Here is a 115,343-nt window from a genome sequence, read left to right on the forward strand (position 1 = left end):
CACGGCCTCGACCAGGTCACCCTGGAGCAGCTCGGAGTTCCGCCAGGTGAACTCCAGGGGCTGGCGCGACACGACGATCTTCCGCGCGTCGCCGAGCGACTTCGCGAAGTCCGCGTCCTCGCCGCCCGCGGCCTCCCGCTCCGGCCACGCTCCGGCGAAGCTGTCGTACGTCTTGCGCCCCAGGAGCAGGGTGTCGGCCGTCTGCGCCGTCACGGCGGCGCCCATCTCGTCGTTGAAGTACGGGAAATGCCACTGGGCCGGCTCCTCCACGACCCCGTCGAGCGAGATGAACAGGCTTGCAGCGATCGTCCTCATGATGGCCTCCAGGGAAGGGGCGGAGCCGTCCGGCCCAGCCGCTCTGATGTCCTGTAGCCTCGCGGAACCACCTTACGGATCTCTTAAGGTCTCCCTTTGGGGAGCGGAAACGGGTGGGCGACCGGCCCCGTCCACTATCCGGACGCCACGACCTCGCCGGACGTGACCTGAGGAGGGTTCGGAAACAGGGAGGAAAGGCGCTCCCGCACGAAGTCCGCAGCCCTCTTGGTGGATTCCTCGGCTCCGGCTTGATCTTCGAAGACGCTGGTGGAGAGCATCACCCCGTCCCCGGCGTCCACCCAGAAGTACGCCACGAAGCCGGGGATCGGCTGGATGAGCGGCACGAACTCCTCACTCACCAGGCGTCCGGCCTCGGCGGGATCGGTGACCCCCTCGTACCGCCGTACCATTGCGTACATCGCCGACCTCCTCATGGGGGCCAAGATCGCCCCAATGAGGGAGGAACTACCCTCGTCATGGGCCCTGTGAAGCCAAGGGCCGGTAAGGAATGAGCACACTCAGGATCGCTCGATCGGCGCCCGACGGCCTGACACCTGATGAAGCAGAGAAGATGACCACGCAGACCCACCACGTCGACCACGAGCTCATCCAGGCGGCGGCGCACGTCGCCCGCACTCGCTGCCGGGGTGACAACCACACCATGGCAGCCGCGGCCCGCGCCCGGGACGGCCGGATCATCACCGCGGTGAACGCCTACCACTTCACGGGAGGACCCTGCGCCGAGCTGGTCCTCATCGGCGCGGCAGCCGCTCAGGGCGCCTACGAGCTGGACACCATCGTCGCCGTGGGCGACCGCGACCGAGGCGTCGTCCCCCCGTGCGGCCGCTGCCGTCAGGTCCTCCTCGACTACTTCCCCGCCCTCAAGGTCATCGTCGGCAAGGACGACCGCGTCCGGACGGTCCTCATCACCGACTTGCTCCCCGAAACCTACGTCTGGGCCGACCACCAGCTCGACGCCGAGTGAGCCGCCCACTCAGCGGCGGGCAGGGGTGGCGGGTACGAAATGGTCGTGGCCGAGCACGCGTAGCAGGCTCAGATGGTCGATCGCGGAGGTTCCCGGCGCAGGGGTGAAGATGATGAGCCGCTGGTCCTCGGCGGGGCTGAGCAGGGTCTCGCAGTGCAGGTCGATGGGGCCGACGGCGGAATGGGCGAGCCGCATCCGGCTGGAGCGCCGGACCGCCACCTCGTGCAGGTCCCACAGCCTGGCGAACTCCTCGCTCGCGCCCCGGAGCCGGCCGACCAGGCGGGTGGAGGGTTCGTCGCCGCCCCGGCGGGCATAGGAGGCCCGCAGGTCGGCGACGTGGCCCCGGCTGAGCGCGTCGCGCTCGTCCGGGTGGAACGCCCGGCGCATCGAAGGGTCGGTGAACCAGCGCCAGACGAAGTTGCGGTCCTGTTCACGGACCGAGCACAGGCATCCGAGCAGCGCGTCCGCCATGTGGTTGCGCGCGAGCAGGTCGCCGAGGTCGTTGGTGATGTGCGCCGGAGTATCGGTGAGCTGGTCGAGGAGGTGGAGCAGGCCGGGGCTGACGTGGTCGTGGGCCAGCCGGCCGCTCGGCGGACGGTGGCCGGACAGCAGATAGAGGTGATCGCGCTCGTCATCGGTCAGCCGGAGCGCGCGGGCCAGCGCGGCGAGGATCTGTGGTGAGGGCTGGGGGCTGCGTGCCTGTTCCAGGCGCATGTAGTAGTCGGCCGACATACCCGCGAGCTGGGAGACCTCCTCGCGGCGCAGGCCGGGGGTGCGACGGCGGGGCCCGGCCGACAGTCCCACTTCCTGGGGGCGCAGCCGTTCCCGGGAGCGGCGCAGGAAGTCGGCGAGCTGGGCGCGGTCCATGTCCATGGACCCATGATTGCCCAGCTCCAGGCCGGGTGGCGGGCCCGAGGATAGGACCGCTGATCCTAGGGAGAGCCGTCCGATTCCACCTTTCGCCGGCCGTTGGCAACGTGATCTGTGTACGGAATCAACACGAGCCAGGGAGGCCCGGATGGCGGCTGAGACGATGAGAGCGGTGCGGTTCGACGGGTACGGCGGGATCGAGGTCCTGCGGGTCGCGGAAGTGGAGCGGCCGGTCCCCGGTCCGGGGCAGGTGCTGGTGAAGGTGGTGGCGGCCGCGATCAACCCGGGCGAGGCGGCGATCCGCCTGGGCGTGCTCCATGACCGCTGGCCGGCCACCTTCCCCTCCGGGCAGGGCAGCGACCTGGCCGGGGTGGTGCTCGAGGTCGGCGACGGGGTCGAGGGTTTCGCGGCGGGCGATGAGGTGTTCGGGTTCACCGACAACCGCGCCAGCCATGCCGAGTACGTCGTGACGGAGGCGGCCGACCTTCTCCGGCGGCCGCCGGAGGTGCCGTGGGAGCAGGCGGCCTCCCTGCACGTCGCGGGCACGACGGCGTACGGGGAGATCCGGGCGGTCGGCCTGCGCCCCGGCGATACGGTCGTCATCGCCGGAGCCGCCGGCGGGGTCGGGACGATCGCCACCCAGCTCGCCGTCAACGCGGGCGCCACGGTGATCGGGCTGGCGAGCGAGCCGAACCACCAGTGGCTGCGCGAGCACGGGGCCGTCCCGATCGCGTACGGCGAGGGCGTCGCCGAGCGGATCAAGGCCGCGGCCGGCCACGTCGACGCCTTCATCGACAATTTCGGCGGCGGCTACGTGGACCTCGCGCTCGAACTCGGCGTGAGCGTCGAGCGGATCAACACCATCATCGACCTCGCCGCGGTCGAGCGGCACGGGGTGAAGTTCGAAGGCAACGCCGCCGGGGCCACGGTCGAGGTGCTGGCAGAGTTGGCCGAGCTCGTCCGTACGGGGCGGCTGGAGGTCCCGATCGCCGCCACCTATCCGCTGGACCGGGTCCAGGACGCCTTCCGCGAGCTGGAGAAGCGCCACACCCGCGGCAAGATCGTCCTCAAGCCGTGAATCGTTGATCACCCGAAGGGGTTGCCGACCTCTCGCACGCCCTCTCCCTTGCGCCACGGGAGCCGGGACTCCCGGTACCAGGTGATCCTGGACCAGGAGTGGGGCGCGTTCGCGATCGCGTAGAGCTCGAAGTCGGTGTAGCCGACCTTGCGGCCCATGAACTCGCGCCCCCTGCGCAGCCCCATCGACCGCCCGTTCTTCTTCACCCGCCGGACCGAGGCCCGCGCGCTGTTGATGCCGGTCAGGTTGAACGAGATCTTGACCGAGGGGTGGTTCACGATGTGCCGGATGTCGTCCCTGAATTCGCCCACGTACCACTCCTTGGGGAGGTTGAAGTAGGTGCGCGCGTTGACCGTCGCGGCGAACGCCTTCAGCTGCCCGTTCTTGTTCAGCCCGAACGCGATGTGCAGCTTCGGCATGCAGGGGGCGAGGCCGAGGGGGTCGATCTGGAAGGTCGGGTTGGGGACGTAGGCGTAGGGGTTGGGCGCCGGGTCCGGTCCGAGCGGGTCGCGGCTGAGGTAGCGGCCGATGGCGGGGTCGTAGTGGCGATGGTGGTTGTAGTGCAGACCCGATTCGCCGTCGCGGTACTGGCCGGGGAAGCGCAGCGGGCACCCGGCCGGCCCGCCCTCGCCCCACAGCGTGGTGCGGATCCGCGCGACGACCCGCCCGCCGGCGTCGACCAGCTCGGCCGGGGCGCCGACCTGGTCGGTGACGATCACGCGGAGCTCCGGGCCGCCCGCCGGGGAGCGCTCGGCCTGGGCGAGCGGGTGGACGGTGCCGGGCTCGTAGTCCCAGGTGGTGACGTGCCCGCCGGCCACCTCCTCGGCGAGCGTGTCGCCGTCCCAGACGAAGTCGATCTGCTCGGCCACCCCCGTCCCGCCGGCCGCCAGGCGCTGCTTGGCGATCCTGCGGCCGAGCGGGTCGTAGCGGTAGCGCCAGGTCTGCCCCTCGGGGCTGACGACGGCGACGAGCCGGTCGGCGGCGTCCCATGCGTAGCGCCAGTCGAGCGTGTCCCCCGACGGGGTCTCCTGCGTGCGCCGGACGGCCCGGCCCTGCTCGTCGTAGGCGTAGCGGACCGATCCGGCGCGCGTGATCATGCTGCCGGAGTGGCGGCGCCGCTCGCCGGCGCCGCCGCCCGGCGCGGCCCAGGTGATGTTGCCGGCCAGGTCGTAGGCGTACCGCTCGTCCCCCTGCCGGGACTCGACCGCGGTGACGCGGCCGGCCGCGTCCAGCTCGTACCGGCGCGGCCCGTCGTCCCCGTCGGTGACGGCGCTGAGCAGGCCGTCGGGCCGGTAGGCGTACGACCGGTGCGAGCGGCCCCCGACGGTCTGCGCGGCCAGGTGATGGTCGGCGTGCCAGGACTGGGCGAGCACGACCCGGTCGCCGAGCCGCCGCTCGACCTCGCGGCCTGTGGCGTCGTGCCGGAACCGGATCACCGTTCCGGCCGTCCGCAGCTCCGCCGGCCGCCCGCCGGCGTCGTAGCTCCAGTCCGCCCGCGCCCCCGACGGGGTGCTCCGCCGCAGCCGCCGCCCGGCCAGGTCGTAGCCACTGGTCAGGGTACGGCCGTTGCAGGTCTCCGCGACGATCCGGCCGAGCGCGTCGTACTCGAGGCGCAGGTCGGCGTCGGCGTTGGCCGCGTGGACGAGGCGACCGGCCGCGTCGTAGGCGAAGGTGGCCGCGCGGTCGCCGCTCTCCTCGACGACGTTGTCGAGCAGGTCGTAGGAGTACCGTACGACCTGCCTCGCGCCGTTGACGTGCTCGCGCAGCCGCCCCCCGGCGTCGTAGGCGTAGGACTGGACCCGGCCGTCGAAGTCGACCTCGCGCACGAGGTTGCCCGCGGCGTCGTACTCGTACCTCCACACCAGCCCCGTCGGGCCGGTGATGGCGACCAGCCGCAGCTCGCCGTCGTAGGAGTACTCGGTCCGGGCGCCGTCCGGCCCCACCTCGGCGACGGGCAGGTCGAACGGCCCGAACTCCGTGCGCGTCACACCGCCCGCCGCGTCCACCGTCTCGACGACGTTGCCCTCGCCGTCGTAGGCCCACCGCTCCGTCGCGCCGCCCGGCGTGGTGTGCCGGAGCAGCTCCCCTCGCGGGGACCAGGCGAGCCTGGTCACCCCGCCGGCGGGGTCGACGATCGTGGTGACCCTGCCCATGGCGTCCCGCTCGAAGCGGGTGGTCGCGCCCAGCGGGCTGGTGACCGCCGACAGCAGCCCGGCCGCGTCGGTCTCCACCCTGGTGGTCTCGCCCACGGCGTCCGTCGTGGCGGTGAGCCGTCCTCGCTGGTCGTAGGCGTGGCGGGTGACGCCGCCGCACGGGTCGGTGACGGCGACCAGGTTGCCGTGGGGGTCGTACCGGTGCCGCCACACCGCCCCGTCCGCCTCGACGATCTCGACAGGCAGGTTGAGCTCGTCGTACCTGGCGGTCATCCGCCGCCCGTCGGGCCTGATCACCGAGGTCAGGTTGCCGGCCACGTCGTAGCCGTAGCGGGTGGTGCGGCCGAGCGGATCCGTGCGCGACAGCAGCCGGTCGTCGCGGTCCCACTCCGAGACCCTACGGCGGCCCAGCGAGTCCACCTCGGCGACCACCTGCCGCAGCTCGTTGAAGTGGTACGTGGTCGCGTGCCCGCGCGAATCCGTGACCGTCGTGGCGTCGGCCGCGTAGCTCAGCGTGACATCGAGGAACCCGCCGGACCCCGCCCCCCGGATCGCGCGTCCCTGCTCGTCGTAGGTGTAACCGTAGTGGAACCCGTTGCTGTCGGTCCAGGCGGTGAGCCGGCCGGCCGCGTCGTAGTCGAACCGCAGCCGCGCTCCTGAGGGCCCGGTCACCTCCCTGAGCCGTCTGTCCTCGTCGTATCGGTAGCGCGCCAGCACCTCGCCGGCCACCCGCAGCACGCTCGCGCGCCCGTCCTCCAGCTCGACGGCGACCGTGCGGCCACCTGGATGCCGGACCTCCAGCAGGTCGTCCCCGCGGGCGAACTCGACCCGGTTGCCGTTCCTGTCGCTGATCGCGGCGAGCTCCGTCGCCGCGAAGTGCCGTACCAGGCCCCGGTACGGGTCCGTGATCGTGTAGCCGCCGGCCACGGCCTGCAGCGGCCAGCGCGGCCCGGCGGCCGGCAGCACCGGCGTGCCCGCCACGGGCACCGGGTAGGAGAGCACCATCCCGTCCGCCGTGGCGAACCACATGCCGCCGTCTCCTGCCTCCAGCCGCTCGTCCAGCGTCGAGGCCCACGACGCGCCGAACAGCCGCCCCGCCCGGTACGACGAGACGTGCGTGCGCTCGTACGCCAGCGGCAGCGTGCCGGCCACCTCGGCGTCGACCTGGTGCAGCACCACCTCGCCCGTGGCCACGTCGATCGGGTCCCCGGCCGTGACCCGGGAGGCGAGCGGCCGTTCCCGGCCGCGTCCGCCGGACCGCAGGGCCCGCCGCGTCCCGGACGCACCGGCCACGCGCGCCCCCGTGGCCGGGCTCCGCAGGAACCCCTCCAGGGCCCTGAACAACACCCCCAGCGGCCTCGCCGTCACGTTAAGAGCTCGTTCACCGTGACGTTGGCGATCGCGTCGAGCGACCGTTGCCCGGCCTGCTGCACGAACGGGGCCGGCGCCCCGCCGGTCGCGAACGCCTGGGCCAGGGCCGCCGCCGTGAGGCCGTACTGCAGCAGCGTCATGCCCTTGTGGGCGAGCACGATCCCGGCGGACGTCTTCAGCCCGAGCCCGATGACCCGGCTGCCGGTGCCGGCGTCCATGAGGTTCTGGTGCGGCCCCTCCGGGTGGCGGAAGCTCTCGTGCAGCGCGGTGACACCGTCGCCCGAGTTCGTGGCGACGAACCCGCCCACGTGCGCGCCGCCCGCCGCGAGGTGCTCCCCCATGGTGACGGCATGGCTGTCATGGTCGTCGCCCATCTGGAGGAGGACGTCCTCTTTCCCGTCCGAGAACAGCCGCCCGAGGAACAGCTCCATCGGCGCGAGGGACGGGGGCAGCTCCAGGCTCATGCCGGCCCGCCGATGGTGGAGGCGGTGTCGAGCTCGGCAAGAGTGCCGTTGTCGGCCATGGCCCGCATGCCTTCCGGGTAGCCGCGGTAGGCGTCGATGTTGTCGGCGTGGCAGGTGGCGTGCAGGTCCCTGGCCGAGCCGTAGCAGAGCCCGATCGTCTGGCTGACGGCGTTGTTGACGCCCCACGGCGCGCCGTAGGCGGCCATTCGCTCCTGAAAGGCGCGCGCCTCGGCGGCCGCCCGCTCGTACGCCGTACCGACGCCCTCGGCCGACCGGCGCAGACCCGCCCAATCGACCAGGAGTTCCTCAGCCACATGCCCTCCTCAAGTCCCTCATGCGCGCGGTTGAATCCCGGCCATCAGCGCCGCGACACCCTGGGCGTACGCGCGCATGCGCAGCACGCTGAGCTCCCGCAGCTCGTCGATCCTGGCCATGACCTGCTCGGAGCCCGCGCCCGACTCCTCCCGCCGCCGCAGCTGCCCGGCTTCGAGGTCGTCCAGGGCGGCGTTGACCGCGGCCACCACGAGCTCGCCGAGCTGCCCCGATCCGCCGCCCATGGCCCGCGCGGCCACGCTCAGCGACAGCAGCCGCGGCCCGGGGGCGCAGACGACGCTCACCGGCCCTTCCGCACGCCCGCGCACGTCCTCGGCCGGCCCGCCGCCGATCGTCTCCAGCACGTCGATGAGCTGGTCGAACAGCTCGCCGAAGGCCATCGTGGGCACGTCGGCGGGTACCACGGCCTCCTTGCGCAGCTCGGCCGCGCTCGCCTGGATCGACGCCGTCACCCGCTCCATCCGCGCGTCCAGGTCCGCCCGCACGCCGCGCAGCTCCCGCGCCAGCGCCAGCGGGTCGACGTACGGCACGGAGGTGTCCTCCGCCGGGGCTTCGCCGAAGGCCGCGTTGATCGCCTCGGCCACGAGGCCGGCGACCGTCTCGGGAGGCTCGCGCATCAGTTGGGGCGCGATCCTGAGCGAGCCCACTCTCCCCCGCAGGAGAACCACGCGTACGCCGGACTCGCCGACCCGCGGCGCCTCTCCAAGATTCCCACGCAACCCGGCAAACTCCGACCGACGAGCACGAACAGCGCCCACCACGGTATCCACCGGCTCATCCACCGAAAGCAGACGTCGCTGGACGTTTCCCCACTCTTCACGCCACGTTGGTCATCGAGAGCGCCGAGCCCGCGGCAGAGTCACGAGATGGACCGGAGCCGGCCGTGGGACTGGCGCCGGAGCCGGTCGATGGCCTCGGCCGTCCGGTCGTCGGCCGGGAGGAAGACGACGAGTTGCTGGGCCTCCGCGGGCAGTTCGAGCGTCTCGCGAAGCAGTCGGAGCTGGTGCCCGGACGGGTGGTTGAGCCGGAGAACGCCACGTCGCGGCAGCACATGACGCTTCAGGCGGCGGGTGAAGTCGGGCCCGGCGATGGGGGCGAGCTCGGCGGTGAGCCACTCGAGATTCTCCAGGGATGGCGCCTGCCACAGGTCGAAGGCCTGCTCGTCCGCGATGTCGTCCCAGTCGGCGAAGAACGCCCGGGCGCGGGGGTCGGTGAACAGGTAGCGATTGAGGTTCGGCCGGGCGGTGTCGAGCAGTCCGGTCCCGCTGGTGACCAGCTGGTAGCCGCCGGTGTGGGCGAGGACGTCGCCCAGCCGGTTGGTCACGATGGCGACGCCGGGTTCGAGGAGGCGCAGGGTCCGCAGGACAGCCGGTCGCACGTGCCGGGACGGGGGCTCGGGCCGGATGTGGACGGAGCATTCGGCACCGGTGATCTTCGCGAGGTAGCGCAGGTGGTTACGTTCCGAAGGGCTGAGGCGCAGCGCTTCGGCGAGGGCGTTGACGACCGCGGGCGATGGATTGCGGTCGCGGCCCTGCTCGATGCGGGTCAGGTATTCGACGCTGATGCCGGCCCACGTGGCCAGGTCCAGCCGGCGCAGACCCGGTGACCGGCGGCGGCCCCGGTCCGGCAGTCCACGGGATTCCGGCTGGATGCTGTCGCGCTTGGCCCGGATGAAATCCCCCAGTGGCGTCCCCACGTCGATACGCTACCGGGCCGCCCGCTGCTCGCACAGTGCGCAGGGTGGCCCTTCGGGGGCCAGCCTGAGCTCGGCCTGGCTGCCGGGCACGGCGCGGCTGGATCGTGGTGTGCATGGAGAACACGTCGACGCGGCGTTCCGGTCAGGCGTTGCTGGTGTGGGGGCTGCTCGTGGTGGCGGCGAACCTGCGGGCGAGTCTGACCGGCGTCGGGCCGCTGCTGGATCAGGTGCAGGCCGATCTGGGTCTGGCCCCGGCCGTGGCGGGTCTGCTGAACACCCTGCCGCTGCTGACGTTCGTGGCGCTGTCCCCGCTGGTGCCTCGGCTGGCCGCGCGGTGGGGAGCCGAGCAGTTCCTCGGTGGCGCGCTCGTGGTGCTGACGCTGGGGATCGCGCTGCGTTGGGTGCCGGCGGCGGCCGGTCTGTTCGGGGGAACCGTGCTGATCGGGGCGGGCGTCGCCGTGGGCAACGTGCTGCTGCCGAGCCTCATAAAGCGCGATTTCCCCACCAAGGTGGGACTGCTGACCAGCGCCTATGCGACCGTGATGGGCGGTGTCGCCGCGGTGGCGTCCGGGGTGGCGGTGCCGATCAGCGAGGTCGCTCCCGGCGGGTGGTACACCGCGCTGGGTTGCTGGGTCCTGTTGGCGCTGGCGGCCGTCCTGCTGTGGCTTCCTCGGCTGCGGGCTCCGCGGCGTGCCGCACAGGCGATTCGCGGACACCGGTTGCCGTGGGGTTCCGGGCTGGCGTGGGCGGTCACGGCGTTCATGGGGCTGCAGTCGCTGGGCTTCTACGTCGTCGTGACGTGGTTGCCCCAGGTTTTCCAGGACAACGGCATGAGTGCGGCCGGCGCGGGATGGCTGCTGTTCCTCTTCCAGGCCGTCGCGGTGCTGACCAGCCTGGCGGTGCCCGGCGCGATGCGGTGGGCGCGTGACCAGCGCGCGCTGGCGACGATCTGCTCGGCCGTCATGTTCCTCGGCTACCTCGGACTTCTCGTGGCGCCGGGAACGGCGTTGCTGTGGAGTGTCGTCCTCGGGCTGGGCGGCGGCGCCTGCCTCGTGCTCGCGCTGGCCTTCATCAGCCTGCGCGCCCAGGACGCGAGCATGGCGGGCGCGCTGTCGGCGATGGCGCAGTCGATCGGTTACCTGCTGGCCGCCGCGGGGCCGGTGGCGGTCGGGCTGCTGCACACGGTGAGTTCCGGCTGGCAGGCACCGATCATGTTGATGTGCGTGGCCGCGGCCGGCCAGACGATCGTCGCGCTGGTGGCCGGCGCGGGCACGGTACGCGGCTGATCCGCGCGGCGCGTCTCAGGTCACCAGGCCCCTGCGGTAGGCGTAGACCACCGCCTGCACGCGGTCGCGCAGGTCGAGCTTGGTGAGGATGCGCGACACGTACGTCTTGACGGTCTCCTGGCTGATCACGAGCGTCGCGGCGATCTCGCTGTTGGACAGGCCGTCGGCGATGAGGCGCAGCACCTCCAGCTCGCGCGGGGTCAGCGCGACGCCGTTCGGCGTGTCCTCGGCGGGGCGGATGCGCGAGGCGTACCTGCCGACGAGCTGCCGCGTCACCTCGGGCGCCAGCAGCGCGGCGCCGGTCGCGACGGTGCGGATGCCGTGCAGCAGCTGCGCCGGCGGGGCGTCCTTGAGCAGGAACCCGCTCGCCCCCGCCCGCAGCGCCTCGTACACGTACTCGTCCAGGTTGAACGTCGTCACCACGAGCACCTTGACGGGATGCGCCACCCCGGCGCCGGCCAGCAGGCGGGTCGCCCCGATGCCGTCGAGCACCGGCATCCGGACGTCCATCACCACGACGTCCGGGTCCAGCCTGCGGGCGAGGTCGACCGCGGCGCGGCCGTCCCCGCACTCGCCCACCACCTCCAGGTCGGGCTGCGCATCGATGATCGTGGCGAACCCGGTGCGGATCAGCGCCTGGTCGTCGCAGACCAGGACCCGGACCGGCGCGGTCACGACGGGCTCCCGGCGGGGATGCGGGCCCGTACGACGAAGCCGCCGCCCGCCCGCTGCTCGGCGCTGAACTCGCCGCCCAGGGCGTCCACCCGGTCGCGGAGCCCGGCCAGGCCCCGCCCGCTCCCGCCGGGAGAGCGGGTCCGGGAGCCGGGACCGTCGGTGCCGACCTCCACGGTGATCTCCTTCTCGCCGTAGCAGACGCGGACCTCGGTGTGACTGCCGTGGGCGTACTTGAGGGCATTCGTCAGAGCTTCCTGCACGACCCTATAGGCCACGAACTCGGCGCTGCCGGCCGGCTGCGCGGGCTCGCCCTCCTCGGTGAACGTCACCGGCTGCCCGGCCCGGCGCGTCTGCTCCACGAGCGTGTGCAGATCGCCGGCGGACGGCGTCCCGGCGTCGGTGTCGTGGTCGGCTTTGAGCAGGTCGAGCAGGTGCCGCAGATCGCTGATGGCCCGCCGCCCGGTGTCGGTGACGGCGGTCAGGGTCGCGTCGAGGCGGTCGGGGGCGGCGGTCAGGTAGCGTGCCGCCTCGGCCTGTACGACCATCGCCGTCACGTGGTGGGTCACGACGTCGTGGAGTTCGCGGGCGATGCGGGTGCGTTCGGCGGCGCGGGTGGCCTCGGCGACGTGGCGGCGGCGTTCGGCCTCGGCGGCCCGGGTGGAGCGCAGCCAGGCCCCGATGCCCCACGCGAGCACCAGCGCCAGGTAGAACAGCGCGATGTCGGCCGGCGTCTCGTGCGAGCCGAGCCGGTCGAGCGCGAACATCAGCGGCAGGTACGCGGCGGAGAGCAGGATCACGATGACGCGCCGGCCGCGTTCCAGATGGGCGCCCGCGCTGATGAGCGCGATGGGCAGCGCGGTGCCGGCCAGCGCGTGATAGGCGAAGAGCTGGTCGAGGGCGAAGCCGAGCGACACCAGCACGAGGCCGGCGGCCGGCCACCGTCGGCGCACGGTGAGCGGCAGACATTCGAGAGCGATCACCACGACGGCCAGCGCGTCGTAGGGGCGGGCCGGCAGCTCCCCGAGCTGCGTCCCGCGGCCTTGGAACGCCGGCAGGAGTGACAGGACGGTCAGCAGCAGCGCGAACGGTAAATCCCGTGCCGTGACGTCACACCGCCGCCACAGGTCCTGGACCCGGCGGAGCTCGATCATCGGACGAGCCTAGCGGTCTCGCCGTCGCCCCCGTGTCCCCCGTGCGAGCTACCGGCGAATGTCCACCACGCGGTGACGATTCCGGGATCTTCGACTCCATAGCGTTACGGCGTGTCGCGGCGACCTCTGCCGCCTCGAACAGCTCTCTCACTGTCACTGGAGGACATCATGCTCCGCAGGTTCAAATCAGCCCTTGTGGCCGCGCTGTGCACCACCGTGGTCGGTGCGGGGGTCTCCGGCTGCGGCGGCGACTCCCTGGATAACTGGGACCCGCTCGCCCCCACGACGCGGAAAGCCGAGGCCGAACCGATCTCCGGAACCAAGAAGATCACTGTTGCGGGCCGGTCGGTGAACGTGTCCTGTTCGGGCGAGCCGGCGCAGGGCAAGCCGGTCATCATGCTGATGCACGGCGGCGGTGACGGGCTGGACAAGCTGGCCGCCCTCCAGAAGACGCTGAGCGAGAAGAACCGGGTCTGCTCCTACGACCGGCTCGGCGCGGGCGCGAGCGACCAACCGGACGGCCCCCAGAGCTTCTCCAGCACCGGAAAGATCCTTACCGGGGTGCTCGACCGGGTCGCCGGTGACGGCCCGGTCGTCCTGGCGGGGCACTCGCTGGGCGGGCTGATCGCCGCCAGGTACGCCCCCGAGCACCAGGACAGGGTCAAGGGCCTGGTCCTGATGGACGCCACGCCCTCGACCATGGTCGCCGACATCTCCACGATCATCCCCACCTCCGCCAAGGGCCCGGCGGCCGAGGTACGCGCCCAGAACCTCGCGATCTTCCAGGGGCAGAACCCCGAGAAGCTCGTCATCACCGACGGGGAGGTCCGGTCCGCCGGGGACATCCCGGTGGAGGTGATCCAGCATGGGAAGCCGTACCTCGCGGCCATCCCCACGTACGGGGCGCGCCTGGAGAAGGCGTGGTCCGCGGGCCAGCGCAAGTGGCTCGCGGTGTCCGGCGGCAGCAAGCTGAGCACGGCGGCCGGCAGCGGGCACTACATCTACGTCGACCAGCCCGACGTCGCCGTCCAGGCCATCCAGCGCGTCACCGCGCAGGCCGCCCGCCAGACGAACGGCGAGTGACCGGCCCCGCGGCGCCCATACGGCCGGCCGGAGGCTGCGCTGGTCAGTGCCTGGACGGCGCCAGATGGGCGCGCTCTCCTTGCGCGCCGAACAGGGTGAGCAGCTCAGCGGGCCGCTCGTCGGCGCTGCCGATCCAGTGCGGGATGCGGGTGTCGAACTCCACCGCCTCGCCGACGCCGACCAGGAACTCCTGCTCGCCGAGCAAGAACCGGACCTGCCCGTTGAGGACGTAGAACCACTCGTAGCCCACGTGGGTCCGCGGTTTCCTGGTGGCGGTCCGACCGGCGGGCGGATAGATCACCTTGTAGGCCTGGATGCCGCCGGCCCGCCTGGTCAACGGCACCATCACCAGCCCGGACCGCCGCACCGGCCGCAGGTGGATGCGCGGGTCACCGGTGGGCGGCGCAGCGACGAGATCGTCGAGCGGGACGCCGTGCGCCCGGGCCAGCGGCAGCAGCTGCTCCAGCGTGGGGCGAAGCTTGCCGTTCTCGAGACGGGACAGCGTGCTCGCGGTGAGGCCGGTCTCGTTCGCCAGCGCCGCCAGCGTGGCGCCCCGCGCCCGGCGCAGCGCACGCAGGCGCGGCCCGACCCCGGCCAGAACGTCTTCGGAGGTGTCCATGTCCCCGATGATGCGGATCCGCAATTTTTCTTGCAAGCCGGCGACGGGGATGGCCATGCTGCCGGTACACCACCGGCGTGGCGGATCACGCTCGGCACGCCGGCCGACGAAGGGCCGACTCCCATGGATTCCCCACAAACCACCTCTGACGCCGCGCTGTTCTGGGAACGGCACTACCGCACGCGCCGTACCGGGGACGCACGCGTCAACCCGCTGCTCGCCGAGACCGCCGCGCCGCTGCGCCCCGGCGCCGCCCTGGATCTCGGCTGCGGCGCCGGCGGCGACGCCATCTGGCTCGCCCGGCGGAGCTGGCACGTCACCGCCGTGGACATCTCCGCCACCGCCGTCGAACGGGTTCGGGAACGCGCCCGCGAACTCGGCATCGCCGAGCGGGTCGCCGCCGAGCAGCACGATCTGGCCCGGAGCTTCCCGGCCGGTCGGTTCGATCTCGTCTCCGCCCAGTACTTCCACACCCCGTTCCCGTTGCTCCGCGACCAGGTCCTGCGCACCGCCGCACAGGCCCTGCGCCCCGGCGGTCTGCTGCTGGTCGTCGACCACGGCTCCACCGCGCCCTGGTCGTGGAACCAGGACCCCGACCTCCACTTCCCCACCCCCGCCGAGGTCGCCGCCGAACTCGATCTCGACCCCGCGCGCTGGACCGTCCTGCGCGCCGACATGCCCCACCGCCAGGCCACCGGGCCCGCCGGCCAGACGGCCACCGTCATCGACAACGTCCTGCTCATCCAGCGAGCCGCCGGATGACCGCCCGAACCCCGCCACACGACGTCACGCCGGAACGGAGCGACTCGATGCCGGCGAACCGCGCACGGCGCTCCACGGACACCACTCCTCCGCAGACCGGCGCCAGCGAGAAGGCCACCCTGCGGGGCTTCCTCGACTACCTGCGTGACGCGGTCGCGGACAAGGTCGCGGGCGTACCGGAACCGCAGGTCCGAAGCGCCGGAGTACCCTCGGGCACCAACCTGCTCGGGCTGCTCAAGCATCTGACGTTCGTCGAACGGTTCTACTTCCTCGGCGAGGACGCCGGCGACTGGCGCGCCACCATGCGGCCGTCCGCCGAGGACACCATCGGCGGCGTGCTCGCCGACTACCGCAGGACCGTCGAGCGGGCGAACCAGGTCATCGACGCCTGCCCGGATCTGGCCCTGCCCGCCCCGCGACCCCCACGCCCGGGGCCGGCGCCGTCGATGCGATGGGTCCTGGTGCACCTGATCGAAGAAACGGGCCGGCACGCCGGCCACGCCGACATCCTCCGCGAGCAGATCGACGGATCCACCGGCCGCTGAGCGACGCACCTGGCCGCCGATTGAGGCCTTTGCCGGATCTGCCATCATCCGCGACCGGAAAACGCCTCGTGACATGGGCCTTTGAAGCGAGTTCCTTGGCCAAGCAATGGATGAACGGCCACCGATTACGGAATCCTTGTGCAGGCGAGAACGCCGCAGCCCACCACACCGGCTGCTCCCTCGAAGCGATCAACAAGTGCGATGGCGGATCCGTGGAACAGCTGGAATACCGAAGGCTCATCAAGGTGCTGGAGCACGTGGCCGGGGCTCGGGCGGGCGAGCTCTATCCGGTGCTGGTCGAGGCTGTGGCCGTGCATCTCGGGTGGGTCGACGCGTTCGTGGCCGAGAACCCGGCGTATCTGGCGCTGGGAAGCGACGGCGAGGAGCAGTACCTCACCATGTTCCGGCCGGACTTCGTGGAGGAATACGTCGAGCGCTGGCGCTGGAACAATCCGTTCGCCTCGCGCGACGGGGTCGTCTGCCTGACCCGCCGCGGTGTGGCGACCCTCGGGCAACTCCGGCTGCGGGCGACCGGGCCGGAGCGGGACTTCGCCGACACGTTCCTGCGCCGCAACGGGATCGACGACATGCTGAAGATCGTCGTCAGGTCCCCGGCCACGGGGGCGGTCAGCACGCTGGGGGTGCCGTTCGACGGTGATCGGCGCGCCATCGGGCCGGGCGACCTGCTGATGGCGGCCACGCTGGGCCCGTTGCTGAGCCCGTACTTCGACGCGAACCTCGTGCCGGCCCCAGTGCGGGCCCAGGTGCGGGACCTCACCTCGGCAGAGCGCGACGTGACCGAGCCGGCCGCCCCGTGGAAACGCCGTCCGACGAGCTGACCGGGCCCAGCAGCATCTCGCGTGGGCAGCCGTCGCGCATGCTACGGTGTGCCCTTCCCGCCACGGGCTTCGCCGCGCGCCGAGCGGCATCCGCAGGCCCGGCTCCGGGACACAGCCGTGCTCGTACGGCCGATCCGTGCGACGCCCTCAGCTCTGGAGGAACAGCCAGTGGAGACACTCGCGCCCGCCGGGTCCGGACCGCGGACGGCCCGCTTATGCGACGATGACGCGTCCTGCCGCACGGCGACGGCATGACGATGATGCTGGCGGGCCGCTATTCGCTGGTGTCGCAGCTCGGCCAGGGCGGCATGGGCACCGTGTGGCTGGCCGTCGACGAGCTGCTGCACCAGCAGGTCGCCGTCAAGGAGGTGCGGCTGCCCGCCGACCTGGACGAGGCGTCCCGGGCCGAGCTGACCGAGCGGACCCTGCGTGAGGCGCGGGCCGCGGCGCGGCTGCGTTCGCATCCGTCGATCGTCACGGTGCACGACGTCGTCATGGACAGCGGCCGGCCGTGGATCGTGATGGAGCTGGTCCACGGCCGTTCCCTCGACCGGATCGTACGCGAGGACGGGCCCCTGCCGCCCGCCCAGACCGCCTGGGTCGGGCGGCACGTGCTCGACGCGCTGGCCGCCGCGCACTCGATGGGGGTCCTGCACCGCGACGTCAAGCCGGGCAATGTGCTGCTCACCCGGGACGGGCGGGTGCTGCTGACCGACTTCGGCATCGCCACCGTCGCGGGGGACGCCGCGCTGACCCAGACCGGCCTGCTGAACGGCTCCCCCGGCTACATCGCGCCGGAACGGTTGCGTGGCGAGGCCGACGGCCCGGAGGCCGACCTGTGGTCGCTGGGAGCCACCCTCTACATGGCGGTGGAGGGCAGGGCCGCCTACACCGGCCCGAATGCGGCGGCCGTGATGGCGGCCGTACTGCTGCACGAACCCGCGCCCCCGCAGCGGGCCGGCTCGCTCACACCCGTCCTCGCCGCGCTGCTGGACAAGGACCCCCAGCGGCGCTGCGGCCCCGCGCAGGCGGCGGCATGGTTGCAGGCGGTGGCCCAGGGCGACGTTCCCGCGGACACCACCCACCCCGCGGCCCGGGGGCCCGCACCCGCGTGGCGCCGGCTCGCCGTCGTGGGCGGCGCGCTGGTCCTCGCGCTCTCCCTGACGGCGGGTGCGGTGATCTGGGGGATGACCCGTCCCGGAGAGGGTACGAGCGCCGAGCCGACCCGGAGCACCACATCGCCGGCCAAGCCCGTGTCGTCGTCGCCGGCCGGGAAACCGCTCTTCGGCGACGGCCTGCACTCCTGCCTCGTGCTCACCTCCAACCAGGTCCGCGCGCTGCTCGGGAGCACGCTCCAGAGCGACCATCGTGACCGGAAGATCTGCCAGTACTTCGGCGCCAACGGCTCCTATGCGACCGTCGCGCTCTACCGGGTCCCCACCCTCACGGGGGCCAAGGCCAACTTCGTCGGCATCAAGCAGACCTTTCAGGATCTGCGGGACGAGCATCCGGACATCGCGTTCACCCGGACTCCGGGGGTCGGGGAGGAGTCGTTCGCGTCCGTCCACCGGGAGAGCGGCAGGTACACGGCCAACATGGTGTTCCGCATGTCCAACGTCACCGCCACGCTCACCTACAGCGGCCCGCGGCCCGGGACGAAGGCCCTCGTGCAGGCGGCCGCGTCCGTGGCGACGGCGATGGAGAAGGCCCGCCCGGCACGCTGAACCGGCCGCCGCTTATCACCGACCACCACGGCGCGGATCCACCCGGGGCAGCGGTTGAGATTACTCACAGGGCGAAATGTCCGTATTGTCATGACAAGTCGGTAATGCGTCCGGCAGAATGCGGGACCACCAGCGTCTCCCTCCACCGGAGGAAACCCCTCATGCGTCGACCCCTAGGGGCACTCGCCATCGTCGCCGGCCTCGTCTCTTGCGCCCCGTCCACCGGCGGGGCGGCCGGCGCCGCGCCCGAGATGACCGCGCCGACCACCCCACCGACGCAGACCGAGGAGGCGACTCCCGAGCCGACCCCAGAATCGGACAAGTGCCACGTGAGCGTGACCAGTCCGGGCATCTCCGCGCTCAGGATCCAGACCTCGGCCGTCCGCCGCGGCTGCGTGCGCCCGGCACTGCTGCGCATCCAAGTCAAGCGCGCAGTCCCCGGCGACGATCCGGTCGTCAAAAGCGGCGCCACCAGGAAGAACCGCATCACCCTGAAGCTGCCCTGCAAGCCGGGCACGTACTACGCGGTCGCCACCGACTACCGGGGCCGCACCGCCAAGTCCAAGGCCATACATCTGATCTGCGCCACCCCCACCCCGACTCCCACGTCGCGGGATACGGGGACCCCGTCGGCTTCCGGGACGAAGGAGCCCACCACCTCCGTCGGCACGGCACTGGAGAAGGCGGTCGTCCGGCTGACCAACGCCGAGCGGGCCAAGGGCGGCTGCGACCCGCTCAAGCACGACGCGCGGCTGCGCAGGGCAGCGTTCGGGCACTCGGCCGACATGGCGAAGAACGACTATTTCGACCACGACTCCCAGGACGGCCGCGACATGGCCGACCGCATTCGCGCGACCGGCTTCACCGGCTCGACCTTGGCCGAGAACATCGCCATGGGACAGCGGACGGCGGCCGAGGTGGTCAAGGGCTGGATGAACAGCGACGGCCACCGGCGGAACATCATGAACTGCTCGTACACCCTCATCGGGGTGGGCGCGGCCAAGGACGCGCAGGGGCGGCTCTACTGGACACAGGACTTCGCCGCCGGCTGATCCTCAGCCTGCTCGTTCGTGTCCGTACATGCACGGGCGCCGATCTGCCATACGCGACCACACGATCAAGGCGACCAGTCGGAAGGGAACCAGAAACGGGACGTTTTTGATTAATTCCGGCAATGGTGTGAGCTTTTGTTATGGAGCACCGGTAAACGGTTGTCCACAACTCGACGGGAGTGGCATTTGATAAACTTGCAAACGACCGTTAATCGCGCCATCGAGCTGGCAATCGTAGCCGAAATCCAGCCTTGCGGCCGCCACTAGCACGCGGATCGGCGCAGCGCAAGAGGTTGATTGCCATATGTCGACGTGAGTAACTGTCAACGCCCGGCGGAAAAGCGGGCAAAGATTCAGTAGCTGCACGGACGGGTGCCGCGACCAACGATCCCCGCCCGTGGAGCACCATTCGATGCAAGGGGAGCCTACCCGCTATGTCCATGAAACGCACGCTCTTACCGGCCGCACTGATCGCGCCGCTCGCGATGCTGGGCGCACCCCCGGCATTCGCCGACGACCCTCAACCGCTTCCGGACAATCCCAATGTTGTAGTCGGATACGACAACGAGACGGAAATCTTCCCCGCCAAAGCGACGCCTCGCCCGATGGCCCTGGCCTGCCGGCCGGGAGACGCCACCTACCGGGTCTCCACGTACAGCAACAGCCACAAGGCCGTCGGACCGACGCAGTCCAATCACAACGGAACGCCCCGCACCGCTACATCGACCTTCACCGCCACGGTGTCCGGAACCGTCTCGATCTCCTGGAACGTCTCTGGCAGCCTGAAGGTGGACAGGCTCATCGCGGGCGCAGAAGCGGCCGCGGGCGTCAACCTGTCCGCAAGCCTGACGGCGTCGCTGGGGAACCAGATCACCGTCCCGACCCCGCCACGCAAAACGACGGTCGCCACGTACGGCGTGTGGCGCAAGAAGACCAACGGCATTTACCAGGTCTGCGGCCAAAGCCGCCAGCGACGCGTGACCGCGTGGACCCCCTGGCACGTCGGCTGGTACGTCAAGCAAAGGTGATCTCGACATGACAATCCGACAGGTAGTGCCTCTCCTTGCTTCCTGCACCATCATCGGCTTGGCGGCGGCCTGCACGGCTCCGCCTCCAGCGAATCCGGTGCCGGACCGGCGAGGCACCACCTCGTCGGCCGTGCCGACCGAAACCGCAACACCACCGCCACCACCCAACCGCACGCCGCTCCGCATGCCGGGCATGGACGCGGGCACGAAGACCGTCCTCAAAGCAGGGCCGAGAAAAGGGTCCATGGTCGTCGGCGACATCCCACCCGGAAAGGACGAGCTCTGGGTGCTGTTCAACTGCCGGGGAGAGGGCAAGGCGGAGATCATCCTCGAACCGGGTTACAACATGCCCTTCTCCTGCCTCGGCGACGTGATCAGCCCCATCATGAACCGGCTCGACCTCGGCCAGCGGAAGACCCTGACGGTCCGGATCCAGGCCCCGGACTCGGTCGAGTGGGCCTTGCGCGTCACACGCTGAACCTCAGCCTCCCGTTTCATGATTTTCCCCATCGGATCGGCCGGGCACCGATGAATTCGACGAACCGGCCGGGTCTATCCCTGCACACGGCAAGCCACGCGCCCGATCAGTGAGGGACCATGAGCATGAACGCACTACCGCCCGTCGTCGACGCCCAGACCTGGCAGCGAGAGCTCGACGCACTGCGCGCCCGGGAAAAGGCCGCGACCCGGGAACTCGACGCCATCGCCGCCCAGCGCCGCCGCCTGCCCATGGTGCAGATGCCGGACTACACCCTCGAAGGCGAGGACGGGCCGGTTCGGCTGGCGGACGTCTTCGAAGGCAGGCGGCAGCTGATCGTCTACAACCACATGTGGTTCCCGGGCAAGGAGTGGCAGTGCCCGGGATGCACGGGGTTCACCTCGCAGTTCACCCGGCTGGAGTTCCTTGACAACTACGACGCCCGGTTCGTCATCGTCACCCAGGGCCCGATCGGCGAGGCACTCGCCTACAGGCGGCGGGTCGGGAACAAGATGGCCTGGTACTCCACCGCGAACAGCCCGTTCGGCACCGACGTCGGCGCACCCCCCGGTGGAGGCTTCGCCGTCAACGTGTTCCTGCGCGATGGCGACACCGTGTATCGCACCTGGCACACCAACGGCCGGGGCACCGAGCAGCTCTCCCACACCTTCGCGCTGATCGACCTGCTGCCGTACGGGCGGCAAGAGGAGTGGCAGGACTCGCCCGCCGGCTGGCCGCAGTCGCCCACCTACAGCCGGTGGGCCACCTCGAAGGACATCGCCGCGCTCTACGCCCCGGACACTGCCTGAAGACGGAGGCAGTGGTCCTGCCGGTCGACCGGGGCAGGGCATGACCGCACGGCACGAACGCCGGCGGCGAGATCGTCAGCGCCTCGCCGCCCCCTGACCCCGACCGGCACCAAGGTGGGCAGTCGAGAGCGGTCATCGCAGACCTTCCTGCGGCAGCATCGCACTCAGATGCGACACCGGCATCAGCGCGAGGGAGACGCTGCTCGACCGGTGGGCGGACGCGGTCCCGTCCCACCGGTCGCTCTTGACCAATTCTTTTGACCGACGTATGTACATTCCTGTACACGTACTTTGGTCAAACCAGCCCCACTGCCCTCAATGAGCACATCAGCCCGCCTCTGCTCGACGAGCCACCGGGTGATGGCGGTGATCAACCGGACGTCATCACGTTCAACGTGAATAGTGGAGTGAAAATCCTCGATGTCTCACTCACCGGTTCCCCCCAACGCGTTCACCTCCGCCTCCGGACCGATGTCACGCCCGTCCCGCCGGGCCGTCCTGGCGGGCGGCGGTGCCGTGCTCGCCGCGGCGCTCGCCCCGGCCGCACCGGCGAGGGCCGGCGTGGCGGCGGGGGACGCCGGTAGGACATCCGTCGCCTCCGGCACCGACTTCGCCGTCGCGCCCTCCCCCGACGGCCGCCTGCTCGCCCTCGACCTGCTCGGTGTCCTGTGGGTCTGCTCCGCCTCCGGGGGCACCGCCCGGCGGCTCACCAGCGATCTGTACGACATCGCCCAGCCCGACTGGTCCCCGGACGGGTCCACCATCGTGTTCCAGTCGTACCGCGACGGTGTCTTCAACCTGTGGACGATCCGGCCCGACGGGTCCGCGATCACGCAGTTGACCACCGGCCCGTTCGATCATCGGGAGCCCCGCTACAGCCCGGACGGGCGCACCATCGCCTACTCCTCCGACGCCGGGGGCAGCTACGGGATCCACCTGCTCGACGTCGCCACCGGAGCGAGCCGCGTCCTGACCGAGACCTCCGCCGAGGAGTACGAGCCGGCCTGGTCACCCGACGGGAGCAAGATCGCGTTCGTCGTCGCCGACACCAGGATCGACGTCGTCGAGGTCGCCACCGGCACGCGCAGCACCGCGGTCACGGTACCCGCCGGCCAGGTCATTCACCAGCCGTCCTGGTTGCCGAACGGCACCGACCTCGCCTACCACCTCTTCCACTCGGGCGCCAACGATCTGGCCGGCACCGCGGGCACTCTCGTCACCGGCGAGGAGGTCTTCCCGTTCCGTGCCCGGTTCGCCCCGGACGGACGCTATTACTACACCTCCGCGGGCACCATCAAGGTCCGCCGCCTCAACTCCGCGTCCGTCGGCACGATCGGCTTCACCGCCGCGCTGACGACGACGACGCCGAAGTACAAGAAGAAGGTCCGCGTATTCGACGAGCCCGGGTCATTCCCCGTCGTCGGGATCGGCAGCCCGGCCGTGTCCCCGGACGGGTCCGCCATCGCCTTCCGCGCGCTCAACGACATCTATCTGATGCGCGACGGCGGCACGCCCGAACCGCTGTTCCGTGACCGCTGGTGGAAGGCCGACCCGGATTTCTCCCCGGACGGGCGGCGGCTGGCGTTCGTCACCGACCGTACCGGCACCCTCAACATCTGGGTTCGTGACCTGAGCACCGGCGCCGACCGGCAGCTGACCCATCTGACCGACTCCGCCGCTCTGTCGGTCCGGTGGTCACCCGACGGGAGGGAGATCGCGTACCTGGACCAGGACGGCGCCCTGTGGGTCGCGGACGTCTCCACCGGCGACATCCAGAAGGTCTTCGACGCCACCTTCGAACCAGGCCGCCCGACCTGGTCGCCCGACGGCAGGACCCTTGCGCTGGCCGCGGTGGTGCCGTACTCACGGCGCTACCGCGAGGGACTGTCCAAGATCCTGCTCGTCGACCGGGCCACGGGCGCCGGCACGTACATCGACCCCGCGCCGCACCGGTCCTTGCAGACCCGGGGTGACGACGGCCCTGTCTGGTCACCCGACGGCACGATGCTCGCCTTCGCCATGGAATCGCTCCTGTGGGTCCTGCCCGTCGACAGGACCGGCCGGCCTACCGGCAGCGCCCGCCAGGTCACCCGGGAGCTCTCCGACGCCCCTGTCTGGGCAGGCGGCTCGGACACCCTTCTCTACCTGAACGGGGGACGTCTCAAGAGCGTATCCCTCGACGGCAAGCGCGCCCGGTCGATTCCGGTACGGCTGACCTGGCGCAACGACACCGGCCCCGATCAGGTCGTCATTCACGCCGGCCGCATGTGGGACGGCGTCTCGGGCAGCGTCGTCCGCGACGTCGACATCATCGTACGAGGCCAGCGCATCACCGCGATCGAGCCGCACCGGGACGGAAGGCCCGGCGCCCGGATCGACGCCCGCGACAGGTTCGTCATGCCTGGCCTGATCGACATCCACCATCACCGTGAGATGCAGGGCTACGCCTACGGATCGCGACAGGGTCCGCTCTGGCTCGCCCTGGGCGTCACCACGACGCGTTCGCCTGGCTCACCCGCGTACCACATGGTCGAGGAGCGCGAGTCGGTGCAGTCCGGCGCCCGGCTCGCCCCGCGCTACCTGGGCACCGGCGAGGCCATCGACGGGCCGCGCATCTACTACAACTTCATGCGCCCGACGTACTCCCACGACCAGCTGCGGCTCGAACTGGAGCGGGCCTCCGCCCTCGACTACGACATGATGAAGTGCTACGTGCGGCTGCCGGTCGTCTGGCACCGGGAGGTCATCGACTGGGCCCACCGCCGGGGCAAGCCGGTCAGCTCGCATTACCACTATCCGGCGATCGCCATGGGCGGCGACCAGACCGAGCACGTCGGGGCCACCAACCGGTTCGGCTACTCACGTACCGTCACGAACGTCGGCTCCGCCTACTCGGACGTCATCTCCATGTTCAACGCCTCGAAGATGGCCAGAACCCCCACCCTGTTCAACTCCTCGACCCTCTACAGGGAAGACACCTCGCTGGTCACCGACGAACGAGTCCGCCGGCTCTACCCGAAGTGGCGGATGGCGCAGCTCCAGGCGACGGTCACCACGGCGCAGAACGCCGACCCGGCGGCGGTCCAGGTGGTCCGGACGAACCTCGCCAACCAGGTCGCGCAGCTCACGGCGATGATCCGCGGCGGCGGCGTGGTCACCGCCGGCACCGACGCACCGATCGATCACCTCGGGATCAGCCTGCACATGAACCTGCGCGCCATGGTCAAGTACGGCCTGACCCCGCGCGAAACGCTCACCGCCGCGACCAGCACGTCCGGGGCCTACCTGGGCCTCCCGCTGGGCAGGATCGCCAAGGGCATGTACGCCGACCTGGCCATCATCGACGGCGACCCGCTGTCCCGCATCGAGGACGCCGCCAACGTCACCGCCGTCGTCGTCGGCGGGAGACACCACACCGTCGAACAGCTCCTCGCGCCTTACCCGTCCTCCACCACCACCGCCGGCCAGGCGACGCCCGCGGCCTCCGCGCCTTCCGGCAAGGTCAAGGACCGCGTCCCCGTCCACCTGAGCACGGCGAGCCACTGGTGGAACGACCCCGCCCAGCTCGAGGGAGCCCGGACTGCCTGCTGCAACGACCACTGAGCGCGCGGCCGTGTAACCGGCGTACGCCCCTGGTATGCGGGGGCGGGCGGCTGCTGGACCTCCTCGCGGCCGCCCGTGCCGGGTTCGCACGGTATCGTCCTGCGGTGCGCCCTTCCTTACCCTGGCCGTGGTGGCCGATCGCCGTGATCACGTACGTCGCCTGGATGCCCGCGACGATCATCACGGCCGCGTTGTTCCCGCCGGAGCCGTCAGGCGCGCGCATCGACGTCGTCCCCGCCCCGTATGCCCCCATGTCGCCGGTCCACCGCGTCATCGACGACATCAGCGACATCTCCTTCTGGCCGGTCGCGTTCATGTTGTGGGTGCTGGCCTGGCTGGCGCCGCGCCGGCCGTCGGCCCGGGCCCAGTTGCGGATCGGTACGGCCGCGTTCTCGATCCTGCTCGCGGAACTGGCGTTCAGCGAGGCCGACACGATCCTCGACGACCTGCGCACCGGGTCGCCGACGCCGCTGTTCTACGAGTACGACCTGGCCGGGCTCGTCTGGTTCTACGGCCCGCCGCTGCTCGTCATGGTCGCCACCTGGTCGGGCCTGCGTGCGGCCCGGGGCATCGCCTCGCTGCCCGTCCAGCACCGGCCGGCCCGCCGCGGCAGGATCACGTTCACCACGGTCATGGTCCTCCTGCTCGCCACCGGCGAGGCGCCGCCGCCGCCTTCCGTGGCGGCGCTGCCGACCCCGACCCCGATGCCGACCCCGACCCCGATACCGACCCCGATACCGACCCCGATGCCGACACAGCTCGTCCAGACGCCCGAACCCGAGATGGAGAGCATCGGCTGCCGTCCCCGCCGGCGCCCGCCCGTGGTACGGCGGCCGGCCCGCCGGGTCACCGCACGGGTCAACGCCGCCTGGACCCGCCTGGACCGGTGGCTGGCCAGGCACGCGCCACGCACGTACCAGGAACTCAACCCGCCCGCCAAGCCGAGGGACATCGCCGACGCCGAGGCCAGGATGGGCGTGCGCTTCCCCGACGACCTCAAGGCGTCCCTCCTGCGCCACGACGGCGCGAAGTTCGGCAAGGGGTCGTTCTTCTTCGTCTACCGCCTGACCCCGGTGGACGAGATCGTGAACGACTGGAAGATCAGCTGCGAGGTGGCCGAGGACGTGGCGCCGTCCGGCTCGAAGGAGCCCAAGGGGTACGTCGACCCCGAAGGGTTCTGGTGGCACGGCAGCGCCATCCCGTTCGCCATGGACGGCGGCGGCGACAACCTGGTGCTCGACGGCAAGGGCCGGGTCGGCCACTTCTTCCACGAGGAGGGCCTGACCTTCGAGGGCAGCTGGGCGTGGCCTTCCTACCTGGACTTCCTCGAGGACGTGGCGGACGCGCTGGAAAGCGGCGAACCGCTGCGCGACTCGCCCCACTCCGTCACCCCGGAGGGCGACCTGGACTGGACCTACTGACACCCCGCGCCCGGCACGCCACTTGACCAAACTTATTCAAGAATCCATCATAAGTGGCCATGCGACGTCGAGTCCTCCCCTTACTCTGCGTTACCCTCCTCCTCACAGTCTTCGCCCCGTTCGCGCCGCCTGCCATGGCCGACCCGAACGCCGCGCAGCTGTGGGTCGAGAGTCCGCAAAAGACCATCTATCGCACGACGACGATCCCGCAGCGCCCCACCACCTCCATCAACCTCGTAGCCGCCCGCGGCGAATACGAGAGCGCGCAGCTCGCCGTACGCGCGAAAGAACGGCTGCGCGTCGAGCGCGTCCGATTCGGCAACCTGACCGCGGACGGCAGGCGGCCGATCGCGAAGGCCAACCTGAGCTACCACTTCGTCGCCTACAAGGACGACAGCAAGGTGGCGGCCAACCCGTTCTTCCCCGACCGTGAGGGCACCCTGCTCTATCCCGAGTCGGCCATGCCGGACCCGCTCTCCAACGACCAGGCGACCTGGGTCGAGGCCGGACAGACCCAGCCCATCTTCGTGACCGGCTTCGTGCCACGCGGCACGGCGCCCGGCACCTATCGCGGCACGGCGACGGTCGAGACGACCCGTGGCGACTACCCGGTGCCCATCCAGTTCAGCGTGCACGGCGTCGAGGTCCCCACGATCGACAAGTCACCGTTCACCAACTACCACTGGACGATGACGAACGGTTTCACCTGGGACGGCTTCAGCTGGAACGGTGCGGCCGGCCAGCCCTACGACGTCGGCAAGTACTACTACGGCGTCGACACCTACAGCGACGCGTGGTTCGACCTCATGGACGAGTTCGCCCGCAAGCTCGCCGAATACCGCACCAACATGGTCTGGCTCCGCACGGACCTGTTCCTGCAGTCCACCGGCACGGAGCTGTCGGATTTCGTCAAGGGCATACCGGGCGACATCGACTGGACGAACTTCGACCGCTACGTCGAGGCGTTCAAGCGGCACGGCATCACCAACTTCGCCAACCAGCATCTCGTTCACGCGCTGAACAAGATGCCGGACGACGAGAAGCCGAACGACAGCTGGAACGCCAAGCTGCCGGACAGCCTGCCGGTCACCGACGCCTTCCTGACGAACTACCTGACCGCGCTGCACCAGCACCTGAAGAGCAAGGGCTGGACGAAGGGCCTGACGTGGTACCAGCACATTCGTGACGAGCCCATCACCGCCGACCAGCGCAACCTCTGGACCTATGTCGCGCGCAAAATCCAGCAGATCAACGCCGCCATCGGCGCCGATTTCCGCACCATGGACGCCGACCCCGAGGGCATCCTGCTCGACGACAGGACCAAGCCCTATGTCGACACCTGGGTTCCGCTGACGCCGGCGTTCGAGCGCAAGAAGGCCGGCTACAAGGCACAGCAGGCCGCGGGCCAGGACCTGTGGGTCTACACCTGCGAGGTCAACACTCCCCCGTGGCTCAACCGGTTCTGGACGCAGCCGACGATGACCGGCCGCATGCTGTTCTGGGACCTCGAGCGCCAGGGCGTGCAGGGCCACCTGCACTGGGCGTGGAACGCGTGGTACGTGGGCCCCTGGAAGGGCGACTCCTACATCGTCTATCCCGACAGGGCCAACCTGACGGTGAAGAGCAGCCTGCGTCTGGAGGCGCAGCGCGACGGCCTGGAGGACTACGAGCTCCTCAACCTCCTCAGGAAGCGCAACCCGGCCCTGGCCAAGCAGATCGTCGACAGCGCGATCAGCCCGGAGGACCCGCGGCGCTACACGCTCGACCCGGCATATCTCGACGCGCTGCACGGCTACCTCGTGCGGGCGGCCGCGGGCGAGACCGCCGGCGCGATTCCCCAGCCGACCAGCCCGTATGAGGGGCAGGACGTACCGGACACGTTCCTGCTCGACAGCACCGATGACAGCATCGGCTACTCCGCCGGCTGGGCGCCCCGGCAGCGGCAGTCCGCCTACCTCGGCAGCATCCACCTCAGCAAGAGCGCCGGCGACAAGGCGACCTACGAGTTCGAAGGCACCGGCATCGACGCGTTCTTCGAGAAGAACACGACGACCGGAAAGGTGTCCGTCTCGGTCGACGGCGGGCCGGCGACGGTGATCGACCTCTACGAGGCGGTCCAGTACGACCGCTTCACCGCATACCGGAAGACCGGGTTGAGACCGGGCAAGCACCGGATCGAGATCGTCAACCTCGAGAACAGGGAGGTGCGCTTCGACGGGTTCCGCGTGCGTCTCGCACCCGGTCAGCAGCACTTCGACGCGACGCTGAAGGACCTGAAGCTCACCGGCGTCTCGGAATTCACGTTCGAGGGGCATCGCGGTGACTACGCGCTGCTCGTCAACCAGGGGGCGAGCACCGTCGGGCTGACCCCGACGCTGACCGACGCCGGCGGCACGATCACCGTCAACGGCAGCGCCGTCGCCAGCGGCGCGACCGTCGACGTCAACGTGGCGAACGGCAAGAACAAGGTCGAGATCCGCACGCTGGCAAGCGATGGCCGGACCGCGAAGGTCTACGAGCTCACGCTCGTGAAGGGCGCGGTGAACACGGCGGAGGCCAACATCGCCCGCAGCCATTCGGCGGTGTCGGCTTCGGCGGCCCGTGATGGCGACGGCGGCGTGCAGTACGGCCCGCAGAAGATGGTCGACGGCGAGTACGGCACGATGTTCGCCGCCAAGCAGGGCTACACCGACGCGAACCCGTTCCCGCACGAGATCGTGCTGGACTGGAAGGAGCCCAAGGCGTTCAACACGCTGGTGGTCGCGACCCGTGGCGGCATTCCGCAGGGCCTGACCGACGTCGACGTCGAGGTCTCGGCCAACGGCACCGACTGGACGAGCGCCGCGCAGGGCGTCGCGTTCCGGTGGACGCACGACGACGACGACGGAGTCATGGAGTATTCGGTCGCCGACCTTCCCGACCTGCAGGGCGTCAGGAAGCTGCGCCTGAAGATCAACGACGCGAACTACACCCGCTGGAGCATGTACGCCGTCTACGAGCTGGAGCTCTACAACCTGCCGAGCAGCCAGACGAGGTAGTCGAGCTCGCGCCCGCCGCCCCGGTCACGCGGCGGGCGCGGCTCACGTGGCGATCAGGAGAACGGCTTCGGGAGAGGAGCGTCGAAGTCGTAGAGGCGGGCGTCGACGTGATCGAGCGCGCGCCGTACCGCGCCCAGGACCACGGCCTGCTCCCCCAGATCGGAGATCGCCACCACGGGAGGTTCGAGGCAGAACGGGTCCAGGTGCCGGCGCAGCGGCGCGAGCAGCACGTCACCCGAGCGCGAGACGCCGCCGCCGAGCACCACCAGCTCGGGATCCACGGTCAGCACCAAGGCGGCGATGCCCTCCGCCAGGTCGCGGGCGTACTGCTCGACCGCCCATTGCGCGGCCGGGTCATCGGACCTGGCCGCGGCGAAGACCTGAGCGGCGGCGTCCCGTGGCGCCGTGCCGGGCGGCAGGCCCTGGAAGCCGGTCAGGTGGACGGGCGCGCGGTGCCAGCCGACCAGGGGCAGCGCGCCGATCTCCCCCGCACCGCCCCTGGCGCCTTTGAGCAGCTTGCCACCCACCAGGATGCCCGCGCCCGTACGCACGCCGGACAGCACGAACACCAGGTCGTCGACGCTGCGGGCCTGGCCGCGCCAGCGCTCGGCGAGCGCGGCCAGGTTGCAGTCGTTCTCCACCAGCACGGGGCAGTCGAAGCCGGCGCGCAGCTCGCCCGCCAGATCGAGGCCGGTCCACTCGGGCAGGCCGACCGACAGCTTCACCACGCCCTCGGCGGTCACCACCCCGGTGGTGCCCGCGCAGACAGCGGCGATGCGGTCAGCGGTCAGCCCGCCGGCGTCCAGCGCGGCCGCGATCGCCGTCCTGAGGCCCGCCAGCCGCTCGGCGCGGCCGGCGGTGGCGGAGATCTGCTCGTCGTGCGCGGCCACGACCGCGCCGTCCAGGTCGGCGACGCTGACCCTGAGCGTGTAGGAGCCGATGTCGATCCCGAGCACGTGGCCGCCCGTCGCGTGGAAGGCGAACAACCTGGCCGGCCGCCCCATCTGACCGCTCTCCGGCGGCAGCTCCCTGAGCCAGCCCGCCGCCAGCAGCTCCTCGACCAGGCCCTCCACGGTCGGCCTGGAGAGCGCCGCTCCCCTGGCGAGGTCGGTCAGCCCGATCGGCCCCTGCGACCGGACCGTGCGGAGCGTGGTCACGAGGTTGATCCGGCGAAGCCGTGAGGTGTCGCCACCACGAATTGTCACGCTTGCCCCCTTGACAGATCTTGCGTCGCAGAAATAAAAACAACCTTCATTAGTATGTTACAACTCGTAGGGGATGCGGATGGTCACTCTTGCCGTGATTGGGGCGGGCCTGCGCGGCACCGGCTACGCCAGGCTAGCGCGCGAAATCGGGCTCGCCGAGGTCGTGGCCGTCGCCGAGCCCGACCAGGACAGGAGGGCGGACTTCGCGGCCGAGCACGGCATCCCGGTCGAGCGCGTCTTCGCCGACTGGCGTGACCTGCTGGCCGGCGAGCGGCTGGCCGACGCGGTGATCGTGGCCACGCAGGACCGCCTGCACCTCCAGCCCGCCGTACGGGCGGCCGAGCTGGGTTACCACATCCTGCTGGAGAAGCCGATGGCGCCGACGGAGGAGGACGCCACGGCCATCGCCGAGGCCGCCGACCGCAACGGCGTGATCCTGGCGGTCTGCCACGTGCTGCGCTACGCGCCCTACACCACCAGGCTCAAGGAGCTCCTGGACGAGGGCAGGATCGGCCAGATCATGAACATCCAGCACCTGGAGCAGGTCGGCTGGTGGCACCAGGCGCACTCGTTCGTGCGGGGGAACTGGCGCAACGAGGCCGAGTCGGCGCCGATGCTCCTCGCCAAGGCCTGCCACGACCTCGACTGGATCGTGCACATCAAGGGCGAGGTGCCCGAGCGGGTCTCCTCCTTCGGCAAGCTCGTCCACTTCACCAAGGAGAACAAGCCGGCCGGGGCCGCCGACCGGTGCCTGGACTGCTCGGTCGAGCAGTCCTGCCCCTACTCGGCCAAACAGCTGTACATGGAGGGCCTCGCCGATCCGGCTCGGCACGTCTGGCCGCTTGGCGCGATCACCCGCGACTTCACCGAGGAGGGCGTGCTCACGGCCCTGCGCGAGGGCCCGTACGGCAGATGCGTCTACGCCTGCGACAACGACGTGGTCGACAGCCAGGTGGTGATCATGGAGTTCGCCGACGGCACGAGCGCCACCTGCACCATGACCGCGTTCGGCGCGCTCGAGCACAGGAAGACCAGGATCTTCGGCACGCGCGGTTCGATCGAGTGCGACGGCGAGACGCTCCGCGTCCACGACTTCCTCACCAACGAGGTGTCGGTGATCGACGCCCTCGCGGGAGCGGACGCATCGGCCGCCTCCGGGCACGGAGGCGGCGACGGGGCGCTGATGGAGGCGTTCCTCGCCGCCGTCCGCGACAACGACCCGGCCATGGTCCCGACCAACGCACAGGCCAGCCTGGCCACGCACCGGGTGGTCTGGGCCGCCGAACGGGCCAGGCACACCCGCACCGTCGTATCGATAGGAAAGGCCCCCCACCATGCGTAAGATGACGGCTCTCCTCCTGATAGGCGCCCTCGGCCTGGCCGCCTGCGGCAAGAAGAACAGCGGCGAACCCGCCCAGCAGTCCCTGTCCTACCGCTCGTCCTGGGGCGCGGCGGAGCCCCAGGCGAAGATCATCAAGACGATCATGGACGATTTCGCCAAGGAGACGGGCGTCAAGGTCGACCTGAAGTTCGTCGGCCGCACCGGCAACGAGAACCTCAACGCCGAGATGGCCTCCGGCCAGGGCCCCGACCTGTTCGACACCACCACCGGCGACATCGACACCCTGACCGCCCAGCAGATCATCGGCCCGCTGGACGACCTGGAGAACACGCAGATCCCCGGCGAGGGCAAGACGGTCAAGGAAGTGCTCCCCGAGCCCGTACGGAAGGCCTCCTCCGGCAAGAACGGCCTGGCCTTCGTCCCGCACACGATCATCTCCACCGCCGTCTGGTACAACGCGGCCAAGCATCCCGGGCTGAACCCGCAGACCTGGGAGGAGTTCATCGACTTCCTCGACGAGTGCAAGAAGGCCGGCCGCACCCCGATCGGCCAGGACGGCACCATCGCCTTCTACAACGTCTACTGGTTCTACAGTCTGCTGGTGGGCGCCAACGGCGCGGGGAGCCTGGCCGAGCTGGCCAAGGATCCCGCCAACTGGGACAAACCGCAGGTGCTCGACACGGCGAAGAAGGTCGAGCAGCTCGCCAAGGGCGGCTACTTCCAGCGGGACTTCATGGCGACCAAGTTCCCCGCCGCGCAGAACGCCTGGGCGGCGGGCACGTACGACTTGAACCTCAACGGCACCTGGCTGGCCAGCGAGGTCCAGCCCCAGCTGGCTCCCGGCTTCAAGGTCGCCTCGTTCCAGGTCCCCTCCGGCGGCAAGAGGTCCATCGAGGTGGGCACCCTCGGCTGGGGCGTGAACGCCAAGGGCAAGAACGTCGGGACGGCCAAGAAGTTCCTGGCTTTCGCGCTGCAGAAGAAGTACATGGAGCAGTTCTCCACCACGGCGCTGAACATCTCCTCGCGCGGTGACGTGCCCGCGCCCGCGCACATGGCGGACGTGCAGAAGGCGGTGCTGGAGGCCAAGGAGACGCATCTGAGCTACGACTACGCGGGCGCCGACAAGACCTGGTGGGGCGACACGTTCCTGCCCCTGAGCGACAAGCTGCTCTCCGGCAAGATCGACGCGACCACGTTCGTCAGCGAGGGCAAGAAGCAGACGGCCGAGCACCTGGCGACCGGGTGAAAACGTACGAACGGGCCTTCTGGCCCTTCCTGCTGCCCGCGCTCCTGGTCTACACCCTGCTGTTCGTCGCGCCCTCGCTGTTCGGGATCTGGATCAGCCTCACCAGATGGTCGGGACCCGGCTCGGAGATGACCTGGCGCAGGCTGGACAACTACGTGGCGCTGCTGCACAACAAGGTCTTCGCCACGGCCTTCACCAACACCTTCGTGATGGCGATCGTCGGCGGCGCCCTGATCTTCGGCTTCACCTTCCTGTCGATGGTCGTGCTCAGGCAGCTCAAGGGGCGGGCCTTCATCCGGGCGGTCGTCTTCCTCCCGCTGATCATCTCGCTCATCGCGATCGGCGCGGCGGTGGGCTTCCTGCTCAATCCCGAGGGCGCGGTCAACACCGTGCTCGGCTGGGCCGGCCTGGATCCGCAACCGTGGCTCGGTCCCGAGATGGTGTTCCGCTGCATCGTGGGCGGGCTGGTCTGGTCGAGCACCGGCTTCTACGTCGCGCTGATGATGTCGGCCGCCGACGCCATCCCGGCGCACGTCTATGAGGACGCCCAGCTCATCGGGGCCACCAAATGGGAGCAGTTCCGGCACATCACGCTGCCGTTGACCTGGGACGTCTTCGCGGTCTCCGCCGTGCTCTGGGTGGTCGGCAGCCTGAAGATCTTCGACATCGTGCTGGCGTTCACGACGGCGGGCACCACTGCCGCACCGCCGATCCCGGCCCGCACGATCGCGGTGCAGCAGTACATCGTGGTGAAGGGCGCCGGCCTGCCGGAGCTCGGGAGCGCGGCGGCCATGGGCGTGATGACGCTCCTCGTGACGGCCGTACTGATCGTGCTGACCCGGCGCATCACCAGGCGTGATCGAGTGGAGCTGTCATGAGGCGTCTGATCGGGGACATCCTGCTGCCCAGGGCGACGGCCATCGCGCTGTGGGCCTGGGTGGCCTTCAACCTCGCCCTGATCGGCTGGGTGGGCATCCAGTCGCTGAAGGACTCGCGGGACGTGTGGCTGCATCCGTTCGCGCTGCCGGAGACCCCGCGATGGGACAACTTCGGCTCGGCGTGGCAGGCGGCCGAGTTCTCCGCCGCCGCCTTGAACAGCGTGGTGCTGACCGTGTTCGGCTCCGTGTTGATCGTGGGGGTGGCCGCCCCCGCCGCCTACGTGCTGGCGCGCTCGAGCCGGCGCGTCGCCGGCCCCACGATCAACTATTTCGCGATGGGGCTGAGCATCCCGCTGCAGACGATCCTGGTGCCGATCGTGGTGGTCAAGCTGTCGGTCTACTCGTTCATGGAGGACTGGGTGACGGGCTGGTGGGACAACCGCATCACCTTGCTGGTCTTCCAGGTGGCGCTGTCGATCCCCTTCGCGGTGTTCGTGCTCACCGGCTACATGCGGTCGCTGCCGCACGAGATCGAGGAGGCGGCCGAGATCGACGGGGCCGGCCCGCTCCGCGCGTTCGTCCAGGTCATCATGCCCGTGGCCAGGCCGGGCCTGACGACCGTGTTCGTGCTCAACGTCATGGGTTTATGGAACGAGACCCTGCTCGCCCTGCTGATCGCGCCCCTGCCCGAGGAGCGCAACCTGCCCGCCGCCCTCCTCGGCCTGTACAGCAGCATGCAGTACAGCTCCGACTGGGGCGGCATGTTCGCGGGCATCGTCATCCTGGTCTACCCCATGATCGTGCTCTACCTCTGGCTGGGCCGCCGCATCGTCGACGGCATGACCGCCGGGATCAGCAGATGACCCCGCGTGCCTTCTCCGTCGCCGACGGCGGTTTCCGGCTGGACGGCGCCGAGTTCAGGGTGCTGTCGGGCGCGCTGCACTACTTCCGCGTGCATCCTGAGCAGTGGCGGCACCGGCTCGCCATGGTGCGTGCCATGGGCCTCAACACGGTCGAGACCTACGTGCCGTGGAACCTGCACGAGCCGCGACCTGGAGACTTCCGCCGCGTGGACGACCTGGGCGCGTTCCTCGACGCGGCGGCGGCCGAAGGGCTCCTGGCGATCGTGCGGCCCGGGCCGTACATCTGCGCCGAATGGGACAACGGCGGGCTGCCCGCCTGGCTGACCGGCGCCATCCGCACCAGCGACCCCGACTACCTGGCCCACGTCGACCGCTACTTCGACCGGCTGATCCCCCAGGTGGCCGAGCGCCAGACCTGCCGCGGCGGCAACGTGATCATGGTCCAGGTGGAGAACGAGTACGGCTCCTACGGCAGCGACCACGCCTACCTGCGCCACCTGGCGGACGGCCTGATCAGCCGCGGCATCGAGGTGCCCCTGTTCACCTCCGACGGGCCGGACGACCACTGCCTGACCGGTGGCACGATCGACGGCGTGCTGGCCACGGTGAACTTCGGCTCCGAGCCCGAGCAGGCCTTCGCCGCACTGCGCGCCCACCGGCCGGACGACCCGCTCTTCTGCATGGAGTTCTGGTGCGGCTGGTTCGACCACTGGGGGCACGAACACGCCACCCGCGACGCGCAGGACGCCGCGGACACCCTGGAGCGGATCCTGGCCGCGGGCGCGTCGGTGAACGTGTACATGGCACACGGAGGGACCACTTTCGGTACGTGGGCGGGCGCCAACCGTACCGGGGACGACAGCGCCGGCCCGTGGCGGCCCACGGTGACCTCCTACGACTACGACGCCCCCATCGACGAGCGCGGCGCGCCCACCGAGAAGTTCTGGCGACTGAGGGACGTGCTCTCCCGCCACGGCGGCGAGCTCCCCGACGTGCCCGCCGTGCCCGCCACGCTGCCTCCCGCCACGCTGCGCCCCGAGCAGTCGGTACGCCTGTTCGAGGCGCTGGACGCCATCGCGCGGCCGGAGACCACCGCGCCGGTGCCACCGGCGTTCGAGGACCTGGGGCTGGATCACGGTCTGGTCCTGTACCGGACCACCGTTCCTGGACCGCGCGGGCCGTACCCGCTCACCCTGCGCGACGTGCACGACCGCGCGCACGTCTTCGTCGACGGCCGCCTGGCAGGCGTCGTCGAACGGGACGCCGCCCCTCCCGCACTGCTCGCGGCCGGGCACGCCGCCCTGGAGATCCTCGTGGAGTCGATGGGCCGGACCAACTACGGCCCGCTGCTCGGCGAGCGCAAGGGCCTCCTCGGCGGTGTCCTGCAGCACCGCCAGTACGTGCACGGATACGCGGCGCGGCCGATCCCTCTGGAGGACATATCGCGGCTGAGCTTCCAGCCGGGGACGACGGGCGAGCCGCTTACGTTCTTCCGCACCACGCTGGAGGTGAGCGAGCCCGCGGACGCGTTCCTGGCCTTGCCCGGCTGGGGCAAGGGGTACGTCTGGATCAACGGCGTCCTGCTGGGCCGCTACTGGAAGCGAGGACCCCAGCAGACCCTGTACATCCCGGCGCCCCTGCTGGAAACGGGCGCCAACGAGATCGTCCACCTGGAGCTGGACGAGGTGGGCTCCCTGCTGCAGATCCGCGCCCAGCCCTCGCACGACGGCTCGACCCCGCACACCCCGTAGCCACCTGCCGTCTTCGGGTGTCAACTCCCGGCACGCGACAGGACCTGCTCCAGCTGTGCCGGATCGGCCGCGCCACCGGCCGACAGGACGGTGCCGGCGCGGTCGGTCACCACCACGTACGGCGGCCACGGGATGTCGTTGCGGTCGAAGACCTCTGGGTCCACGACCACGGGCAACCCGGCGCCGCCGTATCCGTCCACCGCGCTGACCAGCACGACCTCCAGGCGGGCGGCTGTCGCGGCGAACTCCGGCAGCATCGTCCTGCACAGCCCGCACGCCGGCGAGACCAAGGCGTACATCGTCCGGTCACCGGCCGGCTCGGGAGCGCCGGTGAGGGCGAAGCGCGTGCCGGGACGCGGCCCGTACCCGGCCTTCTCCACCCGTAGCAGCCGCCCGGGCAGGAAGGCCAGCCCGAGCAGGACCGCCGCCACCGGAAGCTGCAGGGGGGCGAACGCGACCGGCCCGATCAGGGCCGCCGTCACCGCGAGGAGCAGCAGCAGGCCGGTACGCAGCAGCGTGCCGGCCCCGACGGGGTCATGACCGCCGAAGCACCCGCAGTCCACGGCCATCCGGCGCCGCATCACGGAGGCCATGGCCGCCAGGAACGTGGTGAACAGCATCCCCGCCACCACGGCGCCCCACCGCCGGCCGCCCGGCGCGAGCAGCAGCCCGGCGGCGACCAGCTCGGCCACGAGCAGGCCCACCGCGGCCGGCCCGGCCAGGCCGGCCGGGAGCACCTGGTAACCGGCCACCGACCGGGCGAAGCCGGGCACGTCCCGCAGCTTGCCCAGCGCCGCGATCAGCAGCACCGCGGTCACGGCGAGGTACGCCGACTCGGCGACGATCACGGCACCCTCTGGTGGTAGGCCGAGGCCTGCAGCTCGTACAGGCCGGCGTAGAGGCCGTCGCGTTCCATCAGTTCGGCGTGCGTGCCCTGCTCGGCGATCGTGCCGCCGTCGAGCACGTAGATGCGGTCGGCGTAGCGGACGCTGGCCAGCCGGTGGGTGATGAGCACGATGGCGCGGCCGTCGGCGTGGCCGCGGATCCGCTCGAACAGGGCGTGCTCGGCACGGGCGTCCAGGGCCGAGGTCGGCTCGTCGAAGATGACCAGCGCGGCGTCGCGGTAGAAGCCGCGGGCCACGGCGATGCGCTGCCACTGGCCGCCCGACAGGTCGTGGCCGCCGCGGAAGCGGCGGTCGAGCAGCGCGTCGTAGCCGTCGGGCAGCCGCGCCACCACCTCGTCGGCGCCCGCCGCGGCGGAGGCGGCGGCGAGCCGGTCCTCCTCCAGGGGCCGTCCCATGACGATGTTCTCGCGGACGGTGAGCGGCCAGCGCGTGTGGTCCTGGGCGATCACGGAGATCCGCCGCCGCAGCGCGTCGCCGTCGAACGCGGCGAGGTCCACGCCGTCCCAGCGGATCGTGCCCTCCTGCGGCTGATACAGCCCGGCCAGCAGCTTGGCCAGGGTCGTCTTGCCCGAGCCGTTCTCGCCGACCAGGGCGATGACCTCGCCCCGGCCGACGGTCACGCTGACGCCCGACAGCGCGGGCCGGTCGGCGTCGGGGTAGGTGAACGTGACGTTCTCGGCCGTCAGCAGGCGCAGCGGCGCCGACTCGGCGGGGGGCGACGGTAGGGCGGGGGGCGCGGGGACGCGTTCCCGGGCCAGCTCGCAGAAGGTCAGGTAGTCACCGAAGTAGAGACCTGCCTCGTAGAGCCGGTTCATGGTCTGGATCAGGGCGGTGAGCGACACCTGCCCGGTCCTGATCGCCAGCACGGCCGCGCCGGCCACCGACAGCGGGATGACGCCGACGGCCAGCAGCACGCCGAGCGCCACGTACACGCCGGCCGTGGCCACGCCGGTCAGCAGGTCGCCGGCCGCCTTGGTCGCGGCCCGCCGCCGCGCCACGTCGAGCTGGACGTCCTGCTCGAGGTCGGCCACCTTGGCGTATTGGCCGAGCAGGAAGTCCCGGAGCGTGAACGCCCGCACCTCGGCGGCGGGCTGCCGCTCGGCCATCAGGTCCGACAGCATGAACTTGCGCCGCCGCGCGGTGGAGAGCCGGTAGAACGCCTGGTAGCCCAGCCGCGCCATGCGCACCGCGGCCCATCCCGCCGGCACCGCGGCGACCAGCAGCAACGGCATGAGGGCCGGGTGCAGCAGGCCGAGCGCCACGGCCGAGGCCAGCACGCCCACCGCGCCGGTGACCACGGCGATCGTCGTCTCCACCACGTTGGCGGTGTCGGGCACGCCGCTGTCGCGGGCCCGCCGCATCGCATTGTGGAAGTCGTGGTCGTCGAACGCGGCCAGCTCCACCCGGGTGGTCAGCTCGAACAGGCGGGTCTCGGCCAGCCGTTCGACCAGCGGTTTGAGCCGGGCCTGCGCCCATCCGGCGCCGGCCAGCAGCGCGCCGCGCAGCCCCGTGGCGGCGGCCACGAGCAGCAGCGACGGAAGCGCGGCCCAGACCCGATCGGGCGTGGGGCCGGCGGCGAACAGCGAGGCCAGCACGTCGGAGGTGGCCACCAGGCCGAAGACGGTGAAGACCCCGGCCGCGAGGTTGCCCGCCAGGGCCACGGCCGTGTCGCGCGGACTGGCCTGCCACGCCATCCGCAGGGCGGCGGCGACCAGAGACGGCAGCCTGCGGGCGATCGTGCCGAGGGTGGCGGTCAGCAGGTGCTCGTCGTGGCTCTCCCAGTACTGGGCCACGAGCCCCGACCGGTCGTCCGGGACGCTCGTCGTGCGCCGGCGTCGCCAGAGCCTCACGCCGGAGATCCCCCCATCATGCCCGCCAATCTAGAAGATCAAACTCGTGGTGTAAAGGCGCATGTAAACACATTTTTGGCCGTTATGGCCACCTCTGGACAGGCTTCCGGATATATGCACATAATGCGTCCGTTTGCTCGCGACGCGGGAACGTATCGACGATTCCTGGTCGCGGGCAGGGCACGGGAAAGGTGCCTACCGGCGCCATCCCGAGGCTCGGATCCCCACGTCGGCCGCCCATAGGTGGCCAAGGAAGGAGCCCTCATGTCGGTCCTCGCCCTGGAGCCCCGCGACGCCGGAGTCCTGGAGTACGAAGACCTCGCCGTCGACTTCGAAGGCGAGCTCAACAAGCTGCTCCACGGCCCCCAGGCCTGCGTCAACACCTGCAAGCGTACGGTGTGCAGCAGCTTCCCGTGCTGCCCGTCCATTGTGTGAAGCGCCTGATCCCACGCGGTGACGCGTGGTGACGCAAAGCGCTGGGGAAAGGCCATCGGCGCTGTTCTGATGGCCTTTCCCTGATATCAGGCCAACGCGCTCCGTTATCGAGGGACGACTGTGGACAGCAATGTGCTCGCTCGCCTTACCCAATTTGCCGAGTTGAATGGTAGGGAAATATACGAGGACGACACGTGGATCAGCGTTCACGACCCTTACCACGACATTCCGTTACAGGGCTGGAAAATCCACATTTCCGCACGTCCCGGCACCCTCGCCGACACCCTTGAGCGCGCGTTGCCGATCCTGGCGGGCACCGGCTGCGCCTTCAAGGTCGCCCGCTCGGCCCACAGGCTCATGGAGCTCAACTCCGGCGACGTCGACCCGGGAGCCGTGGGCAAGGCCATGACGGTCTACCCGGAGCAGGACGCGGTGGTCGAGCTGGGCCACGCCCTCGCCGACGCCCTGTCCGGGCTGTCCGCCCCGCGCATCGTCAGCGATCGGCGGGTCCGCCCCGACGCTCCGGTGTACTACAGGTACGCCCCGTTCGCCCCGCAGTACCGGGTGGACGAGAACGGCGACTTCGAGCTGATCGTGATCGGGCCGGACGGCGAGCAGCTGCCGGGCGCGGCGGGCCCCGAGTTCACCTGCCCGCCCTGGGCCACCGACCCGTTCCGCCCCACGGCCCCTCCTGAGCCCGCCCCGTCTGACGCGCGGCCGTCTCTGGGAACGCTGCCGCCCGCAGAGACGGCCGGGCAGGTCGCCGGCGCCGGCCGGGTCATCGGCGGCCGCTACCACGTGACATCCGGCGTCGTACGCGGCCCGCGCGGCAACGTCTATCGCGCCACCGACGCCACCGGCCGACGGGTCGTGGTCAAGGAGGCCCGCGCGTACGTCGGGGAGAACGTCGAAGGCTGGGACCTGCGGATGTACCTCCGCAACGAGCTCCGCGTCCTCCAGGCGCTCAAGGGCGTGGCAGGCGTACCGGAGCCGATCGACCACTTCCGGCACGGCGAGGACGAGTTCCTCGTCATGACCGACGCGGGCAGCCGCGACCTCAACCGGTTCGTCGCGGAGAACGGCCTGTTCACCAGCGAGCCCGCCGGCGGCGAGCGCGATCTCGGCGCGCTCGCCGTCCGCCTGCTGGAGGTGATCGACGCGGTGCACTCGCACGGCGTCGTCATCCGCGACCTGTCGCCCAAGAACGTCGTGCTCGGCGACGACGGCCGCTGCACCCTCATCGACTTCGGCAACAGCAGGTACGACGGGCTGCAGCTGCCCGGTTGGAGCCGTGGCTACAGCGTCCCCGACCAGCACACCGACCGCGCGTCCGAGCCCGCCGACGACTACTTCTCGCTGGGCGCCACCCTGTTCTTCGCGGCCACCGGCATGAACCCGATCATGATCGGCCCGGACCCGGTCCGCAACGTCGAGCGCACGCTCATGTGCCTGGCGGGGATGTTCCCGGACGTCACGACGGGCGTCCTCGGCCTGCTCCCCGGCCTGCTGAGCCTCGACCCCGCCGACCGTACTGCCGCCGCCGCCGAGCTCAGGTCCGCCCCCGGGCGGCTCGGCGCGACGGCCGCGACCGGCGACGGGCAGCCGCCGCCGCGACGGTGGAGGCCGCCCGCCACGCCGAGGCTCACCGGGGAGCTGCTGTCCAAGGCGCTCGACCACTCCGTACGCGAGTGCGCGGCCTTCGCCGAGCAGCTGATGGCCGCGCCCGAGGACGCCCGCCGCGAGAGCCCGCCGGTGACCAACGTCTACGGCGGCAGTGCCGGAGTCGGCATGGAGCTGCTGCACCACCCGGAGGCCCGAGCCGTGGCCGCCGACCTGGCCCGGTGGACGGCCCGCGTGATGCCGCCCGCCAAGCTCCCGCCCTCGCTGTACTTCGGCCGTACCGGCACCACGCTGTTCCTGACCGCGGCCCGCCTGACCGCCGCGCCGGAAATGCCGGCGCCGGCCCCCGTCACCCTCGACGGCCCGCAGCGGGCCGACCAGGCGCACGGCGTGGCAGGCATCGGCTCGGGCCACCTGGCACTGGCCGCCCTGGACCCCGGCGATGCCCGCCACCTGCGGATCGCCGCCGAATGCGCCCGGCTGCTGATCGCCGGGGAGGTCACGCGGTCGGAGGACGCCGTGGCGCCCGCCCAGCCCGGCTCCGGCGTGTCCGTCGACACGGCGTACGCACACGGCGACGCGGGCTGCGCGGACTTCCTGCTCTCCTACCACGAGGCCACCGGCGACCGGGCGGCGGGCGAGGCGGCCCGGGAGCGGTTGGCGGCGCTGGCCGTACGGGCCGAGGCGCTGATCGGCGAGCTGCACGGCCCGGACGCCCGCGCGATGGGAGCCTCCTGGTGCCAGGGCATGTCCGGCATCGCCGGCGCGCTGGCCCGCGCGGCCCGCGCGTACGGCGAGGACCGTTACCTGGAGCTGGCCGAGCGGGGCGCGCGGGCGTGCCTGGTCGTCGCCCCGCAGGCCTGGGTGGTCTCTCAGTGCTGCGGCCTGGCGGGCATCGGCGAGGCCCTGATCGACCTGGCGATGATCACGGGCGATGACGGCTACTGGCGCCACGCCGAGAAGACCGCCGAGCTGATGCTGGTACGGGCCGGCGGCGAGCCGGCGCAGCCGGTCTTCCCCGGCAACGACCTCGACAAGGCGGCCTACACCTGGAGCACCGGCACGGCGGGCGTCGTGTCGTTCCTGCGCCGCCTCGACCGCCGCTCGGGGACGCGCCTGTGGACGGCCGGCTGGCGGCTGCCCGCAACGGAAGCCCCTCCCACCCAGGATCGCCACTTGCTAATTTGAAGGCGACAGCACGAGGGCCGGGTGATCCGTGACGCGCCGCAGAGTGTGGTCAAGGTCGCGATCGCTCCGGACGGATCCTGGCTCGCCACCGGCGACAATGGGGGGCGGTTTCCGCCGGTTGGGGTACTTCGCCGACTTCGACGGCGGAACGATCCATCTGTGGGACGCCTCCATCCGCTGCGGACGAGGCCCGGCGTCTTGTACGACGACTCCGTGGAGACCATGCCGTCCTTCATCCTCGACCGCGCCCACGAGCGCATGGGCGGCTCCGACGGAGATCACCGGCCTGAGGATCGCCCAGGGCCCGATGGGCGAGTCCACCGCGGTGATCCTCGCCCTCCTCCTGGCCGACAGCGTGCCCGGCACGATCCCGCTTGGTCCTGAGCACGTCCGCAAGAGGCGAGCTGCCCGCCGAGGCGATCGGGCGCCAGCTCGCGCTGGTGCCGCGCCGCACCTGGGCACGAGACCCGCCCCACCATCGCGGCCCTGACCGAGCCCTCCGACGCCGGCGGCCACCACCAGGACAGTGTCCGAACGCACGAGAGGCCGCAGCCGACGCAGAACCCAGGGAGGCAGCGACCTCAGGAGCGCGGCCATCGTCGGTGAACAGCCGACGTACGTCACAATGAGATTGATGTCAGCTCAGCTCCTGGCGCGGACCGCAGCCTCCCTTCACGGCTTGGCCCTCGGCGACGCCTTCGGCTCCCAATTCTTCGTTCCGACCAATCGTCACGCCCTCTCCTCTCGCCTTCTTCCACCCGCCCCGTGGCAGTGGACGGATGACACCGAAATGGCGTGCTCCATCTACCGCGTCCTGGCCGACCACGGCACCATCGACCAAGACGAACTCGCCACGAGTTTCGCTACCCGTCATGACTTCGACCGCGGGTACGGCCCGGCGACGAACCGGATGCTCCGGCTGGTACGTGAAGGAGGCGACTGGCGGGCGCTTTCTGCGGAGCTCTTCGACGGCAAGGGCTCGTGGGGCAATGGTGCCGCGATGCGGGTGGCACCGCTCGGCGCCTGGTTCGCCGACGACCTGACCGACGTCGTCCAACAGGCCACCCTGTCAGCGCAGGTAACTCACACACATCCCGAAGCGGTGGCCGGCGCCGTAGCCGTCGCGGTGGCCACAGCCCTGACCGTCAGCGACTCCGACCTGCCCGCCGGGCACTTCCTCGATCGAATCAGCGAACACGTGCCCGAGAGCATGGTCCACGACGGCATCGCCGAAGCCCGGCAGCTCCTCACCATCAGCGACCCCACATTGGCCGCCCAGATGCTCGGGAACGGGCGACAGGTCAGCGCTCACGACACGGTCCCGTTCACCCTCTGGGTGGCAGCTCGTTGTCGCCATGACTTCGAGGCGGCCATGTGGACCACGGCGGCGGCCGGTGGGGACGTCGACACCACGTGCGCCATCGTCGGCGGCATCATCGCAGCTTCCGAGCGCGATCACCTTCCACCACTGTGGAGAGCAAGATGCGAGCCACTACCCGACTGGGCAGGCGCCCCACCACTCGACCATGAGTCCGCCTGACCCCTTGGGCAGCCATTGGGAAGGATCACCCGATGACCGTCGGACGAGAAGCGGATCGCCCTCGTGAAGTGGGCTGGGCGATCGCGATGGGGCGGCGTTCAGAGGTTCAGTCGAGGGCTTCGTACTCAGCCGACGGCAGGGCCAGCTCAGGGTGGTCCACATGGTAGCGATCGTTGTAGATCCTCACACGCCGAGCCGGCCCGCGCCCGCCGCCTCACGGCCGGGATCCTCGGCACTGAGGCGTGGACGACGTCCCTGGACGGGCTCGCCCGGCTGGAGCCGTCGGTTCTGGCCGCAGCCGCCGACGACCTCCTCCGCCCCCGTTGATCACAATAAAAGGGGATTATGCATGACAAATCCGGAAAATGCCATCACTAGCAATTTTTGAACCACCCGATTTAGCATCGGCACTACCTGAACAGACGCATCTGCCAACACACGATGGCCGGCAACAGTGGCGCTGGAGCGATTGCCCGATGACCTCGCCGGAGTGGCATCCGGCTCGAACGGGGAAGCGCAATGAGTACATCCGAGCCCAACACCACCGCGACACCGACCTTCCCGATGGAGCGGACCTGCCCGCTCGCCCCGCCGGACGAGTATCAGCGGATGCGTGCCACCGCGCCGGTCGTCCGAGCCGCCCTGCCCAACGGCGCACCGGTCTGGGCGGTCACCCGCCACGCCGAGGCGCGGCAGATCCTCAGCGACCCGAGGATCAGCTCGAACACCGGACGCCCTGAACGGCCTCGCGGGCCCGACGACGATCGCCCCGACGACGGCTTCTTCGTCGACATGGATCCACCGGAACACAGCCGGTTCCGGCGGTTGCTGATCTCGGAGCTCGGTGCCCGTCCGATGGACGCCCTGCGCCCGGCCCTCCAGCGCGTCGCCGATACCGCGATCGACGAGGTGCTGGAGGCCGGAGCGCCCGCCGACCTCGTCGGTTCGTACGCGCGCCGGTTTCCGGCACGGGTCCTCTGCGCGTTGTTCGGTATCCCGGCCGGCGACCACGAGTTCTTCGAGTCACGGCTGCGGATGCTGTCGGTGACGAGTATGGATCCGAGTGTGGCGGCCCAGGCGTCCAGGGACGTTCGCGGTTATCTGCGCGAGCTCATCCGCAGCGCGGAGCGTGAACCGCACAAGGGAATGATCCGGCGGCTGGCCGCTAAACATCTGCCCACCGGTGAGCTGACCACGGACGAGCTGATCAACATCGGTTTTCTCCTGCTGCTCGCAGGTTACGACTCGCCCGCGAACACGATCTCCCTGGGCGTACTCACGCTGCTGCGGCACCCGGCGCAGCTTGCCGCGTTGCGTGCCGACTCGAGCCTGCTGCCGGGTGCGATCGAGGAGCTGCTGCGCTTCCACTCGGTGCAGGACTGGGTCAGCTTCGACCGGATCGCGACCGCCGACATGGAGATCGGCTCCGCGCGGATCCGCGCCGGTGACCGCCTGACGGTGCTGGCCGCGTCCGCCAATCGTGATGAGCGGGCGTTCGAGAACCCGGACGAGTTCGACATCCGCCGGTCCGCCCACCACCACGTCGCCTTCGGCTACGGGATACACCAGTGCATCGGCCGCAACCTCGCCCGCGCCGAGCTGCAGATCGCCTTCGGCACGCTGCTGGCCCGGATACCGACGCTGCGCCTGGCGGTCGGGTTCGAGGAGTTGCCGTTCGCCGACGATGCCCCGTTCTTCGGGCTGCACGCGATGCCTGTTGCCTGGTAGTGCCGCCTACGCGCCGGCGACATAGGCGTCCTCGGCCGCATAGGGGAACCAGACGTCGGGGCCGTGGCGAACGATCAGATCGGGGAAGACATCCTGCCAGCCTCCGCCGCCCGCCTCGGCCTCGGACACGGCGCGGGCGGCCCATTCGATGTCCTGGCGCAGCGCGTCGTCGTAGGAGACGGCGGGGCGGTATCCCAGCTCGGCACGGGCCCTGTCCAGGCTGAACACGATCTGCTCCGGCACATTCCACGGATGGAAACCCAGACCGTCCGGACGCGACGGGCCCGCGAAGGTGACGATCTCCGCCTCGTGGCCCATGACGGCGAAGATCCTGGCGCCGATCTCGGCGACGGTCAGCGGGTCGTCGGCGATGTTGAGGACCCGGGCCGCCGGGTGCCGCGCGCACAGATAGATCAGCTCGGCGACGTTCGCGACCGCCGTGGTGGGGAACCGGCTCCGCCCGTCCTGAGCGAGTACGACGTACGGCCGCCTGTCCAGCGCCCGCTTGATGAACGACCAGTGATCGAGCGACTTGCCGTACGGGCCGTGCAGCACGCCCGTACGCAGAATGCTGACCGGCAGGCCGGGCGTCGCCAGCAGGCAGCGCTCCAGCGCCGCCTTCCCCGCCGGATAGTCGTGGGCGTCGCGCTCGACCGTCGGCCACGTCTCCGGGATCGGCACCGGCAGGCCGGGAGCCTGGTAGACCGCTCCCGTCGAGATGACCACCAGCGAGCCGACCCGGCCGGCCAGCTGGGCGAGCTGCGCACCGTGGTACGGGGTGAACGCGACCGTGTCCAAAACCAGATCGTGGCCGTCGAGGGCCTTGAGCAGCGCCTCGGTGTCGGCCCGGTCGACCTGGACCGACACCACGCCATCCAGCTCCGCGGCGTCCGTACGGAGCCGGCGCTGCCCGAGTGTCACCGCATACCCGGCCGCGACGAGCCGGGCGGCTGCGGCCCGGCCGATCTGCCCCGTGCCTCCGATGACAAAGGCGCTTCGGCCGTGGACCGTCATCAGCCGATCTTAACCCGCCACAGTCAAAACTCGAGGGCATCGGACTGCCGCCGGTCCGGCTGCATGACCTGCGGCACGGCGCCGCCACCCCGGTGCCGGCCGCGCACCCGGACTGGGCTGGTGCTGAGCACCGCAACCGGCCGGTAAATGGATGGCGACCCTCCAGACCCGCCCCTACACTCGGCCTCATGGCTCTGCCCCGAATTTCCTAGCCAGGACACCCGCTCCCACGCCACCCGTGTGTCCTCTAGCAAATCCGGAGTGCAGTTCCATGCTCACCTTCCGTGGCCTCGACGTACGTGCGGGCGCCCGCCTCCTGCTGTCCGGCGTCACCGCCCACGTCGCCGCCGGCGACCGCGTCGGCCTGGTCGGCCGTAACGGCGCCGGCAAAACGACCCTCATGAAGACCCTCGCCGGAGTGCTCCCGCCCGCGGCCGGCGAGATCGTCCGCACCGGCCCCGTCGGCTACCTGCCGCAGGACCCGGCCGCCGCCGACCCGGCCGTCACCGTCCTCGACCGCGTCCTGTCCGTTCGCGGCCTCGACCGGGCGGTCCGCGACCTGCGGGCCGCCGAGTCCGCCCTGGCCGAGCGCGGCGACGAGCGGGCCATGGCCCGTTACGTCCGGGTCGAGGCCGAGTTCCAGGCCCGCGGCGGTTACGCGGCCGAGGCCGAGGCCGCCCGCGTCGCCGCCGGGCTCGGCCTGCCCGACCGGGTGCTGAACCGGCCGGTGGGCGACCTGTCAGGCGGGCAGCGCCGCCGCGTGGAGCTGGCCCGGGTACTGTTCGCCGAGCCCGGCGTCCTGCTGCTCGACGAGCCGACGAACCATCTCGACGGCGACTCCGTAGCCTGGCTGCGCTCGTTCCTGGCCGGCCATACCGGGGGCCTGGTCCTCATCACCCATGACACCGGGCTGCTGGCCGACGTGGTCAACCGCGTCTGGCACGTCGAGCACGGCGCGCTGGAGGCGCGCAACACCGGCTGGCACGCCTACCTCGCCGACCGCGAGGCCGACGAGCGGCGCAGGACGCGCCTGCGGGCCACCGCCGAGCGCAAGGCCGCCGCGCTTCAGGCCCAGGCCGGCCGCATGCGCTCCAACGTGGCCACCGCGACCAGGGCCAGGGACATGGCCCGGCGCGCGGAACGCATGCTCGCCGAGACTCCCCCGCCCCGCGCCGCCGAGAAGGTCGCGCGCATCCGGCTGCCCGAGCCCGCGCCCAGCGGCCGCACGCCACTCGGCGCGATCAGCCTGGCCAAGTCGTACGGCGGGCGGCCGGTGCTGGCCGGGGTGGACCTGGCCGTCGACCGGGGCAGCCGGCTCGTGGTCCTGGGGCTCAACGGCGCGGGCAAGACCACGCTGCTCAGGCTGCTGGCCGGGTACGAGCGGCCCGATTCGGGACGGGTCGTGCACGGACACGGGCTGCGGCTGGGCTACTTCGCCCAGGAGCACGACACGCTCGACCCGGCGCACACGGTCGGGCGGCACCTGGCCGCCGCAGCCCCGCACCTGAGCGACGGCGAGGCCCGGACGGTGCTGGGGTCGTTCCTGTTCGGCGGCGACGACGTGGACAAGCCCGTCGGGGTGCTGTCGGGCGGGGAGAAGACCCGGCTGGCGCTGGCCGGGCTGGTCAGCTCCCAGGCCAACGTGCTGCTGCTGGACGAGCCGACCAACAACCTCGACCCGGCCTCCAAGGCCGAGGTGCTGGCGGCGGTGGCCGCGTACCGTGGGGCCGTGGTGATGGTCACGCACGACCAGGAGGCCGTCGCGGCGCTCCGGCCGGACCGGGTGCTGCTGCTGCCCGACGGGGTTGAAGACCTGTGGAACGACGGGTACGCCGATTTGATCACCCTGGTCTGATCACGCCACGCGAGGAGGGCTTCCGAGCGGCAGGTGCCTAAGTGGCGACGAGCTGGCGGGTGATGCTGGGATCGCTGATCCCGGTGTCGTCCGCCAGCAGGAACGCCTTCGACAAGATGACCGACAGCATGCCGCCGTCCTCCTCGAACGGCAGGAACACCGGTGCGGCGGAGCGGTCGCGGCCGGGGACGATGCACAGGTAGGCGTCGTTCGGCTCCATCAGGATGTTGCCCGACCCCAGATGAATCCGGTAGGTGCGCAGGTGCCCCCGCACGCGCAGGAACCGGTCGGTCAGCTCGACCCGGTCGGCGATCTTCAGCCGGGGCAGCAGCCGGGCCAGCGCGTCACGCCGCGTGCGAGCGGTCTCGCTCAGCTCGCCGAACCCGTACGACTGCCCGTAGCCGTCGTGCCCGGCCGCCGCCTGCTGGTCGAGCCCCAGGGACCCGACCCCCACGGCGAGGTCGGCGTCGCGCAGCAGCTCCGACAGCACCAGCGGCGGCACTTCGGTGAGCGGCGCGTCGCCGGGAAGATCCGCGTGGCGGAACCGGATCGCGTCGGTGACGGCGCAGGAGGCCGTGCCCCAGTCGTCCTGCCGGGGGTCGGAGGCGACCTGCATGCCCCAGCTCGCCTGCCAGCCGGCGAGCGTCTTGACGGCCGCCCCTACGTCGCCGTCGCACTCGTAGTCCCAGTGACCGATCGACAGCCCGCTCCAGCCGCGCTGCTCCAGCAGCGCCTTGGCCTGCCCGTAGCGCACGAAGTGGCCCTTGAACCGGTCGGAGTGGGTGCGGGCGCGCTCCTCGGCCGGGGTGAGCAGGTAGACCTCGCGGAACGTCTGCTTGAACGGCTGCCTGATCCCCCGCTCCAGCAGGTGGTCGCGCCAGCCGCGCACCCCCTCGGCGCTCTCCTGGATGGGGTGCCACAACCGGACGGGCGTGTCGGCGCCCGGACGCACGGATTCGCCGCTCGCGTCGGCCAGTGCCCAGCCGCCCCCGCTCCTGACCGGCAGCCCGGCGAACCCGTCGGGGAGCCGCCAGATGAGGGCGCGGGTGTAGGGGCCGGTGACCGGATGGTCGAAGAAGTACTGCTCGGCCTCCTGCCAGGGCAGCTCCCGTTGGACGATGAGCATCTGCTCCAGGCGCAGCCGCTCGGCGGCCTGCGTGCGTTTGAGGTCTTTCAGCGTGGCCTTGAGATCGGCGAGCACCGGATCCTTGCGGATGGCCTGGGGCGCCGACTTGACGACGCGCCCGGACGCGTTGACGAACCGCAGCACCGGCCCGTCGACGTCGAGCCGGACGACGCAGCCGCCGACCTCCTCCTCCCGGACCCCGTCGGGCCCGAGCCCGAAGGCCGGGACCGTCCGGTCGACGAGCTGTTCGTGGCTCAATCCCTCCTGTACGGCCACCGCGTCGAGGGCATCGGACGCCTTCGCCAGCAGGGCCGGCCTGCGCAGCCTTGCCCGCACGCGCGCGAGCACGCCCACCGTGTCGAGGCCGCCCCGCTTGGCCAGCACGTTCAGTGCGGCGTTGGCCAGTCTCTCGTTGCGGCAGACGGCAGCGCCGCCGGTGCCGTTGCGCCCGATGCCGCAGTTGATGGCGACGTCGCCGAGCAGCGTGGACACCCAGGGCGCGTCGATCACCTCACAGGTCCACAGCATGCCGCGCAGCGGGAGGGCGGTGTGGCGGTCGAGGAAGACCCTGCCGCCGGGCTCGCGGCTCTCGCGATGGGTGGCCAGGCGGGAGAGGATCTCGCGCAGCACCGCCACGCCGTCGTCGGTGAGCAGCGTGCGGACCTTGGCGAGCCAGGGTTCGCTGGCCCTGTTGGCCTTGGCCTTGCGCCAGTGTTTCAGCAGCGGCAGCACGGCGGGGTCAGCCAGCCGGGCGGCGTACTTGCCCGCCATGGCCCGGGCGATGGGGTCGCCGTCCCAGACCAGGCTGCGCACGACCCCGGCCGGCCCGTGCTCCGGGGGCTCGGTGAGGACGCGCTCCAGGTCCTTGCGTAACGCGACCCGTCCGGGGCTGCGGTGGGCCGGGTGCCACGGCGGCGCGTCACCAAGGATCTGACGGCGTTCGGGGTATCCGAGCGTCGCGATGGCGGCCAGCGGAATCCGGTACAGCTCGGCGTGGCCGGTGTGACCGCAGCTCGACAGCGCGTCGGCGATCGCCCACAGGGAACGCGTGTCCTCGAACGTCCAGGGGATGTCGTCATCGGCCACCTCGCGTACCAGCCGGAGCACCTCCTCCGGGTGCTCGTGGCCGCCCTTGTCGCCCAGGCTGAGCCGCAGCTGCGCCCACAGGCCGAACGCCCGGCGCCCGGCCTCGTCGGCGCCGGGCCGCCGGCCCGCGTCGTACCGGGCGAACAGCTCACGCGGCAGCCCCTTGAGGCGGTAGTTGAGCAGGTAGCCGTGGGACCTGGGAAAGTTGTCGAGCACGCCCATGTCAGCCTCCGGCCCGCGACACGAGACCGACGAGCTCGCGCGCCCGGCTCGCGTCGGGCCGAGCGGGAAGGGCGATCTCGGCTGAGCACCTGCCGGTGGCGCTCGCGTCTGTGAAGGTGGCCGTGGCCATGGGGGGCTCCATCGTCGTCGGTCGGTCAACGTGCAAGGCCATAGTTATCAACGGGCACCGACAATCAGGAGGCGGGCGCGAGCCGGAGCTTGGGCGTTCGGGCCAGAGGTCAAACGCCCGGGTATTTGGTGAACCAGGCCTCGCAGTAAGCCGCGGCGCCGCCGTCCGTCATCTGGGTCGCGAAGTCATCGGCCAGTTCCGTGATGGTGGCCCGCCCTTCGAGCCGGACCAGCCACTCCCCCGGCAGGACGGCGTCCCCGTAACGGGCGCCCAGGAGGTTGCCGCACATCGCGCCCGTGGAGTCGCTGTCACCGGAGTGGTTGACCGCCAGCAGCAACGCCTGCTGGAACGGCGTGATCCCCGGGTACGCGCCGAACCCGTCCCCTCGATGACCGGCCGGAGCCTGCTCCACCAGGGCGCAGTAGACCGCGATGGCCAGCGCCTCCTCGGCCACCCACCCGCCGCCCAGCGTCTCTACCCGCTCCGGCGAAGGCTGTCCGCGATCGGCGAGCTCGACCGCCGCCTGCAGGGCCCGCGAGGTCTCCTCGTGCCCGGCGCACGTGGCGAGGCGGCCCAGCGCTCCGTCCACCGCCTCGCGCAGGCCGGCACCGTGCACCAGTGAATGGACCAGCATCGCGAACGCCCCCGCCGCGAGGTAGGCGGTCGGATGGCCGTGCGTGATCCGCGCGCACTCCGCCGCCAACGCGAAGACCGCGCGATCCGGCCAGTCCAGCAGCCCGAACGGCGCGGACCGCATGACCGCGCCGCACCCCTTGGACCCGGGATTGACCGGCCCGGCCCGGCCCTCCACCGCGAACTCGTCGAACTCGAGAGGCTCCCAGACCTCGCCCCGCAACCCGGACAGGCAGGCCGAGCCGGGGGAACGACGGCTGTACAGCCACCGCTGCTCCCGGAGCCATCCGTTACGGACGTGATCGTCTCTCGCGGGTGGCGGGGCGGCGTGCTCCTGGGTGTCCAGCCACCGCAGGTAGGCGTGCCGTACCACGGCGGGTACGTCGCAGATGCCCTTGTGCGTGCCGCGGATGTCCGCGCGCATCAGTCCTTCCATGGTGAAGAGCGTCAGCTGCGTGTCGTCGGTCACCCGTCCACCGCCCTCAGCGGCGAACCCGGTGAGGCCCGAATCGCCGTACCGTGCCCTGATCGCGGCGATGGAGTCGAGCTCGACCGGCGCCCCGAGCGCGTCACCGATCGCCCCCGCCAGCATGCACCCTCTGACCCGCCCGCGATACACGCTCAGCGTCTCCGGGGAGAGTTCCATGACCGCCTCCCATTCGTCGAACGAACCCTCACCGAGAGTAGGACGCGATCCGTCTCAGGAGCGGGGCCGGGGCGGCTGAACGAGCCCGGCCACGGCGCTCACCACCGCGGCCCGGCGGCTGGCGAGATCGTGGAAACCGAACTCCGGTTGCAGCGCCTTCAGCGACCAGGCGGCGCTGTCCCAGCTGATCACCACTCCGATCACCATGGCCATGAGTTCGGCCGGCGGGATGTCGGCGCGGAGCTTGCCCGCTTGCTGAGCGGCCGCGATCGCGAGGACCCTCGTGCGGTATCCCTCGACCTCGGGCTCGAAGGACTGTTCTCGTTCCAGCCCTGCCCACAGGTAGAGCCGCCGGATGTGCGGCCACTTCTCCAGGCGGTCGAACAGGTCGCCGGCGTAGCCGATCAGGTGGTCGTCGCCGAAGGGGATCGATGCCGCGAGCTGCAGGAAGGTGTCGGCGACGACCTTGTCGAACAGCTCTTCCTTGGTGCCGAAGTGCATGTAGATCGACCGCTTGTTGGCCGCGGCGTTCTCGGCGATGCGGTCGACCCGGGCACCGGCCAGACCGTACCGGGCGAACTCGTCGACCGCCGCTTTCATGAGTCGCCGCTTGGTCTCGGTGGCGTCAGGTGGCATGCACCCATCGTACATAACTATCCAGGGATTTACATACGGCGCGGCGTGCCGTATGAATGTATCTAGTTAGTTACAAACGAAGGGGCACCCCCATGCGTACCTGGTTCATCACTGGGACCTCCTCCGGCTTCGGCCGTCAGCTCACCGAACAACTGCTCGCCCGAGGAGACCGGGTCGCCGCCACCGCACGACGCCCGGAGTCCCTCGACGACCTGGCGGCCCGCTACGGCCGGCAACTGTGGCGGGCCCGCCTGGACGTCACCGACACGACCGCGCTGCGCCAGGTCGTGGACCGCGCGTTCACCGACCTCGGCCGCATCGACGTCGTGGTGTCCAACGCCGGGTACGGCCTGTTCGGGGCGCCCGAGGAGCTCACCGACGAGCAGATCGACCGGCAGATCGCCACCAACCTCACCGCCTCGATCCAGCTCGCCCGCGCCGCCACCCCGCAGCTGCGCCGGCAGGGCGGCGGACGCTATATCCAGATCGCCAGCGTCGGCGGCCAGATCGCCTTCCCCGCCATGAGCCTCTACCACGCCACCAAGTGGGGAATCGAGGGATTCTGGGAGTCCTCCGCCGCCGAGCTCGCGCCGTTCGGCATCGGCGTCACGATCGTCGAGCCCGGCATGTCCCGTACCAACTTCGGGGCCGGCGGCGCCGTCCTCGGCGCGCCGCTGCCCGAATACGCCGACGGCCCGTCCGGGCAGCTGCGACGCGTGCTCTCCGGCGAACTGCCCCCGCTGCCCACACCTGGCGACCCCGCCAAGATGGCGGCGGCCATCATCGCCTCCGCCGACCAGGCCGAGGCGCCGCTCCGCCTGACATTGGGCTCCGACGCGTACGAGCTGGCGACCGCAGCCCTGCGCGACCGCCTCGAAGCCCTGGAGGCCGGGCGGAGCGTTGCCTACTCCACCGACGCCGACGACGTCGTCCACGCCCCTGCCCTCACCACCTCTCACTGAAGGAGCCCGCCATGTTCGATTTCACCGGCAAGACCGTCCTGATCACCGGCGCCTCCGGCGCCCTGGGCACCACGCTGTCCGTCCAATTCGCGCAGGCCGGCGCGAACGTCGTCGCCGCGTCCCGCAGCCACTACGACGAGGTCGCCGAGAAGGCCGGCGGCAACAGCCTCGGCGTCCGCCTCGACGTCACCAGCGAGACAGAGTGGGCCGAGGCGATCGCCCGGACCGAGGAACGTTTCGGACCGCTGGACATCTTGATCAACAATGCCGCCTACCTGCGCATCGGCACCACCGAGAGCATCCCGCTCGACGAGTTCCGGCGGGTGCTCGACACCAACCTCACCGGCGCGCTGCTCGGCATCCGCGCCGCGGCCCCGTCCATGCGCAAGGCCGGCGGCGGCGCCATCGTCAACGTCAACTCCATCGCCGGGCTCACCGCCGCGCCCGGCCTCGTCGCCTACAGCAGCAGCAAATGGGCACTGCGCGGGCTCACGCGCGCCGCCGCCAAAGAGCTCGCCCGCGACAACATCCGCGTCAACGCCGTCCACCCCGGCATCATCGAAACGCCCCTGGCCTACGACCCCGACGGCAACCCGATCGTCCCCGTCGACAACCTCGCCGTCCCCCGCAACGCCGCCCCCGCCGAGATCGCCGACTTCATCCTTTTCACCGCCTCCGACCAAGCCCGCTTCGCCACCGGCTCCGAAGTCCTCGCCGACGGCGGCTACATGCTCGGCGCCATCGCCTGACGGCACAGCGGTGGGGCGTGACGCCTGACGCGACACGCCCCACGCACGATCCGGACCATCGGCGACCCGTCAGCGGGCGATGCCCTGGGTGTCGATGTGGTTGGGCTGCCCGACGTCATCGTCTCCCACGGCTCGGCTACCTGGCCGAGATCCCCCCGGGCGTCCTGGACCGGGACCTCTTCCAGCGGCTCGTCACCCATGGCAGGCAGTTCTCCCAGCAGGGGCGGCACGGGGAGGCGGGCGGGCGAGACCTTCCGTACGGCTCTGCGACTCTGGCGCGGCGAGGCCCTGGGCGGGATCGGCGGCGCGTAACTGCGCGCGGAAGCCGTACGGCTGGAAGAGCTGAGGCTGGCGGTCACCGAGGAGCGGATCGCCGCGGACCTCGCGGCCGGGCAGGACGAGCGGATCATCGACGAGCCGGCCGAGCTGGTCGCGCTGCACCCGGCGCGCGAGCGGCTGCGCCGCGACCTCATGGTGGCCCTGTACCAGGTGGGCAGGCAGGCCGACACGCTGGCCGTCTGCCAGAAGGGCCGCCAGGTGCTGATCGAGGAGATGGGCGTCGAGTCCGGGCCCGAGCTGCGCCAGGCGCAGGAGGCCATTCTCCGGTCCGACCCCGCGCTGGCCAGGCCGGTCAAGGCCGCACCCCGCATGCCGCGCCAGCTGCCCTCGCCGGTGCCCGACTTCACCGGGCGCGAGAAGGAGATCGGGGCGCTGCGTGACCATCTCACCGGCTCCGGCGCCACCCCGATCTGCGTCATCTCCGGCCAGGGCGGCGTCGGGAAGTCGTCCCTGCCGAAGATCGTGCTCCTGTCCGACCCGCGGATCGCCGCAGTTCCCGTGAAGGAGTGCGGGGAACCGCTCGTGGACCTGCGCACCGTGCAGGCCATCCGCGTCGATCCGAGGCTGGCCGACCGCGAGGGGGGCTACGCGCACGTACGGCTGAGCGTGGCGCGGTCGACCTGACCCTGTGCACCTCCACCGGCGCCGAGCTGCCGATGGGCACGCCGGTCAACGCCGCCCCGCCGGAGGACGGCGAGGCCTGTTGCACCGCCTACCGGCATTGGTCCTACGGCGAGCGCTATTGGGCCTTCACCACGAACGCTCACCACGCGCTGTACGGCCCCTGGGAGTTGCCGTCCTGAACCGGGTGGCGCTGCCGCGGCCGAGGCCGTCGCCATTGTCGGCCCGCCCTGCCATGATCACCTCGTTGGCTCCCCGAGGGAAGGCAGACGAATGAGTGGTGCCATGGCAGCGTCCTACGGGTGGCTCCGAGAGGAGTTCACCGATGACATGGGAGAGACCTGGCTCTCCGCCGGCTTTGTACGGGATGTGTCCCCTGGGGAGGCCCTGCGGCGGATGGGCGTCACCCCGTGTTCGGTGGCCGAGTTGTCCGTCTGCGGTGTCGCGGCATATGCCGCCGACGGCGGAACGTTTCTAGTCGAGTCCGGCTGGATGCGGGCCATCCATGACCAGGCTCCTCTGCTGTCCGCAGGCACGGCCGCAGCCGCGGTGTTCATGACCATGAAGAACGACGGCTTTACGTACTGCGTCGACGGCCGATCAATCACCACGTTCGGCCTGTACGCCTACTCTCGCCGCAGAGGTTCCGACCCTGACCGGCTCCAAGCGGATGTCGAAACTCTCGGCATGGACATCGCCGGTGAGCAGCCGGAAATCACCGATCCAGTCTCCAGCGCTCTCGCCCTTGCCGAGCGCGCTACGGGCGTCCACCTGTCTCCCGCCCGCTATGCCGGTCCGGCCTTGATCGGATCCACCGACCACCTCTGAAGATCCGGATCGCCGACCTGGCCCTGCATGGCTGGGAATGTCAGTTCATGATCCTAGACTTGCCGGCCATGACCGATCCTCGCACTGTGTCGTTCGAACTCGGCGTTCATTATGGGCAGGCGTACCTGATCGACGAGACCGACGACGCCATGGGCCCGGAGGGCATACCCGCCGACCATCCTGTGCATCCCGTCGGGATCATACGGGTGGATGGCGGCGACGCCTTCCTGATCACGGGCCTGCACACGGGAGCGGTCGGTTTCTCGGTGACCGTGGCCGGTCACGACCCAGGGGCCGACACCCACGGGTACGAGGACATCGTGGAGATCAGCTTGAAGTCCGAGGCCGGACAGCTGGCCCTGTACGAGTGGGGCGGCGGGGACGTCCATGAGCTGCCCACGCTGCCCGCGGGACCGGGCTGGTACCGACTGCGCTACCACGCTCAGAACATGGACGAGGCCGCGGAAGTGGACACCTCCGACGAGGTCATCGACCGCTATCTCCTGCAGATCTGGCCTCAGGACGAGTCGACACCGCGCGTGATCAAGAGCACGAGCGGACACCTCGCCTACTGGCGCGAGCCGCGCTGACACCCAGGAGGCCCCGCTGCCAACGGCGCATCACCTGACGACGGGATCTGTTCCTGTCGGTGCCGGCTGGCACCATGGCGACATGCCTTTGCAGCCCATCGATGTCTCTTGGCTCCGCGGCGAATACTCCTGCGAGTATTACAGTTTCATCTACGTGCGCGCCACGCCTGAACAGGTGGTAGCGCGCCTCGGCGGTCGGTGGGAGGACTTCACGCCTGGCCCCTTCCCCGGCGACTCGGATTACTTCCCAGACCCCGGGGAGCCTCTCGGCGTCACCTCCATCGGCGATTGGACGTTCGTCGTGGACCCTGACTGGCTCGGCACCCGCCAAGGTGTGATCACTGAGCTCTCCAAGGGCACCCGCCTGGTCTCCCAAGCCGCACTCGCCGTCAAGGGCCTCGACTACTTCTACTGGTGCGAGGACGGCAAGATCAGATTCTGCTGGGGAGAAGATGACGGAGATCTGATAGGGACCCCGGACGAACTCGTGGACACGATGGCGGACATCGACCGGCTCTACCCGCAGTTCTCCTATCTCTACGATGGGCCGGCTTTCCTGCTCGTCGAGCACCTGACCGGGATCAGGGCGACGGAGCGGCTGCTGAAGGACTCCACGTTCAGGTGGGGCGTCGTCCCAGCACCGGCCAAGGAAGGATGAAAAGGCTCACTCTTCTGCGGTCTTACGGTTTGCCACGAGCGCGTGCCGGCCGCCGTTCAGCAACCCGATTCGGCTCTTCGAACATCGACAGCAGCCAGGTCCACGGCGGCGCATCAATCGCTCGCGAGCGCCGCGTGGACGGATGAGACCGCACCCGCGCCATCGCCGACAGCGCTGGCCACTCGTTTTGTCGAGCCCGAGCGGAGGTCGCCGACCGCGAAGACTCGGGGCGCGCTCGTCTCGAAAGGCAGGGGCGTACCGGACGATCTGGTGGGCAGCCGGCTGTCCGTGAGGACGAAGCCGTCGTCGTCCTTGGCCAGGCCGGCCGGCCAGCTCGACACCGGGTCGGCGCCGATGAAGCAGAACAGCGCGCGGCAGGCCAGCCGGTCTTGCCGTCCATCCGGCCGTTCGACGACGATCGACGCGAGAGTGCCGTCGCCCGCCAGTTCGCGAACCATGTTGCCGGTGTGGAGCCGGATCCGGGAGTGCGTGCGGATCCGGTCGGCCAGGTAGGACGACATCCGGGCTCCGAGCTCGACACCGCGGACGATCAGATCCACCGCCGCGCCATGGGCGGCAAGGGAGAGGGCTGCCTGCCCGGCCGAGTTGGCGCCCCCGACGACCGTCACAGGCTTAGGGCTCCTCCGGGCTCGGACCACGCGTGGGCTGGTGGGAGAGGAAGGTCGTGCGACGGCCGTCAATCTCATGCCCGAGAGGTTACGCGGGCGTACTTGATGATGACTTGGTCCGGCGTTCAGTAGGCGTCCATCACCCGGAGGCGCCGGGTGGCGCGGCCAGCATCAGGTTGGGGTCGGTGGCCGTGGTGTAGGCGGCGCTGAGCACGTAGACGGTCCGGTCGCGTACGGCCACCGACGTGGGGTTCTGCAGGCCGGCGGCGGCCGTCAGAAGGGTCTTCGCGCGGCCGGCGGCGTCGATGCGGACGACCTTGTTCGGCCCGTTGAGGGCCGCGATGACCTGGTCGTCGCCGGTTCCGGCGAAGGCGATGTCGTCGATGCCCGCCAGGCCGGCGGCCTTCACCCGGACGGGTCCGGGACGGCCCCGGTCGATCGGGATCCGCAGCAGGGTGCCCCGGTCGAGGTTGGTGACCCAGACCGCGCCATGGCGCACCTTGATGCCGTTGGCGCCGAGGAACCCGGTCGCGGAGAGTTCACGCGCCGCCGACCAGACCCGGGCGCTGCCACCGTCCAGCGGCACGGTGGTGACGGTGCCCTTGACCGAGTCGGTGAGGTAGAAGGTCTTCGCGGGCTCGTCGTAGGCCAGGCCGTTGGGCAGCCCGCCGGCCGGCAGCGCGGCGATGCGCTGTGGCTCCTGCCCGCGGCGCAGCCGGTAGAGGCCGGTGGTCGCGGCGTCGCCGCTGGCGTACAGGAAGTACAGCGTGCCGTCGCCGGTGCGGACGATGCCGGTGGTGAGCGCGAACCCGAGGGCTGGGGTGCCGGCGCCGCCGTCGGCGGGGGCGGGGAGGGTGGCCAGGATCCGGGTGGCGCCGGACGGGCTGATCGCGGCGACCTGGCGGGCGGAGGCGAAGGTGACGTAGGCCGTGCCGTCCGGGCCGAGCGCGACGTTCTCCGGCAGCTGGCCCTTGGCCAGGTCGAAGTGCGCCACGATCCGTGACGTCACCGCCGGCGGGCGGGCCTGCGCGGTCGAAGGGGACGGTACGGCGGCGATCGTCGCCGCGTTCGACGGCGGCACGGTCACCAGAGCGATCCCGGCCGCCACGGTGGCGACCGCCAAGGTGAGCATCCTGTTGCGCAATTCTGATCCTTTTCCGTAAGGGCACCGCGAACGGCGGTTCGCGGGCGTGTGACATCGGACGCCGCCTTCGGCAGCGCCTGGGATGGCGTGAGGGAGGAGTCAGCCGGTCATTTCCGCGCCGGCGCGTCGCGCCGAGGGTCCTGGGCGGCGGCAGTCCCGGTGACCGCGCCGTGGACGAGCAGCGTCATCGCGGCGCGTGAGGGCGACCCGGGCGGGGTGGTGGCGAAGACCACCGCCTGTCCGTCGCCGGTCCACAGCGTCTGCTGCGTTACCAGCATGGTGCCCACCAGCGGGTGACGCATCTCGTAGGCCGCGTCGGCGCCGGACTTGACCCGATGGTCGGCCCACATCGTGGCGAACTCCGGGCTCTTGACCGTCAGCTCCCCGAGCAGCGCGGCCAGCAGCGGGTCGTCCGGGTGCCGCCCGGAGGCCGTCCGCAGGGTCGCCACCACTGTCCGCGCCTTGGCGGCCCAGTCGGCGTACAGGTCACGGGTGTGCGCGTCCAGGAACATCAGGCGCGCCATGTTGGGCCGCTGCCGCGGCGTGTCAGGATCGTCCGTGGCCAGGTGGCCGGCGTACAGGGCGTGGCCTGCCGTGTTCCAGGCCAGCACGTCGCTGCGCCGGCCGAGCACCACCACGGGCACGTCGCCCAGCGTCGCGATCAGCTGGCGCGTCGCCGGGCTGACCCGTTCCGGGGCGGGCCGGCGGCCGGGGCCCCGGCGGCGGCCGCCGGTGGCCAGCTCATGCAAGTTCCGGCGTTCCGCCTCGTCCAGGCGCAGGGCCCGGGCCAGCGCGTCCAGCACCTCGGGCGAGGCGTTGGCGGCCTGCCCCTGTTCCAGGCGCGAGTAGTACGACGTGCTCACCCCGGCCAGCAGGGCCAGCTCCTCCCGGCGCAGCCCGGGGACCCGGCGGCGGTCACCATAGGTGGTGACGCCCACGTCGTCGGGCTGCAGTCGGGAGCGCCTGGTCTGCAGGAACTCGCCGAGCTGTCGTCTCGCGTCCATGGCTGACAGTATTCGCGCCCGGCTCCCACCCCAGCCACACCCTGCCAGTGTCAGGCGAGCGCGTTCGTGGCCGCAGGGTCACCAGGCGCTGGTCTCCACGGTGACGGCCGGAACCAGCTCGTTGCGCAGTGCTTCCAGGAACGTGACGATCTCGGCGGCGACCGAGCGGTGTTGCAGGTCGTTGAGCACGTCGTGGTGGGCGCCGCGCACGACGGTGAGCCACGCCCTCGGCAGCGTCTTGGCCGCCCGCGCGATCGCGTCACGGTCCGCCAGCGGATCGGCCTCCCCGACCAGCAGCAGCTGCGGGATCTCGGCGGCACTCTCGTATGCCGCGTCCAGGAGTTCCCGGGGCACGGCGCCGGCCAGTGCGCCGCGTTCCACGGCCGCATCGCCGGTCAGGACGCCGCGGTGGGTGGGACAGTGGGTCCGCATGTCGAGCTCGTCCTCCCATCCGCCGCCGGCCCGCGAGCCGTTGCCGGGCAGGCCCGCGAGCACTGCCGCCTGCGGCCACCAGGCCGCAAGTGAGGAGGCCGTGGCGAGCAGGGCGGCGAGCCCGGCGGCGCCGAGGTCGGAGCCCACCAGCTCCAACGGACGCGGCCGGCGCGCCGGCGTCAGGTTCATCCGTACGGCCGACCTCCCCGGCCTGCACCGCCCTGACCGCACCACCTACGTCTTCGACGTCCGCTCAGCGGTCGAATTCGCCGGCGGGCAACTCGACGGCTCCCGCCACGCCCCCGGCGGGCAACTCGTCCAGGAGACCGACCACTACGCGCCGGTGCGCGGCGCCCGCATCGTCCTCGTCGACGACGACGGGGTCCGCGCCGCGATGACCGGATCGTGGCTCGCCCAGATGGGCTGGGAGACCTGGGCGATCAGCCCCGCCGCCCCCGAGGACCTCACCCGGCGAGGCGAGGAGCCCGATCCCCTGCCGGAGCCGCCCCAGGTCGACACCGTCGACGTGGCGACCCTGCGCGCCTGGCTGGGCCCTGGCCGGCCCCCCACGGTCGTCATCGACGTCGCGCCCAGCCGGGAATACGCCGCCGGGCACATCCCCGGCGCCTGGTACGCCATCCGCGCGCAACTGCCCGCCGCGCTCGGCGCGATCGGCCCTGCGGCCCGGTTCGTCGTCACCTCACCGACCGGCGTGCGGGCGCGCTTCGCCGCGGCAGACCTACGCCGGCTCACCCGCGCGCCGGTGTTCAGCCTGGACGGCGGCACTGCGGCGTGGCGCACCGCCGCACCACTGGAATCGGACCCGGCGCGCTACGCGGTCGCTCCGGCCGACCGGTACCGGCGCCCGTACGAGGGTGTGGACAACGCCCGGACGGCTATGGAGGCGTACCTCGCGTGGGAGTTCGGGCTGGTCGGGCAGCTCGAGCGGGACGGCACCCACCACTTCCGGGTGATCCAGTGAGCCGGGCCGGTTCGCCTCCGTCCGGGCCGCGCCCGAGGACCCCCAGGGCTATAACCCGATATATTGAGTAGGAAATGTTGACTTTAGGCGAGCGTCGCCGTAGCTTCGTGGTCATGAGCCCCCTGACCAGGCGTCCGAGGCGGTGACCTCGCCCACCTCGACGGCCGCCCCCTCGACCGCCGTTCCCGACAGCGGACCGGCGCCCGTCACCCGGCGATGGCGGCCGGCGACCCGCAGGATCATGGTGCGCGTGCTCGCCGGGGCCGCGCTCCTCGTGCTGTGGCAGCTCGCCGCGGCCGCGGCGGCCAATCCCTCCTTCATCCCCTCCCCCGGCGCCGTGTGGGAGCAGTTCCTGCGGTTGTCCACGACGCACGACGGCATCCGCGGCTACAGCGGCAGCCTGCTCGTCGAGCACCTGGGCATCAGCCTGCGACGCATCCTCATCGGATCCGCGATCGGCGTGGCCGGCGGGCTCGTCGTGGGCGTCGTGCTCGGCACCGTGCCGTGGATCCGCGTCGTGGCCGAGCCAGTGGTCACATTCGTACGGGCGCTGCCGCCGCTGGCGTACTTCAGCCTGCTCATCATCTGGTTCGGCATCGACGAGACGCCCAAGCTGTGGCTGCTGGCGATCGCGGCGCTGCCGCCGGTCGCGGTGGCCACCGCCGCCGCGGTGCACGGCGCGCCGTCCCACCTGGTCGAGGCCGCCAGGGCGCTGGGCGCCAGGCGGCGCGACGTCATCCGGGACGTGGTGCTGCCCAACGCGCTGCCGGAGATCTTCACCGGCGTCCGGCTGGCCGTCGGCATCGCGTACTCGTCCGTGGTCGCCGCCGAGACGGTCAACGGCGTACCCGGCATCGGCGGCATGGTCCGGGACGCCCAGCGTTACCTGCAGACCGACGTCGTGGTGCTGGGACTGCTGGCCATCGGACTGTCAGGCCTGCTCATCGACGGTCTGCTGCGGGTCGCGGAGAAACGGCTCATCCCCTGGCGGGGCCGCTCGTGACCCGCCGCACGTCCCTCATGAGGAAGCCGCCATGCGTCTGAGATTCCTGCTGTCCTTCGTGCTGATCGCGGTCCTGGCCGCCTGCGGTGACGGCACCGCGTCCCAGGGAGGCGGTGGCGGCGCGGCGGCCAACCGGATCCGCCTCGCCTACCAGGCCTTCCCCAGCGGCGACCTCATCGTCAAGAACAAGAGGTGGCTGGAGGAGGCGCTGCCCGGATACCAGATCCAGTGGACGAAGTTCGACTCGGGCGCCAGCATCAACACCGCCTTCGTGGCCGGCAGCGTGGACATCGCCGCCATCGGCTCCAGCCCGGTGGCCCGCGGGCTGTCGGCCCCGCTGAACATCCCGTACCAGGTGGCTTTCGTGCTCGACGTGGCCGGCGACAACGAGGCCCTGGTCGTCAGGAACGACAGCGGCGTGTCGGCGATCGAGGGCCTGCGCGGCAAGAAGGTCGCCACGTCGTTCGCCTCGACCGCCCATTACAGCCTGCTGGCCGCGCTCGAACAGGCGGGCGTGCGCGAGTCGGAGCTGACCATCGTCGACCTCGAACCGCAGGACATCCTCGCCTCCTGGACGCGCGGCGACATCGACGCCGCCTACACCTGGCTGCCCACCCTGAAGGAGCTGAAGAAGAACGGCAAGGTCCTGATCGCCAGCCGGGAACTGGCCACGGCCGGCAAGCCCACGCTGGACCTCGGGGTGGTGTCCACCGCGTTCCTCAAGGCGCACCCGGAGGCGGTGGACGCCTGGCGCAAGGCCGAGGCGAGGGCCCTGCAGCTCATCGCCGACAACCGCGCCGAGGCCGCCGCCGCCGTCGCCGCCGAGCTCAACCTCACCAAGGAGGACGCCGCGGACCAGCTCACCCAGGGCGTCTTCCTCAAGCCCGCCGACCTGGCCTCCCCCGAGTGGCTCGGCACCCCCGAGCGCCCCGGCGCCCTGGCCCAGAACCTCGTCAGCGCCGCCCAGTTCCTCAAGGACCAGCAGAAGATCGAAGCCGTACCCGACCTGGCGACCGTGCGGAACGCCATCTACAACAAGGGGCTGCCCGGTGTCCTCACCCCTTGAGATCGGCACGCAGGCCGCCGTCCACGTGAAGGATGTCGTGCACGTGTACGGGACGGGCACGGACATCGTGACCGCGCTCGGCCCGATCTCGCTCGACGTGCCCCGCGGCTCGTTCCTCGTGATCGTCGGGGCGTCCGGCTGCGGCAAGAGCACGCTGCTGCGCCTGATCGCCGGCTTCGAGCGGCCCAGCGCCGGCGTCGTCCGTACCGCCGGAGCCGCGCCGGTGCCCGGCACCGGCGCCGGGATCGTGTTCCAGCAGCCCCGGCTGTTCCCCTGGAAGAGCGTGGGCGGCAACGTGGAGCTGGCCCTGCGCTACGCCGGCGTCCCCCGCGAGGAGCGCGCCCGCCGGGTGCCGGAGCTCCTGGAACGGGTCGGCCTGCGCGACGTGGCCCACCGCCGGACCTGGCAACTGTCCGGCGGTCAGCAGCAGCGCGTGGCCATCGCCAGGGCGCTGGCGGGCGACGATCCGCTGCTGCTGCTCGACGAGCCGTTCGCGGCCCTGGACGCGCTCACCCGCGAACGGCTGCAGGAGGACCTGCGCCGGGTCAGCGAACAGACGGGCCGCACCTCCGTGTTCGTCACCCACAGCGTCGAAGAGGCCGTCTTCCTCGGCAGCCGCGTCGTCGTACTCACCAGCAGGCCCGGCCAGATCGCCCTCGACCTCGACATCCCCCTGCCCCGCACCGGCCTGGAGCCCGACGAGCTCCGCGCCCTCCCCGAATACACGGCCCTGCGTGCCACCGTCAGCCACGCCGTCCGCGAAGCCGCCGGATGACCACCACAGAACAGGAGCGCACATGTCCACACCCCTGGCCGCCACGCTCACCCTGCGCCCGCTCGGACCGCACTTCGGCGCCCGGGTAGAAGGGCTCGACCTCGCGACCGCCGACGACGAGGAGCTCGCCGCGGTACGAGCCGCCCTCGTCGAGTGGAAGGTGCTCTTCTTCTCCGGGCAGACCCTCGACGAGGACACCCAGGTTGCCCTGGGCCGCCGCCTCGGCGAGCTGACCGCCTCCCACCCCGTCGTCGGCGGCGTGGACGAGGCGCACCCGGAGATCTACGCGCTCGACAGCGCCGACAACGGCTTCGCCGACGTCTGGCACACCGACGTCACCTTCATGCCGCGCCCGCCGCTCGGCTCGATCCTGCGCGCCGTGGTGCTGCCTCCCACCGGCGGGGACACCAGCTGGGCCGACAGCCAGCTCGCCTACGACTCGCTGGCCGCACCCGTACGGGAACTGGCCGACCAGCTCACCGCGGTGCACGACGGCAACCGCGAGTTCGGCTACTACCTGGCGCAGCGGCGCGGCGGCAAGGGCAGCGTCTGGGAGGGCGAGGTCGTCACCCGGCTGGACCCGGTGGAGCACCCCGTCGTCCGCGTCCACCCCGAGACCGGGCGCAAGGGCCTCTTCGTCAACCCCGGCTTCACCTCGCACATCGTCGGCGTCTCGGAGGCCGAGAGCCGCCACATCCTCGACCTGCTCTACGCCCACCTGACCAAGCCGGAGCACATCATCCGCCACCGCTGGCGCCTCGGCGACGTGGCCATGTGGGACAACCGCAGCACCGCCCACTACGCCAACCGCGACTACGGCACCGCCCACCGGGTCATGCACCGCATCACGCTCCGCGGCGACCGGCCGTTCGGGCCGTCGTCCCCCCGCTGAAGGGAACGGCCCGTCCCTCCCTGCCGGAAGCGGCGGACGGGCCCCACGCCGCGATCGTCCTCGGTCGCGCCGGTCTCAGCTCAGCGCTGCGCATAGGACATCGAGATCATGCGGCGTGCGCACGTCCTGCGCATGACCGCGAACCCGACCGGCGCCTGGACGGCCCAGCAGGCCCGTAACCTGCTCATGGACCTCGGCGAGCGGCTCGGCTCCTTCCGCTTCCTCATCCCTGATCGACCAGGGTCTTCGCCGGCGCGGGCGTGACGGTGGCCAAGACCCCGCCGCGCACGCCGCAGGACAACCGCCGCTCCCAGCGGCCCCCGATCATGACGATCACAGCGTCCTGCCGCCGGAGGGGCGGATCGAACACCGGAGGCGCTCCGCGGGTTGATCAACGAGCCGGCAGGGCTTCAGCGGAGGGGGCAATCAAATCGATAGCAGCGAGACATAGGCTGGTTCTCATGTTCCGCGATGAGGATCTTGCCCTGCTCGCACGGCCTCTCTACGCCTTCCTCACCGTCGCGCCACGCGGTGAACGCTGGCCCGCGCCGCGCCCGGTGTGGTTCGAGGTATCCGACGACGGTGACCTGCAGATGTTCTCCCTCCCGGACGCGCCGAAGCTCGACCGTCTCCGGGAGCACCCCCGTGCTTCCGTCGTCGTCGCGGCTCCGCCTGGTGAGCCCGAACATTGGGTAGCGGTGGAGGGCTCGGTCACTCTCCACGATGAGGGTGGCGCCGAACTCGCGGCTCGTCTCGCCCAACGATATTGGGACATGAGCGACCCGAAGTACCAGAAGTTCCTCGACGAGTGGCGCGTCGGGGGCGTGGTGCGCATCGTCGTTCACCCAGAGGTGGTCAACCGCTTCTCCGCCTGAACAGCCAGACATCGTCGAAGCGTCGCGGACCCTGTAGATGCAGCCGCCAGCACGCGCCCCGTCCGCCGGGTGTCGGGTAACAGCACCCCGCTGAACATGCATCGTCGCTCCTACGGCTCACCGGCGGCACTGGATCAGTCGCATTGCTGGCGACTTTCCTGAGGGCGCCGAATATTCATCCGCGCAAGTCATGGAGGTAATGCGTTCCCTTACGCTCGGTCGCGCACCCCGGACGGCATGGCGCTCGACCGTGCTGTTGCAGCTCAGGCCCAGTTTGCAGCTGACCCGACGCGACCGGCACGGGCCGTCGTCCACTGTCCTCTTCAAGGAAGTCAGAGAAGATTTAGGCCGGGTCACCGGAAGGGAGCTCGATGGTGAATGACTTGACAGTCAGCACACTAGATATGTCATTCCCGCCACCGTGCGCGCTGATGTCGCTGCGAGTCCGGGCAAGTAAGGAATGAAACGACGCCTCCTGGTTTTCTGGACCAGTGCCGTGCTGCTGTCGCTCCTCCCTCACTGGCAATCCCTGAATGCGGACTCTGGCATCCAGATATGCGCCTACACGGGTGCCGAAGGCGAATAGATGGGTCACGGCCGGCTGGGCCTGGGCTTCGCCGGCATGGCCACGCTCCTTCCCTTCATTTTGCTGGGGCTGGGAATCGCCGTATGGCGATCGTCACCCAGGACGAGTCGTGTCCTGACGTGGATCGGGGCGGGCGCGGCCCTCGTCACCGCCGCCTACTATGCGCTCTAGGTCCCCGCGTTCTTCTCGCCCTATTGTCCTTCGGGGTCGCAAGGGCTCTCGCTCGTACTTCCGCCAAGCTGGATCACCTGAATTTCCAGCCCGGTGCTTGAGGACCCACCCAGATCACGCCGTCGCCGGGCTCGATATAGCTCCCGGGGATGGCGGATGAGCAGACGCCGGTTCTCGATCCTCACCCAGCACCTGTTTGTCGCCCCCAACTCGATATCTTGAGTGGAATGCGGCCAGGTAATGGTCATGGAGATGACTCTCCTGCCTGTCCACATATCGAATGGAGAAATACCCCTTCGCGTTGTGCGCTCCGTCTTGGTTGACGCGAATGGATACTTATCACATTGCAGCTTGGGAACCGATTTGCCGTTCCGACATGACCTTCGACTGCGCCCGTCCCTGGGCATCCGTCGGAGGCAGGAGCGCTCATGTGCTGCCGCTGTGTGAAACCCTTGGAGAACACCTTTGGGTCGCAGCGGACGACGAGTGCGTACTCACTGCGATTCCCCGTGGGAATCTGGATGGCCTGCATGTTGTACGGAAGTCCGATGTTCCCGAAGATGTTCTCGTACTCGAGCCTGCTCCAGAGCGGCCTGGCTGTCATCACTCCTCTCCTTCCGTTCTCTTCCCGCCATCTCGACCGTAGCTGCTGGCTTCCCAGGTGCTGGTGAAAATGCGGAGTGCGAGTCCGTAGAGCAACCCCGGCCGCTGCGCGACCACACATGGGGAATTGCGGCCGTGTTCTGTGTCGCCGTACAGGGTGATGTACGCGACTTCGTCGGTCAGGATGATGCGATACAGATTCGGCAGGTCGTAGAAGCGCAGCTCGACGACGTCCAGGTGCGACGCCACCTCGCGCACGTACTCGGCGTTGTTACGCACCTGCTCCAGCAGCATGCCCGGCCGCAGTCCCCGGTCGAACCGCCGCAGCGACTCCTCGCGCCTGACCAGCCAGGAGTCCGGTTGCGGGTCGGGAAGCAGCACCCGGACCGCGTCGAGGGGTCGTACCGCACCCGACCAGATGGGCGCGAAGGTGTCCCGGGTGAGTTCGTTGCCGCGCCCGGTGAGCACTGCGACCCACCGCGCCTTGGCGAGGTCGGCGGCCAGTTCGTCCGCTGCCCGCCGCTGCTGGTGGTGCAGTTTGCGCACTCCCAATCCGGAATATCGGGAGAGCGTGGCGACGGCCCAGTCACGGGCACGCGCGGAGAGGATCCATCCCACCGCGACGGAGAGCGCCGTCGCTGCCATCGAGCTGATGACGCCCAGGGTGAAGTCGTTCATCGGTCGTTCTTGAGGTACGGAAGGAGCCGGCGCAGGACCTGGGCGGCGTGCCAGGCCGCGACGCGCTGGGGCGCGTCGGACTTGTTCCGGTCGGCGTGATCGGAGATGCCGCGCACCACCATCCACCGGTGTTGCCGTCCCGAGGCGGCGGACCGTTCGTGGCAGGCCTGCCCGAGCCCGCCCGCTTCCATGTCCACGGCCAGGATCTTGTCGTTGAACGAGGCCAGGAACGCGATCTCCGCGGCGTCCTCGTCGGCGATGACCGCCTCCCCCGACCCGATGGGACCAGCGTGTACGGCCACAGAGCGTGATGTCCCCTCGGGGTCCTCGATCGCCAGGCGGCTGGGTTGGTCGAGGTCGGTGAGGAAGGCGTTGACCGCGTGCCCGACGGCCGCGGGGGCCGGTCGGGTCTCACCGCGGCGGGGGGTGCCCGAGGGCGTGACCTTGCGCAGGTCGTAGTAGACCATCTCGGTGGCCAGGACCACGTCACCGATGGCCACGGACTCGTGGACGCCTCCACCGATTCCCACCAGCACGGCGATCTCGGGGTCGAAGACGCCGACCAGGTTGTTGTAGGCGGCCATGGCGGAGCGTTGCCCCGGCTCCAGGGCCGAGGTTGCGGCCACCGAGACCCCGTCCACGGCTGCCCGGTAGAACGTCAGGTCGCCGACGCGTTCGCTGCGCAGGCCGAGGGCGAGCCGCACGGCCTGGGTCTCGAGCGGGAGGATGGTGATCACTCCAACCTGGACGCGCTCCGCCGCTCCGGCCCGCGGCGAGGGGGCGGTCCGCACCACCTTGGCGTTGCTGCCCACCGCCGAGTCGCGCACGGTCATGGTGCCGCGGTAGTTGAGAATGCCGTCGACGCGCTGCTGGGTCACGATCACTCACCATTCTCTTGGTCGTCGGGTTCTTGCTGCTGGTTGGCCCGGGAGGCGTTCGGGCCGATGGCCGAGTCGCGGATGTCCATTCGGCCGCCCATGTTGAGCACGTTCGCGCTGATGATCGTCTGTGCGCGCTTCTTGAAGTCGGACGTGTCCACGCCGTGCCCCTCCAGGAATTTCTCTGCCGCCCATAACAACCGCTGCTCGATGATCTTCATCAGGCCGAGGATCTCGGCGCGGTCATGCTCGGCGTCCCCCCACGGAGTGGCGCACTCCTCGCGCACCCGGTGCGCCGTCCCCACGGCCGAACCCCTGTGCGGCAGAACCGTCCAGTCGACGCGTGCCAGCAGCCAGCCCAGGAGCAGCCGCGGCAGACCGACCAGCCGCCTCATGGCGAGGATCTCGTCCGGCAGGCGCCAGATCGCGGCCAGACCCGCGCGTACCACGGACGCCCATCCCCGCTCCCCGTAGTGGTCGAGCTTCTCGTAGTCACGGGGAAGCCGGGTCAGAGCGCAGGCAGCGAAGTCGAGGCAGAGCGTCCTGGCCTTGATGGTGACGCGGACGAACACCGTCACGACCACCTCTCCGGTCGGCGAGGTGGAGATCTCCAGGAAATGATGGAAGTGGCCGTAAGGGGCGTTGATGATCTTCCTGCGTTCTTCCGGATCGAGCGGGCGGCGCAGGCGGCCCCGGTCGTTGGACAGGACCATCTCCTCGGCGTAGATGCGGTCCCCGAGGCTGAGGCCGGGCAGCGAGCCCGGCTCGCCGCCGCCTCCGACCTCTTCGATGGCCACCTGCAAGGCATCGATCAGAGCGTCCGGTTCGAAGTCGCGCACGCTCTCCTCGCCTTCCGGGGCGTCCGGCTCCGGGAGCAGGGGTACGATCAGCGGCGGCAGCCACTTGTGCACGAGCTCCCCCGCACCGACGAAGATGTCCTGCGGCTCGTCGAAGTCCCTCGTCAGACGCAGCGCAATGTCGTCCTCGTCCTCGGTCTTCGTCACGGGCCGGCGGTAGATCGCGTACGCGGACTCCTGCTGCTCGCGGATGCGTTTCATGCGCCGGCTGAGCCGCCCGGTCCCCAACGACTCGGACACCCACATACGGTTGGCGCTCAGCCGCCGGCTCGCCGCGCCGGTGAAGGCGAACAGGGCCAGCGCGGCGATGAGCATGGCGGCGGTGCGGAGCACGTTCTCGACGGGCTGGTGCTGCAACGCCGCCGCCAGGAAGGGGACGACGAGGAGCCCGAGGCAGGCCATGGCCACCAGCTTCGCCTCGCGCCGCAGTTCCTTCAGCTCGCGCTTATGGCTGCGGTATCGGGCGCGGTGCATGAAGTCGTCGATGGCCTCCAGCGCCCGCAGCCGTCCCACCGTGGGAAGCGTACGAACCAGGCGCCGCAGGGCCAGCCAGAGCAGCAGGAAGCACCCCACGGTGATGGCCAGCGCGGGAAGGGCCACCCACGCCCCCACGAACACCGACAGGAATCCCAGCCGCTCGCAGATCTCCAGCATCAGGGCACGCTTGGCATGCCCGACCACGGGCACCAGGTCGAAGCCGTAGGAAGGGGCGACCCGGTGCGCTGGATCGAGCAGCACCCGCCAGATCACGGAGTCGCGGAACTCCCGGTCGAAGTAGACACCGGCACAGAGCTGCCGGGTGGCCTTGCCTCGCGGATGACCGGGTCGCCGACCAGATAAGTGCGCATCCTCGCTCATGCCACCCCCATGGGACGAATTCAGGTAGCTATGACCTTAAGTCGAACGGATATAAAGTCAAGATGACCTAAAAGGAGAGAGTCGTGTCACGCGAGCACCAGCGGGGGGTTGACGTCACCGTCGACCTCGTCATCCTCACCATCCGAGATGGGGAGCTGAACGTTCTCCTAGTGGAGCGCGGGAACGAGCCGTACAGAGGCCGGCAGGCGCTCCCCGGCGGCTACCTACGCCCGGGCGAGACCCTGGAGCACGCCGCCCGGCGCGAGCTCGAAGAGGAGACAGGCCTGGACGCGGAACGGCTGCATCTCGAACAACTACGCGCGTACAGCGAGCCGGACCGCGACCCCCGCGGCCGCGTGATCACCGTGGCCTTCCTCGCCCTTGGCCCCGACCTGCCCATCCCCAAAGCCGGCACGGACGCCTCCGATGCCATATGGGTGCCGGTGTCATCGATCGTGACCGAGCCCGGTTCGCTGGCCTTCGATCATCCAACCATCCTGCGTGACGCGCTGGAGCAGGCCCGATCGCAACTGGAGTACACGACGGTCGCGACGGCGTTCTGCCCTGAACCGTTCACCGTCTCCGACCTGCGCAAAGTCTACGAGACGGTGTGGGGCTTGACGCTCGATCCAAGCAACTTCCGGCGCAAGGTCACGCGTGCCGACCGGTTCCTGGAGGCGACAGGGGAACGGCGGTCCGCAGAACCGGGCCGCCCCGCCACGCTCTACCGCCGCGGCCCTGCCCGTCTCCTGCATCCGCCGCTGCTCCGCGAGGGGCGCACGGCCCGTACACAAACGACACCCAGCCCCTCCGCCAAGAAGTCTGACTAACAAAATGATCTAGGAGAAGGGGCCGCCGTGGATCGTACCGGCGAGTTATGGGTGCGGATCGAACCTGCACCCCGCCGAAAAACCGTGTCCCGTTCTAGGCGCACCATCCGCGGCCTGCCCATGCCATAGCCACTTCCCACGTTGTACGCAAGGCTGGCGCTTCCAGGTTCGAGCGATATCCACTTGGTCGGGCTCGTCCAAGATGTGCCGTCCATGGTTACCATTCAAGCGTCCAGTCGTCTTTCCCGGGTCAGGCCGTCATGCCGACGAAAGATGAGGTAGAGACCGCTCGTCGGCAGATCGAGCGGCTTTCCGATCAGTGCGAGGCGGATTTACGCGAGCTCATCCGCCTCGCCGAGGGTGGCGCGCTGAAAGGGCCGGAGGGCGACCAACTCTCCGCCGATATCCGCCAGTGGGAGCGCGACACCAAGAACTACTTCCGGGCGGCCCTGGACACTCTCCACAACCTCGCCGCGTCCGAGGTGTCTCCATGAGTCCTCGCGTGGGTATCAACCCTGAACTCATGACCAAGGTCATAGCCATGCTCAAGCGCACGGGCCCTGAGTTTCGGGAATCGAGCCGCCAGGTCGAAAGCGCGCTCGGCCGTCTCGGTGTCGAGTTCTGGACCTCGCCCGCGCTGCGCAGGGTCGCCGACCAGATGAGCGCGAAGCCACCGGACCTTCAAGGTCGCCTGGACCTGATTCTCGCCACCCCTGATGCGGAGCTCAGCCGTGACGGCATCATCTGGGCGGACGGCGCGGACTGGCAGTCCAGCACCACGGAAGGCGCCGCCCTCGCCCGGGCGGTGGCGGCGAAAGTCCGTGCGCAGGCCAAATCCGGGACTTTCGACGCCCAGACGATCGCCGAACTCGAGAAACACAAGAACGACCCTCTCTTCGCGGCTGCATTCGCCAAGGAGATCCCGCCTGATGAGCTCAAGCGAGTGATCTCCCGAATGTTCAGAACAGACCTTCCTCCCGCCGGCCGCCCGGATGACAAGGACCTGGACACAGAGAAAAAGGTCGCCGGGCTGTTCAGCACCATCCTGGGTACCGCCTCCCGGGCCGGGAAGCTGCCCAATAAGTACGCCGATGAGCTGCTCAAGGACCTGGGAGACCCGCAGAGCGCCTTCGCCCTCGGCAAGCTCCTCGGCAAGGGGAACTTCGACCACGCGTTCATGCTCGATGTGGTGAAGCGGGTCTACGACTTCGACGTGGCTCACCCGCAGGCGCGGGCAAGAGAGCCGGAGTTGCCGCTGCCCGGCCAGGACAAGGTTCCTCCCGCCCCCGACGTGAGCCCCATGAGCACGGTGCTGAGCGCTCTGATCCATCATCCGAAGGTGGCCCAGGATTTCTTCACTGATCCCAAGCGGAGGCCGCTGGCCTACCTGATGCGCGAGCGGCGGTGGGGGCCGGAGAGCGACAACCTGCTCGGCGCGGCTATTTACGAGGCCTCAACGAAGTTTCGGGACCACGGCATGCCTCGGGAGCAGTCGAGCGGATACAAGGCCGCGCTCATCGCCTCATGGGCGAGCCATTACTGGGCCGAGGAGAAGGTGCAGCAGAACCTGCCGAACACCCGGATCTGGGCCGCTTCCATCCACGCCAACTACATCAGTGACGTTCACCGGGCCTACCAGGCGCCGCCGACCACGGAAATAGGCGTGGACGCCGCCTACGATCCCGACAAGTCCCTGTCCGGCGTGCAGCCCTACGGCGCCGTCTTCAACAAGGACGAACTGAAGAAGGCCATGACGTGGGCGTTCAAGGACAACGATGCGTTCATGACCGTGGCGGCGGCCCACGCGCAGTACTCGGTGAAGGTCCTGGACGAGACGGCGTCCGGGCTGGCCGGGGAGGTCAGAGCCGAGTTCGCGACATGGCACAAGTCGCATCCCGAGGCGACCAAGAAGCAGATCGACGAGGAGCGGCAGGACATCCTCGAGAAGAAGATGGGAGGTGGCGGCGGGGCTTTCGAGTTCCAGGGCGCGGTGAACGATCTCAGCGAGACGACGTACGCGATCACGGATGCCGCAAACATCGCCAAGATCGAGGAGGCCAAGAAGAACGACGAGCGATACGCGGCGTTCAAGAACATGGTGACAAAGATCATCGACCTGGCGCCAGGGCCGCAGGGCAAGTTCGTCGGCCTGCTGGTGGACCAAGCGAAGGATCACATCTATGGAAAATTCACGTCCACATCAGAGGACAAGGCAAAAGTAGCGGCCGGGGACGCGATCGAGGACGCCAAGGTCATGTTCCGGGATGCCACCGCGGCCGCCATGATGCGGCACGGCCTTTTCGGTGACGGATCGGTACCAGCACCAACTCATCCATACGCTTCCAAGCAGTTCCCGAAGGGCTCTCCCGGCGACTTCCTGGTAAACGGGGAGATCATGTCAAAGGATGAGATGAGCGCAGACCAAAGAAGGGCCTACCGTGAATGGCTCTATCTGAACGATGATACGAAACGTGTCTTCTATGGCGCAAATTCCGCCATAACCCGAGACTCTTGATCCGACAGAGGCCCCCATGAGCCAAACCTCCTTCAGCACGAGAAGCCTGTTACCGCCCACGGCATTACTTCTTGCGGCAGGCCTGCTGACTGCCTGCTCGGCCTCTCCATCATCGCCTCCCTCACCCGCAGCGGACACGCGGCCGCTCGGCGATGTCACCACTGCGCCCAAGGAATGTGGCTTGATCTCGAAGCAGTCCATCGAGCGCGCCACCGGCCTCGGCGATTTCACTGTCGAGAAGTACATGTCCGACGATGGCAAGCACCTCGATTCCTGTTACATCTACACCAAACCCCGCAACAAAAGCGGCTATCGCCTCAGAATCGAGATAGATACGTCACCACTCCCGCTAAGCAATATTGAGCGAATCAAAGCATCCAGTGATGGAGTCGACCTGCCCGCCGACGCCGGGCCCGGATTCACCTTCACCCTCGTGGAGTCCGGGGTGAAATACGAGACCGCCGGCTGGGCATGGGCGCGGGATGGCAGCAGCATGCTCACTGTGACGCTCGCCGAGACCCCGTCGAACAGGGATCCTCAGAAGGACGCCGCCGAGTTCATTCGTCAACTCAGGCCCATCGTTCTCGATGCGGACGGAGCATCGACGCGGACTTCCGGCCGACGCAAGTGATCGGCTCACGCGTACACAGTCGATCGAAGGCCGAGCCTGCCGACTGCCCATAAACAGGGCGACGACCAGCTTGACCACTTCCACCGCGCCGAGGCGGTTTCGTCGGGAGACATTGATGTCGGCGTCGACCGGCTCGGGTAGCGTCCGCAGAGGGCTGACCTGCTTGAGAACTCGATGCATATTGAACTAGGTCTCGTACTCGGCGAGGACCTTGCGCAGGTGGCTCTCGTTCATGATGAGGATCCGGTCGAGTAGCTCGCGGCGTACGCTGCCGACTCACCGCTCCGTGATCGCGTTCATCCAAACTCGTACACCACTCCCGCGGACGCAACCCGATCAGTCAGCCGCAGAACCATCCCGCGATCCTGCGGAGCCGAGCCATCGAGCACAGCAAAACCACAGATCAAACCCTGTGACTCGGCGCCTACAGGCCGCGGCCCGCCTGCGTGACCGCTACCTGTACACCGCGCGCGCTGCCGATCGGCACCTCAACCAGGGCCTGCCCGTGGCGTCCCCCGAGGCGGCCGCGTGAGCTGCCGGATCTGGACACCTGGGCGGCGGCCGTGGCCTGGATGGAGGCCGAACGGGCCAACCTTCACGCGGCCACCGCCTACGCCGCCGACCACGGCCAGCCTGAGCGCGCCGTCGCGGGTTCCTGCGGGGTACGCGTCCGCCGGAAGGGCCACGAAGACGGTCGCGGTGCCCATGAGAGCCGCCAGCGCTGATAAGGCTATTGCGCATTTCTCTTCGGGAGCACCGCAGACCTCATGTTTCAGCCCCAGAAGTTACGCCGGGCAGCGTCGCGGGTCAGTCGTTCGGCTTCTCAACGGTGACGACCTGGCTGGCCTCCGCCGGTCCGGTACGTGCGTCGCCGGCCCACCGTACGGTGTAGGTGTACTCGCCCGCCTCCGGCGTGTCGATGAACCGGTACGACCCGAAGTCGTCGATCCACGCGGGCCGCTCGACGGTGTCGCCACCGTCGGCGTTGAGAACGCGCTGGACGGTGATCCAGACCCTCCTCGGCGGAGTGGTGCCATCGGCCTGCGACGTTCCGCTGAAGACCAGCGTTGTGCCGGCGACCGCGCTGGTCGGCCCCGTCAGCGTCAGCCCGGCCTTGTATCTGACCGCTGTGGTGACCGAGGCCTTGCTCCAGCGGTGCTCACCGTCGCCCTTCCAGAGCACGGTGTAGGTGGTCTGTCCGCCGGTCGGGGGCGTGTCGGTGATGGTGAAGGTTCCGTCCGCAGCGGTGGTCGCGCTGGGCAGCGTCGCGGTGGTGCCGTCGGGGAGTCTGCGGGTCACGGTGAGGGGCTGCGCGCCCGGGGCCGTTTCGTCGGCGAACGTCAGTTGCCCTGTCATGGTGAGCGGTTGTCGGGCCGTCCCTCCGGGCTGCGCCATCAACGTCAGCGTGCTCGCCGGCAGGGTCACGTCGTGGAGTCGCCACAGGAAGAGGTGGCCGTTGTCCGACTTCACCAGGCTGTAGACGTCCCGGCCGGCGTACGCGGCGCTTCCGCTCACCACTTCGCCTTGTGGGGGGTTCGTGGCGTAGACCGTGGTGCCCGAGGCCCTGTCGTACAGCGTCATCCCGACACCCAACGTTCGCCCGCCCGCGATGTAGGTGCCGTCCGGGCTGACGGCGACGGAGCGCGGGTATCCCTCGGCCTCGGGCCCCTTCTCGTAGTCGCGCACCTTGGCCAAGGTGGTGGCGTCCCACATGGTGAAGGCGTCCGGGAGCGCGAATGCCGAGATGATGTGCGAGCCGTCCGGGGTGACCGCGATGTCTTCCAGCCTGTAGTTGCTGTAGGTGTGTCCGTCGATCTCGCCGCGCAGGACCGGAGCGGCGCCGCTCACGTCGTAGACGAACAGGTCGGTCGGGCTGCCCGTGAATTCGCCGACCACCAGCGTGTCTCCAGCTGCCGCGATATACGGGGACGACTTGAGCAGGGAGGTGTCGGCCACTACCGGCTGGGACGTCGGTGCGGACAGATCGAAGCCGAGGACTCCGGTGGCGTCGCAGCCGTAGCCGATCCACAGCCGTTCACCGGTGAGTGCCAGGCTGAAGGGGCATCCGTAGGCGGCGAGGTCGATGCGCCGTGTGATCTCCCGCGTAGCGGTGTCGATCTCGGCCACTTCCTTGGAGCCCTGTAGCGCCGCGTACACGCGGGTGCCGTCGGCAGTCATGGCCAGGCCGGAGGCGCCGGACACGCCGGTGATGGTCCCCTGGACCTCGCCAGCGGTATCGGCGACAACGATGCGATTGTCGATGGACACGACAACCTTGTCGCCTCCGACCACCAGGTCACCGCCATAGGCGAAGGCCCCGAGGTCGGTCATGGAATCCTCGGCCGAGGCCGTGGGAGCCAGGGTGACGAGGAGACCGGTGGTCAAGGCCAGAACGCCACCGAGCACGGCTGGCCATGATGCGGTGGATCTGCGACGTATCGCGGGTAAGAGGCGCACGTGGATCTCCGCTCATGAGAGGGAAGAAGACGAAACGCCCCGATCAAGCCAGACGGGGACATCGCAGGTCAATATCGACGATCAGTAGTCAGCCGTGATCATCAACGTGAGATCGCTCACCTACGGTGATCGCAGCAGGTCGGGGGTCTGCTAAGTGGCATCAAATCGTGACCATGGGTGGGTGCCACTGCGGCGGGTAGGCTCTTCGACTGCGCGCAGCCGTGCCGGGTGAGTGAGCGCGTCGTCACCGCCGCATCGCGTGATGATCGCCTCTGAAGAGGCGGGCGGCCGGCTGTTGTTCTGGCGGTATCGCGGCGTGACCGTCGCTCCCACGATTGCGCCTATGGAACACGCGAGGGTGGCGGAGGTCCTGCGGCAGGGCTCACAGTGGCAGCTTGCGGAGGGGTGCTGGGGCCAGATCGACAGGGCGCTGTCCGCCGTGGAGCAAGCGTTGCGCTCGGGTGTCGAGAACGCGATCTCGCTGACCGTACGGGATCTGGAGCTGGCCGGAACGTTGCGGATCAGGACCAGGCCGGGTGACCCGCCGCGAGCGCCTCCCCCGCCCGAGACCAGGGAGCTGCGGCGAGCATTCGTCGATCAAGAGCGGATGCGTGGCTGGGTTGTGCGGGGACGCATGATCAGCGCTGCCACGTAGTACGTGCACGGCCCGGAGCCCGCGTTGGCGTAGGCATGGGTGACGTCGGCGGCGAAGTAGGCCGAGTCTCCCGCGTTCAGGTCGACGGACGCGTCGGCGATGGTCAGCCGCAGCGTACCGGATTCGACGACGATGTACTCGTGCGAGCCCGGCGCATAGGCCGGGAATCGGCCCGCGTCGCACGCCGGCGGCAGGGTCGTGCGGATCCATTCGAAGTTCACGCCGGGCACGACCGGCGTGAGGATCGTCCGTCGCCATCCTCCAGGCTCGTCGACGGTGTCCTGGCCGGCGGCGCGGCGCACGATGACCCGACCTCCGTCCGGCTGGGCGACGACCTCGGCGAGTGGCACGCCGAGGCCGTCCGCGATGCGGGCGAGAACCACGATCGTGGGTGATCAAGGCGGTGCGAATGCAGGCCGCGGGGACGGGGTTGGTCCGCCAGGCGGTGGCCGGCGCCGCGCAAGTGGCCGACATCGAGGAGATCACCGCCTACCAGCACGACAACCACGGACTGCTCATCCAACAGTTCTTCCAAGCCGACCGGGCGACCATGCTCGCGCCGGCCGCCATTCTGAGGTTCAAGGCTGCCATGGCCGATCGCCGCGTGCTGGAGGCCTTGGATCACGCCCTCACATACTGGAGCAAGACCCGCGACTCCATTCCCCGCTCGTGGCATGGATGGCCGCCGCCTGGATCTGCGATTTGCCTCGGCCAACGGACTGCGCGCCATCCACAACCACAAGCATCCGGACATGTTGGTCAAACGGCACTTGAGGCGATGGTATTCGCCTCCCTGACCAAGGAGCTGCGCACCGCAGACATCGCGGCGGACGGGGCCGTTGAATGGCGGAGGTCTCGGAGGTCGGCCACGCCCTCAGACGTAGGCGAAAGTCCGCACGACCGGGATTGGATCCGAGAGCGGTTTTGTCCGAATCGAATGGGCGGGTGAAAAGGGCCGATACAGCCCCGTCCAGCGGGAGAGTCGGCGCCCTCAGCCGTCCTGGCGGAAGATGATGGCCACGCCCAGTGCGGCGCTGCTGGGCACGAACAACTCCTCGGGACCGGTTCGAATGACTGGAACGTCGTTATCACGCAGGAGCTTTTCAGTGGCGGGAAGATCGCGTACGGCTACCGCGTAGGCGACAAACGCAGGCAGGACTGCCGGCCGCTCACCGGGCAGCAGGCCGGCGAGCGCCGATGCGGCCACGACGGTGACGTTCGCTCGGTCGAAACGCGTTACCCGATCATGTCGCGCCTGACCGAAGTAGCTTTCGTAGCGGCGCTCCAACTCGGGCAACGCCGCGTCGGCCACGCACAGCACGCATTCGACCAGCCCGGTCGCGCCGTTGGGATGGTCGGTGTGCTGCTGCTCCTGGGGCGCCTTGACCGGCGCGTTCTCGGCGAACCCGACCCTGCCTTCCGGCACGCGTCCTGGCGACAGATGGAGGTCGGAGATCTCCAGGTAGCGAGCAGGCTCCATTCTGGTCCCCGTGGGGGTCTCGACGGGCCGCTGGATGTCATGAATGCCACCGTGGCCGACATCATCGGCCGTCAGTCGCGCGGCCACGCAGTCGATGTCGGACGTGTCGGCGATCATGATGTGCACGCCTTGAAAGCGCTCCAGAAAAGCCGTGATGTTGGCTGCGGTGGCGCGGATGGCGGCCCGCAGGCCCGGCACTTTGTCGTCGGGTACCTGCAACGGGATCGGGCGCGCGTTGCCCGGCATGCGGCCGGTGTCACCGATGACGGCCACCAGTTCGACGAAACTGCGCGGGAAGTGCACGTGGGCGTTGGTCACTCCGAACGGCTCCGGGGGGCCTCCCGGTGTGGCCGGCATGACGGGATAGGCGGGGGCAGCCACGGTGAAGCCGAGCTGTTGGTACCGCTCCATCGCCTGGCCCATGTCTTGCACGATGTGGCCGACGTGGTGCAGGCCGTTGATGTCATGGCCCATGACGGGCGCCTCCTCCGACTAATGTGAGAGTCTACTGTTTTATGAGAGTACACCCTCATTTGCGCGCGTACAGTACGATTTCCTGCGTGAAGCGTTCAGACTCTTCCGCGAACGCGGCTACACCGTCACCACCGTCGAGCAGATGGCCGAAGCGGCCGAGATCTCCCCGGCCACCTTCTTCCGCTACTTCCCGACGAAGGAAGACCTGGCCACACTCGACCGCTTCCCGCCTCTCATCGAGGCGCTGGCTTCCCAGCCTCCAGGCGCGCCACGGGAACGCGGCCGAAAGCTTGGCGGGGTCGGGCGAACGGCCCGTCAGCAGGGTTAGCAGCTCACCGATGAAGACGGGCTGACGGCGCAGGGCCGCCCACATCTACCCGGGCTGCTGGCTGAACGTGAAGCTGGTCCGGACCGCGTTCCATCGGTCGTCACCCAGAGGCCTCATGTCATCGCTTTGGGTAATCATGGAATAGGAGGAGTCAACAGGAGCGTTGCGAAATCGCAAAATCCGCCGCCATTTCGACGCCATCGATGTCAACGGCAACGGCGTTCTGACGCGCAACGACTTCGCCCTCGTCCCACGACGCATTGTGGAGTCGCTAGAGCTTGCTCCGGAATCACCTGAGGCGGAGCGCACGACGGCGGCAACGGTGAAGCTCTGGGACGAACTGATCGTGCCGATGTACACCGAGGGGAACGCCGAAGGCTCGGGCGAGGCGGCCGGCCATGCCGGCAATGGCGGCCCAGCGGATGATCGCCTCGGACACGGCGGAGTCACGTTCGCGACCCGCTTGCGCAGCCAGGCGAGCGCGTCGCGCTCAGTCTTGGCCACGCCCGGACCCGACTCGCTGCCGCTCTGTGTCGCCAACTGGGCGTCACCCCGTCCATGGGAGCCGTCGGGACCAGCGCCGACAACACCACCTGCGAAGCTTCCGCGCCTCCCCCAAACGCGAGACGCTCCAGGGCGCACCCCACTACGGCGACGCCTCCGCCTGCCGACGCGCGGTGTTTCTCTGGCTGACCCGCTACAACATGTGCGGAAGGTATTCGGCCAACGGGCACCTCAGCCCTTCGCCTACGAGCACCTACACCGGCAACGATCGAGTAGCAAGCTTGATCTGCTCTGCCTGTCCGGCAGTGCCGAATCATGGCGGGACGCACCAGAGCGGGCGAGCACACGCCGAGCACGACTCGCGGTAGTGGGCGACGCCGAATGACCACGGTCCCCGGCGGGCAGTTCCCACTACCCGCCGTACCAGCGTCGCCGTCCTAACTGATCACCAGGTATCCCCTCAAGGATCTTGACCGGCCGCTGGATCTCTGGCTTGATCATGACGTTCCCTTATGCCTTGTTCCTGTTCAGAGTGGAGTACATGTGCACTTCTCACCCTTTAGACGGCCGGACGTGAGCCGAGCGACTCGCCGATTAGTCGCGCTCGTGGGCTGCATGGCCATGACGGCCGGGCTCGTCGTCGCCGCAGGGCCCACGGCCTCGGCCGAGAACTCGATAACCGATCTCGGCGTTCGTTTCAGCGTCGCCGACCACAGTGAGGTGGTCGCAGGCGGGGGCAAGGTCTTCGTGGCCGCCGGGGACCGCGTGGTGGTCACCGACATCAAAGGCGTGCTACTCGGTGCGGTCACCGGCCTCCCCGGTGTGGACGATGTCGTCGTGACACCGGACGGCGCCCACGCCTACGCCGCGCTGCCCGGCTCGCACGAGGTAGTGGAGATCGACACCGCTGCCCTGGCGGTCACCCGGCGCATCAACTTCACGGCGTACTCGTGCCTGGCCGACCTGGCACTTTCCGGACAGACATTGTGGACGGCCCACGGGTGCGACATGTACACCGGCGGCGTCATCACCCGCGTCGATGTATCGGCTCCGGACCCGCAACCGGTCACCGTTCTGACCGGGCAGTCCACTACGCCCACGATCGCCGTCGCGGGGAACACCCTGCTGTCCATCGCTCCTGATATCTCCTCCGCCGATGTCCGGGTGTACGACGTGAGCAACGGCTCCGCCACTCTGCGCGGTGAGATCGACGGCGACGACCCGGCCACCAGCTCCCGACCGGGTCTGGACATCACCCAGGATGGCTCCACAGCCATCCTGGGATTCCCGCGTGGGTTCGAGTCCTGGGATCTCGCAAGCCTGACGAAGCTGCGGGACTACGGCAAGGACCCGGCGGTCCGGGGCTCGTTGGTCGGCGCCGCCATCAGCGCGGATGGTCGCCATCTCGCAGGCGGCTGGTCGTGGGGCGATCGAGGCGTCGAACTATATGACGTGGCCACAGGAGCGCTTACCGACAAGCAGAAGATCCCCAGCGGATGGCCGACCCCCAGAATCCTCACCATGACCATCGCCGGCAACGACGTCTTCTGCGTCCTTTACACCTCCGGCACCACCAACCTGCGTCTGTGGCGGCTGGAGGACGCCACCCTGCTGCCGTCGGCCGTGGCGTTGTCGGCCCCGGACGAGGCGACGGCGCGGGAGCCCGTCACGCTGAACGGCCGGCTCACCCTGCCCGAAGGCGTGACCCCGCGCGTACGGAGGCTGGAGGTCACCCGCCGCCTCCCGGACGGGACCAGCACGACGCTCCGCCGCGGAAAGACGAAGGCGGACGGCACGTTCTCCATCACCGACATCCCACCGGTGGCCGGAACGGTCGGCTACGACGTGAGCTGGGACGGATCCGCCACCGTCCGCGGCAGCAAGGCGTCGGTGTCCGTCGACGTCGCCCGGCAGCCGGCATCGCTCACCTTGGCCGGCCGCAGGGACCTGGTTCTTGGCGACCGCTTTTACCTTCGGGGCACCTTGAAGTTCGGCGACCAGGCGCCCGCCACCCGTCCCTCGGTGACGGTGATCCGCGGGAACCCCGACGGCACCAGCACGGACCTCGGCACGGTGCAGACCTCCGTGGCCGGGCGCTTCAGGATCAGTGATCTGCCCGATCAGGAAGGCGAGTACATCTACAACGTGCTGTTCATGGGCGACGATGTCGTTACCGACACGATTGACGCCCTTTTCGTCACGGTGCGGGCCGGCAGCGTCTAGCCGGGGCGTGTTCCGCTCGCAAATACGGTTTTGTGCTCTGTTTGATCAGGGCGGTGACTGCGACCGTCGCAAGGTGGTGTTGTCGCTTGTCTACCGGTCGGTGAGGGGCTTGTTCGACTTGTTGTCGCGGCAGCCAGTACTCCCGAAACACTTCGCTATCTTCAGGCATTGGGGTCACATCGCTTTTTACCGATCTCATGCCCGGCAGGCCACGCCGGCGTACTTGATGACGACGACTCGTGGAGCGGCACTCGCCGGATCCGCCGCGGTCGCGACGGACGCCCTGCTGGGAACTTCCCAGGCCCGAGCGCAGGCGCAGATGCGGCCCCGGCCTGAAATGCCGGAAGCCAAGTTCACGCCCACGATGGTCCTTTGTGCACGGCGCGTTCGCCGACGCCGCCGACTGGAACGACGCCGCTGACCGGCTCATCCGCGACGGCTATGTGTCTCGAGCAGTTGAGACGGCGGGCGGAAATGGATTTGTCCGACTCCTCGATGCGGCCGGGCTCGGACATCCCGGTAGGGCGGGCCAAACGTACCAAGGCCAAAGAAGCGCGCGGCGAGCAAACCGGGCACGAGGGGCACGCGCTGGTCTGGCGCAGCACCCGGACCGGATCACCGTCATTGCCCCGGCCCCTGCATCGGCTGCGGTCATGCGCTGGCCGATGGATGCGCTGTTGACCGCTCAGGGTCTCGACCGGATTCACCGGCGGCCTCATCAAGCAGGTCGTCGACCGGTCGGCCGGCTTCGAGACCGCGCTTAAGATCGCGCTGCGGGCGGGCGCCAATACATCCCGGCCGTCAACGAGCACACACCAGGCGCGTCCGCGTGCTGGGCCACCACCGCTCACCCAACCGCCAGGAACCTCGATCGCAAACTCAAGACGCGTCGCTACCAGGCGGGATGTTTCAATGCTCTGCCGCCCCGGAGGCCACCGCTACTTCCACTACGACGGCCGATCGGCCGGCATGCCAGCCACCCGGCTCTCGGTACGTTCCGCCCCGGTTTGAGCGGTGGATGGCGATTGCTGTACCAACGGTGGTCGCCTGTGCAGCAGGAGTGCGGTGAGGCCGCCGGCGATCAGGCCCCAGAATGCCGCGCCGATGCTCAGGATCGTCATCCCCGACGCTGTGACCACGAAAGTGACCACCGCAGCCTCCCGCCCCTCCGGTTCGGTCACCGCGCCGGCCAGCGACGAGCCGAGCGCCGGCAGCAGCGCGAGGCCGGCCACCGCGGTGACCAGCACGGGTGGGGAAAGCAGCACCAGAGCCATGGCCAGGCCGGCGCCGAGGCCGAGCGTCAGCTGTCCGGCGCCGAGGGCCACCGTCGCGATCCATCGGCGGCCGGGGTCAGGGTGGGTGTCCGGCCCAGCGGTCAGCGCTGCGGTGATCGCGGCCAGGTTGACGGCGTGACCGCCGAACGGCGCCGCCGCCGCGCTCGCCAGGCCGGTCGCGACGAGGACCGGGCGCAGGGGCGGCGTGTACCCGTATGTCGCCATGACCGCCATACCGGGGACGTTCTGCGCGGCCATGGTGACGAGAAACAGCGGGATGGCGATGCTCACCACCACGGACGGGTTCAGCGTCGGGGTGGTCAGCTCGACCGCGGGCCGCAGCGCCGCGCTGGACAGGCCGTTGCCGGGCCCCTGCACCGCGATGGCGATGACCGCCACGACGAGCGCGCCTGGAACGGCCCACTGCCGCAGGTACCGCTGTAACACCGCCCAGGTCAGGACGACGGGCACGGCCAACAGCGGGATGTCGACGACGGCACGGACCGGTGCGGTGCACAGGCTGAGGATGACGCCCGCCAGCATGGCACCGGCGATCGGACGCGGGATGGCGGCGATCGCCCGGGCCGGCCAGGGCGACAGGCCGGCCAGGACGATGAGCCCGGCGCAGACGATGAACGCGCCCACCGCAGCCGGGAAACCGCCGGGCACGGGACCGGTCGCCACCAGCAGCGCCGCGCCGGGGGTCGACCAGGCGATGCTGATCGGCATGCGGTATCGCAGCCCGAGGAAGAGCGCCGCCGCGCCGATGCCGCAGCAGAGGGCGAGCAGCCCGGATGCGGCCTGCCCCGGCGTCGCCCCGACGGCACGCAGCCCGGCGAGCACGATGGTGAACGAACTGGCGTAGCCGACCACCGCGCTGACCAGCCCCGCCATGACGGCCTGCACCCGCACACCCAACCCCTTACATCGTTCCGTTTACGGAACGAACCATAACCAGGTGGCCACCGCGGGACAAGCCCGGCGGCGGAATGCAAGGATTGCCGGGTGAACGGCCGTGAGACGGATATCGGGAGCCGGCTGCGGCGATTGCGGGAGGCCCGCGGCATCTCCCTGTCGGCGCTGGCCCGCAGTGCCGGCATCGGCAAGGCCACCCTGTCCGGCCTGGAACTGGGCACCCGCAACCCGACGTTGGAGACGCTCTACGCGGTGGCAGGAGCCTTGGGCGTACCGTTGACGGCCCTGGTTCTGGAGCCCGGCGCACCGCCCGCAGAGGCCGTCCACGTGCCCGGCGCCGCCGTGACGGCCACACTGCTGGAGGTCTTCGAGGAGCCGACCGCAACGTTCGAGTTGCTGCGCATGCACGTCCGTCCCGGCATCGTGCAACACTCGCCGCCGCACGCTCCCGGCGTGACGGAACACGTCACGGTCTACGCGGGCGTGCTGCGCGCCGGCCCGGCCGACGCTCCCCTGCTGGCTGCGCCGGGCGAGCACATCTCCTGGCAGGCCGACGTCCCACACATCTACAGCACCGTCGGCCCGGACGAAGCACTGGCCACCCTACTGATCCGCTCCCCCCGACAGGCCTGAGCCACCGAATCCACGCCGTACGGCGGCAACGACCTGGGACAGTATCGGCTAGATCCACCGCCGCCTCGGCCACTTCGTCCAGACCGTCACGTGCTACGAACGGGCGCTGGGGCTGTTCCGTGAGCTCGGGGCCAGGACCTTCGAAGGCGGGGCGCTCCACACTTGCTCGGCGACGCTCACCATGACGCCGGAGATCTCGATGCCGCCCGTCGCGCGTGGCAGGACGCGTTCGGCATCCTCGACCAGCTCGAACACCAGCGTGTCGAGGTCCAGCATGCGGGAGTCCCGGGTATCGGGGCGGCGGCTGGTGTCGCCGGCGCTCGTCGGGCGCGGCGAAGAGCTCGCCCGGCTGGTGCCGGCGGTGTTGCCGGCTGTGGCCGTCATCGAGGGCGAGGCCGGCGTCGGAAAGACTCGGCTGGTCTCCGAGCCACGCGCGGCTGGGCGGCACCGATAAAGCAGACTCGTGACGCGGTGATCGGTTCACGGGGCGAGGTTGAGCGGTGTGGTGACCATCAGCGCCCATTCGCTGTCCGAGAAGTACAAGCCGTTGTCGTCCGTCCAGACGATCACCGGCCGTCCCGCGCGGTCGAGCATCATGGCCAGGCAATCGCCGGGCCCGTTGCGCATGCCGCTCACCGCGGTACGCGAGCAATGGCCGTCCGCGCAGGTGGCGAGCATGACGTACGGACGGCGGGCGTCCTGGTAGGCCACCAGGACGCGCCCCGCCCGATCGATCACCGGCACCGGTGGGGCGTACGACTGGCCGGACAGCGTGACCGTGACGTGCTGCGCGCAGTCCCGGGTACGGCAATCGACGTACTTGACCGCCGAATCCCGGATGTCCTGGTACGCCAGCACCGGCCGGCCATCCGGGCGCACTGCCACTGCCACGGCGTGACGCGGGCTGTGCTCGGTCGGCTCGATCGTCTGGGGCGCCACCGGCCGGGTGACGTGCGGGCGCGTGCAAGCGGGATCCTCGCACGAGATCACGTGGATCTCGCCGGTTCTGCTGTCCATCCGCGCGACCACCGGACGGTCGTCAGCACCGACCGCGACCGACAGGGTCTGCGGCCCGGGAGCGAACCCTTCCGAGGGGACCCGCGCCACCTCCCGGGTGACCGGGCGCGAGCAGCCGGTGTCCGCGCAGGAGATCAAGGAGATCACGTCGTCGTACCGCCTGGGCCCTTGGTCGATGTCCACCTGATCGGCAGTGGCGACGACCAGCCCGCCGCCGGGGCGCGTGGTAAGGGCCAGCGACATGCCACCGGCGAAGTCGTGCCGCGGGATGAGAGGGCTTCCGTCCCGCGGCGGGATGCACCTCTCCTGGTCACAGATCAGCAGCCCGAGACTCTCCCAGGAGTCCCACTCGCGGCGATGCCACGTCCACGCGGTCAGCACCAGGCGGCCGTCCGGCAGCGCGGCCCCGACGGCGTCGACACTGAGGTCCTGGTCGGGGCCCGCCTCGGCGTAGCGCAGGCGGGCCTGGCGACAGGTGTGGTCGGCGCACGCGAACATCGCGGACGGCTTCCGGAATCCGCCGTAGACCAGCGCGGCCATCCCCGTGCCCGGCCCCGGGTACAGGGCGCGCAGGTGTCCCCTGCCGAGCTGGGGAGCTCCGATGCCGGCCTCGAACGAGTCACGCCACGCGGCGGTGACGTCCGTCTCGCTGGTCTCCAGCCAGCCGAACGGGTTGACCGTCGCGACGCCGCCGTACACGAGGCCGGGCAGGACCAGCCCTGGCAGCACGAGCGGGAACCAGACCCCGCGGCGGGGACCCGCTTCGGGCAGGCCCGACAGGATCCGGTCCAGCTCCTCGGCCGAGACCGGGTCCGGCCGCAGCGCCAGCCGGTGCAGGAACTGGCGGGTGACCACGCTCGCCTGGAAGGCCGTGCCGGCCAGTGCCAGTACGCCGCCCGCCAGGCCCGAGGCGTACATGAGCGCGGGACCGTGCAGCCCTGCCATGGCCACGTCCAGGGCTTGGGAGACGGCGCCCGGGATGACGTACACGCCGCAGGCGAGGGTGAACGTGCTGGACGGCGAGTGCCCGATCACCAGGTCGTAGCCGCGTCCGACGGCGACAAGGGCCGAGCGGCCCTCCAGGACGATGGCGGGTACGGCCAGCAGCGCCGGCATGGTGAACAGCGCCAGCCCCACGAACACGAACACCGCCGGGACCATGCTCCCTGTCACCAGCAGCGCCCCGAACCCGGCCGCCACCACCAGCGCGAACACGGGCACGGCCAGCACCACGAGCAGCAACATGGAAGGCAGCCGCCGCAGGGCCATCCGCAGCGCCCGGCGCGCGGACACGGGCTGCCCGCCCGCCTGCACCCCCGCCGCGATCACCACGGTCGCGGGGAACACCACGGCCTGCGCCACGGTGAACACCACCAGCACCGCCGCACTCCAGACGAGCAGCTCACGCGGCTCGGCCCCGAAGATCCCCAACTCGTCGTTCCGAACCACGGCCGAGCCGCTGAGCAGCGGCAACAGTGCCGACGCGGCGATCAGGGCCAGCGGCAGGAACACCACCGCGGCCGGCGCCACCAGCGGCACCAGGTGCCTGGCGGCGCCGAGATAGGCGCGCACGATGACGAACGGCCGCCGCAGCCGCGCCCGGGCATCCACGATTTCCACGAGTCGTCACTGTCGCAGCCTTGTTGATCGTTCGCTGTTCTCCGGTGGAAAAGGGTCTACCGGGTCGCGGTCCTGCGTCCGCGGAGGCATCGCGCAATCCCGGTACGTCTCGCGGCAGCATGGTCACAGACAGTATCGACACTCGGATCACTCGGGGAATCGTGGCCAGATAGCTGACCACAGAATACGAACTGGCGAACCCCGGTCCTGAACGCATGGCACAATAACGAGCGCGTAATCGACGGCGACGAATTCTGGATTAACTTGACGGGCTGCGGGAACGCATGAACATGCCCACTCCAAATCCTGCCGACCATGCTTGGCTGACAGGCGATGACTTCTCCCATTGGACGACCGGATTCTGCGTCACCTTGCTCCCGAACAAGTCGCCCGACTGGGTGGAAGACATCCTGCGCACATTCCTGGGTGCCGTGCCGGTCCTCGACACGACACAGCCGTACATCGCCCACATACACGCCGCCGGCAGCGGATCGATCATGTTCGAGAATGGCGGGTTCGGCGGCATGATGCTTGAGGTGATCCGCCGCCTTTCCCAGGACACGAAGGCCGTCGTGGTGCTACGTGACTTCCTGGGCAACGCTGCGTTCGCCTATGCCATGGACGGCGAGATAATCACCAGATTCGATATCTATTTCCCGGGCGACCGCCTGGGGCGGTCCCCTGACGCACTCAATGACCAACTGTCGGCAGTCGGCCTGCTGCCGGCATACGAGTACGTGTTCGATGAGGACGTGGATGAGGAGGACGTACCGGAGCGGGACCTGAACGCCGAGGTGATCCGAGCACTGGCGGTGGCCACCGCCGTGACCGGAGTGCGGTTCGACAAGAGTCACTTGAATGCCGCCCCTCACGCGGTCTCGCTGGCACCCCTCTACGGGAGCGACCTCGCCCGACGCTTTGCCTGATCAGGTCACAGGTCGAGCGGCGTGGATCCTGCGGGTCACGATGTCAGGTGGGCCGGGCGTCCCCTTCGGCGCCGACCACGGCCATCCGCGTCGGCCCCGGCAGGACCTGTCTCGGCCACAAAGCCCTGATCAAGTACGGCTGCTGATGCCCGTAGCGGGCCGGTGCCCGGCACTCGAAGTCACGACCCGAGCCGGGCGCGGACGCGACCGGTCTCCATGCGGCGGTGGTGCGGTTCGTACAGGGCGCGTGCCGCGCCAGGCCGTCTCGGCCGCCGTCCGGTCGCCGCAGGCGTGGTGGGCGTCGCCGAGGCCCACCAGCGTGTCGGCCGCGGCCGCCGACGCGGCCGGCAGCGCGGGCCGCGCCCTGTCCCACCCTGAACGGGAAAACGAGCAGCCGTGTCGTGGCCACGTACACGCACTGGCAGCCCGCGTCCTCGCGCGACGGTCGCGCCCGCGTCGTGGGCACGTCGCAGGTCGGCGACCGTGCCGAGGCCGGGCAGCAGCAGCACCGCGATCCGCGCGTCACGAGCCGCCTCCCCGGCCACCCGCACCAGCTCGACGTCGTCCACGGCGGAGAAACCGTAGTTGAACGAGGACCCGCCGAGTCCGTCGCCGTGCGTCACCTCGATGACCCGCACCCCTGCGGCATCCAGTGCGCGCACCACGGCCCGCACCTGATCGGCGGTGAACCGGTGGGCCATCGCGTGGCTGCCGTCACGCAGCGTCCGTAGCTGTCGCAGCCGCCCCGGCTCTGACTCCGCCGTGACCCAGAAGGCACGGCCAGGCAGGTGCCGGGGCGGCTCCTGCCGGGCAGGCTTGAAGCGTGCGGTTATGGCGCGCTCGCCGGTCGGCGGGCCGGACACGGTGGATCTTGCTGGCGGTCGCGGCGGGTCTGCTGGCGCTGGGGATGGTCGGGTTTCTCATCGACGCGTTCGGCCTGCCCGATGACGTGCTGGCGTTGCTTGATCAGCGTGCCAGCGTAATCAGCATGGTCGTCGGGCTCATCGGCCTGATCGTGCAGGTCCGCCCGCCCGGCCGCGCGCCGGAGCCGCCTTTGCGGGTGGTGGAATTGCCTCGGCCGCCCGCCCGGCACTTCATTGGCCGCGACCACGCCCTGCGGCAGCTCACGGCTGCCATGCGAGGCGAGGCAGGAGTGATCAGCCAGGCGATCTGCGGCCTGGGCGGCATCGGCAAGAGCGAGCTCGCTCTGCAGTACGCTCACGCGCACCGTGGCGACTATGAGCTGATCTGGTGGATCCCTGCGGAGAACGCCAGCCAGGTCAGGAGCGGACTGGCCGAGTTGGGACGGGCCTTGACCGCAGCCGTGACCTCCCGCGGCCAAGACGGGACGGCTTCGATTGCGCCGCTGGCGGAGCAGGACGCGTTCGCGTACGCGTTGGCCTGGCTGGCCGGGCGTCGCAGGTGGCTGCTGATATTCGACAACGTCGAGGACCCGCACGAACTGGACCCCCTTCTGGGGCGACTGGAACGCGGACATGTGGTGATCACCTCGCGGAGATCGACCGGCTGGGACGCCATCAGCGGCCAGATTCTGCTGCCCGAACTACCCCCGCAGGAGGCCGTCGCGCTGCTCGCCGACCTGATCGGCCCTCCGGTCCCAGAGAGGGCGCACCTGGAGAGCCTGGCCGATGAGCTGGGTTTCCTGCCGTTGGCCCTGGTGCAGGCCGGCGGCTACATTGCTGAGACTCCCGGCATGACAGTGGCCGACTACCGGCGTCTGCTGGCCGCGGTACCCAGCCGAATGTACGCCGCCTCGCCACCCGGGCAGCACCAGGCAGGTCGACCCGTGATCGCCCGCGTGTGGCAGGTCACGCGGCACACCCTGGCCGCCCGCGCCCCGCTGACCGTCGAACTGCTGCGCCTGCTGGCCTGCTACGCCCCCACGGACCTGCCCATAAACGCGCTCGGCACCTCGATGGACGTGGCCGAGTCCGTCGCCCTGCTCGCCTCGTACAGCATGATCACTCTCATCCGGCCGGAACAGACCCGCTTTGGCGACACGTCCGAGCGCCCCCTGGTCGTCATGCACCGCCTGGTCCACGCCGTCATCCGGGCCGAACTCACTGACGAGCACCGTCATACGCTAGGCGAACGGGCCGCCCATCTGCTCGAAGCCGCCCTGCCGACCGACCCGGAGAACATCGGCTCCTGGTCGCTGTACGCCCGATTCCTGCCCCATGTCCGCACCGTCCTGGCCCCCGACTCGGCCGGGACACTCCAGGCGATCCGGTACCTGGCCGCCAGCGGCGACCTGCGTACCGCACATGCCTGGCAACGCGACCGGCACGCCGCTCTGCACGCCGCCCTCGGCCCCGAACATCCCGGCACTCTCGCCGCCCGGCACGACCTCGCCCGCTACCGGGGCAGAGCAGGCGATGCCGGAGCCGCGCGCGACGAGTTCGCCGCGCTCCTGCCCCTCCAGGAACGCATCCACGGCCCGGACCATCCCCGCGTGCTGGCCACCCGGCATGCCCACGCCCTGTGGACGGGGCAGGCCGGCGACCCCACGGCGGCCCGCGACGGCGCTGCGGCGCTCCTGCCGATCCGCGAACGCGTACTGGGACCCGAACACCCCGACACCCTGGGCACCCGGCACGACCTCGCCTACTGGACCGGCCAGGCAGGCGACCTGGAAGCAGCACGCGACCAACTCCTCGCGCTGCTGCCCATCAGCGAACGCGTCCTCGGACCCGAGCACCCGCAGACGCTCGGCAGCAGGCACGTGCTCGCGGTCCTGCTCGGCAGGCTGGGAGACGCGCCGGCGGCTCGCGAGCAGTTCGCCGCCCTGATCCGGGTCCATGAGCGCGTGCAAGGGCCCGACCATCCGACCACTTTGAACGCACGCCACGAGCTGGCCCGTTGGACGGGCGAGGCCGGGGACGCCGCATCGGCGCGCGACCAGTTCGCCGCGCTGCTGCCGGTCCGACGACGTGTGCAGGGGCCCGACCACCCCGACACCCTCATCGCCTGCGACGCGCTGGCGTATTGGAAGCGGCGGGCCGGCCTCGGTGCTTCCACGCTGACGGACCGGATCCCCTTCCGACGACAGCACAACCGGGAAGGAGGGTGACCGTGCCGAGATTCGGTGCACCCCACCCTCCCCAGGACTGGAACCCTGCCAAGGCCGACGGCCTGGTCTCCCAGCCGAGCACGACCTCCAGCGTGGTCGCCGTCGTGGTGCCGGAGAGCGGAGCGGTCGTCACCGGCGACTTCCAGAGCCGCCGGGTGAACAGCGTGAGCCTGAACGGCCGCGCCCGCGACGACTCCACCGGCCCGTGGTCCACCAGGGCAAGGTGTACGTCCCGGACTACACCAAGCGGCACGTGATGATCGTCGAGCTGGCCAGTGGCGCGGTCAAGGCCGAGCCCGTGCCGAAATCGAGGCGGGTCAAGAAGCCCTCGATTGCGCCTGCGATCTCTACCTCAGTCACTGACCCCCAAGGACTCACGGGCAGGACCGCTCAGCGAGGTGCCGCGAGGACATCCCGGAGTACATCCTCCAGCGTGACGCGGGCCAGCTCGCGCCGGAGGGTCTCCTCGATGCCGTCGTAGATGCGCTGCATCGCCGGCTGGATGCCGTAACCCACCACGCATCCCGGGTCCGGGGCGGCGCGGTGCAGCGCGAACAGCGGGCCGGGTTCCACCGCCTCGTACACGTCGAGCAGCGTGATCGACTCCAGGTCACGCACCAGCGACCAGCCCGCACCCACCCCGCGCCGGGACTCCACGAGCCCTGCCCTCCGCAGGTCGCCGAGCAGCCGCCTGATCACCACGGGATTGGTGCTCGCACTGGTCGCGATCTGCTCGGAGGTGGCGACCTCATGGCCCTGGCGCTGGTAGAGGCCGATCCAGGCCAGCGCGTGGGCGGCGATGGTCAACCTGCTGTTGGCGCTCATGAACTCGTTCCTCTCGATCGCAACTCCCGATGTTACGACAGTCATAGTCGTAACAGCTAAGGTTGCGACATGCTGTCGTAACCATTACTGTTACGGCCACCGAAGATGGTCAACCAGTGAGGTGAGAAAGAATGAACAAGCCGCTGACGGGCAAGGTCGCTTTGGTCACCGGAGGGTCCCGCGGGCTGGGAGCCGCGACCGTACGGCTGCTCGCCGAGCAGGGCGCCGACGTCGCGTTCACCTACGTCAGCTCCGAGAAGCAGGCGCAGGACGTCGTCGACGAGGTGCGCGGCAAGGGAGCGAAGGTCGTGGCGTTCAAGTCCGACCAGGCGGACGTGAGCCAGGCTCCGGCGCTGATCGACGACGTGGTCGCGCACTTCGGCGGTCTCGACATCCTCGTCAACAACGCGGCGATCTCGGTGAGCGGGACGGTGGACGACCCCGATGCCGACACGGCCGCGCTGGACCGGATGCACGCCACCAACTACCTCGGGGTGATCGCCGTCATCCGGGCCGCCTCCCGAGTGCTGCGCGAGGGCGGCCGCGTCATCACGGTGAGTTCCGGGTTGGGCACTCGAGTCGGCGTCCCGGGCCTGGCCGACTATGCGGCGACCAAGGCGGGGGTCGAGCGGTACACCATGGGCGTCGCCCGCGACCTCGGCTCCCGGGGCATTACCGCCAACGTCGTGGAAGCCGGGCTGATGGTGGGCGGCATGGAAGCGCCGAACCCCGAGACCCTCAAGGCCCTGCTCAGCTCGCTGTCCCTGCAGCGCATGGGACACCCCGACGAGATCGCGGCGGCGATCGCCTTCCTGGCCAGCCCCGCCGCGTCGTACGTCACGGGCGCCGTGCTGGACGCCCACGGCGGCTACAACGCCTGAGCCGCAGCGCCGTCGGCGCGTCCCATGCTGGTACGTAGGGGTGGGCGTATCCCGAGTACATCCCGGGTTCCGCTGGTCACAGTGCTCTGCCGGTGATGGTCGCGGCTGGGCCGCTCGGAGTGCCGGGCACCATCGGCAGCACCGGCGCGGACTGCCCGATCGCCTGGATGCGCGGCCTCTCATCGGCGGGGAAGACCACCGCGTGCTCGAGCGGTGACGGGTACAGGCCGACCACGTCGCAGATATTGTCGATCAGCAGCGGATCGGCGGAGTAGTACACCGATCACGGTCGGAGCACCCGCACCTGAAGAGCGGTAACGCTTCCTAGAGTTTTCGCCGCAGATAACGGTCTTGACCAGCACAAACGCTCGTCAAGCGGTAGACGACCAGCCGTGACGTCTTGCGCCATCCACATGGCGGCGCTCGCCTACGGCCGGCGTCGTCCCATCCGACGCTTCACACCAATCCGGGCGATTCGGTTGCTGCCGCGGATACTGCAGCGGCCGGTGGGGACGTCGACACCACGTGCGACTGAGCGCCCAGCGCCAGGCCATCAGCAGGGGCTGCACTGGCGTCGTGGACGAACTTCGGGCGTTATTAGCCCGTACGCCAGCCGACAGCCCAGGCTAGCCATGGGCCAGTTGGAGGGCATGGTCCCCGATGGCGTCCGCGCGTTGAAAGACGCATTGCACCAGGCCGAAGTCTCGCTGGACGTCATCGGCGAAGAGTTGTGGAACATCCTGCGCGGGGCCTGGCTGCCGACTGCCTCAGCCGACACCATCCGCCAGACAGCCGCGTGGGCCGGCGGACAGGGCCCCGAGATCAACAGGCGACTGGTGCTCCTGGAGCGCATGGAACTGGCCAGGCCGGAACTGTTCGGCGCGGGCAAGCCACCGATCTCCGTCGACGAGGCCATGCTCGCTCCCGGTGCGCCCCTGCCCACGGCAGGCCCGGACGTCCGGAAGCGGTTCAACTATTCGGTGCGGCGCAGGTCCATGCTGTCGGATCCGTCCCACCGGTTGTTCGCGGCTGCCTGGCGGGCGCGCTCTGCCAGTTCGCCGGTCAGGCCGGTGCGTTCGATGCACCATTCGACCCACTGGGGTAGCAGATCGAGTATGGCCTCGGCGTACTTCTTGACGTACCCGTCTGCGACGAGGATCACGGTGTGCTCGATCCGATGCGGAGAGCAGGCATAGTAGCCGAACCCGGGAAGGCGGGACCAGGTATCGGCAAGCGTGGCGATGTCTTCTCGTTCGGGTCTGTGGTCGTCTCGATCGCAGAGCCAGGCGGCGAAGTCGTCGATGATCGGGTTCAGGTCCTGCTGGGACTTGGGCTCAGGAGCGTCGATGAACGACTCGCAGAGGGCACGGGCGCGCTGGCGCAGGCGGAAATGCTCGGCGATGAGCTGTTGCGACTCACTGCCGAGCAGCAGCGCTCCCAGGAGGTCAGAACGGCACAGCGGATCCAACAGGCTGCGGGCGGTGGCTTGGTCGCACGGGGCCGGTCGGGTGGAGGCGGGTGCCGCGTGCGCCCCGACGGCGGCTCGCCACTCGGCAAGCGCTTCCTCCGGTGAGACGAAGACGGCGGCGTGCACGACCTGGTCTCCGGTGCAGCGGTCGATGTCCCAGCAATACCAGTGCGGGTCCTCCTCGCCCCAGGCGAAGGGGGCGAGGAGCGCGTACCGCGAGCCGTACTCGTCGGTCAGCAGCAGTGGCTCTCCGGCCGGAGTGGCCCGGAGAATTTCACTCGGCCATTCCGGAGCGATGCCGGCCTCGGCCAAGGCCGTCGTGGTGTCCTTGATGGCTTTGCGGACGGCGTGGTCGGGGTCGCGGCGCAGCATTTCCCCGCTGGACGGCGCGGTCATCGCGGCGAGCCCGTGCAGCAGTCGCCACAGGTCATCTATCTGCCCGCCGGTGCGTGCGGCGATCTGGATCTCGTCGCGGACGAGGTCAGCCAGCGAGGCCAGGTACTGATCCCAGTGGAAACCACTGGTCTCGGTCTGTGTGCGCGTCCACAACTCCTCACCGACCAGGTCGACGACGGCGTTCTCCAGCCGCAGAGGCGAGTGGGCCGGCAGGTCGGCGAGACGCTCGATGATGGCATTCTGGGAGTCCGGCCACCACTGATCCCCAGCGGTCCCCAGCAGCGACTCAAACAGCTCAGAACGAGGGTCGAGCGAGGGCTGACGGGCAGCGAGCTGCAGCGCGCGCCGGCCAGGATGGCCGCTGACTCCCCGCGTGGGGTTTGCCTTCGCTTTACGCTTCTTCGCCACGGCACCCGATCCTAGGTGTCTCATCGGGCCAGAAGGACACGTTCGCGCGACAAGGGCGGCTGAGGGAGATCGACCCGAAGATCGGCGACCGGGTGTTCCGGACGAAGAGCAGCACCGAACTGCCCGGATTGACCTGACCGTGGAATGGGCCAAGGCGGCCGGGCCGGTCCGGATGGTCACGGGGGCGGCTGCTGCCGGTGAAGAAGGCGGCGCCCCTGTTGAAGGACTCGGAGCGGTTGTAGGGGGCGTCGTTCACGGCGTTGGGAAAGATGAGTTGTACGGCGGGCCGGTGCCCGTTGCGGATCTGCGGGAGCCGGCCTGGGAGATCGCGTCGCCGCACTAGGAGATGCGCGACCCGCAAGCGCAGCGGCAGATGTCCGCTGGGCCGGCCTGGAGAGCGCGCAGGAGTTCGACCCGATCCGGTTCGCCGTTGAAGCCGCTCGCCGAGCGCTGGCCTCGGCTGGGTGATCAGATGCGCGTCGCAGGCGCGCGACAACCGGCCTTCCGGGGGGTCGGTGTGTTCGGGCTCGCAGCCGAAATTGATCGGCTCAATGTCATAGCGTGACGCTACGATCTCCCGCATGCTGGACGAAGAGTCGGGAAATGCCCACTCCTTTCAGGTCGACCTGCGAGGACTTGTTGATCTCCTGTCCCACCACCTTTATTCCAGTCCGCGCGTCTATCTGAGAGAGCTGCTGCAGAACGCGGTCGACGCGGTGACAGCGCGGCAGCGGATGGACCCGACGGCGTCCACCGCCATCCGGATCACGGTGAACGAGGCGGGGCTGCGGATCGATGATCCGGGCATCGGCTTGACGGAGGCGGACGTCCATCGTTTCCTCGCGACCATCGGCCGGTCATCGAAGCGCGATGACCTGGAAGGGGCTCGCCGCGAGTTCCTCGGCCAGTTCGGCATCGGCCTCCTGGCCTGCTTCACCGTCGCCGAGCGGATCCAGGTGATCAGCCGTTCTGCCGCCGTCCCGGATGCACCGGGCATCGAGTGGCTGGCCACGTCCGACGGGACGTACTCGGTCCGGCGGCTTGCGCCGCATGAGCGCACCGTTCCCGGAACGACCGTGTGCCTGACGCCACGAGCGGGAGCCGAACGGTGGTTCGCCCCGGACGTGGTCACTGACCTTGCCCGCGACTTCGGTTCGCTGCTGCCGTACGAGGTGACGGTCGACACGAGTGGGCGGACGATCCGCACCACGGACAGTCCGCCGGTGTGGGACCGCTTCTACGATTCGGCCGCCGCACGCCGGGCCGCGCTGATCGAGTACGGCGAGCGCGCGCTCGGCTTCACCGCGCTCGACGTCGTCGAACTCGACGTGGAGCTGGCCGGGATCAGAGGCGCCGCCTACGTGTTGCCGCAGCCGGCAAATCCGGCCGACAGTGGCCGCCACCGCGTCTACCTGAAGGGCATGCTGCTCAACGACGCGACCACCGGCCTACTCCCTGACTGGGCGTTCTTCGTCCGCTGCGTGATCGATACGGACACGCTGCGCCCGACCGCATCCCGTGAAGGTCTGTACGAGGATGAGACGCTGGTCGCGGTCCGCGAGGCGCTGGGTGTCCGGCTACGTGACTGGCTCACCGGGCTGGCCGCGCAGGAGCCGCAGCGCCTGGCCGCGTTCCTCGCTGTGCACAGCCTCGGGGTGAAGGCGATGGCCAGGCATGACGTCGAGCTGTTCCGGATCATGCTGCCGTACCTCACGTTGGAGACGACCGACGGTCACATCACGTTGGCCGAGGTCGCCAGGAGACACCCCGTGGTCCGGATCACGCCCACAGTTGAGGAGTTCCGGCAGATCGCGCCGATCGCGGCCGCCCACGGCGTGGGGGTCGTCAACGGGGGTTACACCTACGACAGCGAGCTGGTCGCGCTGCTCCCTGAGGTCATGCCGGGGGTGGTGGTCGAGGAGCTCGGTTCGGACGTGGTCACCGCCGCGCTCGACCCGGTTGACAGCGCGAATGAGCTGGCCATGGCCGGGTTCTTGGCGATGGCACGCTCCACGCTTGACCCGCTGGGCTGCGATGTGATCCTTCGTGCGTTCTTTCCGGCGTCGGTGTCCGCTCTGCATCTGGACTCCCGCGCGGCGCGCAACGAACGAACCCGCGCGGAGATCGCCGCCGACGCGGACGACCTGTGGGCCGAGATCCTGGGCGCGCTCAAGTCCACCGAGCCTCGCGCGCAACTCGTACTCAACCACCGCAGCCCGGTGGTCCGCCGACTTGCGACGATCAGCGATCGTGCACTGCTCGTCACCGCCATCGAGGCGCTGTACGGCCAGGCGCTGCTGATGACGCATCGGCCCCTGCGGTCGGTCGACACCGCACTGCTCAACCGCGCCTTCGACGAGCTGCTCGGCTGGGCCTCCCAGAACGTGACCGAATCCACTGATGAGGATGGCGAAGCATGAACGTCGCCGAGATCCGCGACGCCCTGCATCAGACCTACGCGCTGCCGGGCGGACGCCAGAAAGCCGAACGCCTGGAACTGCTCGCCACCGCCGCCAAGGCGGCCGAGGACCGGTCGCTGGAAGCCGAGGTACTGCTCACCCTCATCCAGGCCTACGAGTACGGCGCCGAACGTGACCGCATGCCGGTCGCGTTCGGACGGCTCCTGCGGATTCACGACGACTTCCCCGCAGAGGTGGGCACGTTCAGCCATCGCATCCACTGGCAGCTCAAGTGGATGAGCTACAACCTCATCTGCAACCCGGCCGTGCCGCTGGCGACCATCCACCGCTGGCTCGACGAGCTGCAGAACCGCTACCGGCAGCGCGGATACAGCCCGCGCCCGGTGCTCTCCCTGCGTTCGCTGCTGGCGCAGAACCTCGGCGACGACGAGACGGCAGCGGCGGCGATGGAGTCGTCGATCTCCGCTCCACGCGACCAGATGGCCGACTGTGACGCCTGCGAGCGCAACGACTGGGGCACGTGGCGCGTCTTGGCGGGTGATGACACGGGGGCGTTGGACTACTGGGCGCCGCTGATCGACGGCGAGCGGTCATGTGCGGAGGAGCCGCACAGGGTCCTGGCCAAAGCGCTGCTTCCCCTGCTGCGCACCGGACGAACCGAGGACGCCCGCAGCGCCTTCCTCAAGGGATACTCTCTGGTCCGCCACAATGTCAGCCTGCGCGAGTCGGTCGGTTACCACATCGAGTTCTGCGCCCTGACCGGCAACGAGGCGCGTGGCCTGGAGATCCTGAACGAGCACGCGTCCTGGCTCATGACGCAACACGAGGACGTCTCGCAGCGGGTCGGCTTCGTGAGCGGGGTCGTCGTACTGCTCCGCCGCCTGGTCATGCTGGGCCACGGCGGCATCCGGATCGGCGACCTGACTCTTGAGACGACGCTCGCCAGGTTGGAACAGGAGATCAGCGAGCTGGGCGCCCGCTATGACGCGCGCAACGGCAGCGGCGTCTTCAGCGAGCGGGTCGCCAAGCGTCTCGCCCAGGAGCCGTTGGCGGATCGGCTGCCGCTCGGCCTCCCGGCGACGCTGCCGCAGCCGGCCGGTCGTGCCGTACCGGTCCCGCCGAAGGGCACCGATTCGAGGCTCGACGACCTGGTCGCAGCAGCGCGGCGCCTGTCCGAGACGCGTCATCCCCACGCCGACAGAGCGTGGGAACGAGTCGCGGCCAGTGAGCTGCCGCTGCCCGAGATCGTTGCCGCGGAGGTCGAGTACGCCCGAGCGCTCTCCCTGCTGGACTCCGACCCCGGCGCGGCCTACGACGCGCTGCAGGCTGTCGCCGAGAGCTTCGACCGGCTCGCCGACACTGCCAAGGCTCTGCAGGCTCGCGCCGCCGCGGCCCTGGCGCGCTTCCGGACCGGGGATCAGGCCGGAGGCGAGGCATTGGCGGAAGGCGTCACGGCGCAGGCGGAAAGCGCGTACGCGGCCGGAAAGCTCACCTCGGGCGAATACCTGACCGTGCGAAGAGCCGGTCCCCTCATGGCAATGGCGGCGCTGGGGCAGCAGGACAACCCGGCCGAGGCCGAGCTCAAGGCCACCCATGCGCTGCTGGAGGCCGAACTCGCCGTGGCGGTGGAGCTCGCGGTGACCGAGCGCATGGCCATGTATCACGAGCTGCTGGCCCAGATCTCCTTCCCGCTCGGCGATGCGGACGGCGCGCGTGCCCATCTGCAGGCCGCCGTGACGGGTTATCTCGAAGCCGGGCAGCCGTGGCGCGCCGCGAATCCCGCCTCCCTGCTCGGCGAGCTCGCCCTCGGGAGCGACGATCCGAAGGCGGCCGAGGAGTTCGCGTCGAAGGCGATCTCGTACGGCGCCGATCTCGTCCCGCCCGACCAGACCGCCCAACTGAGCTCCCTGCTCGTCGAGGCCATCTCGAGACAGCCCGGCCGTGAACGCGACCTGGTCGGCGCGGCACTGGCCGCGGCCGCCCGCTGGAACGGCCTGTCCGAACCCGACACCCTGCACAACACCTTCACGGCGGCGCGCGCCTATCACCGTCTCGAGAGGTATGCCGAAGCGGTGGCACTGTTCGAGGACGTGATCCCGAAGGTGGAGATCCCTTACGACGCACCGGTCATCGCGATGACCCGGGGACAATACGGCGCGTCCCTGCACGAGCTGGGCCGCCACCGCGAGGCCGCTGAGCAGTTTCTCAAAGGTGCGGAACTGATCCAGAATAATTCGGACCAGCAAGCCATGCATGCCGAACTGGCCTGGTCCGCCGCCGAAGCACTGCAGTATTCCGGACAGACCACGGAAGCGCTGGCCGCCTATCAGCGGGCGGCCGCGCTCTGGACCGAACTCGGCCAACTCACCCCGCGCGTACGCTGCCTTCGGTCGGCGGCCTGGTTGCTGCGCTACATGGCCGAGCCTGATTCCGAGGAGCACCAGGATGCGGAACGGCCCGGCGTCGCCGAGATGCGTGCGGTCCTCGCCGAACTGGTAGAGCTGGCCGAGCACAGCCCGTCCGAGGAGGTGCTGGCGGAGCTCGCGGAGACGCAGAAGCAGCTCGAGCAGATGATCACGGACCGCTTCGACGAGTACGGCGACGTCGACTAGCGTGCGGGCACGGTCAGAGTGATCGCGGCCAAGGTCAGCGCATCGGCGTCGGGGAACTGTCCTGAGGGAAGTGCGCCGAAATCCTGTCCTCACGCCCGCTGACCATCACCCCAAAGCGGAACAGATAAGTCCCAGCCGCCGATGTGCGTACTTCTCACTTACGCGGCTGCTTCTCGTCGCCCATGATGGACATGGACTCACGGATGACCAGATCTCCTGTCACGATAAGGAAGGCATCATGCCCCCTTCCATCGTCGGACACGACGGCCCCCTCACCGACCGCCACTTCCCGCTCGGTGACACGCCGACCACCTTCGGCCGCAGGCAAGACTGCAACGTGGTGCTCTCCAGCGAACGAGCTTCGCGCCGCCACGCCGAGATACGCCACGAGGCAGGGCGTTACATCCTGCACGACCTGGGAAGCCGGAACGGAACGCTGGTCAACGGCAGGCGCGTCACCTCACAGGTGCTCCAACCGGGCGACCTGATCACGATCGGCGACGAGCAGTTCCGCTTCCTGCCCTCCGACGACGTCGCGACGGTCTACGGCGTATCCCCGTTGCTGCAGGCGAGGGGACCCGCCCCGTCGGTCGATCCGGGGCCGGTACTCCGGGTGACCGTCTCCGGCGGTGGGCCCGTCGGGCTGAGCTTCGCGCTCCTCCTGGAGCACCTCATGGGATCACGGGTCGTCGTCACTGTTTACGACGGCCGCTGGACCCAGGACGGTGCTCAGGTCGCGTGGAAGGGGCAAGATCAGGGCAATGTACGGCGCCAGCAGGTCGTCACGGTTCAGAGCCGCCAGTACCTGAACCTCCCGGACCCGGTGCAGGCTCGGCTGTTCAAGCCCGGGGCGTACTCCGAGATGTGGCCGCCCGGCCCCGACTCCATCCGCGGACACGCCCCGCGCAACCTGCGCATCGCCTACATCGAGGACACGCTCCTGGAGATGGCCGGCGAGAAGTCCGACCGCATCCGGCTCGTCCCCACCCGCTTCGATCCCGACGAGCATGGCGACAGCGCGAAGCAGGATCATGTGCTCGCCATCTGCGAGGGTGGCCGTTCGCGCACGCGGGAGCATTTCACCGGCAAGTTCGGCACCGCCGACAGCTCGATCTACTCCCTGAACGGCAAGCACCTGCAGGATGTCGTGCTGGGCTTACGCGTCAAGTCCGACCTGCCCGACGCCATGTCGGTCCTGCTGACCGTGGCCCAGAACCGCTACCTGCTCAACGCCCTGGGCGGCGAGGGTTTCCTCAACATGCGGCTCACCGACGAGGAAGCCGCGGAGGTCATCGGCATCGATCCCGTACGTCGCGTGTTCGAGGAGTGTGTCGCCGCCAACCCGTGCATGATGGGCCGCACCGACGACGGCGACTTCCACTGCTCCACGCACGGCACCTTGTTCCTGCCCGCCCTGCTCAAAGGGTCCGCCCTGTGGCGGCGGGTGCAGGAAGGGCTGGCGATGTTCGGCGTGGCCGAGTACAACCTCAGCGCCGTCACCGCCTTCCGGCTCGACATGGTGCAGCGGCCGCGCTTCACCGCGCGCCTGCACGCCCCTACGTCCACCACTCCGGGCACGTACGGCTTCCTGCTCGGCGACGCCGCCAACGCCATCCACTTCTGGCCGGGGCGCGGGCTCAACAGCGGGCTGGCCTCGGCCATCTCTCTGGCCCGGTCGCTCAGCCAGGCCTGGCGCGGGCGGCCCTTCCGCGACGCGGACTTCATCCGTCACGAGGCAGCCATGGCGATGCTCCAGTACCGGCACAAGAGCCGTGCCTGGCAGGCGATGGTCACTACCGACGAGGACGGCGTCACCCGTGCCATCAAGGACAACATCGCCGAAGGCTGCGCCGACGCGCAGGCCGCTCCGAGTTCCGACGCGCAGGTCGCGGCGGACATCGACACACTGATGAACCGGCTCGGGAACATCCGGGGCCGTCTGTCACAGCGCGTCTCCGGCCTGCCCGACGACGCCGCCCTGCGGGCCCACCTCGGCCGGCTGTCGGCTGAGACTCTGCGCATCCTGGTCATCAGCGACGCGTGGGACACCGTGGTCATGGGCGGCGAAGAGGTCGACATCGACATCTTCTACCGCGAGGAGCCCGCGTCCGCTCCGGGTGGAGAACCTGTGTGGGCTCCACGCCTCGCCAGCGAGCGCGAACAGCACACCAGGCTGATCTCCAGGTCGACAAGCCGATCGCCACGGCCAGCGGCACCGGCCCCATGGTAGACATCGCAGCTCACTGCTTCTGTCGAGGGCTCCACCTCCGTCCGGAGCTGGATAGGCTCCAAGCCATGGCCTCGATTGACGTGACCCGGTGAGCGCCACCCGTCTGCTGGTCATCGGAGCCGATGCAGCAGGGATGAGTGCGGCGCACCAGGCGATCCGGGCGGCCGGGAGCAAGCTGGCGGTGACCGCGCTGGAGGCGACCGGCGATACGTCGTACTCCGCCTGTGGCATCCCCTACTGGGTCGCCGGAGACGTGTCCAGTGGCAACGACCTGGTGGCCCGCACCGCCGAGGAGCACCGGGCAGCCGGGATCGACCTGCGGCTCGGCGCCACCGCGACCGGGATCGACCGACAGGCCCGCACCGTCACCTACCAGGATGCCGACGGTGAGCAGGTGTTGGGCTACGACGAGCTGGTGATCGCGACCGGTGCGTCGGCCGTGGTGCCGGACTGGGCCGTCCACCCCGGCACCGGGCAACGGTACGCCGGCGTCGCGCCGGTCAAAACGCTCACCGACGGCGCTGCCTGGCTGGACCTGCTCGTGAGACTGCCCAAGGGCAGTGGCCGGGTGGTCGTCGCAGGCGGCGGCTACATCGGCGTCGAGATGGCCGAGGCCGCCAGGAGGCGTGGCTGCGAGGTCACCGTGATCACCCGGACTCGGGTGATGAGTTCCCTGGACCCGGACCTGTCCGCGCGCGTCGAGAAGGGGATGCACGAGGCGGGAGTCCGAGTCGTGGTCGGCTCACCGGTCGTGCGGCTGGACGTGGCGGACGGACGGGTGCGTGGCGTGTACACCGCGGAAGGCGAGCGCTATCCGGCGGACCTGGTCGTGCTGGCGCTGGGGATCACGCCGAACACCGCTTACCTTGACCTCGACAAGTTGCCGAGCGGCCCCAATGGCGGTCTGCGACCCGAGCCGGACGGGAGCCTGGCCGACGGGATCTGGGCCGCCGGTGATTGCTGCGAGACCCGGCATCGGCTCACCGGCTCGTGGACCTACATGCCGCTCGGCACCCATGCCAACAAGCAGGGCCGGATCGTCGGCACCAACCTCGTCACACCAGGCGCGCTGCGGTTCGGCGGCGTGCTGGGCACCGCGATCACCCGATTCGCCGAGGGCCCGACCTACTTGGAGATCGCCCGTACCGGTCTGAACGAGCGTGAGGCGGCCGCCGCCGGCATCGAGGTGACGTCCCTGGTCACCGAAGGCAGCACGGCCAGCGGCTACATGAGCGAGGCCGACCCGGTCGCGGTGAAGTTGCTGGCGGCGCCGTCGGACCATCGGCTGTTGGGCGCGCAGATCGTTGGGGGGCGTGGCGCGGGCAAACGTATCGACACCGTTGCCACCGCGTTGTGGCACGGCGCGACCGTTGATGACCTGGCCTGGTCCGACTTGTCGTACGCGCCGCCGTTCGCCACCGCGTGGGACATCGTGCAGGTCGCGGCCCGGCGGCTGGCCGACCAGCTGTAAGCCACTGCTCCACAGTGGGCAAACCTCAAACCCTCGCGACCTCACAAGGCCTTGACGCGGAAATGTGAACGTTCATACTCTTCGAACGATTAGATCGTTTCAACGCCAAACGGCGCCCCCGAGGAGCACCCCCATGCGCCACTTACGGTTCACCCTCCTGATCCTGGCCACCCTCGTGTGCGTCCTCCCGGCCACTCCCGCCATCGCGGACGTCCGCATCAAGATGGAGCGTCTCGACCGCGGGCTGGTCGCCGCCACCGTCCCCAACGGTGTCTTCCTGAGCTGGCGTCTTCTCGGCACCGAGGTGACCGGAAGCGGCAGCGGCGGCATGGTCGGCGCCGACTTCCGCGTCTATCGCGACGGCCGCCCGATCGCCACGGTCACCGACAGCACGAATTACCTCGACCCCACTGGAACCGCCACATCCCGCTACAGCGTGGCACCGATAATCCGCGGCAAGGAAGGCCGTTCGAGCGCCGCGAGCCGGCCTTGGAGTGAAACGTTTCATCACGTACCGCTCCGCAAACCCGCCGACGGCGTCACACCGGTCGGCGAGGCCTACACCTACGCCGCCAACGACATGAGCGTCGGCGACGTGGACGGCGACGGCCGGTACGAACTCGTCGTCAAGTGGGAGCCCTCCAACTCCAAGGACGTCTCCCAGCGCGGCTACACCGGTCCCACGTACCTGGACACCTACACGCTCGACGGCAGGCTGCTGTGGCGGCTGGACCTCGGCGTCAACATCAGGTCGGGCGCTCACTACACGCAGTTCCTCGTCTACGACTTCGACGGCGACGGCCGTTCGGAACTGATGGTCAAGACGGCGCCGGGCACCCGGCAGATCCGTTACGACGCCGCCGGTAACGTGATCGGCGAGCGCTACATCACCATGCCGGAGCACGACGTCAAGGCGGGCCACTCGCACACCGACGACTACCGGCTGAGCGCCGCCGGCTATTTCGAGCACGTCGTCGAGATGTTCATGAAGTGGCACGAGCACCCCGAAGTGGTCGCCGGGCACTGGCCCGCCACGCTGGAGCAGGCCTTCGGCATCGCGCCCACACACAGCTACCCGCTCTCCCGCGAGTCCGCGGTCGAGCTCGCCACCTACTTCGTCGACGTCTACGCGCCCGCCCGCAGCGGCAACAACCGCCTGCGGGAATTCGCCGGGTTCATTCTCACGGGCCCCGAATACCTGTCGGTGTTCGACGGCGCCACAGGCAGGGAGCTTCAGACGATCCCCTACAAGCCGGGACGCGGCGACGACGGGCTCCTGTGGGGCGACTACGCCATGGCCCGCATCGAGCCGGGCAACCGGGTCGACCGATTCCTGTCCTCGGTGGCCTACCTGGACGGCAAACGCCCGTCAGCGGTCTTCGCCCGCGGTTACTACACCCGTACCACCCTGGTCGCCTACACCTGGAACGGCCACAAGCTGAAGGAGGTCTGGTACGTCGACAGCGGCCACGCCCCGATGGCCAATCCCTTCAACGCCGGCCCGCACGGCGTCAACGGCAGCAACCCCGCCTACGCCACCCTCACCACCCAGGGCTTCCACTCAATGAGTGTCGCCGACGTGGACGGCGACGGCAAGCAGGAGATCGTGTACGGCGGGGCCACCATCGACGACGACGGCAGCCTGCTGTACTCCTCCTTCGACGTGGCCCCGCCGGAGAGCAGCGTCCCAGGCCAGAACGTCCGGCTCGGCCACGGCGACGCCATGCACGTCGGCGACCTCGACCCTGACCGGCCCGGCCTGGAGATCTGGAGCGTGCACGAGGGCGGGGCCTGGGCGCCGTACGGCTGGGCCATGCGGGACGCCGCCACCGGCAAGGTGCTCTTCGGCGGCTACAGCGGCCGGGACACCGGGCGCGGGATGGTCGGCGACATCGACCCCGCGGTCCGCGGCCTTGAGGCATGGTCCTCGATGCCCCCCAACCAGGAGATCGTCTCCGGCCTCTGGTCGGTCCGTGGCGAGCATCTGGGCCGTGTCACACCTGGCACGAACCAGAGCATCCGCTGGGCGGCCGACATGACCACCCAGCTCATCAACGGCACGGCCACCACCGAGCTCCAGACCCCCACGATCGACGACTGGAAGCGCGGCACGCTGCTCACCGCCACCGGCACGCTCACCAACAACTGGACCAAGGGCAACCCCGGCCTGGTCGCCGACGTCTTTGGCGACTGGCGCGAGGAGCTGGTCGTCCGCACCGCCGACAGCCGCGCGGCCCGCATCTACCTCAGCACGGAGGTGACCGACCGCAAGCTCTACACCTTGATGCACGATCCGCAGTACCGCGTCGAGGTGGCCAGGCAGCAGACGGGCTACAACCAGCCGGCCTACCCCAGCTTCTACCTCGCCTCCGACCTCGACTGGTCCAAGGTCCCGATCCCCAGGATCCGCTGACCCGGACGTGCCACGGCTTCGAAGAGGAACCCCAGCTCGCATCCACCGAGCTGGGGTTGGTGGGAGCAGGCTCGCGCAGGGGTCGCCGGCAGTCGGCCGGCTCAGCTGTCGCCCGCGCGGAGTACCTCGCTCAGCCGTCGGCGGCGGCGTAGCGCCGATTCGACGGGCACCAGGACGGCGACGGCCGCCAGGAACACGGCCGCCACCAGACCGAGCCCCCACCACGGCAACGCCAGGGCCGGATCGGCGCCGGTGAGCAGGTGCAGGGCGAGCGAGCCGAACGTCAGGCGGGCGAGCAGCACCCCGAGCAGCGGACCGCCCACAGCGGCGACCACCACCGGCGGCAGCAGTTCTCCCGCGGCGACCCAGCGGGCCTCCCGGGGCCGCAGCCCGAGGGTGCGCAGCCGGGTCAGGGTCTGCCAGCGCTCCGGCGCGCCGGCTGCCGTGCCGAGAGCGAGTCCCAGCAGGCCCAGAGCCGGCAGGGTCACCGCCGAGACCCACGCCAACCGCAGCAGTCCCGAGGCCAGCGGCCCCTCCGCAGTCCCGTGGCCGACAGCGGCGCCGAAGGTGAGAGCGTACGAGGCCAGGGCCACGGAGGTCACGAGCACCAGCAGCGGCAGCACCCGGGCAGAGGTCGCCGCCGCCCTCGCGGCCCCGAACACCGCCAGCGGCCGGCTCGACCGCAGAAGCCGCTTGAGCACGAAGCGCATCGCGAGGGGCAGCGCCCGCGCCAGCATGAGCGCGCCTGCGAGCGCGCAGAGGGCGGGCGCGCTCGCAGGCAGCACCCCGCCACCGATTCCACGCTGGTACAGAGCGACGACGGCGCCGGACGAGGCCACCAGCACCCCGGTCTCAAGGGCGGCCCGCCGCAGTCGTACGGTGTTACGCAGCCACCGCCGCGCACTCCGGTTGGCCGGGACGCGGCGATCCCGGGTGGCGCGGGCGGCGGTGAGCGTGCCGAACCCCGGTCCGGCGGCGACGGCGGTGACCACCACGGGAGCCACCCACTCCCAGGAGACCCCCGGCGCGACGGCCCGGGCCAGTCCGAGCCCGGCCGCCGCGGCCAGCAGCGCCATCACGGCGGATTCGAGCAGCAGCTCGCCACCGATCACCGGTAGCGACATCCCTCTCTGCCGGGCGGCGGCCAGGGCGGGGGCACGGCGGCGTACCAGCAGGTCGGCGGCGAGCAGCAGGACCAGGACCGCGACGGCGAGCAGGGTGACGAGCAGGAGGGACGCCTGCGCGAACGCGGCGTCGACCTGGGAGCTCACGTTCCGCAACACCCCGTCGAGCCGGGTCTCCCACTTCAGCGAGCCGTCCCGGGCGCCGGAGGAGCCGGAGGCCGCCTTGAGCGCGACCACCTTCGCGGCGACCGACGGGACCGCGTCCCAGGTGAGCCGGGCCGGGTCGGGCGTGAACCAGACGGTACGCCGCAACTCGTCCTGGCCGAAGGCGAGCCGGGCATCGGGCAGCGAGTCGCGTGACAGCAGCCCGGCGAACCGGGTGCTGCCCGTGCCGTCCGCGCCGGCGACGGGACTCAGCAGCGAGGGGAGGAGCCGCCAGGCGGGATCGGCGCTGTCCCGAGGCCGGAAGATGCCGCTGACCTGGACCTTCTTGACATTCCCCTGGTCGTCTGCCAGCGGGATGCGGGCGCCGGGACGGAGCTGGAGAGCGGCGGCGTCCGCCTCCGACAGGCCCACCTGCACCGGCCACGGCGGCGCGCCGTAGGGAACCTCCGCCGTCGCGGAGGCGGTGGGCCGGGGCGGGCCGCCCGCGATCCAGGTCACGTCGGGCCCACCGTCGCGGGCCACGTAGGCGAGCTGGAACGTACGCAGCACGCTGCCATCGGTGATCTTGAGGGTGGGGCTGGTGACGGTGGCGACGGGTGGACGCAGGGCGGCGCGCAGGCCGGGGCCGAGTTCGTCCGTCGCCCTGGCTCGGAAGTCGTCGACGTCCTCGGCGAGGCGGGGGTGCCGGACGCGGCTGCCGGCCGGCCCGTCGTCGCCTTCCATGCGGGCGTGGACCTGGAGGTCGCCGCCGGTCCTGCGTACCGCGTCCCGTACGGCGGAGTCGGCGGTCGCCGACAACGTCGGCGGCATCGCGCCGGCGAGCAGCGTGACGACCGCCACCACGACGGCGGCCAGGAGCAGCGGCCCGGCGTCCGCGCGGGCGCGGCCGACGACGCTGGGCCAGTGCGGCGCCGGGATCCTCACGACGCCACCCGCAGATACGCGGCATCGGCAAGCCGGGCCTGGACGACGACCACCACGCTCACCGCCAGCGCGCACCCGGCCAGCAGCCCGGTGAGCAGGGCGGCCTCGGCGGCCCACGGCCAGACGGGCAGCACCTCGGGAACGGGAGCGGCACCGGTGTCGGAGCGGACGAGCAGCGGCGCGACGACGCGGGTGGCCAGCGCGCCGACGACCGCGCCCACCGCGAGCAGCGGCAGCAGGATGCCGACGTGCTGGCCGAGCAGCACGGTACGGATCTCGCGCCGGGTCATCCCGAGCCCCCGCAGGCGCGCCATCTCGACCGCGCGGGCCCGCAGGTCGAACGTCACGTGCAGGACGATCCCGGCGATCATCAGCAGCACTGCGGCCGGTACGAGCAGCCGGAGCACGGCCGGGAGCCCGGCCCGCAGCGGACCGCCGGTGAGCCGGGCGGTCTCGGACGCGCGCGTGGTGACGCTGCCGAGGCGGAGATCGGCCGCATCACCTCTGGCGGGATGGCCGACCCACCACGCGTCCACGGGCACGTCGAAGTCGCCGCTGACGGCGAGGGCGCGGGAGAGGGCGTCGAAGTCGGCCAGGATGGCCGCGGCACCCGGAGCGGACGGCACGGCCGGCAGCACCTCGGCCACGCTGACCTGTACGGGGGTGAGGCCGACGGTGAGGTCGAGCCGGGAGCCGCGCCGGGCGCCCACCTCGTCGGCGAAGCGGGCGGAGACGGCGACGGGCACCGGTCCCGGTGCCGGGAAAGCAGTGGCGACCAGGGTCCTGGCGGCGTCAGGCGGGCCCTTCAGCGCGACGGTCGTGGTCATCCTCAGCTCGGTGCCCGCGGAGGTGCTGGTCAGGGCGACGGCCGGAGTGCCGAGCTGCCCGGGGGCCGGCCCGGCCGAGGTGGCGGTCCAGGGCGATGTCCCAGAGGCCGTTCCCGCCACGGTGAGAGTCACGGCGACGCGGCTCTCCCCCGTCGGGGCGTCCGCCAGGGCATCGGAGTGGCCGGTGCCGACGTTCCCCGTCGCGATCGCGAACGGAAGGGACACCGCGACCAGCCGGAGCCCTTCGGCCGTCGCGCAGTCCGGCAGCGGATGCGCTTTGCCGTCGAGCGGGATGGGTTCACCGGTGCAGGGCGTACGCAGCCCTGTCGCATCCTGGAACAGCAGCCGGGGCGTCACGGTGAGCGGCGTCGTACCGGTCGCGTCAGCGACCAGGGAGAGCGCGGCTCCGGCCGGTACGGGAACACCGGCGGCGCGCGTCGGCGGCGCGAGAGCGGCGCCCAGCGCGTTCCAGGTGCGTCCGTCGTTCAGCCGTCCGCGCAGCAGCGCCCCGGCACGAGTGGTGTCCACGGCGATCAGCCGCGGCGGGTCACCGGCGCCGCCGAGCCACTGCCCGACCGCGACGCCACGATCGGTGGCCGGGCTCACCTCTCCCCCGGTGGCCGCGCCGACCACTGGGCCCTGCCCGGCGGCGGGCGGGGCGGTGAGCGTGAGCGCGAGATCGGTGCCGACGGACAGATCGGCCTGCTCTTGCTGGGAGCGCTGCCACGTGGCGTCGAACCCGATCCCGTACGTGGCCGCCGCGCAGCCCAGCCCGATGAGCAGCCCCGCCGCGACCGCCTGTGGCCTGCGGGCGGCTTCGAACGCGGCCAGCGGAACGATCAGCCCGCGAGCCCGGCCGGCCAGCCGTTCCACAGCGCGCAAGGCGGGCCACACCAGGCGCAACGCCACCGCGGATCCGGCGATGAGCAGCAGCGCGGGAGCAAGCACCCGTACGGCGTCGACGGGAGACCCCGAACCGGTCGGCTGATCGCGTAACTGCCACCAGCCGACGGCGGCGAGCGCCACGAGCAGCACATCGGCGCCGGATCGGGCGAGCAGATCCCGCCGCCCGCGTACACCTCCGGAGGGGGTCCGCAGCGAGGGCACGACGAGCACCACCGCCAGCGCCAGCGCGCCACCGGCGACGGACAGCACCTGTGCGGCGTTCACGCCGAAAGGCGTGGCGAGCCCGGCCCCGGCCATCGGCGGCAGCCGGGTCAGCCCGGCGTGCAGGGCGGACGAGGCCGGGATCGCGACCGCGGTGGCGAGCACGGCGAGCGCGCCGGCCTCGACGAGCGCGGCGGTGGCGAGCTGGCCGCGGCCGACGCCCAGCGCGGACAGCAGGGCGGTCTCGTCGCCGCGCACACCGGCGCTGAGCCGACCGGCGAGGGCGAGGGCGGTCGCGGTCAGGACGAGGCCGATGGCGGCGACGGCGAGCACCGCGGCCGTGGTGACCCGCTGCTGATCGTGGGCGGCCAGCAGGGTCGAGGGCAATCGGGAGGCGACTCGCTGGATCCGTACCCGGTCGCCGAGCGTCTGCCCCAGCCGGCGGTCGGCGCCGAGCACGGCCTGGGTGACGGTGTCGAGGTCACGGCCGGCGGGGGCGGACAGGTCGGGGTGGGCGCTGATCTCGAGCCGGTCGAGGGTGGAGCCGCCGCCGAGCAGGTCGGCGAGGTCGACGATGAACGGCCCGTACGCGTGAACCGGCTGTGCGGAGCGGCCGTCGCGGTAGGCCGGATCGTATCCGGAGGCGGCGAGGGGGTCACGGTCCCAGCCGGTGACCGGCAGCGGGCGTACGACCCCGACCACGCTCACCTCGATCCTCTGGTCGGGATCGTCGGCCAGCTCTCTGCCGAGGCGGACCCGGCTGCCGACGGTCAGGCCCAGCTGCCGTGCGGTGCTCTCCAGGACAACGGCCTCCGCCGGCGCGGCACCCGCCCGCGGCAGGCGTCCGGCGGCCAGTCGGGTGCGGGCCGGCAGGTCCTCCATCCCCGACAGGTACGCCACAGCCGGAACACCGGCGCTGGGGAGCGACCGCATCGCGGACGAGGCGCGCGCGGCCGTCGTCGTCGCGAACGGAGCGAGGGCCGAGGTCAGCACGCCGCGGGTGTCGTCGGCGACGGATCTCGCGTGCTCGCCGCGAACGGTGACGGTGTAGGCGGTGACGTCGATCTGGTCGGGGGTGGCGCGAGAGGCGGCGGTCTCCAGCGCCTGCTCGGCGGTACGGGTGAGCAGGAGGGCGCAGGTGCCCAGCAGCGTGGGGCCGACCACGGCGACGGCGAGGAGGGCTGCCAGCAAGGGCCATTGCGCACGGGCTCGCCGGGCGACCAGCCTCAGCACGGACCACCACTCTTACTGATCACGAATCGCCCCGACCGTTGGAGCGCTCGTAGAGCTGCCCGTCAGAGTGCATGCCGGGATGCTCGTCGAGATGCCCGTCGTTGATGCGGATCACCCGATCCGCCAGCGCGAGCATCGTCGGATCATGCGTGGAGACCAGCGCCGTCACCCCCTCGGACTCCACCACCCCGCGCAGCAGCGCCATCACCGACAGACCGGTCTCGGCGTCCAGCTGCCCGGTCGGCTCGTCCGCGATCAGCAGCCGGGGCGAGGCGGCCAGCGCCCGGGCGATCGCCACCCGCTGCTGCTGCCCGCCGGACAGCTCCGCGGGCAGCTGCTCGGCATGGGCGGCCAGTCCGACCAGTTCCAGCAGCAGCGCGACCCGCCGCTCCCGCTCCACCGGCGCTACGCGGGCCAGCCGCAGCGGGGCGCCCACGTTCTCCGCGGCCGACAACACCGGGATCAGGCCGAAGGTCTGGAAGACGTACGAGACCTTCTCCCGCCGCAGCAGGGACAGGCCGTCCTCGTCGAGGGCGGTGACGTCCGTTCCGTCGACGAGGACCGTACCGGAGTCCGGGCGGTCCAGGCCGCCGATGATGTTGAGCAGCGTGGTCTTGCCGGAGCCGGACCGCCCGACGAGGGCGGTCATGGTGCCGGCCGCGAGCTCGAACGTCACGTCCCGCAACGCGTGCACGGCGGTCGCCCCGCTGCCGTACCGGCGATGAACGCCACGCACCCTGACCAGGGGCCCGCCGTTCATCCGGGCCCGCCGCCGTCGGGACGGATCGCGACGTGATCGGCCTCCAGCACCAGCCGGACCCGTCGCGTCAACGCCAGCGCCTCCCGGTAGTCGCGCGGCACCTGGATCCGCCCGGCCCGGTCCATCACCGCGTATTCCTCGGCGATCACCTGCGGGGCGCCGTCGTCTCCGGTGGCGGTACGCCGCAAAACCTCGCTGCTCGTGCGCCCGTCGCGAATCGCCACCGTCCGCTCCACCTGCCCGCTGACCGCGGGATCGTGGGTCACGATGACGACGGTGACGCCCAGCCGCCGGTTGATCTCCCGTAACAGCCCGAACACCGCGGCCGACGTGGCGCTGTCCAGTTCGCCGGTCGGCTCATCGGCCAGCAGCACCCTGGGCTCGTTGGCGAGGGCCACCGCGATGGCCACCCGCATCTGCTGCCCGCCGGACAGCTGCGCGGGCCGCCGCTCGGCGCAATCGGCGACGTCGAGCAGGTCCAGCAACTCGGCAGCGCGCCTGCGGCGTACCCGGGCGGGAGTGCGGGCCGCTGTCATCGGCAGGTCGACCATCTGCCGCGCGGTCAGGTACGGGATGAGGTTGGCGGCCGTCTGCTGGCGTACGAGTCCCACGGTGTGCCGCCGATACCGGACCCGATCGGCCCGCGACATGTCCAGCAGATTCCACTGATCGACCCGCACCCGCCCGGCGGTGGGAGCGTCGACCCCGGCCAGGATGGACAGCAACGTCGACTTCCCCGACCCGGACGCTCCGACGACGGCCACCATCTCCCCGCTGTCGACGACCAGGTCCAGCCCCTGCAGCGCCTGCACCTCGACCGACCCGGACTGGTAGATCCGCACCAGACTCTCGCAAACGATCAGCGCGTCCCGTCCGAACTCCGGCGCCTTCGCGGGAGGCTGCGGCAGGGATAAGGGCGTGATGGACATCCCCCTCCTCAACCCCGGGCACGGCTCTGCCTTCGGGCCAGACTCTATCGTCCTCGCAAATCGGACCCCAAGCCCCTTTCATACCGCACCGTGCGCTCGCGGGAAGCCCTGGGCCGGGCC

The 115,343-nt window shown here is 70.1% G+C and carries 97 protein-coding genes (1 of these 97 only partly in view); 56 read left to right on the forward strand and 41 right to left on the reverse strand.

The genetic code is table 11. The features are described from left to right. Positions 1-315, reverse strand: partial view of a dihydrofolate reductase family protein gene (locus HD596_RS01000; protein WP_185067432.1) — the 5' portion only. The gene continues 294 nt to the left of window position 1, outside the view; the window shows 315 of its 609 coding nt (coding positions 1-315); the start codon lies at positions 313-315; the stop codon falls past the left edge of the window. Between the two features lie 134 nt (positions 316-449). Continuing rightward, complete coding sequence (locus HD596_RS01005) at positions 450-734, reverse strand: hypothetical protein (protein WP_185067433.1); 285 nt, start codon at positions 732-734, stop codon at positions 450-452. 152 nt (positions 735-886) lie between these two features. On the opposite strand from HD596_RS01005, the gene HD596_RS01010 reads away from it, so the two are divergent. Beyond that, positions 887-1,300 (forward strand): cytidine/deoxycytidylate deaminase family protein, encoded by a 414-nt coding sequence (locus HD596_RS01010; RefSeq protein WP_185067434.1) that lies wholly within the window; start codon positions 887-889, stop codon positions 1,298-1,300. A 9-nt stretch (positions 1,301-1,309) separates the two neighbouring features. On the opposite strand, the gene HD596_RS01015 is transcribed toward HD596_RS01010, so the two are convergent. After that, the gene (locus HD596_RS01015) at positions 1,310-2,173 is read right to left on the reverse strand and encodes a helix-turn-helix transcriptional regulator (RefSeq protein WP_246554049.1); all 864 of its coding nucleotides are present in this window, start codon (positions 2,171-2,173) and stop codon (positions 1,310-1,312) included. Positions 2,174-2,318: 145 nt separating this feature from the next. On the opposite strand from HD596_RS01015, the gene HD596_RS01020 reads away from it, so the two are divergent. Next, a complete protein-coding gene (locus HD596_RS01020) occupies positions 2,319-3,248 on the forward strand; it encodes an NADP-dependent oxidoreductase (RefSeq protein ID WP_221519121.1) in 930 nt (309 codons plus the stop codon). Between the two features lie 8 nt (positions 3,249-3,256). Here HD596_RS01020 and HD596_RS01025 read toward each other — a convergent pair whose 3' ends face one another. From HD596_RS01025 to HD596_RS01045, 5 genes are all read right to left on the reverse strand, one after another. Continuing rightward, complete coding sequence (locus HD596_RS01025) at positions 3,257-6,769, reverse strand: RHS repeat-associated core domain-containing protein (protein ID WP_185067435.1); 3,513 nt, start codon at positions 6,767-6,769, stop codon at positions 3,257-3,259. Further along, complete coding sequence (locus HD596_RS01030; RefSeq protein ID WP_185067436.1) at positions 6,766-7,236, reverse strand: hypothetical protein; 471 nt, start codon at positions 7,234-7,236, stop codon at positions 6,766-6,768. Before HD596_RS01030 ends, HD596_RS01025 begins: the two co-directional genes overlap by 4 nt. Next, the gene (locus tag HD596_RS01035) at positions 7,233-7,550 is read right to left on the reverse strand and encodes a hypothetical protein (RefSeq protein ID WP_185067437.1); all 318 of its coding nucleotides are present in this window, start codon (positions 7,548-7,550) and stop codon (positions 7,233-7,235) included. Before HD596_RS01035 ends, HD596_RS01030 begins: the two co-directional genes overlap by 4 nt. Before the next feature lie 18 nt (positions 7,551-7,568). Next, positions 7,569-8,186: a hypothetical protein gene (locus tag HD596_RS01040; RefSeq protein ID WP_185067438.1), complete on the reverse strand. Its 618-nt coding sequence runs from the start codon at positions 8,184-8,186 to the stop codon at positions 7,569-7,571. A gap of 242 nt (positions 8,187-8,428) precedes the next feature. Further along, a complete protein-coding gene (locus tag HD596_RS01045) occupies positions 8,429-9,265 on the reverse strand; it encodes a helix-turn-helix transcriptional regulator (protein ID WP_185067439.1) in 837 nt (278 codons plus the stop codon). A gap of 113 nt (positions 9,266-9,378) precedes the next feature. Here HD596_RS01045 and HD596_RS01050 point away from each other — a divergent pair, with 113 nt between their 5' ends. Further along, on the forward strand, positions 9,379-10,551 hold the full coding sequence (locus HD596_RS01050) for an MFS transporter (RefSeq protein WP_185067440.1): 1,173 nt from the start codon (positions 9,379-9,381) through the stop codon (positions 10,549-10,551). Positions 10,552-10,566: 15 nt separating this feature from the next. Here HD596_RS01050 and HD596_RS01055 read toward each other — a convergent pair whose 3' ends face one another. After that, positions 10,567-11,226: a response regulator gene (locus HD596_RS01055; protein WP_185067441.1), complete on the reverse strand. Its 660-nt coding sequence runs from the start codon at positions 11,224-11,226 to the stop codon at positions 10,567-10,569. After that, positions 11,223-12,377, reverse strand: a complete 1,155-nt coding sequence (locus HD596_RS01060; protein ID WP_185067442.1) for a sensor histidine kinase — start codon at positions 12,375-12,377, stop codon at positions 11,223-11,225. Before HD596_RS01060 ends, HD596_RS01055 begins: the two co-directional genes overlap by 4 nt. A gap of 168 nt (positions 12,378-12,545) precedes the next feature. On the opposite strand from HD596_RS01060, the gene HD596_RS01065 reads away from it, so the two are divergent. Continuing rightward, positions 12,546-13,460 (forward strand): alpha/beta fold hydrolase, encoded by a 915-nt coding sequence (locus HD596_RS01065; protein ID WP_185067443.1) that lies wholly within the window; start codon positions 12,546-12,548, stop codon positions 13,458-13,460. Between the two features lie 43 nt (positions 13,461-13,503). Here the strand turns inward: HD596_RS01065 and HD596_RS01070 are convergent, their stop codons facing one another. Then, entirely contained in the window at positions 13,504-14,079 is a 576-nt protein-coding gene (locus HD596_RS01070; protein WP_185067444.1) for a helix-turn-helix domain-containing protein, read from the reverse strand. A 123-nt stretch (positions 14,080-14,202) separates the two neighbouring features. Between HD596_RS01070 and HD596_RS01075 the strand changes: the two genes are divergently transcribed. From HD596_RS01075 to HD596_RS01125, 11 genes are all read left to right on the forward strand, one after another. Next, the gene (locus tag HD596_RS01075) at positions 14,203-14,841 is read left to right on the forward strand and encodes an SAM-dependent methyltransferase (protein WP_185067445.1); all 639 of its coding nucleotides are present in this window, start codon (positions 14,203-14,205) and stop codon (positions 14,839-14,841) included. 47 nt (positions 14,842-14,888) lie between these two features. Then, complete coding sequence (locus tag HD596_RS01080) at positions 14,889-15,386, forward strand: DinB family protein (protein ID WP_185067446.1); 498 nt, start codon at positions 14,889-14,891, stop codon at positions 15,384-15,386. A 212-nt stretch (positions 15,387-15,598) separates the two neighbouring features. Continuing rightward, positions 15,599-16,225 carry a hypothetical protein gene (locus tag HD596_RS01085; RefSeq protein ID WP_185067447.1) on the forward strand — a complete coding sequence of 209 codons (627 nt, stop codon included), beginning with the start codon at positions 15,599-15,601 and terminating at the stop codon, positions 16,223-16,225. A 251-nt stretch (positions 16,226-16,476) separates the two neighbouring features. Continuing rightward, complete coding sequence (locus HD596_RS01090) at positions 16,477-17,949, forward strand: serine/threonine-protein kinase (protein ID WP_185067448.1); 1,473 nt, start codon at positions 16,477-16,479, stop codon at positions 17,947-17,949. A gap of 161 nt (positions 17,950-18,110) precedes the next feature. Beyond that, a complete protein-coding gene (locus tag HD596_RS01095; RefSeq protein ID WP_246554051.1) occupies positions 18,111-19,001 on the forward strand; it encodes a CAP domain-containing protein in 891 nt (296 codons plus the stop codon). A 440-nt stretch (positions 19,002-19,441) separates the two neighbouring features. Next, positions 19,442-20,029 carry a hypothetical protein gene (locus HD596_RS01100; RefSeq protein ID WP_185067449.1) on the forward strand — a complete coding sequence of 196 codons (588 nt, stop codon included), beginning with the start codon at positions 19,442-19,444 and terminating at the stop codon, positions 20,027-20,029. Positions 20,030-20,087: 58 nt separating this feature from the next. Further along, a complete protein-coding gene (locus tag HD596_RS01105) occupies positions 20,088-20,507 on the forward strand; it encodes a hypothetical protein (protein WP_185067450.1) in 420 nt (139 codons plus the stop codon). Positions 20,508-20,632: 125 nt separating this feature from the next. After that, positions 20,633-21,316 (forward strand): DUF899 domain-containing protein, encoded by a 684-nt coding sequence (locus HD596_RS01110; RefSeq protein ID WP_221519122.1) that lies wholly within the window; start codon positions 20,633-20,635, stop codon positions 21,314-21,316. Positions 21,317-21,787: 471 nt separating this feature from the next. Then, complete coding sequence (locus tag HD596_RS01115; protein ID WP_185067452.1) at positions 21,788-24,919, forward strand: amidohydrolase family protein; 3,132 nt, start codon at positions 21,788-21,790, stop codon at positions 24,917-24,919. A gap of 104 nt (positions 24,920-25,023) precedes the next feature. After that, positions 25,024-26,340 carry an SMI1/KNR4 family protein gene (locus HD596_RS64565; protein WP_185067453.1) on the forward strand — a complete coding sequence of 439 codons (1,317 nt, stop codon included), beginning with the start codon at positions 25,024-25,026 and terminating at the stop codon, positions 26,338-26,340. Positions 26,341-26,399: 59 nt separating this feature from the next. Continuing rightward, positions 26,400-29,378, forward strand: a complete 2,979-nt coding sequence (locus HD596_RS01125; protein WP_185067454.1) for a glycoside hydrolase domain-containing protein — start codon at positions 26,400-26,402, stop codon at positions 29,376-29,378. Positions 29,379-29,431: 53 nt separating this feature from the next. On the opposite strand, the gene HD596_RS01130 is transcribed toward HD596_RS01125, so the two are convergent. Further along, positions 29,432-30,583: an ROK family transcriptional regulator gene (locus HD596_RS01130; protein WP_185067455.1), complete on the reverse strand. Its 1,152-nt coding sequence runs from the start codon at positions 30,581-30,583 to the stop codon at positions 29,432-29,434. 79 nt (positions 30,584-30,662) lie between these two features. On the opposite strand from HD596_RS01130, the gene HD596_RS01135 reads away from it, so the two are divergent. Genes HD596_RS01135 through HD596_RS01155 form a run of 5 tightly spaced genes read left to right on the forward strand, consistent with a single transcriptional unit; the run spans position 30,663 to position 36,663 of the window. Continuing rightward, positions 30,663-31,925: a Gfo/Idh/MocA family protein gene (locus HD596_RS01135; protein ID WP_313042219.1), complete on the forward strand. Its 1,263-nt coding sequence runs from the start codon at positions 30,663-30,665 to the stop codon at positions 31,923-31,925. A 1-nt stretch (position 31,926) separates the two neighbouring features. Beyond that, positions 31,927-33,171 carry an ABC transporter substrate-binding protein gene (locus HD596_RS01140; RefSeq protein ID WP_185067457.1) on the forward strand — a complete coding sequence of 415 codons (1,245 nt, stop codon included), beginning with the start codon at positions 31,927-31,929 and terminating at the stop codon, positions 33,169-33,171. After that, complete coding sequence (locus HD596_RS01145) at positions 33,168-34,049, forward strand: carbohydrate ABC transporter permease (RefSeq protein WP_185067458.1); 882 nt, start codon at positions 33,168-33,170, stop codon at positions 34,047-34,049. The genes HD596_RS01140 and HD596_RS01145 overlap by 4 nt, the downstream gene beginning before the upstream one ends. Next, the gene (locus tag HD596_RS01150) at positions 34,046-34,912 is read left to right on the forward strand and encodes a carbohydrate ABC transporter permease (protein WP_185067459.1); all 867 of its coding nucleotides are present in this window, start codon (positions 34,046-34,048) and stop codon (positions 34,910-34,912) included. Before HD596_RS01145 ends, HD596_RS01150 begins: the two co-directional genes overlap by 4 nt. After that, complete coding sequence (locus tag HD596_RS01155; RefSeq protein WP_185067460.1) at positions 34,909-36,663, forward strand: glycoside hydrolase family 35 protein; 1,755 nt, start codon at positions 34,909-34,911, stop codon at positions 36,661-36,663. Before HD596_RS01150 ends, HD596_RS01155 begins: the two co-directional genes overlap by 4 nt. A 20-nt stretch (positions 36,664-36,683) precedes the next feature. Here the strand turns inward: HD596_RS01155 and HD596_RS01160 are convergent, their stop codons facing one another. Continuing rightward, positions 36,684-37,511, reverse strand: coding sequence for a MauE/DoxX family redox-associated membrane protein (locus HD596_RS01160; protein WP_185067461.1), 828 nt, complete (start codon positions 37,509-37,511; stop codon positions 36,684-36,686). Beyond that, on the reverse strand, positions 37,508-39,418 hold the full coding sequence (locus HD596_RS01165) for an ABC transporter ATP-binding protein (RefSeq protein ID WP_313042224.1): 1,911 nt from the start codon (positions 39,416-39,418) through the stop codon (positions 37,508-37,510). Before HD596_RS01165 ends, HD596_RS01160 begins: the two co-directional genes overlap by 4 nt. Positions 39,419-39,682: 264 nt before the next feature. On the opposite strand from HD596_RS01165, the gene HD596_RS01170 reads away from it, so the two are divergent. The 4 genes from HD596_RS01170 to HD596_RS01185 all read left to right on the forward strand — a co-directional run bounded on the left by HD596_RS01170 (position 39,683) and on the right by HD596_RS01185 (position 45,929). After that, positions 39,683-39,853 carry an SflA family class IV lanthipeptide gene (locus tag HD596_RS01170; RefSeq protein WP_165974944.1) on the forward strand — a complete coding sequence of 57 codons (171 nt, stop codon included), beginning with the start codon at positions 39,683-39,685 and terminating at the stop codon, positions 39,851-39,853. A 132-nt stretch (positions 39,854-39,985) separates the two neighbouring features. Continuing rightward, positions 39,986-42,661, forward strand: a complete 2,676-nt coding sequence (gene lanL, locus HD596_RS01175; protein WP_313042229.1) for a class IV lanthionine synthetase LanL — start codon at positions 39,986-39,988, stop codon at positions 42,659-42,661. A 634-nt stretch (positions 42,662-43,295) separates the two neighbouring features. Continuing rightward, a complete protein-coding gene (locus tag HD596_RS01180) occupies positions 43,296-44,201 on the forward strand; it encodes an ADP-ribosylglycohydrolase family protein (RefSeq protein WP_246554053.1) in 906 nt (301 codons plus the stop codon). Between the two features lie 519 nt (positions 44,202-44,720). Continuing rightward, the gene (locus HD596_RS01185; protein ID WP_221519124.1) at positions 44,721-45,929 is read left to right on the forward strand and encodes a cytochrome P450; all 1,209 of its coding nucleotides are present in this window, start codon (positions 44,721-44,723) and stop codon (positions 45,927-45,929) included. 6 nt (positions 45,930-45,935) lie between these two features. On the opposite strand, the gene HD596_RS01190 is transcribed toward HD596_RS01185, so the two are convergent. Then, entirely contained in the window at positions 45,936-46,943 is a 1,008-nt protein-coding gene (locus HD596_RS01190; protein ID WP_185067463.1) for an NAD-dependent epimerase/dehydratase family protein, read from the reverse strand. 271 nt (positions 46,944-47,214) lie between these two features. On the opposite strand from HD596_RS01190, the gene HD596_RS01195 reads away from it, so the two are divergent. Further along, on the forward strand, positions 47,215-48,798 hold the full coding sequence (locus tag HD596_RS01195) for an ABC-F family ATP-binding cassette domain-containing protein (RefSeq protein ID WP_185067464.1): 1,584 nt from the start codon (positions 47,215-47,217) through the stop codon (positions 48,796-48,798). Positions 48,799-48,835: 37 nt separating this feature from the next. On the opposite strand, the gene HD596_RS01200 is transcribed toward HD596_RS01195, so the two are convergent. From HD596_RS01200 to HD596_RS01210, 3 genes are all read right to left on the reverse strand, one after another. Beyond that, positions 48,836-51,232, reverse strand: coding sequence for a DUF4132 domain-containing protein (locus HD596_RS01200; protein WP_185067465.1), 2,397 nt, complete (start codon positions 51,230-51,232; stop codon positions 48,836-48,838). A 239-nt stretch (positions 51,233-51,471) separates the two neighbouring features. Next, complete coding sequence (locus HD596_RS01205; RefSeq protein WP_185067466.1) at positions 51,472-52,641, reverse strand: ADP-ribosylglycohydrolase family protein; 1,170 nt, start codon at positions 52,639-52,641, stop codon at positions 51,472-51,474. Between the two features lie 54 nt (positions 52,642-52,695). Beyond that, a complete protein-coding gene (locus HD596_RS01210) occupies positions 52,696-53,277 on the reverse strand; it encodes a TetR/AcrR family transcriptional regulator (protein WP_221519125.1) in 582 nt (193 codons plus the stop codon). A 92-nt stretch (positions 53,278-53,369) separates the two neighbouring features. Between HD596_RS01210 and HD596_RS01215 the strand changes: the two genes are divergently transcribed. The 6 genes from HD596_RS01215 (at position 53,370) to HD596_RS01240 (ending at position 58,024) form a co-directional block, all read left to right on the forward strand. Next, on the forward strand, positions 53,370-54,239 hold the full coding sequence (locus HD596_RS01215; protein ID WP_185067468.1) for an SDR family oxidoreductase: 870 nt from the start codon (positions 53,370-53,372) through the stop codon (positions 54,237-54,239). Between the two features lie 11 nt (positions 54,240-54,250). Continuing rightward, positions 54,251-54,988, forward strand: coding sequence for an SDR family NAD(P)-dependent oxidoreductase (locus tag HD596_RS01220; RefSeq protein WP_185067469.1), 738 nt, complete (start codon positions 54,251-54,253; stop codon positions 54,986-54,988). Between the two features lie 312 nt (positions 54,989-55,300). Further along, positions 55,301-55,951, forward strand: a complete 651-nt coding sequence (locus HD596_RS01225; RefSeq protein WP_221520149.1) for a BTAD domain-containing putative transcriptional regulator — start codon at positions 55,301-55,303, stop codon at positions 55,949-55,951. A gap of 282 nt (positions 55,952-56,233) precedes the next feature. Then, positions 56,234-56,776, forward strand: a complete 543-nt coding sequence (locus tag HD596_RS01230; protein WP_185067470.1) for a DUF6461 domain-containing protein — start codon at positions 56,234-56,236, stop codon at positions 56,774-56,776. 68 nt (positions 56,777-56,844) lie between these two features. After that, positions 56,845-57,366, forward strand: coding sequence for a hypothetical protein (locus HD596_RS01235; RefSeq protein WP_185067471.1), 522 nt, complete (start codon positions 56,845-56,847; stop codon positions 57,364-57,366). A gap of 82 nt (positions 57,367-57,448) precedes the next feature. Beyond that, on the forward strand, positions 57,449-58,024 hold the full coding sequence (locus tag HD596_RS01240; RefSeq protein WP_185067472.1) for a DUF6461 domain-containing protein: 576 nt from the start codon (positions 57,449-57,451) through the stop codon (positions 58,022-58,024). A gap of 113 nt (positions 58,025-58,137) precedes the next feature. On the opposite strand, the gene HD596_RS01245 is transcribed toward HD596_RS01240, so the two are convergent. The 4 genes from HD596_RS01245 to HD596_RS01260 all read right to left on the reverse strand — a co-directional run bounded on the left by HD596_RS01245 (position 58,138) and on the right by HD596_RS01260 (position 61,380). Continuing rightward, a complete protein-coding gene (locus HD596_RS01245; RefSeq protein ID WP_185067473.1) occupies positions 58,138-58,731 on the reverse strand; it encodes an NAD(P)/FAD-dependent oxidoreductase in 594 nt (197 codons plus the stop codon). Between the two features lie 61 nt (positions 58,732-58,792). Then, complete coding sequence (locus HD596_RS01250; RefSeq protein ID WP_221519126.1) at positions 58,793-59,797, reverse strand: NHL repeat-containing protein; 1,005 nt, start codon at positions 59,795-59,797, stop codon at positions 58,793-58,795. Between the two features lie 107 nt (positions 59,798-59,904). Further along, positions 59,905-60,801: a helix-turn-helix domain-containing protein gene (locus HD596_RS01255; protein ID WP_185067474.1), complete on the reverse strand. Its 897-nt coding sequence runs from the start codon at positions 60,799-60,801 to the stop codon at positions 59,905-59,907. A gap of 78 nt (positions 60,802-60,879) precedes the next feature. Further along, on the reverse strand, positions 60,880-61,380 hold the full coding sequence (locus HD596_RS01260) for an alpha/beta fold hydrolase (RefSeq protein WP_185067475.1): 501 nt from the start codon (positions 61,378-61,380) through the stop codon (positions 60,880-60,882). On the opposite strand from HD596_RS01260, the gene HD596_RS64570 reads away from it, so the two are divergent. Further along, a complete protein-coding gene (locus tag HD596_RS64570) occupies positions 61,334-62,215 on the forward strand; it encodes a rhodanese-like domain-containing protein (protein WP_185067476.1) in 882 nt (293 codons plus the stop codon). The genes HD596_RS01260 and HD596_RS64570 overlap by 47 nt on opposite strands. Positions 62,216-62,326: 111 nt before the next feature. Here the strand turns inward: HD596_RS64570 and HD596_RS63480 are convergent, their stop codons facing one another. Further along, positions 62,327-62,458: a hypothetical protein gene (locus tag HD596_RS63480; RefSeq protein ID WP_281398117.1), complete on the reverse strand. Its 132-nt coding sequence runs from the start codon at positions 62,456-62,458 to the stop codon at positions 62,327-62,329. On the opposite strand from HD596_RS63480, the gene HD596_RS01270 reads away from it, so the two are divergent. The 6 genes from HD596_RS01270 to HD596_RS01295 all read left to right on the forward strand — a co-directional run bounded on the left by HD596_RS01270 (position 62,457) and on the right by HD596_RS01295 (position 66,826). Next, a complete protein-coding gene (locus tag HD596_RS01270) occupies positions 62,457-63,218 on the forward strand; it encodes an ABC transporter permease (RefSeq protein WP_185067477.1) in 762 nt (253 codons plus the stop codon). The genes HD596_RS63480 and HD596_RS01270 overlap by 2 nt on opposite strands. Positions 63,219-63,249: 31 nt before the next feature. Further along, entirely contained in the window at positions 63,250-64,284 is a 1,035-nt protein-coding gene (locus tag HD596_RS01275) for a taurine ABC transporter substrate-binding protein (RefSeq protein WP_185067478.1), read from the forward strand. Continuing rightward, entirely contained in the window at positions 64,268-65,059 is a 792-nt protein-coding gene (locus HD596_RS01280; protein ID WP_185067479.1) for an ABC transporter ATP-binding protein, read from the forward strand. Before HD596_RS01275 ends, HD596_RS01280 begins: the two co-directional genes overlap by 17 nt. 22 nt (positions 65,060-65,081) lie before the next feature. Next, positions 65,082-65,951, forward strand: coding sequence for a TauD/TfdA dioxygenase family protein (locus HD596_RS01285; RefSeq protein WP_185067480.1), 870 nt, complete (start codon positions 65,082-65,084; stop codon positions 65,949-65,951). 108 nt (positions 65,952-66,059) lie between these two features. Then, complete coding sequence (locus HD596_RS01290; protein WP_185067481.1) at positions 66,060-66,215, forward strand: hypothetical protein; 156 nt, start codon at positions 66,060-66,062, stop codon at positions 66,213-66,215. Positions 66,216-66,412: 197 nt separating this feature from the next. Then, positions 66,413-66,826 carry a pyridoxamine 5'-phosphate oxidase family protein gene (locus tag HD596_RS01295; RefSeq protein ID WP_185067482.1) on the forward strand — a complete coding sequence of 138 codons (414 nt, stop codon included), beginning with the start codon at positions 66,413-66,415 and terminating at the stop codon, positions 66,824-66,826. A gap of 1,360 nt (positions 66,827-68,186) precedes the next feature. On the opposite strand, the gene HD596_RS01300 is transcribed toward HD596_RS01295, so the two are convergent. From HD596_RS01300 to HD596_RS01310, 3 genes are read right to left on the reverse strand one after another with little or no spacing between them, the layout of a single operon-like run. Next, a complete protein-coding gene (locus HD596_RS01300; protein ID WP_185067483.1) occupies positions 68,187-68,864 on the reverse strand; it encodes a hypothetical protein in 678 nt (225 codons plus the stop codon). Next, positions 68,861-69,742 carry a 5'-methylthioadenosine/S-adenosylhomocysteine nucleosidase family protein gene (locus HD596_RS01305; RefSeq protein WP_313042247.1) on the reverse strand — a complete coding sequence of 294 codons (882 nt, stop codon included), beginning with the start codon at positions 69,740-69,742 and terminating at the stop codon, positions 68,861-68,863. The genes HD596_RS01300 and HD596_RS01305 overlap by 4 nt, the downstream gene beginning before the upstream one ends. 2 nt (positions 69,743-69,744) lie before the next feature. Continuing rightward, positions 69,745-71,457 (reverse strand): AbeC-like domain-containing protein, encoded by a 1,713-nt coding sequence (locus HD596_RS01310; RefSeq protein WP_185067484.1) that lies wholly within the window; start codon positions 71,455-71,457, stop codon positions 69,745-69,747. Between the two features lie 83 nt (positions 71,458-71,540). Here HD596_RS01310 and HD596_RS01315 point away from each other — a divergent pair, with 83 nt between their 5' ends. From HD596_RS01315 to HD596_RS01330, 4 genes are all read left to right on the forward strand, one after another. Continuing rightward, positions 71,541-72,287, forward strand: coding sequence for an NUDIX hydrolase (locus HD596_RS01315; protein ID WP_185067485.1), 747 nt, complete (start codon positions 71,541-71,543; stop codon positions 72,285-72,287). A gap of 260 nt (positions 72,288-72,547) precedes the next feature. Further along, positions 72,548-72,781 carry a hypothetical protein gene (locus HD596_RS01320; protein ID WP_185067486.1) on the forward strand — a complete coding sequence of 78 codons (234 nt, stop codon included), beginning with the start codon at positions 72,548-72,550 and terminating at the stop codon, positions 72,779-72,781. A gap of 29 nt (positions 72,782-72,810) precedes the next feature. Continuing rightward, a complete protein-coding gene (locus HD596_RS01325; protein WP_185067487.1) occupies positions 72,811-74,802 on the forward strand; it encodes a hypothetical protein in 1,992 nt (663 codons plus the stop codon). Between the two features lie 181 nt (positions 74,803-74,983). Next, the gene (locus tag HD596_RS01330; RefSeq protein ID WP_185067488.1) at positions 74,984-75,433 is read left to right on the forward strand and encodes a hypothetical protein; all 450 of its coding nucleotides are present in this window, start codon (positions 74,984-74,986) and stop codon (positions 75,431-75,433) included. 807 nt (positions 75,434-76,240) lie between these two features. Here the strand turns inward: HD596_RS01330 and HD596_RS01335 are convergent. After that, positions 76,241-77,818, reverse strand: coding sequence for a WD40 repeat domain-containing protein (locus HD596_RS01335; protein ID WP_185067489.1), 1,578 nt, complete (start codon positions 77,816-77,818; stop codon positions 76,241-76,243). A 415-nt stretch (positions 77,819-78,233) separates the two neighbouring features. On the opposite strand from HD596_RS01335, the gene HD596_RS65500 reads away from it, so the two are divergent. Then, complete coding sequence (locus HD596_RS65500) at positions 78,234-78,545, forward strand: CATRA system-associated protein (RefSeq protein ID WP_185067490.1); 312 nt, start codon at positions 78,234-78,236, stop codon at positions 78,543-78,545. Here the strand turns inward: HD596_RS65500 and HD596_RS64575 are convergent. Further along, complete coding sequence (locus tag HD596_RS64575) at positions 78,488-78,928, reverse strand: cupin domain-containing protein (RefSeq protein ID WP_313042248.1); 441 nt, start codon at positions 78,926-78,928, stop codon at positions 78,488-78,490. The two genes, HD596_RS65500 and HD596_RS64575, sit on opposite strands and share 58 nt — an antisense overlap. An 8-nt stretch (positions 78,929-78,936) precedes the next feature. On the opposite strand from HD596_RS64575, the gene HD596_RS01350 reads away from it, so the two are divergent. Beyond that, entirely contained in the window at positions 78,937-79,494 is a 558-nt protein-coding gene (locus HD596_RS01350) for a hypothetical protein (protein ID WP_185067491.1), read from the forward strand. A gap of 42 nt (positions 79,495-79,536) precedes the next feature. Here HD596_RS01350 and HD596_RS01355 read toward each other — a convergent pair whose 3' ends face one another. Continuing rightward, a complete protein-coding gene (locus tag HD596_RS01355; protein ID WP_185067492.1) occupies positions 79,537-80,499 on the reverse strand; it encodes a VOC family protein in 963 nt (320 codons plus the stop codon). Between the two features lie 142 nt (positions 80,500-80,641). Between HD596_RS01355 and HD596_RS61175 the strand changes: the two genes are divergently transcribed. Next, entirely contained in the window at positions 80,642-80,827 is a 186-nt protein-coding gene (locus HD596_RS61175) for a TetR family transcriptional regulator (RefSeq protein ID WP_246554056.1), read from the forward strand. Positions 80,828-81,946: 1,119 nt separating this feature from the next. After that, positions 81,947-83,554: a hypothetical protein gene (locus HD596_RS01365; RefSeq protein WP_185067493.1), complete on the forward strand. Its 1,608-nt coding sequence runs from the start codon at positions 81,947-81,949 to the stop codon at positions 83,552-83,554. Positions 83,555-84,501: 947 nt separating this feature from the next. Here HD596_RS01365 and HD596_RS01370 read toward each other — a convergent pair. Next, complete coding sequence (locus HD596_RS01370; protein ID WP_313042252.1) at positions 84,502-85,740, reverse strand: benzoate/H(+) symporter BenE family transporter; 1,239 nt, start codon at positions 85,738-85,740, stop codon at positions 84,502-84,504. Positions 85,741-85,833: 93 nt separating this feature from the next. On the opposite strand from HD596_RS01370, the gene HD596_RS01375 reads away from it, so the two are divergent. Next, entirely contained in the window at positions 85,834-86,376 is a 543-nt protein-coding gene (locus HD596_RS01375) for a helix-turn-helix domain-containing protein (RefSeq protein ID WP_313042254.1), read from the forward strand. Positions 86,377-86,469: 93 nt separating this feature from the next. Here the strand turns inward: HD596_RS01375 and HD596_RS01380 are convergent, their stop codons facing one another. After that, complete coding sequence (locus HD596_RS01380; RefSeq protein WP_185067495.1) at positions 86,470-86,760, reverse strand: hypothetical protein; 291 nt, start codon at positions 86,758-86,760, stop codon at positions 86,470-86,472. A gap of 96 nt (positions 86,761-86,856) precedes the next feature. Beyond that, positions 86,857-89,013 (reverse strand): hypothetical protein, encoded by a 2,157-nt coding sequence (locus tag HD596_RS01385; protein WP_185067496.1) that lies wholly within the window; start codon positions 89,011-89,013, stop codon positions 86,857-86,859. Positions 89,014-89,297: 284 nt separating this feature from the next. Between HD596_RS01385 and HD596_RS01390 the strand changes: the two genes are divergently transcribed. After that, positions 89,298-89,939: a DUF6461 domain-containing protein gene (locus HD596_RS01390; protein ID WP_185067497.1), complete on the forward strand. Its 642-nt coding sequence runs from the start codon at positions 89,298-89,300 to the stop codon at positions 89,937-89,939. 179 nt (positions 89,940-90,118) lie between these two features. Here the strand turns inward: HD596_RS01390 and HD596_RS01395 are convergent, their stop codons facing one another. Beyond that, positions 90,119-90,802 (reverse strand): hydroxymethylglutaryl-CoA lyase-like TIM-barrel protein, encoded by a 684-nt coding sequence (locus HD596_RS01395; RefSeq protein ID WP_313042259.1) that lies wholly within the window; start codon positions 90,800-90,802, stop codon positions 90,119-90,121. 8 nt (positions 90,803-90,810) lie between these two features. On the opposite strand from HD596_RS01395, the gene HD596_RS01400 reads away from it, so the two are divergent. Together HD596_RS01400 and HD596_RS01405 are read left to right on the forward strand one after the other, a co-directional pair. Next, on the forward strand, positions 90,811-93,030 hold the full coding sequence (locus HD596_RS01400; protein WP_185067498.1) for a tetratricopeptide repeat protein: 2,220 nt from the start codon (positions 90,811-90,813) through the stop codon (positions 93,028-93,030). A gap of 2 nt (positions 93,031-93,032) precedes the next feature. Then, the gene (locus tag HD596_RS01405; protein WP_185067499.1) at positions 93,033-93,287 is read left to right on the forward strand and encodes a hypothetical protein; all 255 of its coding nucleotides are present in this window, start codon (positions 93,033-93,035) and stop codon (positions 93,285-93,287) included. Positions 93,288-93,420: 133 nt separating this feature from the next. Here HD596_RS01405 and HD596_RS01410 read toward each other — a convergent pair whose 3' ends face one another. Continuing rightward, positions 93,421-93,855: an Rrf2 family transcriptional regulator gene (locus HD596_RS01410; RefSeq protein WP_185067500.1), complete on the reverse strand. Its 435-nt coding sequence runs from the start codon at positions 93,853-93,855 to the stop codon at positions 93,421-93,423. Between the two features lie 131 nt (positions 93,856-93,986). On the opposite strand from HD596_RS01410, the gene HD596_RS01415 reads away from it, so the two are divergent. Beyond that, on the forward strand, positions 93,987-94,736 hold the full coding sequence (locus HD596_RS01415) for an SDR family NAD(P)-dependent oxidoreductase (protein WP_185067501.1): 750 nt from the start codon (positions 93,987-93,989) through the stop codon (positions 94,734-94,736). Between the two features lie 76 nt (positions 94,737-94,812). On the opposite strand, the gene HD596_RS01420 is transcribed toward HD596_RS01415, so the two are convergent. The 3 genes from HD596_RS01420 to HD596_RS01430 all read right to left on the reverse strand — a co-directional run bounded on the left by HD596_RS01420 (position 94,813) and on the right by HD596_RS01430 (position 97,591). Beyond that, positions 94,813-95,016 (reverse strand): hypothetical protein, encoded by a 204-nt coding sequence (locus HD596_RS01420; RefSeq protein WP_185067502.1) that lies wholly within the window; start codon positions 95,014-95,016, stop codon positions 94,813-94,815. Between the two features lie 693 nt (positions 95,017-95,709). Then, positions 95,710-97,008: a hypothetical protein gene (locus HD596_RS01425; protein ID WP_185067503.1), complete on the reverse strand. Its 1,299-nt coding sequence runs from the start codon at positions 97,006-97,008 to the stop codon at positions 95,710-95,712. Beyond that, on the reverse strand, positions 96,992-97,591 hold the full coding sequence (locus tag HD596_RS01430; RefSeq protein ID WP_185067504.1) for a hypothetical protein: 600 nt from the start codon (positions 97,589-97,591) through the stop codon (positions 96,992-96,994). The genes HD596_RS01425 and HD596_RS01430 overlap by 17 nt, the downstream gene beginning before the upstream one ends. On the opposite strand from HD596_RS01430, the gene HD596_RS01435 reads away from it, so the two are divergent. The 5 genes from HD596_RS01435 to HD596_RS01455 all read left to right on the forward strand — a co-directional run bounded on the left by HD596_RS01435 (position 97,590) and on the right by HD596_RS01455 (position 108,154). Continuing rightward, positions 97,590-99,428, forward strand: coding sequence for an HSP90 family protein (locus tag HD596_RS01435; RefSeq protein WP_185067505.1), 1,839 nt, complete (start codon positions 97,590-97,592; stop codon positions 99,426-99,428). The two genes, HD596_RS01430 and HD596_RS01435, sit on opposite strands and share 2 nt — an antisense overlap. Next, positions 99,425-102,040, forward strand: a complete 2,616-nt coding sequence (locus HD596_RS01440) for a hypothetical protein (RefSeq protein WP_185067506.1) — start codon at positions 99,425-99,427, stop codon at positions 102,038-102,040. The genes HD596_RS01435 and HD596_RS01440 overlap by 4 nt, the downstream gene beginning before the upstream one ends. A gap of 238 nt (positions 102,041-102,278) precedes the next feature. Then, positions 102,279-104,270 (forward strand): FHA domain-containing protein, encoded by a 1,992-nt coding sequence (locus HD596_RS01445; RefSeq protein ID WP_185067507.1) that lies wholly within the window; start codon positions 102,279-102,281, stop codon positions 104,268-104,270. Positions 104,271-104,358: 88 nt separating this feature from the next. Next, positions 104,359-105,741: an FAD-dependent oxidoreductase gene (locus tag HD596_RS01450; protein WP_185067508.1), complete on the forward strand. Its 1,383-nt coding sequence runs from the start codon at positions 104,359-104,361 to the stop codon at positions 105,739-105,741. A gap of 133 nt (positions 105,742-105,874) precedes the next feature. Beyond that, on the forward strand, positions 105,875-108,154 hold the full coding sequence (locus HD596_RS01455) for a rhamnogalacturonan lyase (RefSeq protein ID WP_185067509.1): 2,280 nt from the start codon (positions 105,875-105,877) through the stop codon (positions 108,152-108,154). 101 nt (positions 108,155-108,255) lie between these two features. On the opposite strand, the gene HD596_RS01460 is transcribed toward HD596_RS01455, so the two are convergent. From HD596_RS01460 to HD596_RS01475, 4 genes are all read right to left on the reverse strand, one after another. Next, complete coding sequence (locus HD596_RS01460) at positions 108,256-110,367, reverse strand: FtsX-like permease family protein (protein WP_185067510.1); 2,112 nt, start codon at positions 110,365-110,367, stop codon at positions 108,256-108,258. Next, positions 110,364-113,492: an FtsX-like permease family protein gene (locus tag HD596_RS01465; RefSeq protein ID WP_221519127.1), complete on the reverse strand. Its 3,129-nt coding sequence runs from the start codon at positions 113,490-113,492 to the stop codon at positions 110,364-110,366. The genes HD596_RS01460 and HD596_RS01465 overlap by 4 nt, the downstream gene beginning before the upstream one ends. A gap of 61 nt (positions 113,493-113,553) precedes the next feature. Beyond that, entirely contained in the window at positions 113,554-114,270 is a 717-nt protein-coding gene (locus HD596_RS01470; RefSeq protein WP_313042272.1) for an ABC transporter ATP-binding protein, read from the reverse strand. 20 nt (positions 114,271-114,290) lie between these two features. Next, complete coding sequence (locus HD596_RS01475; RefSeq protein WP_185067513.1) at positions 114,291-115,223, reverse strand: ABC transporter ATP-binding protein; 933 nt, start codon at positions 115,221-115,223, stop codon at positions 114,291-114,293. Positions 115,224-115,343 lie beyond the last annotated feature (120 nt).

It is taken from the genome of Nonomuraea jabiensis (genome assembly GCF_014204795.1).
GTDB classification, from domain to species: domain Bacteria; phylum Actinomycetota; class Actinomycetes; order Streptosporangiales; family Streptosporangiaceae; genus Nonomuraea; species Nonomuraea jabiensis.

Excerpts from the sequence above, each read along its gene's own strand:
- HD596_RS01295 (WP_185067482.1), top strand. The coding sequence starts at position 66,413 with ATGTTCCGCGATGAGGATCTTGCCCTGCTCGCACGGCCTCTCTACGCC.
- HD596_RS61175 (WP_246554056.1), top strand. The coding sequence starts at position 80,642 with ATGGCCGAAGCGGCCGAGATCTCCCCGGCCACCTTCTTCCGCTACTTC.
- HD596_RS01015 (WP_246554049.1), bottom strand. The coding sequence starts at position 2,173 with ATGGACATGGACCGCGCCCAGCTCGCCGACTTCCTGCGCCGCTCCCGG.
- HD596_RS01170 (WP_165974944.1), top strand. The coding sequence starts at position 39,683 with ATGTCGGTCCTCGCCCTGGAGCCCCGCGACGCCGGAGTCCTGGAGTAC.
- HD596_RS01390 (WP_185067497.1), top strand. The coding sequence starts at position 89,298 with ATGAACATGCCCACTCCAAATCCTGCCGACCATGCTTGGCTGACAGGC.
- HD596_RS01030 (WP_185067436.1), bottom strand. The coding sequence starts at position 7,236 with ATGAGCCTGGAGCTGCCCCCGTCCCTCGCGCCGATGGAGCTGTTCCTC.
- HD596_RS01005 (WP_185067433.1), bottom strand. The coding sequence starts at position 734 with ATGTACGCAATGGTACGGCGGTACGAGGGGGTCACCGATCCCGCCGAG.
- HD596_RS01475 (WP_185067513.1), bottom strand. The coding sequence starts at position 115,223 with ATGTCCATCACGCCCTTATCCCTGCCGCAGCCTCCCGCGAAGGCGCCG.
- HD596_RS01080 (WP_185067446.1), top strand. The coding sequence starts at position 14,889 with ATGCCGGCGAACCGCGCACGGCGCTCCACGGACACCACTCCTCCGCAG.
- HD596_RS63480 (WP_281398117.1), bottom strand. The coding sequence starts at position 62,458 with ATGATCCTGCGGGTCGCCGGCCGCCATCGCCGGGTGACGGGCGCCGGT.
- HD596_RS01050 (WP_185067440.1), top strand. The coding sequence starts at position 9,379 with ATGGAGAACACGTCGACGCGGCGTTCCGGTCAGGCGTTGCTGGTGTGG.
- HD596_RS01090 (WP_185067448.1), top strand. The coding sequence starts at position 16,477 with ATGACGATGATGCTGGCGGGCCGCTATTCGCTGGTGTCGCAGCTCGGC.
- HD596_RS01185 (WP_221519124.1), top strand. The coding sequence starts at position 44,721 with ATGAGTACATCCGAGCCCAACACCACCGCGACACCGACCTTCCCGATG.
- HD596_RS01320 (WP_185067486.1), top strand. The coding sequence starts at position 72,548 with ATGCCGACGAAAGATGAGGTAGAGACCGCTCGTCGGCAGATCGAGCGG.
- HD596_RS01095 (WP_246554051.1), top strand. The coding sequence starts at position 18,111 with ATGCGTCGACCCCTAGGGGCACTCGCCATCGTCGCCGGCCTCGTCTCT.
- HD596_RS01140 (WP_185067457.1), top strand. The coding sequence starts at position 31,927 with ATGACGGCTCTCCTCCTGATAGGCGCCCTCGGCCTGGCCGCCTGCGGC.
- HD596_RS01110 (WP_221519122.1), top strand. The coding sequence starts at position 20,633 with ATGAACGCACTACCGCCCGTCGTCGACGCCCAGACCTGGCAGCGAGAG.
- HD596_RS01060 (WP_185067442.1), bottom strand. The coding sequence starts at position 12,377 with ATGATCGAGCTCCGCCGGGTCCAGGACCTGTGGCGGCGGTGTGACGTC.
- HD596_RS01155 (WP_185067460.1), top strand. The coding sequence starts at position 34,909 with ATGACCCCGCGTGCCTTCTCCGTCGCCGACGGCGGTTTCCGGCTGGAC.
- HD596_RS01355 (WP_185067492.1), bottom strand. The coding sequence starts at position 80,499 with ATGGGCCATGACATCAACGGCCTGCACCACGTCGGCCACATCGTGCAA.
- HD596_RS01115 (WP_185067452.1), top strand. The coding sequence starts at position 21,788 with ATGTCACGCCCGTCCCGCCGGGCCGTCCTGGCGGGCGGCGGTGCCGTG.
- HD596_RS01190 (WP_185067463.1), bottom strand. The coding sequence starts at position 46,943 with ATGACGGTCCACGGCCGAAGCGCCTTTGTCATCGGAGGCACGGGGCAG.
- HD596_RS01200 (WP_185067465.1), bottom strand. The coding sequence starts at position 51,232 with ATGGGCGTGCTCGACAACTTTCCCAGGTCCCACGGCTACCTGCTCAAC.
- HD596_RS01180 (WP_246554053.1), top strand. The coding sequence starts at position 43,296 with ATGTCAGCTCAGCTCCTGGCGCGGACCGCAGCCTCCCTTCACGGCTTG.
- HD596_RS01290 (WP_185067481.1), top strand. The coding sequence starts at position 66,060 with ATGCGGCGTGCGCACGTCCTGCGCATGACCGCGAACCCGACCGGCGCC.
- HD596_RS01430 (WP_185067504.1), bottom strand. The coding sequence starts at position 97,591 with ATGCGGGAGATCGTAGCGTCACGCTATGACATTGAGCCGATCAATTTC.
- HD596_RS01440 (WP_185067506.1), top strand. The coding sequence starts at position 99,425 with ATGAACGTCGCCGAGATCCGCGACGCCCTGCATCAGACCTACGCGCTG.
- HD596_RS01365 (WP_185067493.1), top strand. The coding sequence starts at position 81,947 with ATGGCCATGACGGCCGGGCTCGTCGTCGCCGCAGGGCCCACGGCCTCG.
- HD596_RS01100 (WP_185067449.1), top strand. The coding sequence starts at position 19,442 with ATGAAACGCACGCTCTTACCGGCCGCACTGATCGCGCCGCTCGCGATG.
- HD596_RS01230 (WP_185067470.1), top strand. The coding sequence starts at position 56,234 with ATGGCAGCGTCCTACGGGTGGCTCCGAGAGGAGTTCACCGATGACATG.
- HD596_RS01020 (WP_221519121.1), top strand. The coding sequence starts at position 2,319 with ATGGCGGCTGAGACGATGAGAGCGGTGCGGTTCGACGGGTACGGCGGG.
- HD596_RS01235 (WP_185067471.1), top strand. The coding sequence starts at position 56,845 with ATGACCGATCCTCGCACTGTGTCGTTCGAACTCGGCGTTCATTATGGG.
- HD596_RS01380 (WP_185067495.1), bottom strand. The coding sequence starts at position 86,760 with ATGACGGCCACAGCCGGCAACACCGCCGGCACCAGCCGGGCGAGCTCT.
- HD596_RS01445 (WP_185067507.1), top strand. The coding sequence starts at position 102,279 with ATGCCCCCTTCCATCGTCGGACACGACGGCCCCCTCACCGACCGCCAC.
- HD596_RS01240 (WP_185067472.1), top strand. The coding sequence starts at position 57,449 with ATGCCTTTGCAGCCCATCGATGTCTCTTGGCTCCGCGGCGAATACTCC.
- HD596_RS65500 (WP_185067490.1), top strand. The coding sequence starts at position 78,234 with ATGGAACACGCGAGGGTGGCGGAGGTCCTGCGGCAGGGCTCACAGTGG.
- HD596_RS01325 (WP_185067487.1), top strand. The coding sequence starts at position 72,811 with ATGACCAAGGTCATAGCCATGCTCAAGCGCACGGGCCCTGAGTTTCGG.
- HD596_RS01275 (WP_185067478.1), top strand. The coding sequence starts at position 63,250 with ATGCGTCTGAGATTCCTGCTGTCCTTCGTGCTGATCGCGGTCCTGGCC.
- HD596_RS01075 (WP_185067445.1), top strand. The coding sequence starts at position 14,203 with ATGGATTCCCCACAAACCACCTCTGACGCCGCGCTGTTCTGGGAACGG.
- HD596_RS01135 (WP_313042219.1), top strand. The coding sequence starts at position 30,663 with ATGGTCACTCTTGCCGTGATTGGGGCGGGCCTGCGCGGCACCGGCTAC.
- HD596_RS01270 (WP_185067477.1), top strand. The coding sequence starts at position 62,457 with ATGGTGCGCGTGCTCGCCGGGGCCGCGCTCCTCGTGCTGTGGCAGCTC.
- HD596_RS01125 (WP_185067454.1), top strand. The coding sequence starts at position 26,400 with ATGCGACGTCGAGTCCTCCCCTTACTCTGCGTTACCCTCCTCCTCACA.
- HD596_RS01065 (WP_185067443.1), top strand. The coding sequence starts at position 12,546 with ATGCTCCGCAGGTTCAAATCAGCCCTTGTGGCCGCGCTGTGCACCACC.
- HD596_RS01310 (WP_185067484.1), bottom strand. The coding sequence starts at position 71,457 with ATGAGCGAGGATGCGCACTTATCTGGTCGGCGACCCGGTCATCCGCGA.
- HD596_RS01210 (WP_221519125.1), bottom strand. The coding sequence starts at position 53,277 with ATGCCACCTGACGCCACCGAGACCAAGCGGCGACTCATGAAAGCGGCG.
- HD596_RS01070 (WP_185067444.1), bottom strand. The coding sequence starts at position 14,079 with ATGGACACCTCCGAAGACGTTCTGGCCGGGGTCGGGCCGCGCCTGCGT.
- HD596_RS01255 (WP_185067474.1), bottom strand. The coding sequence starts at position 60,801 with ATGGACGCGAGACGACAGCTCGGCGAGTTCCTGCAGACCAGGCGCTCC.
- HD596_RS01435 (WP_185067505.1), top strand. The coding sequence starts at position 97,590 with ATGCTGGACGAAGAGTCGGGAAATGCCCACTCCTTTCAGGTCGACCTG.
- HD596_RS01010 (WP_185067434.1), top strand. The coding sequence starts at position 887 with ATGACCACGCAGACCCACCACGTCGACCACGAGCTCATCCAGGCGGCG.
- HD596_RS01195 (WP_185067464.1), top strand. The coding sequence starts at position 47,215 with ATGCTCACCTTCCGTGGCCTCGACGTACGTGCGGGCGCCCGCCTCCTG.
- HD596_RS01220 (WP_185067469.1), top strand. The coding sequence starts at position 54,251 with ATGTTCGATTTCACCGGCAAGACCGTCCTGATCACCGGCGCCTCCGGC.
- HD596_RS01205 (WP_185067466.1), bottom strand. The coding sequence starts at position 52,641 with ATGGAACTCTCCCCGGAGACGCTGAGCGTGTATCGCGGGCGGGTCAGA.
- HD596_RS01415 (WP_185067501.1), top strand. The coding sequence starts at position 93,987 with ATGAACAAGCCGCTGACGGGCAAGGTCGCTTTGGTCACCGGAGGGTCC.
- HD596_RS01455 (WP_185067509.1), top strand. The coding sequence starts at position 105,875 with ATGCGCCACTTACGGTTCACCCTCCTGATCCTGGCCACCCTCGTGTGC.
- HD596_RS01410 (WP_185067500.1), bottom strand. The coding sequence starts at position 93,855 with ATGAGCGCCAACAGCAGGTTGACCATCGCCGCCCACGCGCTGGCCTGG.
- HD596_RS01215 (WP_185067468.1), top strand. The coding sequence starts at position 53,370 with ATGCGTACCTGGTTCATCACTGGGACCTCCTCCGGCTTCGGCCGTCAG.
- HD596_RS01245 (WP_185067473.1), bottom strand. The coding sequence starts at position 58,731 with ATGAGATTGACGGCCGTCGCACGACCTTCCTCTCCCACCAGCCCACGC.
- HD596_RS01285 (WP_185067480.1), top strand. The coding sequence starts at position 65,082 with ATGTCCACACCCCTGGCCGCCACGCTCACCCTGCGCCCGCTCGGACCG.
- HD596_RS01150 (WP_185067459.1), top strand. The coding sequence starts at position 34,046 with ATGAGGCGTCTGATCGGGGACATCCTGCTGCCCAGGGCGACGGCCATC.
- HD596_RS01040 (WP_185067438.1), bottom strand. The coding sequence starts at position 8,186 with ATGCGCGAGCCTCCCGAGACGGTCGCCGGCCTCGTGGCCGAGGCGATC.
- HD596_RS01300 (WP_185067483.1), bottom strand. The coding sequence starts at position 68,864 with ATGAACGACTTCACCCTGGGCGTCATCAGCTCGATGGCAGCGACGGCG.